We start from the raw sequence: 109,663 nt of genomic DNA on the forward strand, positions 1-109,663 counted from the left end.
AGGGCGCGGCCTGGCTGAAGGCGGCCGGTGCCGAGCTCGTCGAGGTGTCACTGCCGCACACCAAATACGCGCTGCCGGCCTATTACATCGTGGCGCCGGCGGAGGCGTCCTCCAACCTCGCGCGCTATGACGGCGTGCGCTACGGACTGCGCGAGCAGGGCAAGAACATCATCGAGCTCTACGAGAACAGCCGCGCCGAGGGTTTTGGCGCGGAGGTGAAGCGCCGCGTCATGATCGGCACCTATGTGCTCTCGGCCGGCTATTACGACGCCTATTATCTGCGCGCGCAGAAGGTGCGGACGCTGATCAAGAAGGATTTCGAGGACTGCTTCGCCAAGGGCGTCGACGCGATCCTGACGCCGGCGACGCCGTCGGCGGCCTTCGGCATCGGCGAGAAGGGCGGGGCGGATCCCGTCGAGATGTATCTCAACGACATCTTCACGGTGACCGTGAACATGGCGGGCCTGCCGGGCATCGCCGTGCCCGCCGGCAAGGACGCGCAAGGCCTGCCGCTCGGCCTGCAGCTGATCGGCCGTCCGTTCGATGAGGAGACGCTGTTCTCGCTCGGCGAGGTGATCGAGCAGGCCGCCGGCCGCTTCACGCCCGCGAGGTGGTGGTGAATGTCGCCGCGTTCATCGCGAGCCTCGACGGCGCGGCGCCCGCGCCGGATCTGAACGCGCCGCTCGCCGGCCTCTGGTGGGCCGCGAAGGGCGACTGGGATCAGGCGCACAAGATCGTTCAGGACGAGAACAGCCGCGACGCCGCCTGGGTGCACGCCTATCTGCACCGGGTCGAAGGCGATCTCGGCAATGCCGGCTACTGGTATCGCCAGGCCGGCCAACCCGCGGCAAAGGATTCATTGGAGGCGGAGTGGGAGCGGATCGCTGCCACGCTGCTCGGGAGCAGGACATGAGCACGGCCACGCACAAGCTTCTCAAGGGCGCCACCGGTGACTGGGAGATGGTCATCGGCATGGAGATCCACGCCCAGGTGACCTCGAACTCAAAACTGTTCTCGGGCGCCTCGACCACGTTCGGCGGCGAGCCGAACAGCCACGTGTCGCTGGTCGATGCCGCGATGCCAGGCATGCTGCCCGTCATCAACGAGGAATGCGTCAGACAGGCTGTCCGGACCGGGCTCGGGCTGAACGCGCAGATCAATCTGCGTTCGGTGTTCGACCGCAAGAACTATTTCTATCCGGACTCGCCGCAGGGCTACCAGATCAGCCAGTACAAGTCGCCGATCGTCGGCGAAGGTGAGGTCGTGGTCGAACTGGATGGCGGCAAGACCGCGACCATCGGCATCGAGCGCCTTCATCTTGAGCAGGACGCGGGCAAGTTGCTGCACGATCAGTCGCCGTCCATGTCCTATGTCGATCTCAACCGTTGCGGCGTGGCGCTGATGGAGATCGTCTCCAAGCCCGACATCCGCGACGCCGAGCAGGCCAAGGCCTATGTGACCAAGCTGCGCTCGATCCTGCGCTATCTCGGCACCTGCGACGGCGACATGGAGAAGGGATCCTTGCGCGCCGACGTCAACGTCTCCGTGCGCAAGCCGGGCGCGCCGCTCGGCACCCGCTGCGAGATCAAGAACATGAACTCGATCACCTTCATCGGCCAGGCGATCGAGTACGAGGCGCGGCGCCAGATCGAGATCCTCGAGGACGGCGGGGAGATCGACCAGGAAACGCGGCTCTATGATCCCAACAAGGGCGAGACGCGATCGATGCGGTCCAAGGAAGAGGCGCATGACTACCGCTACTTCCCCGATCCCGACCTGCTGCCGCTGGAATTCTCGCAAAGCTTCGTCGACGAGCTGAAGACAGAGCTGCCGGAGCTGCCGGACCAGAAGAAGGCGCGCTTCGTCGCTGATTTCGGCCTGTCGGCTTACGATGCGAGCGTGCTGGTCGCCGAGCGCGAGAGCGCGGTGTTCTACGAGACGGTGCTGGATACGCTCGGCAACCGTGCCCGCGACGGCAAGGTGGCGGCGAACTGGGTGATCAACGAGCTGTTCGGCCGTCTCAACAAGGAAGGGCGGGATATTACGGGCGCTCCGGTCAACGCCGAGCAGTTGGCTGCGATCATCGACCTGATCGGCGAGGGCACGATCTCCGGCAAGATCGCCAAGGATCTGTTCGAGATCGTCTGGCAGGAGGGCGGCGATCCGCGCGCGCTGGTCGAAAGCCGCGGCATGAAGCAGGTCACCGATCTCTCGGCGATCGAGAAGGTGGTCGACGACATCATCGCGGCCAATCCCGACAAGGCCGCGCAGGTCAAGGACAAGCCGCAGTCGCTCGGCTGGTTCGTCGGCCAGGTGATGAAGGCGTCCGGCGGCAAGGCCAACCCGCAGAGCGTCAACGACCTCTTGAAGTCGAAGCTCGGCATCTGACGTCACACGTTCGAACGAGGTGACGGATACGCTTCGTCACCTCGCTTCCGGTTCGCGCTGCGACGCTCGCGCGCACCCTCGGCGGCAAACTCCATCCCGACCGACGGCGATGCGGCGGCCGAATCGCCGCCACGCGATTCGCGCAAAACGGCGGCTTCCACACGCGCTGACGAGCGCTTGCGCCGTTAAGCATGAAAATATTTTCGTTGCCAAAACTCGCGACTCAGAGTCCGCGAAGCGCCCTTGCGCGGCGATCGCGGGATCGACGATGCACATCATCGCATCGCGCATGCGCAATGCGCGCGTGCAGAAAAATACTTGCCGTGTAGTGTTTTTCTGCAATCGCATCTCGCGCAAACATCGACGATGCGGGCACTCCCCGCGATCGCAAGCACGCGTCATGCAGTGCGCCCGCATCGCGCTCGCCAAGCGCAGGCGCGTTGTGCCGTCAACACTTCTTTAAGCGAGAAGCTGTTTTTTTCGTCGTGTTGGTGTATTCGGGATGAGTGTGCATTCGATCCCCGACTGCATGCAGCGATTACAGCCATCTCACACATCGGAGGGCAACATGGCCAAGAAAGCGAAGAAGGCGAAGAAGGCGAAGAAGGCGAAGAGCGCAGTGAAGAAGACTGCGAAGAAGACCCGCAAGGTCGCGAAGAAGAAGTAACTTCGCTTCTGAAGTTGCCGGCTCCTAGAGAGCCGGCACGTCATCAGCGCCTTCTAACAGGTTCTGGTCGGCGATAGAGGGTGTCGGCGAGACATCAGGCCAACGGTCGGATCGTTCTCTTTCGCGGGTTCGCTCGCCAAAGTACGGTCCGGCAGAAGAAACAAGTTTTCTTCGTTCGGTGCGGTTCTCCTTCTCAAGGGCTCCGCAATTTCACAAGCGGCCTTCGGGCCAACGTGGAATCTGGTCCTGACGTGTTCGCCGACGCCCTCGTTCTCTTGAGGCCGGGGTATTGCCGGCATTCCCTTTTCCCACATTGCTGATCTGACCGTGACGTGGCCGCGCTGCCTTGGGGCAGGCGAGGGCTGGGGCGAACTGTCGTTCGCCGCGCAGGCGCAATGCGAGGCCGGCGCTCCGATTCCTAAAGTCGCGCGCTTCGCGCTGCGCGGCCTGCCGGCCACGGGGTGGCGCCGCCGCGCGAGGCGCCTGTGTGGCCTTGCCAGCGCGCCCCTCCCACAACGCGCCCCTCCCATGAATTGTAACCGCAGGGCGCGCGTCACCGCGCGCGATGGTTATCGTTCTCCCAAAATCCCAGGGTAAACCGAATCTGACGAATCGCAGAAGTGCCTGCAAAGCGGGGACTTCTTGCATTCGTCGCGCGCGCGCCGTGCGGGTGCGTTTACGTCTGCTTCATCGCGATACTTAAACTGCCATTCAAATTTGCCCGCCATCATCGCCTTCAACAAGCCGGCAAACGGCATGGGGATGAGTTGAACAGGTCTTTGGACGGGAGCCGCGCTCGGGGGAACGAGGCGGCAGAAAAAAAGGGGATGCGTTATGTTTCAGGGTACTTTCGATCTGGAGACGGCGACGCCGATCGACGCGAGCGCGCTGTCGGACGTGTTGTTCGAGCGCGGGATCTATTGGGCGAGCGGCCGCTCCGGCCTCGTTGACCTCGTCGCGGCGCATAAATGGTTCAACCTCGCCGCGCTGAAGGGCCGCAGGGACGCCGTGGCGCTGCGCCAGGAAGTCGCCGGGCAGATGTCGGACGCCGAGATCTCGGCCGCGCAGCGCGAGGCGAGGGCGTGGGTCTCGGCTCACTGAGCCGAGAATCGCATCCGCACCCTTGTCTTCACGGGTGCGCCGGATTGCGCTCAATCAAGTTCCTTCGTCGTGTCGCCACCCGGACCCGCGCGGCATGACCGAGCCGCCGCCCGACGATTCCGCTCTGGAACCCGGACGGCCGCACAAGACGGGCCTCTTGCCGGGGATGTAGAGGTCTTGGGCCTTCCGTCCCGGCGCAGCTCCGGCGTCTGGTTCAATATCTGAGCCGGCGAGGTGGTGCTGAATGCGCCCTGGCAGCGGCGGATCCGGCAATCCCGTGGATGGATGCGCACATATATAGAGAGCGCGAATCGGTTGCGCGTGCCGCGCTGATCCATGCGCCAGGCTTTCGCGGTCGTCCGGCGGTCGCTTTCAGGTGAAAGAACGCACAGACCTTGATTCTGCCGCTTGCGGCTCGCCGCCGTGTCGGGCATACCCGGCATATTGGAGACGTGGCCGAGTGGCTGAAGGCGGCGGTTTGCTAAACCGTTATAGGCTTGTAAAGGCCTATCGAGGGTTCGAATCCCTCCGTCTCCGCCAGCCGAGCTGTTGTCCGGCCCGAAGACATGGGTAACGGAACGTACCTAAGACATGGGTGACAGCCTCGTGCCGAATGGGTTGTCGAGAGGTTGCAGGGTTTTCTGCTCCAGGTCGAAGTATCCCAGATCATAGTGCATGAAGCTGACGAGCCAAATGCCCTCGTCGACCTCCTTGATGCCGAGCTTTTGGCCCGCCAGCACGGTTGAGATGTTGATCCGCTTGCGGTGCAGGCAAAGGCGGCCGCACGCGGTTACAAGAACCTCGCGATCGTGGAACGGATAGGTCAGCTCCGGCAGGCCGGCATAGGAACGCGCTGAGGCGACGTAGAGCTCGGCAGGGCACTTCATGTCGAGGGCCTCGTGCGGACGTTCGGAGTTGAACTCGCGAACGAAGGCATCGAAGCGTTCCTGCTGCTGCAGGCTGTTGCCGCCCGGCGGCCGGGTGGTTTCCTTTTTGAGGGTGAGGTGCATGCGCTCATGACGTCCGTTCTGTTGCGGGTGACCCGGCTTGATGCGTTCGATCGCAATACCAAGTCGGAGCCACCACACCGAGAGCTTGGAGAGGTTGAACAAGGCGTTGGGACTGGCGAAGGGCACGCCGTTGTCGGAGCGAATGGCGAGCGGCAGGCCGCGCTCGAGGAACAGACGCTCGAAGGCTGTAATTACGGGGTCTTCACGCGTTGAATCGAGCGCTTCGCACAACAACAGGAAGCGCGAGGCATGGTCGGTGACGGTGAGCGGATAGCAGTAGCGGCCATTGCCGAGCCTGAACTCGCCCTTGAAATCGGTGCACCACAAATCATTGGGTCCGTTACCCGTGGACAGCGGCGTGCCGCGCGCGCGGTGGCGCGGCCCGCCGCCACGCTTGACCAGGCCATGGCGATCGAGCACCGCATGGATGGTGCTTTTGGCGGGAATCCTGACATCGCCATCGAGCCGCCGGACCAGCAATTCGCGGATCTTGCGCGCGCCCCAGTGCGGTTTCTCGGCCTTGAGGCGGACAATCAGGCCCTCGATTTGCTCCGGGAGCTGATTGGCATAGCGCACCGGCCGCCTGGACCGATCGCTCAGGGCGGCCAGCCCATACTCTTTGTAGCGATCGAAAATCTTGTAGCCGGTCTTTCGGGATACACCGAACTCCCGGCACACATCCGTCATGGCTTCCCCATCCAGAAGCCTGGCCACAAAGCGAAGGCGTTCTTCCATGACCGAACTCGCTTTCCACGGCATCCACACCTCCCGCAGAACAAAAGCGGAAAGTGTAACCCATGTGTCCGGTACGTTTTGTCACCTATGTCTCGGGCCGCTCATGTCCGCTCCGGTCTCAATCATCCCCACCATCGACAAAGAGCCTTCGCAGCGCGCCTTGGGCGTTGCCGCGACCATGTCTGCGCCTGGTGGAGAGTCGCGGGAAGACCTGTGTGCCTTCTCCTTGAGTCTCCTTCTGATTCCACGATTCGTGCGCGTCAAAGCCTGTTCAGGCCGGAGTTCCGTCCACAACGCCTCAGGTGGGGAATTTTGACGGCAAACGGAACCGTCCTAGAAACATAAGCAAAAACAATATGTTGCGAGCGCGCTTCGATCACATCTGCGTGTTATTTGTGCAACACCCTTCGGAAAACAAACGTCATGGGCTCGCTACGGAGCGTTCTCTTGTTGTGTGTGCAAAGACGTTCGGTAATTGTGACTGAGCGACGGAGGGGGGCATCCCGAGGTCGTCCCGTTTTAGGTGGTTCGCTTAAGTCCACCTTCGCTACGAGGATGCGTTGATTTCCAACGTTTTTTCGCGGGTGGTTCAAACGGCTTTGTACGAGGAATTGTACGGGGCTTCAACTTGGAGGTTTAACATGAAATTCAAGGGCCTTTTGCTCGGTTCTGCGGCAGCACTGCTTGCCGTCGGCGGAGCACAAGCGGCTGATCTTCCCGTAAAGGCCAAGGCGGTCGAATACGTGAGGATCTGCTCGCTCTACGGTGCGGGTTTCTACTACATCCCGGGCACTGACACCTGCATCAAGCTGGGTGGTTATCTGCGTGCTGAAGTCGCGGTCAACGCGACCGATTTCAACGGTAACTTCAGCAGTGTTAACGGTTCTGCGAACCGTCTGACGAACTACTACGTCACTCGCGCCCGTGAAGACTTCAACGTCGACACGCGCACCGCGACCGAATACGGCGTGGTTCGTACCTTCGCCGACGTGGTGTTCTCGTGGACGACGGATACCTACTCGGGCAACGGCACCGGCAACGGCTCCACCGTTTACTCGCAGCTCGGCGCAACGGGCGTTAGCGCTCCGAACAATGCCAACGCGGGCGCCATCGCTGGCGGTACGCTCGGTGTGTACTACGCCTTCATCCAGTTCGCGGGCTTCACGATGGGTAAAGCTGTTGCCCAGTTCGACGCTCCCTGGACCAACTATCCGGGTAACAACTTCGACGGTCTGACTGGCGGCGGCGGCACGGTCACTGGTGTGAACCAGTTCACCTATACTGCCGACTTCGGTCAGGGCATCACTGCCGCGATTTCGGCGGTGGATCCGACGGCCTACTATCAGAGCAACCTGTACAACACCAGCGCCGGCATTTCGATCGCGAATTTTGGTACCGGCGGCTACGGCATCAATGCCTTCGGCGGCACGCGGGCTCCTGACATCCAGGGTATGGTCCGTATTGACCAGGCTTGGGGTCTGTTCCAGTTGTCCGCCGCGGCGCACAACAACCACGTAGCGTACTACGCGACTCCGGGACTTGTCGGAACCGAAGCGGCCGGTCATCCGGGCGACAAGTGGGGCTGGGCTGTCCAGGCGGCGTTGTCCATCAAGAACATTCCGACTGGTGCGGGCGACGTGATCAACGTCCAGGCGGTCTACACCGATGGTGCGACCCGCTACAACTTCCAGAGCTTGGCTTCGCAGAACTATGCAATGTTCGGCGGTACCAACCTGGCTGGTGCCTATCAGAGCATTGGCCTTGCCGGTGCGGCTGACGGTGTGTTCGCCAACGGAACCGGCATCAACACGGTTACGAGCTGGGGTATGCGCGGCGCCTACACCCACAACTGGGATCCGTACTGGAACACCGCAATCTACGGTTCGTACGCTCAGCTGACGTACGGCGCCGCTGGTGCGGCTGCCATTTGCGGCCAACTCGCTACGTTGGGTGCCGCCACTGCGGGTATCACCTCTTGCAACCCGAACTTCAACATCGGCACGATTGGTGTGATCACCCGCTGGACGCCGGTGAAGAACCTGACCTTCTCGGCGGACGTGGCTTACACCATGCTCGACCAGAAGTTCGCGGGCACGATCAGCACGCTCGCTGCTGGCCCTGCGTTTGCTGTGGCCAAGCCGGGTGCTGTGTACGAGCTGAAGGATCAGAGCACGGTCAGCTTGCTGCTCCGCGCTCAGCGCAACTGGTAAGTTTGGTCTAACGACCTGACAGAGAGCCCCGGCGGGAAACCGCCGGGGCTTTTCTTTTGGCGGCATGGCTGTTCTAACGCCGCGGAATGCTGGCGGAGGGCTGGCGTTGCTCTCGTGCTCCATCGTCCGTGACGATCTGGACGAGGCTGTTACGGAGGAGGGGCCCCTGCGCTGCGGGCATCTCCGCGCAATGTATGCAACGGGCCGACTGCCGTTGACGGCATGGCCTTGCAAGCGCCCCATCGTCCTGACGCTGCAGCAGGCGGCAATCGACGCCTTCATCCTCGAGGAGGTGGAACGGCGAGCTTGCCGATCGGACTGCGACCAGGGAGCGCTCGGGGCTCAGTGTCGAGCAAGGCTTGCCTGAAGATCACGCGCGAGCTTCAGCTCTTCTTCAGCAGCTCACGTCCGGACGCGCTGCGGCACTCGCCGCCGACGCTCTCGGCGGTCAATCGGGAGCGCACAGGAGGATGACTCTATTCCACGCTGCCGGTGCCGCGGCGCAGGTCAGCTTCGATCTGCAACCGTGTGCCGCCGCCGAAGCGGGCGCGGTAGACCTGAAGATTCTCCATGATCCGCTGCACGTAGTTGCGCGTCTCGGAGAACGGAATCAGCTCGACCCAGTCGACCGCGTCGACCTTGGGATCGCGCGGGTCGCCGTAGCGGTCGACCCATTTCTTCACGCTGCCGCGGCCGGCATTGTAGGCGGCAAAGGTCATGATGTAGGAGCCGCGGTAGTCCTCGAGCAGTCCGCCGAGCTCGGCCGAGCCGAGCGTGGCGTTGTAGACCGAATCGTTCTTCAGCCGCCCCAGATCGTAGGTCGCGCCGTGCCGCTTGCAGACGTAACGCGCGGCGTCCGGCGTCACTTGCATTAGGCCGTAAGCCTGCGCCGGCGAGACCACGGAGGGGTTGAACGCGCTTTCCTGCCGCGCGATCGCATAGACGATACTGCGCTCGACCTCGGGGCCGATCGGCGTGAACTGCGGAATGCCGTTGACGGGATAGGCGTAGAAGTCGAAGGGGAGGCCGCGGTTGAGCGCAGCCTTGCCGAGCAGCAGCATGCCGCGCGCGTCGCTGTAGCGCTGGGTGAGCTCGCCAAGGCCGGCAAGCGCCTCGGGATCGCCGTTCTCGCCCATGTCGGCGAGAACAGGTATCGCCATCTCGCGTTCGTCGAGCTCGTAGAGCAGGTGCGCGGCGCGCACGATCTCCAGCCGTTCGGCGCTGCGGCCGCGCGGCTGGCTGTTGAGCTCGATCTGCGGCAGGCCGAGTTTTGCGCGCGCGAGCTGGCCGTAATAGCTGGTGGATTGCTCGGCCGCCCGGGCGTAGGCATTGCGCGCCTCCTGCTGGCGGCCCGCCGCTTCCGCCGCGCGGCCCTGCCAATAGCCGGCGCGCGCCAGCGTGGTCGGATTGACGCTGCCGACGCCGATGCGGGCGAAATGCTGGGTGGCGGCGGCGGGGTCGTTGAGGAAGCGCAGCGCGATCCAGCCGGCGGTGAACTCCTGCTCGGTCTTGTAGATGTCGCGCGAGGGCAGGGCCGCGTCGCGCGCGATCAGATAGGCGCTGCGGAATTCCTCGGTGTCGATCATCTTGCGCGCCAGCAGGCGCCGCTCGATCCACCATTCGTCGAGATTGTAGAGACGGTTCGGATCCTTCGGCGCCGACAGCATCAGCTGGGCGGCTTCGGCGAACTTCTCCTCGCGGCGCAGGAGCTGGATCTTGCTGAAGATGAAGCCGGGATCGTTGTGCAGCTCGCGCGGCACGGCGTCGAGCAGCGCGCGCGCGTTCGGCGCCTTCTTGACGGAGGCGATGCGGGCCTTGGCGAGCGCGAGATAGCCGGCGCCGAGGCGCTTTGCGGCGCGGAGCGCGGCTTCGTTCTCGCTGCCGTAGAGCAAGGTGTCCATCCGCGCCTTCTGGTCGCCCGGCGTCAGCAGGGCGCCGAACTGGTCGAGCGCGTTGTTCTCGGTCTCCTCCGACATCGGATCGCTACGCCAAGCCTCGCGCACCAGCCGCTCGGCGTTGGCGCGGTCGCCGCGCGCCAGCATCGCCTTGGCGAGCGTGAAGCGGCCCTTGGCGGACACAGGCGATTCATTCTCGAACCACGACCACGCGACCGAATCGTCGCGCCTGTCGTCCCACATCGCGGCCTCGAGGCGCCGGCGCAGGAAGGTCTGCGACGGCCAGCTCGGATTGGCGGAGAGGAAGGCGCGATAGCGTTCCACGGTCGCGCCATTGTCCTCGCTGCGCAGGATGATCCATTCGGCGAGCTTTCGCGCGACGGGATCCGAGATCGAGGCAGCGTAATTGGTGGCGTCGGCCGCCTTGCGCTTGCGCACGAGCTCGATGACGTTCTCAAGCGTGTCCTTGTCGGCCTGCGACGTCGAGGAGGTCGCAGCGACCGCGGCCGGCGTGACCGGCTTGCGCGGCGTGGCGTGCTGGCGGGTCGCCGGCGCAAGCAGAGGAGCTGCGACGGGTTTGGCGACGGGCGCCGGGGCGGCAGGCCTGACGGTGGCCGTCACGGCCGGCGCGGGTGCGGTCTTGGGGGACGAGCCATTGGCGGCCGGCTGTGATTTTGGCGCGGCGGCTGCGGGCTTGGGCTTGTCCTTGGCGGGTTCCTTGCCGGCGCTCTTGCCTGCATCCTTGGCGGCGTCCTTGCCAGCATCCTTGCCGGGTTTCTTCGCGGCATCCTTGGCCGGGGCGGCAGCTGCTCCCTTGCTCGCGCCCTTCGGTGCTTCCTTGCCGGTTCCCTTCGTTGTTTGCTTCGGTGTTTCCTTGGCGGATCCCTTCGCGGTGTCCTTGGCCCCGTCCGCGGTCGTCTCATTGGACTTGGCCAGGGCGGCGCAGCCGACCGACAGCCCGGCCATGAGGCACACGGCCAGACCGGTGGATCGCCATGCGGAACGAGGAAAGGAGGTCACGGCGTTTGGTCGCCCCGAATCAGTCAGTTGGCTCAAGACCTAGCTGTATTCGCTTGAATATGCGGACAAAATACCAACAGCTGCTTACCTTTGCCCGGTTTGCACCACCACCGCGGCAAAATCGCGGCCTAAACGGTGCGTCACACGGAAGCGGGTCTTTTACCGGCGGGATAGACCCGATATGAATGCAGCTTGCTCAAGAGATAGCCGCGTACGGAGGAAGTCCATGGCAGCCAAGACGAAATTCCGGGGATCGTTCACCGCCTTGGTCACGCCGTTCAAGAACGGCTCGCTGGATGAGGCGGCGTTCCGCTCGCTGGTCAACTGGCAGATCTCGGAAGGCACCAACGGCCTGGTCCCGGTCGGCACCACCGGCGAGAGCCCGACGCTCAGCCATGACGAGCACAAGAAGGTCGTCGAATGGTGCATCGCTGAAGCCAAGGGGCGCGTACCCGTGGTCGCGGGTGCCGGCTCCAATTCGACGAAAGAGGCGATCGAGCTCGCGCAGCACGCCGAGAAGGCTGGCGCGGATGCCGTGCTGGTCGTGACGCCCTATTACAACAAGCCGACCCAGGAAGGGATGTACCAGCACTTCAAGGCGATCAACGATGCGATCGGCATCCCGATCATCATCTACAACATTCCGCCGCGCTCGGTGATCGACATGTCGGTCGACACCATGAAGCGGCTGTGGGAGCTGAAGAACATCGCCGGCGTCAAGGACGCCACCGCCAGCATGGTCCGCGTCTCGCAGCAGCGCGCGGCGATGGGCGAGGATTTCAACCAGCTCTCCGGCGAGGACGCGACCATCCTCGGCTATATGGCGCATGGCGGCCATGGCTGCATCTCGGTGACCTCGAACGTCGCGCCGCGCCTGTGCTCGGAATTCCAGGCCGCCTGGGCGAAGGGCGACACCAAGGCGGCGCTCGCAATCCACGACAAGCTGATGCCGCTGCACAACAACCTCTTCATCGAGAGCAATCCGGCGCCGATCAAGTACGCGATGTCGCTGCTCGGCAAGCTGGACGAGACGCTGCGCCTGCCGATGGTTCCGGTCACCGAGCCGACGCGCGTTGCCGTGCGCAGCGCGATGGTTCATGCTGGGCTGATCAACTGATTTAGCCAACCGGGGAGCCGTTCATGAGCGTCGACGAGAAGGGCAGGAAGATGCTCACGGAGTTCCGCGAGTTCGCCATGAAAGGCAACGTCGTCGACCTCGCCGTCGGCGTCATCATCGGTGCGGCCTTCGGCGCCATCGTCACGTCGCTGGTCGGTGACGTCATCATGCCGATCATCGGCGCCGCGACCGGCGGCCTCGACTTCTCGAACTACTTCGCCCCCTTGTCGAAGGCGGTGACCGCCACCAACTTAGCGGATGCGAAAAAGCAAGGTGCAGTACTTGCTTACGGCAGCTTCCTGACGCTGACGATCAACTTCATCATCGTTGCCTTCGTGTTGTTCCTGGTAATCCGCGCCATGAACACGCTGAAGCGCAAGGAAGAGGCTGCGCCCGCTGCTCCAGCGAAGCCGTCGGCCGAGGTCGAACTGCTGACCGAGATCCGCGATCTCCTCAAGAAGTGACGCGCGCGCTTCATCCAAACTGTTAGCTTACGCGCGCATCTCGACCGGATTTGTCTGTTATGGCCGATAAGAACGAACGTCCTATCAAGGTCATGGCGGAAAATCGCAAGGCCCGCTTCAACTATGCGATCGAAGACACGATCGAGGCGGGCATTGCGCTCACCGGCACCGAGGTCAAATCGATCCGCAACGGCAAGAGCACGATCGCGGAGTCCTACGCCGATTCCAAGGACGGCGAGATCTGGCTGATCAACGCCACCATTCCCGAATATCTCCAGGGCAACCGCTTCAATCACGAACCCAAGCGGCCGCGAAAGCTGCTTCTGCATCGCAAGCAGATCAACAAGCTGATGGGCGCGGTCGACCGCGAAGGCATGACGCTGATCCCGCTCAAGCTCTATTTCAACGAGCGCGGACGGGCCAAGCTGCAGCTGGCGGTTGCAAAGGGCAAGAAGCTGCACGACAAGCGCGAGTCCGAGAAGAAGCGCGATTGGAGCCGGGAGAAGGGCCGGCTGTTGCGGGCGAGGGGATAGCGGCAAGAGGTTGGCGGATGACTCAGAAGAACCTGCTCGAGGTCGATTGGAGCCAGATTCCCGCACCCGCCGACGACGGCGGCGCCGCGCATCTCAAGGGCATGACCTTGCCTCCGGTCAGCCTGCTCGCGACCGACGATACGTCGGTGAATCTGTCAGCACTCTCCGGCCGGACCGTGGTGTTCGCCTATCCGCGCACCGGCGAGCCCGGCAAGATCGGACTGGTCGACGATTGGGACATGATCCCGGGCGCGCGCGGTTGCACGCCGCAGACTTGCGCGTTTCGTGATCTGTTTGCCGAGCTGAAAGCTGCCGGCGCCGCCCAGGTGTACGGCCTCTCGACCCAGAGCAACGCGTACCAGACCGAGATGGCATCGCGGCTGCACCTGCCGTTCCCCGTGCTGTCGGACGAGAAGCTGGCGCTGACGCGCGCCCTCAATCTGCCGACCATGGAGGTCGCTGGCCTGACCTTGATCAAGCGGCTTGCGCTGATCATCGACGACGCCAAAGTCACGCATGTGTTCTATCCGGTGTTTCCGCCGGACCGGAACGCCGGCGATGTCCTGGACTGGCTGAAGGCCAATCCAGCCGAACCCTAGTCCAGGTCGGCCTTCACCTTCGCGAACACGCTGCGGAACATGTCCGTCGTCAGCACGCCGGTGTTCGTGTTGTAGCGCGAGCAATGATAGCTGTCGTAGAGCCTGAATGCGCCGGCCTGATGCACGGCGCCGTGGCCGAAGGGAGCTTGCGAGGCCTTCAGGTTCAGCGGCTTGAGCACCGTGTCGTGCGCAATCCGTCCGAGCGCGACGATCGCGCGCAGCTTCGGCATCGACGCCAGGGTAGCCCCGAGGAACTGGCGGCAGGTGTTGATCTCGACCGGCAGCGGCTTGTTCTGCGGCGGAACGCAATGCACGGCATTGGCGATCCGGCAGTCGACCAGCTTCAGGCCGTCGTCGGGCCGCGCCTGATAGGTGCCCTTGGCGAAGCCGTATTCGAGCAGCGTGGCGTAGAGCAGGTCGCCGGCATAGTCGCCGGTGAAGGGGCGGCCGGTGCGGTTGGCGCCCTGCATGCCTGGTGCAAGGCCGACGATCAGCAGGCGCGCCTTGATGTCGCCGAAGGGGGGGACCGGCGCGTTGTGCCACAACGGCTCGCGCGCGCGGTTCGCCTCGCGAAAGGCGACCAGGCGCGGACAAAGCGGACAGTCACGGTCGGGAACGAGGGTGAGAGGCTGGCGGCTTGACCGGGCCGCCTCACTCCTCGAAGTCGTCATCGCCCCTCGGCGCCATCGTGGTCGCGCGCTGGAGGAACTGCGGGGCGTGATGGCGTCCCTCGCCACGCTCGCCGCGGTCACGCGGGGCGGGTCGTTCGGACGGGTCGCGGCCGAGCTTGGATTGCAGCTCGACGAGGTCGGTGAAGACGTCGGCCTGGCGGCGCAGCTCGTCGGCGATCATCGGCGGCTGGCTCGCGATGGTGGAGATCACGGTGACCCGGACACCGCGGCGCTGGACGGCTTCGACCAGGGAGCGGAAGTCGCCGTCACCCGAGAACAGCACCATCTGGTCGATGTGCTCGGCGAGCTCCATGGCGTCCACGGCGAGCTCGATGTCCATGTTGCCTTTGACCTTGCGGCGGCCGGAGGCGTCGATGAACTCCTTGGTCGCCTTGGTGACGACCGTGTAGCCGTTGTAGTCGAGCCAGTCGATCAGCGGGCGGATCGAGGAGTACTCCTGATCCTCGATGATCGCGGTGTAGTAGAACGCCCGCAACAGCGTCCCGCGGCTCTGAAACTCCTTCAGCAGGCGCTTGTAGTCGATGTCGAAGCCGAGAGTTTTCGCCGTCGCGTAGAGATTGGCCCCGTCGATGAAGAGCGCGATCTTGTTAGTGGCAGAAGGTGACATTCAGTTTGCTCGCGTAGCGTTCGTGATTGATCGTTTATTGTTGGCGCGGCGACAGCAAGCCGCGCAGGTCTATGGTGCCGCCGAAGCCCGTCGAAACCGCAAATCCGGAGAAGTCGTGGCAATCAAGGTATAGTTATGGCGGACCTGCATACGCCCGGTGCCACCCTCAACAGCAGCCCGGCAAACCACCCATCCCAGCCCCAATGTGGGGGTAGCAGAGCCGTTTGGCGAGGCCAAATCACAAATTGGCCTTGCGAAATCGCCCTGTCCCCTATAACTAGCCCCAATCATCCACATATTTCGTCCCACCCACAACGGAGCGACAGTCCATGGCTCGCGTCACCGTAGAAGATTGTATCGACAAGGTCGACAACCGGTTTGACCTGGTCCTGCTGGCCGCCCACCGGGCCCGCATGATTTCGTCCGGTTCACAACTAACGGTTGACCGCGATAACGACAAGAACCCCGTTGTGTCTTTACGCGAAATTGCGGACGAAACCATCTCGCCGGAGGACCTCCGCGAGGAGCTGGTCCACTCGCTCCAGAAATTCGTCGAGGTCGACGAGCCCGAGCCCGATACGGTCCCGCTGATCGGTTCCGCCGGTGCCAGCGTCGATGCCGACGATACCGAAGTTGCCGTTGAGCGCATGACCGAAGAGGAGCTCCTGAAGGGCCTCGAGGGCCTCGCGCCGCCGGAAGAACAGCCCGAGGAGGACGAGTAATCGTCCCGTCGCAGTCGTCGATTTCTTGTGATCTTATCAAAGGCCCGAACCCGTGTTCGGGCCTTTGCTTTTGTTGGCGTTTTCGTGGTTACCATAGCGTTGCCGCATCGCGTTGCGCGCCTGTCACCGAATTGATCGGACGCACGCGCGATCGGGGCTAAGATGTATGCAACGGGCAGCTCATGGTCCGTTTGAAGGCAGGATGGCATGGTGTATCGGCGCCGGAGACAAACGCAGATGCTGGCCGCAACCGAATCGGTTGCCGTGGCCCCGACTGCGCCGGTGGGGCGCCCGGCCAAGCCTCGCGCGCGCATGATGCGTCAATATGACCTCGTCGAGCGCGTCAGGTCCTACAATCCCAATACCAACGAAGACCTGCTGAACCGCGCCTATGTCTACGCCATGAAGGCGCACGGCTCGCAGACACGTGCCTCGGGCGATCCGTATTTCTCGCACCCGCTCGAAGTGGCGGCGATTCTCACCGATCTGAAGCTCGACGACGCCACCATCGTGGCTGCCCTGCTGCACGACACGATCGAGGACACCGAGGCGACGCGTGCCGAGATCGACCAGATCTTCGGGCCCGAGATCGGCGCGCTGGTCGAGGGCCTGACCAAGCTGAAGCGGCTGGAGCTGGTGTCGCGCGAGGCCAAGCAGGCCGAGAACCTGCGCAAATTGTTGCTGGCCATTGCCGACGATGTCCGCGTTCTGCTGGTCAAGCTCGCCGACCGCCTGCACAACATGCGTACGCTGGACTTCGTGCCGCCGGAGTCGCGACGGCGCATTGCCGAGGAGACGCTCGACATCTATGCGCCGCTGGCCGGGCGCATGGGCATGCAGGAAATGCGCGAGGAGCTGGAGGATTTGTCCTTCCGCACCCTCGATCCCGAAGCCTATTCGGTGGTGATGCAGCGGCTCGACGCGCTCGCCGAGCGCAACCGCAACCTGATCGGCGAGATCGAGGACCAGCTCTCCAACAATCTGCGCCACCGGGGGCTCGGCGCGCGGGTCTATGGCCGCCGCAAGAAGCCGTTCTCGATCTGGACCAAGATGGAACGCAAGTCGGTCGGCTTCGAGCAATTGTCCGACATCTTCGGCTTCCGCCTCGTCGTCAACGACATCGAGGCCTGCTATCGCGCGCTCGGCATCGTCCACACCAACTGGCCGGTCGTGCCCGGGCGTTTCAAGGACTACATCTCGACGCCGAAGCAGAACGACTACCGCTCGATCCACACCACGGTGATCGGCCCCGGCAACCAGCGCGTCGAGCTGCAGATCCGTACCGAGGCGATGGACCAGATCGCCGAGCGCGGCATCGCCGCACACGTGTTCTACAAGGAAGACGTGGGCTCGCCGACCGAGTTTCTCAAGCGCGAGTCCAATGCGTTCGCCTGGTTGCGCCACACCATCGGCATCCTCTCGGAGAGCGCCAACCCCGAGGAATTCCTCGAGCACACCAAGCTCGAGCTGTTCCACGACCAGGTGTTCTGCTTCACCCCGAAGGGCAAGCTGATCGCGCTGCCGCGCCATGCCAATGTGATCGACTTCGCCTATGCCGTGCATACCGACGTCGGCAACAGCGCCGTCGGCTGCAAGATCAACGGCCAGTTCGCGCCGCTGTCCTCGGAGCTCCAGAACGGCGACGAGGTCGAGGTGCTGACCTCGGAGGCGCAGGCGGCGCCGCCCTCGGCCTGGGAAACGCTCGCGGTCACCGGCAAGGCGCGCGCCGCGATCCGCCGCGCCACCAGGACGGCGGTGCGCGACCAATATGTCGGTCTCGGCCGGCGCATCGTCGAACGCCTGTTCGAGCGCGCCAAGATCGAATACGCCGATGACAAGCTCAAGGGCGCGCTGCCGCGGCTGGCGCGCACCTCGATCGAGGACGTCATGGCGGCGGTCGGCCGCGGCGAGATCAAGGCCTCCCACGTCGCGCGTGCGATGTATCCCGACTACAAGGAGGAGCGCATCGCGCGCTACGGCGTCAAGAAGGGGCTCGCCGCCAAGCTCAGGGAGAAGTCGTCGGAGCCGCCGCGCAGCCCGGTCGCGATCCCGATCCGCGGCATCAATTCCGACCTGCCGGTGAAGTTCGCGCCGAACGGCGGCGCCGTGCCCGGGGACCGCATCGTCGGCATCGTCACGCCGGGCGAGGGGATCACGATCTACCCGATCCAGGCGCCGGCCCTGAAGGATTTCGAGGAGGAGCCGGAGCGCTGGCTCGACGTGCGCTGGGACATCGAGGATTCCGCCCCGCAGCGCTTCCCGGCCCGCATCAAGGTCGAGAACGTCAACGAGCCCGGCGCGCTGGCACAGATCGCGACCGTGATCGCCGAGCACGACGGCAACATCGACAACATCAGCATGCAGCGCCGCTCGCCCGATTTCACGGAGACGACGATCGACCTCGAGGTCTACGATCTCAAGCATCTGAGCGCGATCCTCGCCCAGCTGCGCGCCAAGGCGGTCGTGGCCCGTGTCGAACGTGTTAATGGATAGACGCCTCTCGTATGCGTCCATCTCCCTGATTTCGTGAGTCCTGAAATGTCCGCTTCTCCGCTCCGCCTCGGCGTCAATATCGACCACGTCGCAACCGTGCGTAACGCGCGCGGCGGCCGCCATCCCGATCCGGTGCGCGCCGCGCTGCTGGCGATCGAGGCCGGCGCCGACGGCATCACCGCGCATCTGCGCGAGGATCGCCGCCACATCCGCGACGAGGACATGGCGCGGCTGAAGGCCGAGATCTCCAGGCCGCTCAATTTCGAGATGGCGGCGACCGACGACATGATGCGGATCTCGCTTGCGACCAAGCCGCACGCGGTGTGCCTCGTGCCGGAGCGCCGCCAGGAGGTGACGACCGAAGGCGGCCTCGACGTGGTCGGCCAGCACAATGCGCTCGCGCCCTACATCGCACGGCTGAACGATGCGGGCATCCGGGTCTCGCTGTTCATCGCCGCCGATCCCGCGCAGATCGAGATGGCGGCGCGGCTGCGTGCGCCCGTGATCGAGATCCACACGGGGGCCTGGTGCGACGCCGTCGTCGACGGCCACACCGGGAAGGCCGAGGCGGAATGGCAGCGGATCGTGGCAGGGGTGAAGCTGGCCAAGGAAGCGGGGCTCGAGGTTCATGCGGGCCATGGGCTCGACTATGCGACGGCGGAGACGATCGCGGCGCTGCCGGAGATCATGGAGCTCAACATCGGCTACTACATGATCGGCGAGGCGCTGTTCGTCGGGCTCGCCGAGACGGTGCGCAGCATGCGCGCGGCGATGGACCGCGGCCGGAGCCGGGCATGATCATCGGCATCGGCTCCGACCTGATCGACATCACCCGCGTCGGCAAGGTGATCGAGCGCCATGGCGAGCGTTTCCTCGACCGCATCTTCACCGCGGCCGAGCGGGCCAAGGCGGAGCGGCGCGCCAAGAGCGAGAAGATGGTGGTTGCAACCTACGCCAAGCGCTTCGCGGCCAAGGAGGCCTGCTCGAAGGCGCTAGGTACCGGCATCCGGAACGGTGTCTGGTGGCGCGACATGGGGGTGGTCAACCTGCCGGGAGGGCGGCCGACCATGCAGTTGACGGGCGGGGCGCTGGCCCGGCTCCAGGCCCTGACGCCCGAGGGGTTCGAGGCGAAAATCGACCTGTCGATCACCGACGACTGGCCGCTGGCGCAGGCCTTCGTCATCATTTCCGCGGTGCCGCTGGCCAAGCCCTGACCGTCGGCGGGCTGTTTTTATAATTCACATTAAAAATCAATGTCTTATGCAGTTTTGATGCGATCCTTGATTGCGTGGCCCCCGACAACCGTCTAAAAGTCCGCGAACGCAAATCAGGCTGGGCGAATTCGGCTTTACGCCGGAATTGGCCCTCATTATCAGAATCAGGACAATCTCCTTGGGCCGCGAAGCGATGGGCTGTTCGCGGAAGGAGGGCGCTCTGTGACCGCCGGCCGGAATTGAGAGAGCAATGAGCGTGACTTCGGGAACGAAAACTGAAAGCGGCGTCGGCGAAACGATCCGCGTCGTGATCCACGCTCTCCTGATCGCGCTCGTGATCCGCACGTTCCTGTTCCAGCCGTTCAACATTCCGTCCGGCTCGATGAAGGCGACGCTGCTGGTCGGCGACTATCTGTTCGTCTCGAAATATTCCTACGGCTATAGCCACTACTCGATCCCGTTCTCGCCGCCGCTGTTCTCGGGGCGGATCTGGGGCTCGGACCCGAACCGCGGCGACATCGTCGTGTTCCGCCTGCCGAAGGACGACTCCACCGATTACATCAAGCGCGTCATCGGCCTTCCCGGCGACCGCATCCAGATGAAGGATGGGTTGCTCTACATCAACGACACTCCGGTCGAGCGGCAGCGGATGAGCGAATTTGTCGGCGAGGATCCCTGCGGCTCCGAAGGCGGGGGCATCTCGCGGGTGAAGCGCTGGAAGGAAACGCTGCCGAACGGCGTGTCCTATGAGACGCTGGACTGCGCCGACAACGGCTACATGGACAACACCAACGTCTACAACGTGCCGCCGGGCCATTTCTTCATGATGGGCGACAACCGTGACAACTCCACCGACAGCCGCTTCCTCGGCCAGGTCGGCTACGTGCCGCAGGAGAATTTGATCGGCCGCGCCCAGATGATCTTCTTCTCCATCGCCGAAGGCGAGCATGCCTGGATGTTCTGGCGCTGGCCTTGGGCGGTGCGCTGGAACCGTTTCTTCAAAATCGTCCGATGAAAGACGAAGCCAAGGACATCCCGATCCAATCGACCGAGCCCGCGGCGGGCGCCGACGGCGAAGCTGCGACCAAGACGCTTGCGACCAAGACGCCTGAAACCAAGACACCTGAAACCAAGACGCCTGCAAAGAAGAAGCGGGTGCGCAGCAGCAAGGCCAAGGCCTCGGATGCGAACGCGGCGCTCGAGGCGCGCATCGGCCACAGCTTTGCCGATCCGAATCTGCTGATGCAGGCGATCACGCATGTCTCGGCGCTGAAGTCTGGGCGCAAGCGCGGCGACAGCTATCAGCGGCTGGAATTCCTGGGCGACCACGTGCTGGGGCTCGTCGTCTCCGACATGCTGTATCACGCCTTCCCGAATGCCGACGAGGGCGAGCTGTCCAAGCGACTTGCCGAACTGGTGCGCAAGGAGAGCTGCGCCGACGTTGCCAAGTCGCTCGGTCTGCTCGACGACGTCAAGCTCGGTTCGGTCGGACCGAGCGCCGATGCCCGCCTGCGCAAGAGCGTGCTCGGCGACATCTGCGAGGCCGTGATCGGCGCCGTCTTCCTCGACGGTGGCTATGCGGCGGCGGCGGAATTCGTCAGGCGCAACTGGACCGAACGGATGCACAAGCCGCGGCGTCCCTTGCGCGATCCCAAGACCGTGCTGCAGGAATGGGCGCAGGGGAAGGGGCTGCCGACGCCTGTCTACCGCGAGGTCGAGCGCACCGGCCCGCATCACGATCCGCAGTTCCGCGTCGCGGTGGATCTGCCGGGATTGGCGTCGGCCGAAGGCATCGGTGGCAGCAAGCGTGCAGCGGAGAAGGTGGCGGCCTCAGTGATGATCGAACGTGAAGGTGTTGGCGGCGGCAATGACGGCTGAAGCAAGCGGCGAGGCGCCCTCCACAACGCGCTGCGGCTTCGTTGCGCTGATCGGCGCGCCGAATGTCGGAAAATCCACGCTGGTCAATGCGCTGGTCGGGGCCAAGGTCACGATCGTCTCGCGCAAGGTGCAGACCACGCGCGCGCTGATCCGCGGCATCGTCATCGAGGACAACGCGCAGATCATCCTGGTCGACACGCCCGGCATCTTCCTGCCCAAGCGCAGGCTCGACCGCGCCATGGTCTCGACGGCCTGGAGCGGGGCGCACGACGCCGACTTCGTCTGCGTGCTGCTCGACGCCAAGGCCGGGATTGATGAAGAGGCCGAGGCGATCCTCACCAAGGTCGCCAGCGTCAAGCACGAGAAGATCCTGGTCATCAACAAGGTCGATCTGGTCCAGCGCGAGAAGCTGCTGGCGCTGGCGCAGGCCGCCAACGAGCGCATGGCCTTTGCAAAGACCTTCATGATCGCGGCGATCTCGGGCGACGGCGTCGACGACCTCAGGCATACGCTGGCCGAAATCGTGCCGCCGGGCCCGTTCCTCTACCCCGAAGACCAGATGTCGGACGCGCCGATGCGGCAGCTTGCGGCCGAGATCACGCGCGAGAAGATCTATCGCAAGCTGCACCAGGAGTTGCCCTACCAATCCACGGTCGAGACCGACAAGTGGGAGGAGCGCAAGGACAAGTCGGTGCGCATCGAGCAGACGATCTTCGTCGAGCGCGAGAGCCAGCGCAAGATCGTGCTCGGCGCAGGCGGCGCCACCATCAAGTCGATCGGCGCGGACTCGCGCAAGGAGATCGGCGAGATCCTGGGCGTGCCGGTGCACCTGTTCCTGTTCGTCAAGGTGCGCGAAAACTGGGGCGACGATCCCGATCGCTATCGCGAGATGGGCCTGGAATTTCCCAAAGAATAACCAAGAAAAGATCGGTCACCGATGAGCGTACCCAGCAACGTCCGGCGCTTCGAAGCGCTGCTCTATGCGTCATTGATGCTGGATGCCCTGTCGGTCGCGGTGCAGGACCGCACGCCCAATGCCGAGATGACCGAGCAGATGATCATGATGGCGACCATGCTCGCCGGCGGCATGATCCTGCTGCTGGTCTATTTCGTCTGGTTGGCTGCGCGTTGGCGCAAGAACTGGCCGCGCTGGGTGCTGGCGGCGGCCCTCGTGCTGTCCGTGATCTCGCTCGGCCAGATCATCGGCGAGAAGGGCCTGGAGCTCGACAGCGTCATCGAGATCGTCTCCTGCGTGTTGACGGCGATGGGGCTGTATTTCTCGTTCAGCGGCGACGCGCAGGGCTGGTTCAACGCCTAACGTCTTGCGCGATGCCGTAGGGTGGGCAAAGGCGCGCCCTTGCGCGCCGTGCCCACCATAATCGCGCTGCGGATCAAATTGGTGGGCACGCTTCGCTTTGCCCGTCCTACACTCACCTGAAATGCGATAAGCTCCGTTCCATGGAATGGACCGACGAAGGCATCGTGCTGGGCGTGCGGCGGCATGGCGAGAGCAGCGCCATCGTCGAGCTGCTGACGCGTGCGCACGGCCGGCATCTCGGCCTCGTGCGCGGTGGCGCCGGTTCGCGGATGCGGCCGCTCTTGCAGCCCGGCAACAGCGTCGGTGTGGTGTGGCGGGCGCGGCTCGACGAGCATCTCGGCACCTATGCGATTGAGGGCCTCAAGCTGCGCGCGGCGACGCTGCTGGGATCCGCCCACGGGGTCTATGGCGTCACCCATCTCGCCTCGATTGCGCGGCTGCTTCCGGAGTGCGATCCGCACGAAGACATCTTTGCGATGCTCGAACATTCACTCGATGATTTCGACGATATCGGCAGTGCCGCGGTGCACCTCATCCATTTCGAGCTGGCGATGCTCGCCGAGCTCGGCTTTGGGCTGGCGCTGGAAAACTGCGCGGTGACCGGCGAGACCACGGATCTGATCTATGTTTCGCCGAAATCCGGCGGCGCGGTGTCGCGCGGGGCCGGCGAGCCATGGCGCGACCGGCTGTTGCGCCTGCCGCCGTTCCTGCGTCGTGGCGAGGCCGCGAGCGACCTCACCGACCAGGATCTCCAGGACGGCTTCCGGCTCACCGGCCTGTTCCTGCTGCGCCATGTGCTGGAGCCGCGCGGCCAAGGCCATTCCGACGCGCGCGCCGGCTTCATCAATGCGCTGACGCGGCAGCAGGCGAATTTGGCCATTCCGGCGCCATGACCTGAGAGCGCTTCTGCCCTGTCGCCAGACATGGAAGTTCCCCGGGAACGAAATCCGCCTGGTCGAATTGGCCCTCGCAGGGTTCCACAACGGGGACAGCCAAAAATGTTGATCAAGGGATTCGCCGTGTCGGCGGCGTTGCTTGCGTTCGCGCCTGACCCCGCGGCTGGCGAGCCGCAACTGGGTGTCTTTCGCCGGGCATCCTGCACCGTGATCCGGTATTACGTGGCGAAATATTCCGCTGCGGCCGCAGAGAGTTGGGCGCGGTCCAAGGGGGCAACGGAGGCCGAAATCGAAGTCGCCCGGCGTTGCCTGACCAATGCGCCGGTCACCGCGCAAGCCAAGACCCAGCAGCCAGTGACCGCCGGCTGGGCAGGGCAATAGCCGCCCACAGGGAACCAATCGATCCTTGCCCGATTCGTTTCCACGGTTTAACCGGGCGGCATGGGAAAACGATTGATTCCGCCGGAGGAACCGGCCGAAATTCACGAGGTGCCGCTGCGTGAGGCGCTGGAAGAGCGCTATCTCGCCTATGCGCTCTCCACCATCATGCACCGTGCGCTGCCGGATGCGCGCGACGGTCTGAAGCCGGTGCACCGGCGCATCCTCTACGGCATGCGCTTGCTCCGGCTCGACCCCGGCACGGCGTTCAAGAAATCCGCCAAGATCGTCGGCGACGTGATGGGCTCGTTCCATCCGCATGGCGACCAGGCGATCTATGACGCCATGGTACGCCTCGCGCAGGATTTCTCCTCGCGCTACCCGCTGGTCGACGGCCAAGGCAATTTTGGCAATATCGACGGCGATAACCCGGCTGCCTATCGCTACACCGAAGCGCGCATGACCGACGTGGCGCGGCTTCTGCTCGAGGGCATCGACGAGGACGGCGTCGAGTTCCGGCCCAACTACGACGGCCAGTCGAAAGAGCCGGTCGTGCTGCCCGGCGGCTTTCCGAACCTGCTTGCCAACGGCGCGCAAGGCATCGCGGTCGGCATGGCGACCTCGATCCCGCCGCACAACGCGGCCGAGCTCTGCGACGCCGCGCTGCACCTGATCGAGAAGCCCGACGCGAAATCCAAGGCGCTGCTGAAGTGGGTCAAGGGCCCGGATTTCCCGACCGGCGGCATCTGCGTCGATTCCAAGCAGGCGATCGCTGAAGCCTATACGACCGGTCGCGGCTCGTTCCGTGTTCGCGCTCGATGGGAGCAGGAAGAGGGTACGCGAGGCACCTGGGTCGTCGTCGTCACCGAGATTCCCTTCCTGGTGCAGAAGTCGCGCCTGATCGAGAAGGTCGCCGAGCTGCTGGACCAGAAGAAGCTGCCGCTGGTCGGCGACATCAGGGACGAGTCGGCCGAAGACGTCCGCATCGTGATCGAGCCGAAGTCGAAGAACGTCGATCCCGCCCTGATGATGGAATCGTTGTTCCGGCTGACCGAGCTCGAAAACAAGATTCCGCTGAACCTCAACGTGCTGATCAAGGGCCGCATCCCCAAGGTCGTCGGGCTCGCGGAGTGCTTGCGCGAATGGCTCGACCATCTGCGCGACGTCCTGATCCGCCGGACCAACTTCCGCAAGGCGCAGATCGAGAACCGGCTCGAAGTTCTGGGCGGTTTGTTGATCGCGTACTTGAACCTCGACGAGGTGATCAGGATCATCCGCACCGTGGACGAGCCGAAGCCGGCGCTGATCAAGGCGTTCAAGCTTACCGAGGTGCAGGCCGAGGCCATCCTCAACATGCGCCTGCGTAGCTTGCGCAAGCTCGAGGAAATGGAGATCCGCACCGAGGAAAAGAACCTCCGCGCCGAGCTCAAGGGCATCAACGCGGTGCTCGCCTCGGAGCCGGAGCAGTGGAAGAAGGTCGGCGAGCAGGTCGGCAAGGTCCGCGACATGTTTGGACCGAAGACGCCGCTCGGCAAGCGCCGCACCACCTTTGCGGATGCGCCCGAGCACGACCTCGCCGCAATGGAAGAAGCCCTCGTCGAGCGCGAGCCGGTGACGGTCGTGGTCTCCGACAAGGGCTGGATCCGCACCATGAAGGGCCATGTCGAGGATCTCTCGGGGCTCGCCTTCAAGCAAGACGACAAGCTCGGTTTTGCCTTCTTCGCGGAGACGACCTCGAAGCTCTTGCTGTTCGCCACCAACGGCAAATTCTACTCGCTCGATGTCGCGAAGCTTCCGGGCGGTCGCGGCCATGGCGAGCCGATCCGTCTGTTCATCGACCTCGAGCAGGAGGCCGCTCCCGTCGCGCTGTTCGTCAACAAGGGCGGGCGTAAATTCCTGGTCGCGAGCCACGAGGGCCAGGGTTTCGTCGTCAACGAGGACGATTGCGTCGGCACCACCAAGAAAGGCAAGCAGGTCCTCAACGTCGACATGCCGAACGAGGCGCGCACGGTCACCGAGGTGATCGGCGACACCGTCGCGGTCATCGGCGAGAACCGCAAGATGCTGGTCTTCCCGCTCGACCAGGTGCCGGAGATGGCCCGCGGTCGCGGCGTGCGCCTGCAGAAGTACAAGGACGGCGGCCTGTCCGACGTCGCCGTGTTCGAGGCCAAGGCGGGCCTGACCTGGAAGGACTCCGCTGGCCGCGAATTCTCCGCGACCATGAAGGAGCTTGCGGAGTGGCAAGGCACCCGCGCGGATGCCGGCCGCCTGCCGCCGAAGGGTTTCCCGAAGTCGAACAAGTTCGGCAAGGTGATCGGGTAAGCAGGCTCGTGTCCCGGATGCGCTGCAGCGTGAAACGCTGCTGCGCAGAGCCGGGACGCCACAACACAGGTGTCATGCCCCGGCTTGATGTTTAGTCCGGAGACATGGCTGACACCTGTTCGGACACATCACTGACAGGTTGGCCATTGGTCAAGTCGATCGATGCGACCTGCCAGCTGGCGAAGAAGATTCCGTAGTGGCCGTCACGATCCAGCGGCCGGATGGCAAGGCGTTCGCGGGCGAAGGCCTGGGGAACTTTCCAGAAGTGTCCCTTGAAGGAGATGTAGGGTCTTGTCGATGAGACCCTGCGCACGATCTCGCCGCTGTCGTATTCGATGTTCGGAACGCGGGCCGGCATGGGGCGAGCACTTGGCCGGAAGCGATCGGCAGGGACCTGCATATCGAGGCCTTGGTGAGGCCGCTCCAGATTGTAGACCGGCCGCCAGGCGTCGAAGGCGCGCTGGACTTCCGGCAGAGTGCGGAAACGGCGCATTGCAAACACCTCGGCCTTCAGGGTGCGATGGAAGCGTTCGTTCTTGCCGCGGGCCTGTGGGTGGCATGGCCTGGCGTGCACCACCCTGACGCCAAGCTTGAGCAGCCACACCTTCAGTCCGGTCCAACGAATGCCGGACGTATCGCCCCAGGGTGAGCCATTGTCGGTGTAGAACGCCTCCGGCAGGCCATAGCAGCGGAACGTCGTCGACAAGTGATTCTGCACGGTGAGGCGCTGCTCGTCGGCACATGCCTTCAGGCACAGCACGTAGCGCGAGTGATCGTCGACGATCGTTAGCGGATGGCACCGCGTCCCATTGGCGAGCGGCAGGTGACCCTTGAAGTCCATCTGCCACAGCAGGTTGGGAGCTTCCTTCTCGAACCGGTGGCCCGGATTGGGCGGCGCATTCTCACTCGGTTTGATCCGGCCGTTCCGACACAGGATCTGGTGCACCGTTGATGGCACAGGCACCGTCTGCCCGCCCCGCTTCAGGCAATGGGCAATCTTCCGTGCTCCCCAAGCCGGATGCTTGTCGCGTACAGCCAGGACTTCTGCTTCGACCGCAGCCTCACTCCGCTTGGGCATCGCATGCGGGCGCCGGGAACAGTCGGCCAGCTCCCGATCGCCGGCCTGCCAGCGCGCCAGCCACTTGTAGCCGACGTCAGGACTGATGTTGAACCGACGGCACAGTTCGCGCCGGTTGGCGCCCTCCTGCAAAGCCAGCCGCACAAACTCGTGGCGCTGATCCATCACTGACACCTCGCTCCAAGGCATGGACGGCCTCCCGAATCGGACCAATCCAGCCAATGTTGATGTGTCAGCTATGTCTCCGAACACCCGTCAGTGATCTGTCCGGGCTAAACACTTGACCGGGGCATCCAGTACGCCGCGGCTTCTCGGTTTCATCACGCCCCTCTCCGGAATACTGGATCGCCTGCATTCGCGGGCGATGACAGCGAGTGTGGCGCAAACGCTTGGCAGATAGGCGTGAGCGCATAAGTGCCTGCGTCGATCGGGCACGAACATTGCTTTTTCTTTGCCTGCAAATGAACTCTCAAGAAGAAGCAAAAGGCACAATGTTCAAACTGAAGGCTTTTATTCCGGCGCTGTTCGGCCTCGCGCTGGTCGCGGCGCCCGCGCATGCGGCGGGCAATCTCGTTGCAGTGCTCGAGGCGGAGATCGTCACGCTCGATCCGCATTTTTCCACGGCCTACATTTCGCGCACGTTTGGCTACATGGTGTTCGACACGCTCTTTGCGAAAGACTCCAAGGGCGACATCAAGCCGCAGATGGTGCAGGACTGGAAAGTCTCATCCGACGGATTGACCTATACGTTCACGCTGCGCGACGGCCTGAAATGGCATGACGGCCAGCCGGTCACGGCGGCCGATTGCATGGCGTCGCTGCGCCGCTGGGGCACCCGCAGCGCTCTCGGCCGTCGGATCTTCGCGATCACAGCCTCGCTCGAGCCGACGGATGCGAAAACCTTCGTGCTGACGCTGAAGGAGCCGTCCGGCCTCGTGATCGATGCGCTCGGCAATCCCGTCAGCCCCGTCGCCTTCATCATGCCCGAGCGCATCGCGAAAACACCCGGCGACCAGCGCATCACGGAGATCATTGGCTCCGGCCCGTTCGTCTACAGCAAGGCCGATCACCGCACCGGCGATCGTATGATCCTGAAGAAATTCGCCGACTATGTGCCGCGCCCCGAGCCCGCCGATTTCCTCGCCGGCGGCAAGCGCGTCGGCATCGACACGCTCGAGATCCGCGTCATCCCTGATGGTGCGACCGCCGCGTCCGCGCTGCAGGCCGGGGAGGTCGACTTCATGCAATATGCGCCGTTCGATCTGTTGCCGCAGCTGGAAAAGAATTCCCGCGTCAAGCTGGTCAATTTCACCGGCGGCAACATGTTCGCCGGCGCCTATCGTCTCAACGCCGCATCGAAGCCGTTTGATGATCCGGAAATTCGCCGCGTGCTGTGGAAGCTGGTCGACCAGCGCGAGGTGCTGGATGCGCTCGGGCTCGATGCCAAATACGCCGCTCCCTGCGCGACGTTCTTCACCTGCGGCACCACCTATGAGAGCAAGGCGGGCACGGAAGCGGCCGCGAAGACGTCGATTGAAGCCGCGAAAGCCGCGTTGAAGGCGACCAAATATGCCGGCGAGCCCGTGGTCGTCATGGAAGCCAACGACCTCGAAGCCCCGCGCGTCTCGGCGCAGGTGCTGGCTGAGCGGCTGAAGCAGGCCGGGTTCAACGTCGATCTCCAGGTGATGGACTGGGCGAGCGTGCTGGCGCGCCGCGCCAAGAGGGAGGGCTGGAGCGTCTATGGCGTCCACGCCGGCGGTTTTGATCTGGGCTCGCCGCTGACCAACGTCATGGTCGCCTTCAACTGCGCCGACTTCACCGGCTGGCAATGCGATGCGCGCATCACACCCTTGATGGAGGCCTTCGCCAAGGCGCCTGCCGAGGAGGATCGCAAGAAGATCGCCGGCGAGATTCAGAGCGTCATGTACGATCAGGCGCCCGCGATCCCGTGGGGCCAGTTCGCGCAGCCGGCGGCCTATCGCGCCACGCTGCGCGGTCTGATACCGTCCGCCATCCCGGTGTTCTGGAACGTTGAGAAGTAACGCGATGTACGATGTCATTGTTGTCGGCGGCGGCTCCGCCGGCGCCGCTGTTGCGGCACGGCTTTCCGAGGATCCCGCACGGCGTGTCCTGCTGCTCGAGGCGGGGCTGGACTGGCGCGCCGACGAGGCGCCCTGGGAGGTGATGACGCCAAATCCGATCCCGATCATCCACAAGCGTGAGTACCAGGAGAAATGGCAATGGCCTGATCTCCTGACGCGCCGGGTGGCCGGGCAGGAGCCGCGCTTCTACTGGCGCGGCAAGGGGCTTGGCGGCTCATCGATGATGAACGGCCAGATTGCCATCCGCGGCGTCGCCGACGCGTTCGACGAATGGGCAGCCAATGGCTGCACCGGCTGGTCGGCCAAGGACGTGATGCCGCTGTTCTCGGTGATCGAGGATGATTTGGAATTTGGTGACGCCCCGGGCCATGGAAGCGGCGGACCGCTGCCGGTCTATCGCGCTCCGCCCGAGAAGTGGGGCCCGATCGACCGCGGCCTCCGCGATGCGGCGCTGGCGAGCGGCTATCCCTGGTGCGCCGACCTCAACGGTCCTGATGGCGAGGGCGTCGCCTGCTATCCCATCAACAGCCGGGACAGCCGCCGCATCACGACCAACGAGGGTTATCTCGAGCCGGCGCGCGGCCGTGCCAATCTCGAGATTCGCGGGCACGCGCTGGTCGATCGCGTGCTGATCAGCGACGGCCGGGCGACCGGCCTTCGTGTTCACTTCGAAGGGCAGGGCACCCACGAGATCAGCGCGCGCCAGATCGTGCTCTGCGCCGGCGCCATCCACAGTCCGGCGATCCTGCTGCGTTCTGGCATCGGACCGGCGGATGAGCTGAAGGCGATGGGGATCGCGGTCGAGCGCGATCTGCCGGTCGGCCGCCACTTCTTCGACCACCCGTTGTTTCGCGTCACGGTCCAGCTCCACGAAAATCTGCGGCCGACCGATCCGGACACCCGCCACACCAATTGCTGCGTGACCTATTCCTCCGGCCTCGCCGATGGCGGCAAGCGCGACATGATCCTGATCGCGTTCAACCACCGCGGCATCGGCGTGCCTGGAGCGATCGGCGCCGGCCTGTTCAACGCCTATTCGCGCGGCACGCTCAAGCTGGCCTCGACCGATCCGGCGATCGATCCCATCGTCGAGGAGAACATGCTTGCCGATCCCCGCGACATGCTGCGCATGATGGACGCGGTGAAACGGCTGGCCGTGATCACCTCGCAGCCGGCGCTTTCAGGCATTGCCGATTGGATCAGGCTGACCGACACCGATCTGACGCTGCCGCAAGCTGCGGCCTTGCCGGATCACGAGCTCGATGCGCTGCTGCGCCGCGAGACCGGAGACATCCAGCATGCCGCCGGCAGTTGCCGCATGAGCGGCGTTAACGACGCTGACGGCGTGGTCAACCCTGATGGCACGGTGAAGGGCATAAGCGGCCTGCGCGTGGCCGACGCCTCGATCATGCCGTCCGACTGCCGCGCCAATACCCACTTCACGACGGTGGTGATCGGCGAGGCGATTGCGCGGATGATGATGCGTTAGCGCTAGAAGTGATAGTTCACGCCTGCCGTCACGGCGTGAATGCGATCCTTCAGGCTGAAGATGTTGACGGTCGTGCCGGCCCCATTGCTCAGCAACGCGCTGTGGTCGCCGAAGTCGTAATAGTCGTACTCGAAAACCGCGGACCAGTGCGGCGCGAACGCCCAGTCGACGCCGGTGCCGGCGGTCCAGCCGGTTCGGGTGCTGGCTCCGCTGGGATTGACGGGGACGCCACCAGCGGGCGTGAAGGCATCGTCAAGCTTTTCACGCGTCCAGGCGCCGCCGCCCCGGACGAACACCAGCCAGCGATCAGCGAACGCGTAGCCGAGCCGCGCGGTGGCCGAGGCCAGGAAGTCGTTGCTCATCGTGAACTGGCTGGGGACGACGACGCCGGTCACGAGGTTTCTGACGGTGCCGGCGTGCGAGTTGCGGAGGCTGCTCCAGGCAGCACGGCCTTCGGCACCCACGACCCATCTGGTCGCGAATTGATAGTCGCAGCCGACCTGTCCGCCCCCAACGAAGCCTGTTGAACTGAAGGAGACAGAGTTTCCAAGCGAGTTGGTGGTCCGGTCGTCGCTGACGACACCGCCGACGTGTGCGCCGACGTAGCAACCGGTCCAGGTGAAGGGGATAGGCGCGAGGGGAGGTGCCTTCACCGCCAGATCAGCCGCCAAGGCCGCGCTGGAAAATCCCAATGCCAAAAGCCCGCCCACCCAAGCGACCGCGAAACGCCCCATGTCAGTCCCCATTCCCGCCTGCGACAACTTGGCACATGTCTGCCAGAAATGCCGCTGCTCGGGAAAGTGCAATTCGCATGATGTGCACAATTTGGGGTAGAGCCGTGGCGCAAATGTCACGCTCGGATCCGATGCACGCGGCGAGCATGACGGCTCGTTGACGTCGATGCTGATTTTACCTGGTGCCATCGAAGGTGAACCACTTCACAGCGGTCACAGCGGGGTCGTGCTAGCATTCGACAGTGCTGGCTGACCCAGCACCATGGCCGGAGTTCGGCTCAAATTACGCCATGCCCGATAAGCGCTGGCGGTTCGCATTTTCAGACGCTGTTCCCGCAATGAAGGGAGGTCTGGCAATGAGCGACACTCCAAAACCCGTGCCCGCCGACGAGTCGGCTCAGGCGGACCTTGCAGAGTCTGAAGCTCCGGCGCCCGCATCCGGATTCGCCAAACGGCTGGAATCGTTCTTCGAGGTGATTCCATTTCTTGGCGGCGTTTTCATCGTGGTCCTCAGCGTGGAGCCGCTCCGCAATTTCATCTGGGACTCACGCCAGGTGATCATCCCGATCGTGGTGTTCGCCGCTGTCGTCATCCCGACGATCTTGCTGATGCCGATCGGGCAGCGATGGCTGAGAGAGAGCAAGGCGTCCACACGAGCGGGGCTCTTCATATTCTTCATGCTGGTGCTGGTGTCGATCGTGGCCATTGTTGCCTCGCTCGGCAAATTCTACCAGTACACGGTGCTGCGCGGCGTGTTCCTGGCCGTGGTGTGCCTGCTGCCCGGCGCAATGTGGTATCTCTTCGTCGGAACGCGCAAGGCGAGCCTGCTGAACGAATACCTGGTCAATCTCGATCGTCTGGGGCTGTTGCGCCAGGTGCGGAACGAGGATGCGGCGATCCGGGGACGTCGCGTTCAGGGGTATCTTCAGAAGTTCGAAGCCATCTATGGCGAGCTTGCGCCGAACGTCTATGCGGATGTGCTGAGCGGCCGTCTCGGCAAATATTCAAGGGCGGATACCGGCGGCGTGACGACACTCTCGACTGCGACGGTCCCGGTCTTGCTCGCCACGGTGCTGATTTCGCTCGGCTGGTTTGTCACGCTGCCGCCGTATCAGGCCGACGTTGTCTTCACCGTGAGTCCGGGCGTGCAGGCGCTGACGCCGTCGGGCACGCCGGTCCAGCTCGCGTTCCTCGGCGCCTATTTCTTCTCGCTCCAGATGCTGTTTCGCCGCTACGTCCTGGAGGATCTCGGTGGCAGCGCCTATGTCGCGGTGTCGCTGCGCATCATTCTGGCCGTCATCGGGATCTGGACCTTCACGGCTGTGTCTAGCGCGAACGACCATCTGCTTCTGCTCGCCGGCTTCGTCTTCGGCGTATTCCCGCGCGTGCTCTGGCAGGTCGTGGAGCAGATGTTCAAGAAGGCGGCGGGCCTCATCTTGCCGAGCATGGTCTCGCAATTGCCGATCAGCGATCTCGATGGTCTCACCGTCTGGCACGAGGTCAGGCTCGAGGAGGAGGACATCGAGAACGTCCCGAATATGGCGACTGCCGACATCGTCGAGCTCTTGCTCAACACGCGCCTTCCGCCGGAGCGGATCATCGACTGGACCGACCAGGCCATCCTCTACACGCAGCTTGGGCCGCAGCCCAAGCCGAAGGAAGGAGGCAGCGCACGCGAAAAGCTACGCACGCACGGTATCCGCACGGCGAGCTCGCTGCTGTGGGCTTCGTGGCAGGCGCGACTCCAGGGAAGGTCCGAGGAGTTCGATCGGATTTTGCAGGGGGCCGATGGCGCCAGCGCGATGCCGGCGCTGGAGGACTCGCTCCGCACCAATTCGAATCTCGATCTGATCGAGCAGTGGCGCGGCACCTGCGATGCCGCGCAGCGTCCCTCGGCGCAGCCGGGCGCGGAGCAACCGTCGCGCCTGCTCGAGCCGCGCGACGGAGAGTTCGACCCCGGTCGTGCGGCTGCCGCGGCCTAGATCAGGCCCACCAGCCTTAGCACCACACCCACGGCGCAGCTGCCGGCGAGCACGGTGAGCATGCCGAGCTTGAAGCGGAAGATCGCGGTCGCGGCCGCGATCGACAGCAGCAGCGCCGGGACGTCAACGCTCGTCAGCACCGGCCTGTCGAAGGACAGCGGGAAGGCGTGCACCGGCACGGTCTCGCGGAACAGCGTGTGCAGCGCGAACCAGATCGAGAGGTTAAGGATCACGCCGACGACGGCGGCGGTGATCGCGCTGAGTGCACCGGCGAGGCCCGTGTTACCGCGCAGGCGCTCGATATAGGGGGCGCCGACGAAGATCCAGAGGAAGCAGGGCGTGAACGTGACCCAGGTCGCAAGCAATCCGCCAAGCGTCGCTGCAAGCATCGGCGACAGGCCGCTTGGATCGCGATAGGCGGCCATGAAGCCAACGAACTGAAGCACCATGATCAACGGGCCGGGCGTGGTCTCGGCCATGCCGAGACCGTCGAGCATCTCGTGCGGCTTCAGCCAGTGATAATGCTCGACTGCCTGTTGCGCAACATATGCCAGCACCGCATAAGCGCCGCCGAACGTGACCAGCGCCATCTTCGAGAAGAACAGCGCGATCTGGCTGAACACGCTGGCTTGACCAAGAATCAAAAGCAGCGCGATCACCGGCACCAGCCAGAGCGCGAGCCAGAGCGCACCGACGCGGATCGCGCGCGCGGTGTTGGGGCGCACATGCTCGGGAACGGCTTCGCCGAGCATGCTGTCGATCACGGCGGTGCTGCCGCCGGGACCGTGAGCCGCCGGGGCAAACTCCGGACGGCCGGCCCGCGCGCCGACATATCCGATCACGCCGGCGGCGATGATGATGATCGGGAAGGGGACCGCGAAGAAGAAGATCGCGACGAAGGCGATTGCGGCGAGCCCAATCATGATGCGGTTCTTAAGCGCGCGCTTGCCGACGCGCACCACAGCCTCGAGGACGATGGTGAGCACGGCGGCCTTGAGCCCAAAGAACAGCGCCTCGACGAAGCTGACATTGCCGAAAGCCGCGTAGATGTAGCTGAGGCCCATGATCGCGATGATGCCGGGCAGGACGAAGAGCCCGCCCGCCATCAGCCCGCCGGCGGTGCGATGCATCAGCCAGCCGACATAGGTGGCCAGCTGCTGCGCCTCCGGTCCCGGCAAGAGCATGCAGTAGTTCAGCGCATGCAGGAATCGGCCTTCGGAGATCCAGTTCTTCTCCTCGACCAGGATGCGATGCATCACCGCGATCTGGCCCGCGGGGCCGCCGAAGCTCAGGCAGGCGACGCGGAGCCAGACACGGAAGGCTTCGCCGAAGCTGATGCCGTGACCGGCATCAGCTTCCGTTGGATTGGCGCGGGTGTCCATCACGCCTTCACCTTGTTGGTCGGCCAGTTGTGGGTCTCGGCCGTAGCGTCGCGGCACCAGCGGTAGAAGGCGTCGTAGAGCGTCATGCCGGCTTCGAGCTGCTCGAGATCGTCGTCGTACATCCGCGACAGCCCGAGCGAGGCCGCGAGCAGGCCGGGGGCTTCCGGCGCGAGGTCGGGTCGCGCGGTGTCTGCGCCACGGACCAGCGTGGCAAGCCGCAGCAGGGGCGGTGTTGCAATCCCGAACTCCTCGATCATCACGTCGAAGGTGCAGAGCTCGCCGCGGTGACTCCAGAACACGTTCTCGATGTCGAACGGCGCCGCGTTGAAACGCTCGCCCACGGCGACCACTTCAGAGGGCGCGACGAACAGGAACACCGCGTTGGGATCGACGAAGCGGCGGATCAACCAGGGGCAGGCGATGCGGTCGACCTTCGGCCGGGCCCGCGTCACCCAGACGGTGCGGCCCTTGGCGTCGCGCGGCGGCAGTTTTGCAGCATCGACCAGCGGCAGCTTTGCGTCCTTCCAGCCCTCGAAACCGCCTTCCAGCGTCTCAGCCTGGACCCCTAGCTGCCTGAGCCAGGCCGCCGTGCCCTGCGCGAGCTTTGCGCCGCGCAGGCAGGCGACGATGGCGGAGCGGCCGGAAAATTCGCCGCCCCAGTCCGGAACGTTGCTGTGGCTGAACTTGATCGAGCCGGGGATCAGTCGCGGGTCTGCGGCAAAATCCTCGTCCGTGCGCACGTCAATCAGGGCAGGGGCGTTCGCCGTGCCGATCAGCCGTGCCAATTTTTCAGATGATATCGTTGTGTAGGAAGACATGATGCGCCCTCGTAAGAACAAACGGGACGCGATACTTGGGCTTGTCGCCTCGTGGGGAGATCGCTCAATCCCCATGAGCGTCATTACAACGAAACCGCCCCGGGCTGTCAATCGGCTCGTTGACTTGATTTTGCCCGGACATTCCGCAGGTCTATATTGCGGGTCAACGGACCGGACCTTTCGGAGACTTTTCGATGCATTCCCATTCGACCGAGCAATGGACCCATGACCACGTCTTTCTGGGCGAGAAGCACGATGAGAACGAGCGGCGCACCTGGCTCGTGGTCGTCCTGACGCTGGTGATGATGGTCGGCGAGATCGTCGCCGGCTCGCTGTTCGGCTCGATGGCGCTGCTTGCCGACGGCTGGCACATGGGCACGCATGCGGCCGCGCTTGGCATTGCTGCTTTCGCCTACCGTTTCGCGCGCCGACACCTGGGGAATGCGCATTTCACCTTCGGCACGGGCAAGTTCGGCGACCTCGCCGCCTTCTCCAGCGCGATCATCCTGGGCCTGATCGCGGTCGAGATCGCCTATGAGAGCGTGCTGCGGCTGTTCACGCCGGTGCCGATCGTCTATGGCGAGGCCATCGCGGTCGCCGCCCTCGGCCTCTGCGTCAACCTCGCCAGCGCGTGGCTGCTGCGCGACAGCCATGATCACCATCATCACGGCCATGACCACGGCCATGACTACGGCCTTGGGCATGCGCATGATGATCACGACGATCACGGTCATCACCACCATCATCACGACAACAATCTTCGTGCGGCCTATGTCCACGTCATGGCCGATGCGGCGACCTCGGTGCTGGCGATCGCAGCGCTGGTGGTCGCGATGTATTCGGGATGGGTCTGGGCCGATCCGGCCGTCGGCCTGATCGGCAGCGCCGTGATCGCGAGCTGGGCGTTCGGCCTGGTCAAGTCATCAGGCGCGGTGCTTCTCGACGTGCGCGCCGACGAGAAGCTCGAACGCACCATCCGCGCCCGCATGGAGGTCGGAGAGGACCGCGTCACCGACCTGCATCTCTGGCAGGTCGGGCCCGGCCATTGCGCCGTGCTGGTCTCGGTGGTGTCGGACAAGCCGAAGCAGCCGGCCGTCTACAAGAAGCGGCTCGCTGGGCTGAAGGGCCTGAGCCACATCACGGTCGAGGTCGAGACCTGTCCGCATTGATGTGATCTGCCGAAACGGAATTCGGCGTCGCGGCCGGGGTTGATCCTCGGTCGCAGCCATACACGGCTCTGCAAGAGGGACCAAGGATGATGCCCAGGATCAAGTTTGCTCTCGCCGTTGCCGCGCTGGCTCTGTCCGGCCACGCGGCCGTTGCGCAGTCCGAGAAATCGGGCGTCGAAAAGCTCTACGTCCTCAATTGCGGGGAGGGCACCGCCGGGGACATCTCGCGCTGGACGCCCGGCCTGAACGAGGGCAAGTCGATGGATTTCGTCGACAGCTGCTATCTCATCAAGCACAGCAGCAAGGGCTGGTTCCTGTGGGACACCGGCATCGCCGATGCCGTCGCCGCCATGCCGAATGGCCTTGTCCCCGCCGATCCCAAGGCCGTCGCCTGGCGCCGGCCGAAGACGTTGGCCGCCCAGCTCGAACAGCTCGGCCTCAAGCCGGATGACGTCAAGGCGATGGCGGTGTCGCATACGCATCCCGACCACACCGGCAATGTCGAGCTGTTCCCGCAGGCCATGCTCTACGTGCAGAAGGCCGAATATGACTGGCCCGGCGCCAACAACGAACCGCGCTTCAAGCCCTCGCATCCGGTCGAGTTGCTCGCGGGTGACAAGGACGTGTTCGGCGACGGCAGCCTGACCATCCTGTCGACGCCCGGCCACACGCCGGGACACCAGTCGCTGCTGGTGAAACTGCCGAAAACCGGCGCGGTGGTGCTGTCGGGCGACGCCGTCCACTTCAAGGACAATTGGGACAACCGCCGCGTCCCCAGCATGAACGCCAACAAGGACCAGAGCGCGGCGTCGATGCAGAAGATCGCCGACACGCTGACCAAGGAGAAGGCGCAGCTCTGGATCAACCACGACAAGGCCCAGCGCGACAGCCAGAAGATGGCGCCTGAGTTTTACGACTAGCGTTTGCGCCGAGGCTGCTGCCATGACGCTGGCAGCAGCAGCGTGCTACGGCCCAGGAAAGCTCCGCGACAGGAGATGATCGTGGGAGAGTGGGCCGGGGTTGCGATCGCGCTGGCGTCGAGCAGCCTCGGCGGCACCGCCGCGGCGATCACCCGCTATCTCGTCGGCGGCGCCGATCCGGTTCTGCTGGCGATCCTGCGCTGGGGGATCGGCTTTCTCTGCCTGTTGCCTTGCGCGCTGCTGCTTGGCGTGCGCTGGCCGCAGCGGCCCGACTGGCCGGCGGTGGCCCTGCTCGGCACCTGCTTCTTCGGCCTGTTCTTCATCCTCTACAATATCGCGGTGTCCTACACGACCGCTGCGCGCGCCAGTCTCGCGCTGGCGACGCTGCCGCTCCACACCATGGTGGTCGGTGCGATCCTCGGCGTCGAGCGGCTCACGGCGCGCAAGATCATCGGCGTCGGCATCGCCGTGCTCGGTGTGACAGCCGCGCTGGCAGCGGGGCTCGCCCAGAGCCCGCCCGGCGCCTGGCGCGGCGAGTTGATCATGACCGGTGCCGTGTTCTGCATGGCGTTCTACAACGTGCTGTCGCGCCCGCTGATGCAGCGCTCAAGCGCATTGGGTTTTCTCACCGTCGGCATGGGCGCGGGCGCCGGCGTGCTGGCGCTGGCGGGGTTCGTGAAGGGTAGCTTTGCGGCGCTCGATCATTTCACGACGGCGCAGTGGATCGCCGGCATCTATCTCGGCATCGGCGGCGGCGCGCTCGCCTTCATCCTCTGGGTGATGGCGCTGGCGCGGGCGACGCCGACCCGCGTTGCCAATACCATGACGGTCAATCCGATTGCCGCGACCTTGCTTGCGGCGCTGCTCATCGGCGAGTCGATCACCGCAAACCTTCTGATCGGGCTGGTTGCTGTGTTCGCCGGCATCTGGATCGCGACCAGCCAGGCGAAGCCGGCCTAGTTGCGCGGCGCCGTGACCGGGGGCGGGCTGGCGTCCGGTGTCTTCTTCGGCTTGAGCGTGCCGGCGTAGAACGAGAGCAGCCAGACCAGGATGATGGCGAGGAGATAGACGCCCCAGGCCTGTGGCGGCGTGGTTGCCCAGCGCAGCAGGCCTTTGAAGGTGCGGGGCGGGCTGTTGTCTTCGCTCATGGCCCGCTTGTGCGCGAAAGGGGCTGCGCGGTCAATCCGGGCGCCGTTCGGCGCGGATCAGGAACAGCGCGGCCAGCGCCGAGAGGCTGAGCGCGGAGGAGACCAACAGCACCTTGGCGCCCATGACGTCGATGAGCAGGCCGAAGGCCAGCGGCGCCACGGCCTGCGCCATCCGTGCCGGCGCGCCGATGATGCCGAGGCGGTAGCCGAAATCCTTCGGACCGAAGATCGACAGCGGCAGCGTGCCGCGCGCGATCGTGAGAATGCCGTTGCCCGAGCCGTGGAGCAGCGCAAACGCGGTTGCGGCGGGCGCGCCGAAGATGGCGACGACGGCGGCGCCGAGGGGGTGGGTGACGCAGGCAAGGCGCGTCGACCACAGCGGATGGAAGCGGCTCAGAAAGCCCGCTTCGAGAATGCGCGCGGCCACCTGTGCCGGGCCGATCAGCGCGCCGGCCGCGATGGCCTCGACATGCGTCGCGCCTGTGGCCTCCAGCAGGCGCGGGAAATGGACGGCCATCGCGCCGGTGACGGTCCAGACCGCCGCGAAGACGAAGGCGAGCAGCACCATGGTTCGGTCGAGCGGCAAATGCGGCTTCTCGGCCGTCGCCGCGGCCTGCCCGGCGCCCTTGATCGCCGGCAGCATGAAGAAGTTCAGGGGCAGGCCGATCAGGAGATTGGCGGCCGCCCAGGCGAAACAGGTCTCCCGCCAGCCGATATGGGACAGGCCCCAGGCGGTGAGGGGCCAGCCGACGGTAGAGGCGAAGCCTGCCATCAGCGTGATGCCGGTGATAGGCCTGCGCGCCTCGGTGCCGTAGATGCGGCTGAGCGCGGCGAAGGCGGCGTCATAGAGCCCCATCGCCATGCCGATGCCGAGCACGAGCCAGGCGAACGCCATCACCGCCAATGAGTGCGAGAGGCCGAGCAGGACGAGACCGGCGGCCATCGTCAGGTTCGAGACCGACAGCACCTGCCGGCCTCCGAACAGATCGATCTGCCGCCCGATGCGAGGGCCGAGCATCGCCGAGATCACGAGCGAGGCCGAGAACGCGCCAAAGATCCAGTTGGAGGAGACGCCGAGGTCGCGCGCCATGGGATCGGCGAGCAGCGCCGGCAGGTAATAGCTGGAAGCCCAGGCCAGGGTCTGCGTGGTGCCGAGCGCCAGGATGATCGGAAGCTGGCGCTGGCTCATCTCGGTGCGATTCTGGTCTCGGTGTGCGGCGGTGTCATCGGTTGCATTTGCGGCCCGCGGCGAGAGTGCGTCAACAGCGTCCGCGACATATTCGATCTGCTGCGGACGGGAGCCTTGGTTGCGCACGGTTCGCGCGTGGCCTTTCGCTCGTCACGAATGCACGCCATAATGGCGCATGCAATTGACCTCGCGCCTCGCGCTGATGAACTGGCTGACCGGCCAAGGGCTGACGGGCTTGCCCGAAAACGAGCTGCTCCGCGGCTTCTGCGAGCGCTGCCGCGCCGAAGGGCTGGAACTCTCGCGCGGGCTCGTCGTGATCGACACGCTGCATCCGATCTATGAGGGCCGCGGCTTCCGCTGGAGCGATCGTCCCAGCAACGAGAGCGACGCGTTCGAATACGGCTCGACCGCCGAAGGCGACGCCGCCAGGAGCTGGCGCCGCTCGGTGTTCTTCCACATGCTCGAGCACGGCAACGACGAGATGGTGATTGATCTCGCCGACGCGCCCTCGATGGATTTCTCGCAGATCGGCGAGCTCGCGGAAAAAGGCCACAAGCACTATCTCGCCTTCGTGCATCGCTTCGGCGAGAACGGCGCGCTCGGCCTGATGGATTGCCTCTATTCCTGCTGGACCACGCGCCGCGACAGCGGCTTCTCCGAACCCGAGCTCGAAGCTCTGCGCGATCTCGTGCCGGTGCTGGGGCTCGCGATCAAGTCGGCGCAGCAGGTCGACATCGCGCGAACCCTCGGCCGCGTCTATCTCGGTCGCGATGCCTCCGCGCAGGTGCTGGGCGGGCGCATCACGCGCGGCGTCACCGAGCGCATCAATGCCGTGCTGTGGTATTCGGATTTGCGCGGCTCGACCGGGATCAGCGAGAGCATCGGCCCCGACGAGATCATCCCGTTCCTCAACGACTATGCGCAGGCCGTGATCGACGCGATCCACGATGCCGGCGGCGACGTGCTGAAGCTGATCGGCGATGGCGTGCTCGCGATGTTCTGGGGAGAGGACATGTCGGATGCGCGACGCGCTGCGCTGCGCGCCGAGCATCTGTTCCGCAAGAACGTCGCTGCGCTGAACAAGCGGCGGGAGGCCGATGGCCGTCCCACGACGTCGGCCTATATCGGCCTGCATGTCGGCGAGGTCTTTTACGGCAATATCGGCAGCGCGGACCGGCTCGACTTCACCGTCGTCGGCCCCACCGTCAACGAGGTCAGTCGCATCGCCTCGATGAGCCGCTCGGTCGACCGCGAGCTGCTGGCCTCGGCCGAGTTCTACAAGGGCCTGGACGCCACTGGCCGCCGCTACCTCGTCTCCACCGGCCGCTACGCGCTGCGTGGCATCGGCCGCGCGCAGGACCTCTACACGCTCGATCCCGAGGTCGATACGAGCGAGCCGGTGACCGGGAGCTACGAGCGGTATCTGGCGAATTAGCGGCGGATCGTAGGGGCCGAGACATTGGGCGTTTTCGTTCGATCCTTGGCGGGCCATTGTTCGGAAAGCGGCGGCATCGAAGTCTCCTTGCCGGTCATGCGCTCAACGGCGACGGCGTAGACGGTGATGATGTCGAGCCGCGGGAAGAACCCCTTCGGTCGCGTCGTATCCGGCTTGCCGTATTTGGCCATCAACGTTTCGCAGAACCGCTGCTTGATGCCCGTGTCGCCCACGACCCGGATGCGGCCGAACAGGCATATGCTTCGATAGGCGAGACCGGAATCGCATTCGAACCGGCCATAGTCGAAGACACCTTCGTGCTCATCGATCTCGATGCAGACGCGGGGATCTCGCTCGATGTTTGCGCGCAGATGTCCCCGGGCGGCCGTCGTGTGCAGATACACCTCACCGTCGAGCCAGCGATAGAGGAGCGGGATACAGTAGGGAAACCCGTCCTCGCTGACTGTCGCAAGATGGCCAGCATATCCGCGTGCCAGCATCTCCAGGATCCGCTCCTGCGACATGGCGCGGTCCTCGCGACGGATTTGCGGTGAACTCATGGTGCAAGACGCTCCGCGCCGCCATCCGAATGAGCGGACATTTCAGGTTTCCTTGTTATCCGAAACAGGATAGAAAAATAGTGGTCTTGAGCAAAGGTCCACTCGGACCTATTGCGGCATACCACTTCTCGACGTGCGGCTCACCTGTCGGACGAGGACCCGTGAAGAGCAGGCAGAGCTGGGCAGAACTCTATTCCTTCAGCGTCGACCGTACGGCGGAGGCGCCGGTATTCCGCCAGATCTACCTCGAGCTACGATCGGCAATTCTGTCCGGAGCGCTTCGTCCGGCGGCCAAGTTGCGCTCGACGCGCGACCTTGCGGCGCAGCTCGGCGTCTCGCGTACCGCAGTTGTTTCGGCTTTCGAGCAGCTGCTAGCCGAAGGTTATGCCTTCGGCAGGACGGGGGCGGGGACTTACGTTGCGTCCGATCTGCCTGAACCGTTTGCCGCGCCTCATGGCCGCAAGACAAGGGCGGCACCGGCCGCGGCAGGCGCGGCCTCCTTTCACGGCCTCGGCGATTTCGTCGATGTGACGACGCAAAATGACGAGCGTCCCTTCAACCTGGGTCGCACGCTGTTGGATGCACGTAGCGCCGAATTGTGGCGCAAACTCACGGCGCGCACGCTGCGATCGTTTGAGCGACATCATCTCGGCTATGGCGATCCGCGTGGCTTGCTGGAGCTGCGCAAGTCGGTTTGCGACTATCTTCGGGCCGCACGCGGCGTGCGCTGCGAGGTCGACCAGATCGTGATCACCGCCGGCACGCAGCAAGCCGTGGACATCGTCGCACGTGTCATGCCCGGGCCGGACAAGGAGGTCTGGATCGAAGACCCCGGCTATACCCTGACCCGCCTTACGCTCGCTGCGTCAGGCGCGAAGGTTTGCGCCATCCCGGTTGACCAGCACGGCGTCAACGTCACGGAAGGGATCCGCCGCGCCCCGAAGGCGCGCGCAGTTTTCATAACGGCCTCGCACCAGTTTCCGACAGGCGTTCCCCTGTCGATGGCGCGCCGCCTCGAACTTCTCGCCTGGGCCCGCGAGTCCGGCGCCTGGATCATCGAGGACGATTACGCCAGCGAATTCCGCTACGGCGGCCGTCCCCTCGCTTCGCTTCAGGGCCTGGATGAGGCCGGCCGTGTCATTTACGTCGGAACTCTCAACAAGGCGCTCTTCCCCGGATTGAGGCTTGGCTACGCCGTGCTACCACACCCGCTGGTGCGGAATTTCGTTGCCGCGCGCTATCTGATCGACCGTCAACCGTCGAGCCTCTGCCAGTCCGTTGCTGCGGCCTTCATGGAAGAGGGGCATTTCGCAGCCCACATCCGCAGAATGCGGGAAGTGTACCGCCGCCAGCGCGATACCCTCGTTGCCGCACTGAGGCGGCGCCTGGGCGACCATTTGTCGGTCGAGCCGCCGGACCAGGGCATGCACCTGGTTGCCTACACGCGACGGGGACTTTCCGACGTGAAGATCGAACGGGCCGCTCGCGAGCACGGCGTCACCGTTCGCGCGATGAGCCGCCACTATATCGAGGCGCCGGCGCAGTCGGCGCTGATGCTGGGCTTTAGCGGCTACCCGCAGCAGACCATTGCGCCGGCGGTCGCCCGACTGGCGCGGGCCATCGCCGCTGATTGCGTACCGGACTAGCACCGCGCTGGCACTTCATCCCCCACCATGGCCGGCTGCCGGTCCAGCGCCACTGCAGGCGACAGCCAGATCACCAGCGCCTGCACGCCGAACACGGCGGCTGCGAGATACAGGCAGGCCTCCGCGCTCCAGAGGCCGCCGACGATCGCGCCAAGCGCCGAGCCGAGCGGGCGGGCGCCGTAGCTCATGATGTTGATGGCGGAGACGCGTCCGAGCAGGCGCGGCGGCGTCACGGACTGGCGCAGGGTCGTGGTCGAAATCACCCACAGGATCGGCCCGACGCCGAGCAGGAAGAAGCTCAAGGCCGCGAGCCAGGGCGAGGGGACCAGCACCGTCAGCGCCATCACCACTGCGGCGACGAAACCCGTGACCGGGCCAAGGCCGACCACCGTGCCGAAGGCGATGCGCTTCATCACGCGCGTGGCGAACAGTGCGCCGATCACCATGCCGACGCCGTACATCGTCAGCACGGTGCCGACGCCTGCGGCGGTCAGGCCGAGATGGCGTACCGCATAGGGCACGAACACGGCGATCTGGAGGAACCAGCCGGTGTTGAAGATGAACTGGGTGATGAACACCGGCCGCAGCAGCGGATGGTGGAACACGAAGGCCGCGCCCTCGCGGATGTCCTGGAACGGATGGCGCCGCGGCGAGGGCGTCCGGGTGGGCTCGTAGATCCCGGAGAGCAGCACGACGGCGATGGCCGAGAGCGCCGCGGCGAAGCCGAAGGCCGGGCTCGCGCCCCACCAGCCGACCAGCGCGCCGCCGAGCGCAGGCCCGCTTGCAAAGGCGATGGTGCGGGCGAGCTCGATGCGGGCATTTGCCGACGGCAACAGCTCCGCGCTCACCAGCGAGGGCACCAGGGCCGGCGCTGCCACGCTGTAGACGACCGTGCCGCATACGGCGGCAAAGCCGAGCAGAGCCAGCAGCGGCAAATTGAGCGCGCCGAGTGTGAGCAGCAGCACGATGGCCGCCAGCGCGACCGCGCGCAGCGCTTCGGCACCCGCCATCAGCGAGCGGCGGGAGATGCGGTCGGCGAGCAGGCCGGCCGGAATGGCGAACAGGACGAAGGGCAGGGTGAGGGCGGTCTGGAGCAGGCCGGTCTGGCCTTCCGCAACACCCAGCGTGAGCACGGCGACGATCGGGGCCGCGGCCAGCGCGATCTGCTCGGCCGATTGCGCCGCCAGGTTGGACCAGGCGAGGCGGTTGAAGGTGTCGGGGAGGCGAAGCGGGTTTGACATGGCGCATTTCCTGCAAAGTCGTGTTGGCGCCAGTATCCGCCCCCGAGGACGGCCAAACCCACCCGCTTCCCGACAGGGAGGCGGATAACCGCCGCGTCGGGACCTCATCGGCTAGATGCAGTTGCAAATGAGTTGCAATAAGCTTCGACTTCGGTATTCTGCTGATATGGATGCCCGCTCCCCCGATTTGACCCAAGATGCCGCCGGCTGGCGCACTGATGCGCCTGCTACCAAGAGCCTCGCCGAGGTGAACGCCACGATCGCCGTCCCCACGGCGGGGGTGTGGTGGCGGCGGTTGCTTGCCTTTGTCGGGCCCGGCTACCTGGTCTCGGTCGGCTACATGGACCCCGGCAACTGGGCGACCGACCTCGCCGGAGGGTCGAAGTTCGGCTACACGCTACTTTCGGTCATCCTGCTCTCGAATTTGATGGCGATCCTGCTCCAGTCGCTGGCGGCTCGGCTCGGCATCGTCACCGACCGCGACCTCGCGCAGGCCTGCCGCGCGACCTATTCGCCGGCGATGAACTTCCTGCTCTGGCTCGCCTGCGAGGCGGCGATCATCGCCTGCGATCTCGCCGAGGTCATCGGCACAGCGATCGCGCTCAAACTGCTGTTCGGCATTCCGCTGATCGGCGGCGCGCTGCTGGCTGCGCTCGATGCGTTCCTGCTGCTGCTCCTGATGAACCGCGGCTTTCGCTTCCTCGAAGCGTTCGTCATCGCGATGCTTGTCGTGATCGCGGTCTGCTTCCTGGTCCAGATCGTGGCCGCGGCGCCGCCGGTGGCGGAAGTCCTGCACGGCTTCATGCCGAAGACCGAGATCTTCACAAATCCGGAAATGCTCTACATCGCGATCGGCATCATCGGCGCGACCGTGATGCCGCATAATCTCTATCTGCACTCCTCGATCGTGCAGACGCGCGCCTATGAGCGCAACGACACCGGCCGGCGCGAGGCGATCAAATGGGCGACGACGGATTCGACCATCGCCCTGATGCTGGCACTGTTCATCAATGCAGCGATCCTTGTCGTGGCAGCCGCGACCTTCCACAAGAGCGGCCATTCCGACGTCGCCGAGATCGGCCAGGCCTTCGAGTTGTTGTCGCCGCTGCTCGGCCTCGGTATCGCCTCGACGCTGTTTGCGATTGCGCTGCTCGCCTCGGGCCTGAACTCGACGGTGACAGCGACGCTCGCCGGCCAGATCGTGATGGAAGGGTTTCTCGACCTGCGCCTGCCGAGCTGGGCGCGCCGCCTCTTGACGCGCGGCATCGCCATCGTCCCGGTGATCGTCGTCACCGCGATCTATGGCGAGCGCGGCACGGCGGATCTGCTGGTGTTCAGCCAGGTCGTGCTGTCGATGCAGCTGCCCTTTGCGGTGATCCCGCTGGTCCGCTTCGTCTCGGATCGGCGCAAGATGGGGAAGTTCGCGATACCCACGTCAGTCGCGGCGCTCGCGTGGATCGTCGCGGGCGTGATCGTGGTTTTGAACGTGAAGTTGTTGGTGGATACACTGTTCGGGTGAGTGTTCGCCCAACACACCGCCGTCGTCGCACGGCTTGACCGGGCGACCCGGTATTCCAGAGACGGTTGTGATTGAGCCGAGAAGCCGCGGCGTACTGGATGCCCCGGTCAAGCCGGGGCATGACAGCGAGCTAATCCTGCGGCTCTGACGTCGCGTCACCTTGCGCATCGATGCGCAGCCAGCCTGACGGCGCGAGGCGCTGCTGCGGCAGGAAGCGGGCCTTGTAGTCCATCTTCTTTGAGCCCTCGATCCAGTAGCCGAGATAGACGTAAGGCAGCCCCTGGCGGCGAGCGCGGGCGATGTGGTCGAGGATCATGAAGGTGCCCATCGACCGGCTGACCTGGCTCGGCTCGAAGAACGAATACACCATCGACAGGCCGTCGCTGAGCACGTCGGTCAGCGCCACCGCGATCAGCTCCTCACCGCGGCCGGTGATACCGCTGTCGGGGCCGCGCTTGCGGTACTCGATGATCCTGGTCTCGACATGGCTGTCCTCGACCATCATGGCGTAGTCGAGCACGGTCATGTCGGCCATGCCGCCATGGCGGTGGCGGGAGTCGAGATAGGCGCGGAACACCGAATATTGCTCGGAGGTCGGCACCGCACTGCGCTGCTCGCCGATGATGTCGGCGTTGCGCGCGATGACTTTCCGGAAGTTGCGGGAGGGGCGGAACTCGTTGGCGACCACCCGGACGGAGACGCAGGCGCGGCACTGGTCGCAGGCCGGCCGGTAGGCGATCGACTGGCTGCGGCGGAACCCGCCATGGGTCAGAAGGTCGTTGAGGTCGCCCGCGCGCTCCCCCACGAGGTGCGTAAACACCTTGCGCTCATGCCGGCCCGGCAGATACGGGCAGGGAGAGGGCGCCGTGAGGTAAAATTGGGGGGTGTCGCGCGAGTGCTGGGTCAAGGGACGTCGTGGGCCTCCAAAGTGGGCATTAACATCGCGCTACGAAGGCCCCCGGTCAATCGGTCTACTCGGCAGGTCAGATCACTCAGTTTAGTCGGTCCTGGTTGATAGGTTCTTGATCATCAGGCTCTCAGTAGGTCCTTGCGGCCTGCGGCACGGGCGCGCGGACGGAATTGTTGATCACGACCGTTCCCAGCACGACATCATGCAGCAGGCGCCGGCGGCCGTTGAACAGCCCAACCAGCACCACGAAAGGTGTCAGGAACGAGACCGTCACCCAGAACAGCACGGCATGGGTGGCGCCGAGCACGAAATAGCCGGGCGCGCCGTACCAGGTGCGCAACTCCAGATCCATCAGGCGCATGCCGATCGTCGCGGACGACGGACCGCCGATGCAGGCACCGTAATAGACGATCGCCCAAACAACGGAGGCCGGCCAGGCCAGCCAGAACAGCGCCCAGCCGATGCCGAGCGTGACGATGCCAAACAGCGCGATGAAGATGTAGCCGAGGATGACGGGAACGGAGATCACGACCATGTCGATCAGGAACGCGAACGCCCGCCGCGTTGCCACGCCACGGAACAATTCGGGGTGCAGATAGGGATCGAAGGCGTGCGGTTGCATGGCGCCGTCATTGCGCCAGGCATTGCCCGAGTCCGAATACGACATAGTCCGTTCTCCCAAGGGAAACTCCCGTGGCAGGACATGGGAGCAAGTCATCCCCGTGCCAAGGGCGTGCGGGCGTCAACAAGCCGAAATATTCCGGCAATTCGGGGGCGGGGCTGTTACCGCTGTCGTTCAGGGAGGGCGTCGTAGGGTAGGCAAAGGCGCGTTAGCGCTGTGCCCACCATCGTTCCGCGATCGCTAGCTGGCATGGTGGGCACGCTTCCGCCTTCGCTCTTCGAGCTACGGCGGACAAGCCGCTTGGCCCATCCCGCGATACCTTACGTCTGGCTCCGCAGCTTCTCCGCCACCCTCGGCGCAAAATAGCTGAGCACGCCGTCGGCGCCGGCGCGCTTGAACGCCAACAGGCTCTCCATCATCGCGCGCTCGCCGTCGAGCCAGCCATTGTTGGCGGCCGCTGCGATCATCGCGTATTCGCCGGAGACCTGGTAGGCGAAGGTCGGCATCGCAAAGGTGTCCTTCACGCGCCGGACCACGTCGAGATAGGGCATGCCGGGCTTCACCATCACCATGTCGGCGCCCTCGGAGATGTCGAGATCGACCTCGCGCAGCGCCTCGTCGGTGTTGGCGCTGTCCATCTGGTAGGTGCGCTTGTCGCCGGTCAGCGTCTTGGCCGAACCGATGGCGTCGCGGAACGGGCCGTAGAAGGCGGAGGCGTATTTGGCCGCATACGCCATGATCTGCACGTCGAGCAGGCCAGAGCGGTCCAGCCCCTCGCGGATCGCGGCGACGCGGCCGTCCATCATGTCGGACGGCGCGATGATGTCGCAGCCGGCTTCGGCCTGGACCAGCGCCTGACGCACCAGCACCGCGACCGTCTCGTCGTTCAAAATCTTGCCGTCGGAGATCAGGCCGTCATGGCCGTGGCTGGTGAAGGGATCGAGCGCGACGTCGCAGAGGATGCCGATGTCGGGAAACTCCTTCTTGATCGCGCGCACCGCCTGGCAGACCAGGTTGTTCGGATTGGTCGCCTCGGAGCCTTCCTCGTCGCGCAGGGACGGGTCGGTGTAGGGAAACAGCGCGAGGCAGGGGATGGTGAGCTTCATGGCGCGCTCGGCCTCGCGCACGGCCTGGTCGACGCTGAGGCGGTCGACGCCCGGCATCGAGGCGATCTGCTCGCGCTTGTTGTCGCCGTCGATCAGGAACAGCGGCCAGATCAAGTCGTCGGTGGTGAGCACGTTCTCGCGCACCATGCGCCGGGCCCATTCGGCTTTGCGGTTGCGGCGCGGGCGGACGGTCAGATCGAGGGCAGGGGAGGCACTGGCGCCATCCCGGCGCGAAACCTCGCGCAATTCGATCGGACGTCCGTATTTGATCGCCATCATTCTTCCTCCGGCTGGAATTATTCTTATACCAGCTCGCATGGTTCCCGCCACCGCGGCTTGACCTGCCGCAAGGCAAAATTGAGGTCGCTCGGGCAGCCGATTGATTTTGCGGGGCGAAGCAGCCAGAAGGGGACCATGTCCGAAATCTCCACCCGCGATGCGGCCCGCGACGGCGCCAGTGCCAAGGACGCCGCCAGAGACAACGCCAGAGACAACGCGATGTCGGTGGCGGCGATCTCGTCGGAGCGCCCCGAGTCCGACGACAATGTCTGGACGCGCCGGCTCGTGCTGTTTCTGCGAGTGATGGCGCTGCTGTCGATTCTGAAGGGCCTCTATCACTGGGCCCAGGTCACCGGCTTCGTCGGCGGCGAGGACGAGGCGTTCGAGAACCAGTCGATGGCCTGGCAGGCCGCCACCGTCTATTTCGCCGTGATCGAGCTCGTTGCCGCGGTCGGCCTCTGGCTCGCGACGCCGTGGGGCGCGGTGGTCTGGCTGACGACCGTGGTGTCGATGGCGGTGATCGAACTGATGTTCCCGGGCATCTACGGCGGCAGCCTGATCGTCGTCGGTGTCGAAGCCTTCATGCTCGCCGCCTATCTCGCGCTCGCCTGGATGGCCGCGCGCGAGCGGCCGCCGTAGCGCGCTTGCGATTTCAACGCACACTCTCTCGTGCCCCGGACGCAGCGCAGCACGCAGTGATGCGCTGCTGAGCCGGGGCCCAGCTCTCCACGATCTCGTTTGCGGCTTCTGGGTCCCGGCTCTGCGCTCCGCTTCGCTGCGCTTGTCCGGGACACGAGAGCGGCATTTCCGAAGTCGTGGCTTGGTTGACCGTTCGTTGCCTAAAATTCGAGGTAACTTTTCATTGACTCCGTGCGTTCCGCCACAGCTCTTACGCGCCCGTTTCGAAACGGGGCGGCCCTGTACTGGAATGCGACAGAGGTGGCGGACGGAGGGTGAACAGGACCTTGCGAGGGTCAACAGACGGTTGCGAAAAGCCCTTGTGACACAGGCTTAATCCGCAATTCACTGTCTTAAATTCATGATCTCTTTATTCTCTTATTTAAGCCGATCTTCAAACGCCCCCCTTAAGTTGCACCTATCAGACGGAGCACAAGTTTCGTCGAATGAGTGTCGATAAAAACGACAACAGGGGAAGTGTCATGATGAAAGCCGTCGCAACTGCGGCAGATACCGCAGAGCGCGTCTCCGGCCAGCAGGGTTCGGTGCAGTCGCTCTATCTGGAAGCTTTGACTCTGGTGGAGCGGCTGCATCGCCGGCTCCTCGACGTCATCAAGGATGAATTCGATCGCCGCGGCCGTGCGGACATCAACTCGGTCCAGGCGCTCCTGCTCTACAACATCGGCGACAAGGAGCTGACCGCGGGCGAGCTGCGCACGCGCGGTTACTATCTCGGCTCCAACGTCTCCTACAATCTGAAGAAGCTCGTCGAGCTCGGCTTCCTCGATCATCAGCGCTCGCGCGTCGATCGCCGCTCGGTGCGCATCCGCCTGACCCCGCAGGGCCAGGAAGTCCGCCGCATCGTCGACTCCCTCTACCAGAAGCACGTCAAGACGGTGGAGCAGGTCGGCGGCATCTCGGGCGAGGAGTTCTCGACCCTCAACAAGTCGCTGCACCGCCTCGAGCGGTTCTGGACCGACCAGATCCTGTATCGTCTCTGAGTTCTTTGCGACGGGACTTGGCCAAGCCGGCCCATAACAAGACCGGCAGGCCTCCCGAACGTGCCTGACTTCCCCAAGCGCGCCGGCCCGGCTTTGCCCGGACCGGTGCGTTTTGTCGTTCGCGACTGCGAAATAATGACCCGGCCGAGCGGAACCAGTTCCCCGCAGCGCAGTTGTTACTGCGGATCGGAGGATGCGATGCTGGTCGAGCGCGGGCTTCAGGCAATGAACGTCGAACTCGTGAGCGATGCCTATGCCATCGCAGCGAATTACCTCCGCCGCTCCGGCGCGATTCCCGACACGCTGGTCACCAACGAAAGTCTGCTTGAGATCATCGTCAAGCTGCTGCAGCACGGCGAGCTCAACAAGATCAGGCTCGCCAACAAGGCCATTGGCCGGTTCGAGGCCCAGTCCGGGGCCCGCGCGGTTGCCTGATCAAAACTCCCAAAATTCGACAGAACCAGAGGGTGCCATGGAAGTTGCCATCGACCGCATCATGCAGACCTATGACCTGCTCGCGAACCGCACGTCCGCGGCGAGCGCGGAGGCGCGGGCCAAGGTCACGAACTATCTCAATACCTTGATGGAAGCCGGCGAGAAGGACACCCACAGGTTGACCGTGTGCGGGCTGACCTATCTGCGCCAGCTCGACGGCAGCGTCGATCCCGTGAAGGCGGGGTATACCGGGCTGTAGGGGCAGGTCCGGCCCGCATCGGCACGGATTTTAAGGTCCAAATCGGACCCTTCAGGACTGATCGGGGCGGTCAGTTCAAGGGGCCGTCAGCTCGCCCGGATCCTTCAATCCCCACCATATCTTGCATAAATATCAGGCCCGACCCGCAAATACTTGGCCGGGGGCGGGTGATGTGGTAGATCGCGCTCGCCGCTTCCGATCGCCACACCAGACCGCCCGTAGCCCGCCAAAAGGCTGCGGCGGTGGAGATATTCGCAAGATGACCTCAGCCAGAACCGCCTCCGCGCCCGACTCGTTTTTCACCGCCTCGCTCGACCAGGCCGACCCGGAAATCGCCGCCGCCATCAAGGGCGAGCTCGGCCGGCAGCGCCATGAGGTCGAGCTGATCGCCTCCGAGAACATCGTCAGCCGTGCCGTGCTGGAAGCGCAGGGTTCGGTGATGACCAACAAGTACGCAGAGGGTTATCCGGGCGCGCGCTACTATGGCGGTTGTGAGTGGGTCGACGTCGCCGAGAACCTCGCGATCGATCGCGCCAAGAAGCTGTTCGGCGCCAACTTCGCCAACGTGCAGCCGAACTCCGGCAGCCAGATGAACCAGGCGGTGTTCCTGGCGCTGCTGCAGCCCGGCGACACCTTCATGGGCCTCGACCTCGCGGCCGGCGGCCATCTCACCCACGGCTCGCCCGTCAACATGAGCGGCAAGTGGTTCAAGGCCGCGCACTACACCGTGCGCCGCGAGGACCAGATCATCGACATGGACGCGGTCGCCAAGCAGGCCGAAGAGGTCAAGCCCAAGCTGATCGTCGCCGGCGGCTCGGCCTATTCGCGCGCCTGGGACTTCAAGCGTTTCCGCGAGATCGCGGACAGCGTCGGCGCGTACCTCCTGGTCGACATGGCGCACTTCGCCGGTCTCGTCGCCGGCGGCGTGCATGCCTCGCCCGTGCCGTATGCCCACGTCACCACCACCACCACGCACAAGTCGCTGCGCGGTCCGCGCGGTGGCCTGATCCTCTCGAACGACGAGGCGCTCGCCAAGAAGCTCAACTCGGCGATCTTCCCGGGCCTGCAGGGTGGGCCCCTGATGCATGTAATCGCGGCGAAGGCGGTCGCCTTCGGCGAGGCGCTGCGTCCGGACTTCAAGATCTATGCGAAGAACGTCGTCGAGAACGCCAAGGCGCTGGCCGAGGCGATGAAGAGCCACGGGTTCGATATTGTCTCCGGCGGCACCGATAACCATCTGATGCTGGTCGACCTCAGGCCGAAGGGCCTGAAGGGCAACGTCTCGGAGAAGGCGCTGGTCCGCGCCGCCATCACCTGCAACAAGAACGGCATTCCGTTCGACCCCGAAAAGCCCTTCGTTACCTCGGGCCTGCGTCTCGGCACCCCGGCGGCGACGACCCGCGGTTTCGGCGTCGCCGAATTCCAGCAGGTCGGCGGCATGATCGCCGAGGTCCTGAACGCGATCGCGCAGTCCGACGACGGCAAGGCGCCGCTGGTCGAAGCCGCGATCAAGGAGCGGGTCAAGGCGCTCACCGATCGGTTCCCGATCTATCAGTAAGGTCAAGGTACACGGATGCGCTGCCCGAACTGCAACAGTCTCGATACGCAGGTAAAGGACTCGCGTCCGACCGAGGACTCTTCCGTGATCCGCAGGCGGCGCGTGTGCGTCGCCTGCAATTTCCGCTTCACCACTTTCGAGCGTGTGCAGTTGCGCGAGCTCACGGTGATCAAGCGCAACGGCCGCCGCGTGCCGTTCGACCGCGACAAGCTGATGCGCTCGGTGTCGATCTCCTTGCGCAAGCGACAGGTCGAGCCGGAGCGGGTCGAGAAGATGGTCTCCACCATCGTCCGCGAGCTCGAGACCGGTGGCGAGGCCGAGATCTCCTCCGAGGTGATCGGCGAGACCGTGATGGAGCATCTGCGCACGCTCGACGACGTCGCCTATGTGCGCTTTGCCTCGGTCTATCGCAATTTCCGCGAGGCCAAGGATTTCGCCGACGTGCTCGGCGAGCTCTCCGGTGAGGAGGAAGCGCGGCTCGCCGCGATCCGCAAATGATCTTTCGGATCCTGGAGGATCAGTTCGCGCAGAAGGCCCGCGAGTCCAAGGACGCCGATCGCCGCTTCATGCAGCTGGCGCTGGCGCTGGGCAAGCGCGGGCAGGGGCGCACCTGGCCCAATCCTGCCGTGGGCGCTGTCATCGTGAAAGACGGGCTCATCATCGGCCGTGGCTGGACGCAGCCAGGCGGGCGACCGCATGGCGAGCCCGAAGCGCTGCGCCGGGCCGGCGAGGCCGCGCGAGGCGCTACGCTCTATGTCACGCTGGAGCCGTGCTCGCATTTCGGCAAGTCGCCGCCTTGCGCAGACGCGGTGATTGCCGCCGGCATCACGCGGGTGGTCGCGGCGATCGAGGATCCCAATCCGGAAGTCGCGGGCCAGGGTCATGCGCGCTTGCGCGCCGCCGGCATCACGGTGGATGTGGGTCTGTGCGCGGCGGAGGCCGCGTTCGACCATGCCGGGCATTTTCGCCGCATCCGTGACGAGCGCCCGCATGTGATCCTGAAGCTCGCGGTCTCGCCTGACGGTAAGATCGGTGCGGCTGGCGGCAAGCCGCTTGCAATCACGGGCGAGGCCGTGCGCAATCGCGTGCATCTGCTCCGCGCCCAGAGCGACGCCATCCTGGTCGGCATCGGCACGGTGCTGGCGGATGATCCGCAGCTCAACTGTCGCCTGCCGGGCATGGAAGCGCGTTCTCCCATACGCGTCGTGCTCGACCAGAATCTGCGCATTCCGGCCGCGAGCCAGCTTGGTCGTTCCGCGCGGGAGACGCCGCTCTGGGTGATCGGCTCGGAGCTTGCGGAAGCCGCCGCCGCCACGCGGCTCGGAGCGGCAGGCGCTCAGATCATCCGCGTACCGCCGGGAAACGCTTCCGGGCTTGATCTTTCGGCCGTGCTGCATGTGCTGGCGGAGAAAGGCATCACACGGCTGATGGTCGAGGGCGGCAGCCGTGTCGCGGCGTCCTTCGTCGCGGCCGACCTCGCCGACGAGATCTGGCTGTTCCGCGGAGCGGAAGGGGTCGGCCCGGGCGGCGTCGATGCGCTCGATGCATTGCCCCTGTCGAAAATCACGCAGTCGCAGGCCTATAAGGTTCATGCTAGCGAGACATTCGGCAAGGATACTCTCACCATCTACGAGCGCGCGTAATGTTCACTGGCATTGTCACCGATATCGGCGAGATCGTCGGCTTCACGCCGACAGCGCAGGGCCAGTTGCACAGGCTGCGCATCGCTTGCCGCTACGATCAGACCACCATCGCCGACGGCGCCTCGATCGCCTGCAACGGCGTCTGCCTGACGGTGGTTGCTTCCGGCGTCGAAGGCGGCAGAACCTGGTTCGACGTCGATGCCGCCGCCGAGACGCTGGCGCTGACAACTGCAAAGCACTGGAAGGTCGGCACGAGGCTCAATCTCGAGCGCGCGCTCAAGATCGGCGACGAACTCGGCGGCCATATCGTCGCCGGCCATGCCGACGGTGTCGCCACCCTCGTCAGTCGCGAGGACCTGCCTGATATGGCGCGGTTCGAGCTCTCGACCACGCGGGAGCTCGCGCGCTTCATCGCCACCAAGGGCTCGATCACGCTCGACGGCGTGTCGCTGACGGTCAATACGGTGAGAGACGTGACCTTTTCGGTGCTGATCATTCCGCATACCCTGACGGTCACGACGATCGGCGGCTGGAAAGCGGGCGCCGAGGTCAATATCGAGGTCGACCTGATGGCCCGCTATGCAGCGCGGCTGACGGAAATGAAGTGACGGCGGAGCCGTTATTCCGGGATGGTCCGATGGACCAGACCACAGGTGCGCAATTGCGCACCGGGGAATCTCGAGATTCCGGGCTAGATGCTTCGCATCGCCCCGGAATGACAGTGTCTTTGAACTTGGCTTACATGCGTCCGGCGACTACATAGCGCCGACCTCTGTAGAACGGATTTAGACGATGGCAGACGCGCGACGCGCACCCCTGAAGGACCAGACCGACATTTCCGGCGCACGCGCGCTGATTGTCGAGGCGCGGTTCTATGACGATCTCCAGGATGCGCTTCTGGACGGCGCGGTGACCGAGCTGAAGGCAGCCGGTCTGACGCATGACGTCATCACGGTTCCCGGCGCGCTGGAAATCCCGGCGGCGGTCGCCATCGCGATCGATGCCGCTGCGGCGAACGGCAAGCCCTATGACGCGGTGATCGCGCTCGGCTGCGTGATCCGCGGCGACACAATCCACTTCGAGATCGTCTCGCAGGAATCCTCGCGCGCGCTGATGGATCTTGCGGTTTCGCGAAAGCTGCCGCTGGGCAACGGCATCCTCACCGTCAACACCGAGGCGCAGGCTTGGGCGCGGGCGCGCGCCAGCGAGCTCAACAAGGGCGGCGATGCCGCGCGCGCCGCGCTTGCGATGCTGCGCATCAAGCGCCGGCTGGCGCGGGCTTGATCATGGCCGATCACAGCAAAAAGCCGCCGGCTGGCACCGAGAAGAAAGCGAACCGGCGCGGTGCGGCGCGGCTCGCGGCCGTCCAGGCCCTATATCAGATGGACATCGCCGGCGCCGGCATCAACGACATCTTTGCGGAGTTCGAGAGCCACTGGCTCGGCAACGAGGTCGAGGGCGATACCTATCTGCCGGCGGAAGCCGCCTTCTTTCGCGACGTGGTCTCCGGCGTCGTGCGCGACCAGAAGATGCTCGATCCCCTGATCGACGAGGCGCTGTCGAAGGGCTGGCCGCTGAAGCGGATCGAGGCCATCCTGCGCGCGGTGCTGCGGGCAGGGGCCTATGAGCTCCAGCATCGCAAGGACGTGCCGGGCCGCGTCGTCGTGTCAGAATATGTCGACGTTGCGAATGCCTTCGTCGACCGCGAGGAGACCGGCATGGTCAACGCCGTGCTCGACCAGATCGGCCGCCAGTTCCGCGGCGATGAGTTCGGGCGGGGGTAGTTATCCACGAGGGCGGTGAAGAGATGCGATGCGGCTGCCCCATACTCCGCTGTCATCACCCGCGAAGGCGGGTGATCCAGTACGCCGCGGCGGTCGTAATTCATCACTGCCGTCTCGGCGTACTGGATCGCCCGGTCAAGCCGGGCGATGACAGCATTGGGTGTGGCTAAGGCCGATGGCAGACTCTCAAAACCCCTCCGCCGAAGACTCCCTCATCGCGCGCTATTTCAAGCCGCTGGCGACTGACCCCGGTGCGTTCGGGCTGGTCGATGATGCCGCGGTGTTGTCCCCGTCCGGCGACGACATCGTGGTCACCACCGATGCCGTCGTCGAGGGCGTGCATTATCTTGCAACCGATCCGCCCGACACCATCGCGCGCAAGGCGCTGCGGGTGAACCTGTCCGATCTCGCCGCCAAGGGCGCGGCGCCCGCCGGCTTCGTGCTGACGCTGGCGCTGCGCAGCCGGGAGGATGCCTGGCTCAGGCCGTTCGCGGACGCGCTCGGCGAGGACAGCAGGACCTTCGTGTGCCCGCTGCTCGGCGGCGACACGGTGTCGACGCCGGGGCCGCAGATGATCTCGATCACCGCCTTCGGCCGCGTGCCGAAGGGGCGGATGGTCGGCCGTACCGGCGCGCGGCCGGGCGACCGCATCCTGGTGACGGGAACGATCGGCGATGCCGCGCTCGGCCTCGACCTGCTCACAGGCGGCGCCGCAGCCGGGGCGCTCGCGTCCGAACCGCAAGCGAGGGAAATGCTGGTCTCGCGCTATCGCATCCCGCAGCCGCGCAATGTGCTGGCGCAGGCCGTGCGCGACCACGCGACGGCCGCGATGGATGTCTCCGACGGGCTCGCCGGCGATCTGGCGAAACTCTGTGCAGCGTCGGGCGTCTCGGCCACGGTTGACGTCGCGAACGTGCCGCTCTCGGCTGCTGCGGCCGGCCTGATCGCGCGCAACGCTATTTGCGTTGAGACGCTGCTCGCCGGGGGCGACGACTACGAGGTGCTGTGCACGGTGCCGCCGGCGCAAAGTGAGGCGCTGATTGCCGCGGGGCAGGCGGCGGGCGTGGCCGTCACGGCGATCGGCACGATCGTCGCGGGCCGCGAACGGCCGCGCTTTTTGGACGGTCAGGGCCAGGAACTGGCCTTGAAGCGCCTGTCCTACAGCCACTTCTGAATTCGACTCGCCTCAAGCCCGATCTATCCGGATTTGCCGGTCGCCGCTTGCCGCAACCCCGACGAAAGCAAGTAGATGTATCCGAACCGTTGGTGCGAATGCAGCCAATGGATTTGATTCTATGACGGCGGCCGTTGCGGGTTTGAGCGAGGCGCAGATTGTTCCCGGGAGGGAGTGCGGAAGCTGCACGCTCTGCTGCAAGGTTTACAACGTGGTCGAGCTCGGCAAGGCCGCCGGCAAGTGGTGCTCGCATTGCAAGCCCGGCCGAGGCTGCACGATCCACGACAAACTGCCGAGCGAGTGCGCGGCGTTCAATTGTCTCTGGAAAACCGAGCCGACGATGTCCATGCAATGGAAGCCCGATCAGTCGAAGATGGTGCTCACTTTGCACCCCGAGACCAACAACATCCAGGTCGTGGTCGATCCCGGCGTGCCATCGGCCTGGACGCGGCAGCCTTATCACGGCCAGTTGCGCTTGTTGTCGAAGAGCAACATGCCGAAAGGCCATCTCGTGGTGGTGTTCGTCAATGAGCTGGCGACGCTCATCCTGCCCGACCAGGATGTGCAGCTCGGCAGCCTCACACGCGAGCAGGTCGTTTCGGTGACGCACGAGGTCGGCCCGAATGGCGGCGTCTACGAGGTCAAGATCTTCAACCGGCGTACAACAGCCGACGGGCAGACCCTGGAAATGGCGTCAGCCTCTCGCCATCCCGTGAGGGCGATGGCCTAGGCGTGGCCCAGGCCAAGCCTCGCCCGGTTCTGAGGTCGCCTCCCGGTGCTGCGCCAGGCCGGCGGCCAAGCGCTCGGGATTAGGTCTAAATACTTGCCGAGATCGGCTTTTTCGGCCTCATCCGGCGTTGCACCCTCAATTTGATTTTGGCAAGCTTGTGACCGACCAGGGCCACACCTTCGTGCAAGGGGCGGCCCTGTTCAAATAAGGGCGCCCACCGCATGACGGAAAAACAAAAGGCGCCGGGGGTACGTACATCAAGGATCTGAGGCAAAAATCACATGACAGCATTATGGTTGATAGTGCTCTGCGGAGTGCTTTCCATCGTCTACGCGATCTGGGCGACGTCTTCGGTGTTGAGTGCGGATGCGGGGTCACCGCGCATGCAGGAAATTGCAGGCGCAGTCGCTGAAGGCGCACAGGCGTATCTGCGGCGCCAGTATACGACGATCGGTATTGTCGGCGTCGTCATCTTCGTCCTGCTTGTCTATTTCCTTGGTCTCTACGTCGGCATCGGCTTCTTGATCGGCGCCGTCCTGTCGGGGGCGGCCGGCTTCATCGGCATGAACGTCTCGGTTCGCGCCAATGTGCGCACCGCCCAGGCAGCGACCACGTCGCTTGCCGGCGGCCTCGAGCTCGCCTTCAAGGCAGGCGCCATCACGGGCATGCTGGTGGCGGGTCTCGCGCTGCTCGGCGTGACCCTCTATTTCGGCTTCCTGGTGCACTCGCTGAAACTGGCGCCTGATAGCCGTCTCGTGGTCGACGCCCTGGTGGCGCTCGGCTTCGGTGCCTCGCTGATCTCGATCTTCGCCCGTCTCGGCGGCGGCATCTTCACCAAGGGTGCGGACGTCGGCGGCGACCTCGTCGGCAAGGTCGAGGCCGGCATCCCCGAGGACGATCCGCGCAACCCGGCCACCATTGCCGACAATGTCGGTGACAACGTGGGCGACTGCGCCGGCATGGCTGCCGACCTGTTCGAGACCTATGCGGTGACTGCGGTCGCCACCATGGTGCTCGCGGCGATCTTCTTCGCCAAGACGCCGATCCTCATGAACATGATGACGCTGCCGCTCGCCATCGGCGGCATCTGCATCATCACCTCGATCATCGGCACCTTCTTCGTGAAGCTCGGGCCGAGCCAGTCGATCATGGGCGCGCTCTACAAGGGCCTGATCGCAACCGGCATCCTGTCGCTGATCGGCATCGCCGGCGTGATCTACTATCTGATCGGCTTCGGCAAGCTCGACGGCGTCGACTACACCGGCATGTCGCTGTTCCAATGCGGCATCGTCGGCCTCGTCGTCACCGCGCTGATCATCTGGATCACCGAATACTACACCGGCACCGACTATCGTCCGGTGAAGTCGATCGCCCAGGCGTCGGTGACCGGTCACGGCACCAACGTGATCCAGGGTCTCGCCGTCTCGATGGAAGCGACCGCGCTGCCCGCGATCGTCATCATCGCCGGCATCCTGGTCACCTACAGCCTGGCGGGCCTGTTCGGCATCGCGATCGCGACGGCCACCATGCTGGCGCTGGCCGGCATGGTCGTCGCCCTCGACGCCTTCGGCCCGGTCACCGACAACGCCGGCGGCATCGCCGAGATGGCGGGCCTGCCGAAGGAGGTGCGCAAGTCGACCGACGCGCTCGATGCGGTCGGCAACACCACCAAGGCGGTGACGAAGGGCTACGCGATCGGTTCCGCCGGTCTCGGTGCCCTCGTGCTGTTCGCGGCCTACAACCAGGACCTCAAGTTCTTCGTTGCGGACTCCGCGCACCATCCGTACTTCGCCGGCGTCAATCCGGACTTCTCGCTCAACAACCCCTACGTGGTTGTCGGCCTGCTGTTCGGAGGCCTCTTGCCGTATCTGTTCGGCGCGATGGGCATGACTGCGGTCGGTCGCGCGGCAAGCGCGATCGTCGAGGAGGTGCGCCGGCAGTTCCGCGAAAAGCCGGGCATCATGCAGGGCACCGACAAGCCGGATTACGGCAAGGCGGTCGACCTGCTGACCAAGGCGGCGATCAAGGAGATGATCATCCCCTCGCTGCTGCCGGTGCTGTCGCCGATCTTCGTCTACTTCGTGATCTATGCGATCGCGGGTGGCGGCCCGGCCGGCAAGTCGGCTGCGTTCTCCGCGGTGGGCGCGATGTTGCTCGGCGTGATCGTGACGGGCCTGTTCGTCGCGATCTCCATGACCTCGGGCGGCGGCGCCTGGGACAACGCCAAGAAGTACATCGAGGACGGTCACTTCGGCGGCAAGGGCAGTGATGCCCACAAGTCGGCCGTGACCGGCGACACCGTCGGCGATCCCTACAAGGATACGGCGGGACCGGCGGTGAACCCGATGATCAAGATCACCAACATCGTGGCCTTGCTGCTGCTGGCGATCCTCGCGCACTGAGCGGCGCAAGCGACACAAGACAAAACCCCGCGGCGCGAGCCGCGGGGTTTTTGTTTTGGTGGGCCGGAGCCTCTCACCACGTCATTGCGAGCGTAGCGAAGCAATCCAGAATCTTCCCGCGGCGAAAGTCTGGATTGCTTCGCTGCGCTCGCAATGACGGATGTGGTGCCTACTGCACGTCCATCTGCAGCCCTTCCTTCTGGATGATGCCGGCGAACTTCTTCGTCTCGGCGTCCACGAAGTCGGCGAACTGCTGCGGCGAGCCGTAATCGGCGCGGGCGCCCATGGCGGAGATGTTCTTCTTGATGTCGTCGCGCTCCAGCATCGCCTTGACCTGAAGATTGAGCGCTTCCAGCACGGCGGGCTGCACGCCCTTCGGCAGGAACACCGAGAACCACGACGACACGTCGAAATTGGCCAGCTCCGGCGCGCTCTCGCGCATGGTCGGCAGGTTCGGCGCGAGGTCGCTACGGTCGGTCGTGGTGACGCAGAGGCCGGTGAGGGTGCCGTTCTGCACCTGCGGCAGGCTCGGATAGAGATTGTCGAACAGGATCTGGATGTCGCCGGCCAGCGCGGCCTGGAGCGCGGGGCCCGCGCCGCGGAACGGGATATGCGTCATCTTCAGTCCGGTGAGCTGGAGAAACCAGGCGCCGGTGAGGTGAGGGCTCTGGCCGACGCCGGACGAGGCGTAGCTGAGCTTGTCCGGGTTGGTCTTCAGATATGCGATCAGCTCGGCGACCGACTTGATGCCGGTCTTCGGATGCGCCGAGACGATGTTCGGGATCCGGATCATGTTGGAGACCGGCTGGAGCTGGTCCGGCTTGTAGGTGAGGTTCTTGAAGATGCTGTAGGCGATCGCGTTCGGCCCGGGGTTGCCGATCAGGATGGTGTGGCCGTCAGGCTTGGCGCGGACGGCCTCGGCCGTGCCGATCGTACCGCCGCCGCCGGAGCGGTTCTCCACGACCGCCGACTGGCCCCAGGCGGTCTGCAGATGTGCGGCCAGGAGCCGGCCCATGACATCGGTCGAGCCACCGGCCGCAGCCGGCACGATGATGCGGACGTTTTCCGTGGGTTTCCAGTCCGCCAGGCTCGACCGCGGCAGGATTGCTGCGGCGGAGAGGCCGGCAGCACCGGCGAGCACGCGACGGCGGGACAACAAAGTCTTGGGCACGAATCCACTCCCTGCTTCTTGTTTTGCAGGGAGCGTATGGAACCGGGCGCGCAACGGCAAGCCGCACGCGACGGCAAGCGCCGCGCGGAGGGCGGCACGACGCCGCAGGCTGAAGACTCAGTTAAAGCTGAGCAGCTTGAACAGCGGCGTGAGGTAGTTCATCTCCTGACCCGACGTCGCCGTGGTCCGGCTGATGAAGTCGAAGATTTTGCCGTCCTGAAGGCCGTAATTCGCCAGCCGGCGCACGCGCCGATTCTTGTCGAAATAGACCGCGATGACGCGCTGGTCGACCACCTTCTGGTTCATGAAGGCGACCATCCGCTCCGAGCGCTGCGAGATGTAGTAAAACACCTCGCCGTCGAGGGTTGCGACCGTGGAGGGCGTGCCCATCACGATCAGCACTTGGTCCTGGCTCGCGCCGATCGGAATCTGCTCCAGCGCGCCGGGCGGCAGGATGTAACCCTTCTGGAACTGCTCGCCGGTGCAGCCGGCAAGGGCGGCGCCGACCAGGGCGACGGCCGCGAGCATGCGCAAACCGCGCCAGCGTGCATGAAGGCCGCGCGGCTTGTTGGCGCGCAGGCTGGTCTGGTTCGTTATCGTCATCGTGGAACTGATTCCGTCCCCTTGCGTCGCGCGAGGCGCTGAAGTACCGGGCGGAGACTGCAATTGCAACACGCGCACGCCCGCTTGCGGAACCCACAATGGTTTGGCCGTTCAATCACTTCAGGAAACCCCGGCAAGCCCCGCGCGGCACCATTGAAGCCATCTATGGCATGATCGTGACGCAGGCGCGAGAACCCATATTTTACCGCGACTTGGGCGTGCCCGATACGGTTAACGGGCGTTTCGACCTGTTGCTGCTGCATCTCTGGCTGCTGCTGCGACGCCTGCGCACGGTCCAGAGCGTCAACCAAGGCGCCAACCAGGGCCAGGGCGCCACGGAGCTGTCGCAGGCGCTGTTCGACCGCTTCTGTGAGGACATGGACGACAATCTGCGCGAGATGGGGATAGGCGACCAGACCGTGCCGAAGCGGATGCGGGCCTTCGGCGAGGCGTTTTATGGCCGCGTCCAGGCCTATGACCAAGCCATCGAAGGTGGCGGCGAGGCGCTGGCAGCCGCCATCTGCAAGAATATCCTGAATGGGACCGGCATGGACCAGGCGCGGCGGCTCGCGGCCTACGCCCGGGCCACCGAGGCCGATCTCGGCCGGACCGACGAGGCCACGCTGCTGCGCGCGCCTTTCAAGTATCCCCCAGCGCTCACTGAGGACATCACGCGATGAGCCGACCGAACGCCGAATCCAGACCCGATCCCTGGCGGTCCCCCGTCATCGTCGCGCAGATCCCCGACACCGGCCTGCACCGCAAGCTCGAGGCTTCAGCCGCCGAGCTGGAGGCCATCGCCGAGGTCGGCGGCTTGCGGGAGGTGCTCTCCGCCCAGGCTGCTTTCGACGTCGTGCCCAAGAGCGGCGGCCGGATCCAGGTTACGGGGCACGTCCGTGCCCGGATCGGCCAGATCTGCGTCGTCACCCTCGATCCGATCGAGAGCGAGATCGAGGAGGACGTCGATCTGGTGTTCGCCCCCGAAGCCGAGGTTCGGAAGATGGCCGACCTGATCGAGGAGGGGCAGGACGACGCGGAGCCGCCGGAGGTGATCGATCCGCCGGAGGCAATCGTGAACGGCATCATCGATCTCGGCCGGATTGCCACCGATGCGCTGTTCCTGGCGGTCGATCCCTATCCGCGCAAGCCGGGCGTCAAGTTCGAGGCCGAGGTCACCGCGCTGGACCCCGAGGACCATCCGTTCGCGGCGCTGAAGGCGCTCCAGGACAAGAAGAAGGGCAAATAGCTGGGCATTCCCGGTGAGGATCGCTTTGCGGGGTGCGTGAGCCGCTTGTCCGGATGCTTTGAAAGGAGCTTATATCTGTTTGATTTCAATGCGCTTATTGTGAATTTTCGCCGCCGCCCGCGGGTCGCCCCGAATGCAAAAGGCTGGGGGCAAGAGGTTGTTTCGGGATAACAAAACGCTATTGTCGCGCCCCGGTCCGGGCGCCGCGTGGCGCCTGACCGGTCGCCATGTCCATGGCGGACCCATTTTGCGGCACAGCTCGTTCAAGACCGCACCAGACCAGGTTTCCAGGACTTTTATGCCAAGCAAGGTTCGCATCGCGCTTGACGCCATGGGGGGCGACGTCGGCGCCGCCGTGGTCATTCCAGGCGCCGCCATCTCGCTTCACAGGCATCGCGAGATCGAATTCCTGCTGGTCGGGGACCGCGCCAAGATCGAGCCCGAGCTCGAGAAGCATCCCGCCCTCAAGGCCGCTTCGAAGATCATCCATACCGACGTCGCCGTCGCCATGCACGATAAGCCGAGCCAGGCGCTGCGGCGCGGCCGCAAGACCTCCTCGATGTGGCTCGCCATCGACGCGGTGAAGAAGGGCGAGGCGGATGTCGTGATCTCCGCCGGGAATACCGGCGCGCTGATGGCGATGTCGCGCTTCCACCTGCGCACGCTGCCGGGCATCGACCGCCCGGCGATTGCCGGGGTATGGCCGACCAAGCGCGGCGAATCGGTCGTGCTCGACCTCGGTGCCGCCATCGGTGGCGACGCACACCATCTGGTGTCGCTCGCCGTCATGGGCGCCGCGATGGCGAGCGTCCTGTTCGACAAGCCCCGGCCCACGGTCGGCCTGCTCAATATCGGGACCGAGGAGATCAAGGGGCACGAGGAGATCCGCGAGGCCGGGGACAGGCTGCGTGCGGTGAACCTGCCGGAGCTCGATTATCTCGGCTTCGTCGAGGGCGACGGCATCGGCAAGGGGCTGGCCGACGTCATCGTCACCGAAGGCTTCAGCGGCAATATCGCGCTCAAGGCCGCCGAGGGAACCGCACGGCAGATGGCGGAATTACTCCGCAACGAGATGCAGCGGAGCTGGCTGTCCAAGCTCGGCTACCTCTTGGCGCGCAGCGCCTTCAAGGCCCTGCGGGACAAGATGGACCCGAACAAGTCCAACGGCGGCGTGTTCCTTGGATTGAACGGCATCGTGGTCAAGAGCCATGGTGGAATCAGCTCCGAAGGCTTTGCCTATGCGATCGATGTTGGCTATGAGATGGCTCACTACGATCTCCTGAACAAGATCAATCAGATGCTCAACCGCGAGGGTGGTGCACTTAGTTCCGTGCAGACCGCGCAGGAGGCTGTTTCGTGACTCAAATTCGTTCGGTCGTGCTGGGCTGCGGCTCTTATTTGCCGGAGCAGGTGGTGACCAACGCCCAGCTGGCGGCGCGCATCGATACGTCCGACGAATGGATCGTGCAGCGCACCGGCATTCGCGAGCGGCATATCGCGGCCGAGGGCGAGTTCACCTCGCATCTGGCGATCAAGGCGGCGCAGGCTGCGCTCAGCGACGCCGGCGTGGACGCGCAGTCGATCGAGCTGATCGTGCTGGCGACCTCGACGCCTGACAACACCTTCCCCGCAACCGCGGTCGCGGTGCAGCACGCGCTCGGCATCAACCATGGCGCGGCGTTCGATCTCCAGGCGGTGTGCTCGGGCTTCGTGTTCGCGCTCGCCACCGCCGACAATTTCCTGCGCACCGGCGCCTTCAAGCGCGCGCTGGTGATCGGCGCCGAGACCTTCTCGCGCATCCTCGACTGGAACGATCGCGGCACCTGCGTGCTGTTCGGTGACGGTGCCGGCGCGGTGGTGCTGGAGGCACAGGAGCAGCCGGGCAACGCCGCGACCGACCGGGGCGTCGTGACCACTCACCTGCGCTCCGACGGCCGCCACAAGGCAAAGCTGTTCGTCGACGGCGGTCCGTCCTCGACCCAGACCGTCGGCCATCTGCGCATGGAGGGCCGCGAGGTCTTCAAGCACGCGGTCGGCATGATCACCGACGTGATCGTCGACGCCTTCCAGACCACCGGGCTCAATGCCGACAGCATCGACTGGTTTGTGCCGCACCAGGCCAACAAGCGAATCATCGACGCCTCCGCCCACAAGCTCCACATCGCGCCGGAGAAGGTGGTGCTGACGGTGGACCGCCACGGCAACACCTCGGCGGCCTCGATCCCGCTGGCGCTGTCGGTGGCGCGCAAGGACGGCCGCATCAAGCGCGGCGACCTGGTTTTGCTGGAGGCGATGGGCGGCGGGTTCACCTGGGGCTCCGCGCTGGTGCGCTGGTAGCGCCACATTCGATAAAATTTTGCCGGAATTAGCCATTATCGATGCGCCTGCATTGATGAGCGCTGTTGACCGGCGTATCGTAACCTCATAATTTCAGACAACAATTGTTCGCCGTGATGTGGGGCAGGGCGATGACCGACCAAAGCAAAACCGTAACGCGTGTTGATCTCTGCGAGGCCGTCTACCAGAAGGTGGGCCTGTCGCGCACGGAATCGTCCGCCTTCGTGGAACTCGTCCTGAAGGAGATCACCGACTGCCTGGAGAAGGGCGAGACGGTGAAATTGTCCTCTTTCGGCTCCTTCATGGTCCGCAAGAAGGGTCAGCGTATCGGCCGTAACCCGAAGACCGGCACCGAGGTGCCGATCTCGCCGCGCCGCGTCATGGTGTTCAAGCCGTCGGCCATCCTGAAGCAGCGGATCAACACCCAGCATCGCGGCAATGGCGACGCCAGCAAGGCTCAACCCGAGGCGTAACCGCCTGCGCGAAGGATTTGGCATTTGGACAAGGCGCCGGATGCGTTCCGAACCATCAGCGAAGTAGCGCAGGAACTCGACATTCCGCAGCACGTGCTGCGGTTCTGGGAGACCCGATTCTCCCAGATCAAGCCGATGAAGCGCAGCGGCGGCCGCCGCTATTACCGCCCCGACGACGTCGACCTGCTCAAGGGCATCCGCCGCCTGCTCTACGGGGAGGGCTACACCATCCGCGGGGTGCAGCGGATCCTCAAGGAGCACGGCGTCAAGTCGGTGCAGGGCCTCGCCGACGGCGCGGCCGCGGTCTCGTTCGGGGCCATTGAGGATGCCATCGGCGCCAGCCTGATGGAGCCCGACGACGACGACGAGGCGCCCATCAAGGGCGTCACGGATGCCGACGAAGACGACTACCAGGGCGACGAGGAGGAAGGCATCGACTTCCGCTTCACCGAGGTCGACGACGAGGACATCCTCACCACCTTCCGCAAGGGCGGCACCCCCGCCGCACCAGCCGGGCCCAGCGCCATCGACCGGGAGCGGCTTGGGCGGGTGCTCGCCGACCTTGTCGCGTGCCGGGAGATGCTGGATCAGGCGCTGAAGGACGGCTAGGGGCGCTTTTCGCGAGCTTTGCCGGCAGTTCCGGCGCTGTGGGCACGGACGCCAAAATGCTGTGACCTCGCCTTGCGCAAAGCGGCGATCCTAGCTAATGGAACGACGTTCGGAGCGTGGCGCAGCCCGGTTAGCGCACTAGTCTGGGAGACTAGGGGTCGGAGGTTCAAATCCTCTCGCTCCGACCAATAAAATCAAAGACTTAGCGGGAAGTCTCAAGAGCTGGCTATAAGATTTTTAGCCAATATGTAGCCAACGGCCCAAGAACCACGCCCCCATCCCAAAAATATTTTCCGTCGCCTTTTTTAGTATCCCGTCGTTGGACGCGCACTACTCCTGTGAATGCAATGCCAACCACGGGAGGGCAACCATGGCGAATATCAGGGTTCGGGAAGCAGCCGAATATCTCGGCGTCTCAAAATCTTTTCTGGATAAAGCTCGCTGCTACGGGACCAACGGTCCTGAGTTCATGCGTTTCGGCAAGGCAGTCGTTTATTCAACCGAGGCGCTCGACGAATGGGCGCGGTCCTGCACCGTAGCTAACGACAACAGCAAAGAGAGCGGCACCAAAGCCGCCTAGCACGACTGGCGCTTTAGCCAGGTGCACCGCGCCAAAGGCGCAACCCCGATTTAGGGGATTCCACATTGCGAATAATCAGCATCCGCCCGGCACCTCCGGGCTCGACGACGCTCGCGCGTTTTGATCTCGAACTGAACGACCACCTCAAACTCTACAACCTCGCTCTGCGGCAGCGCCCAGGTGAGAGGTCCTGGACCGTTGCGCCCAATGCCTTCAGCGAGCGAACTGCCGCTTTTGGCGAGCAGTTCAACCGCGCGATTTCTGATCTTGCCCTTGCGAAACTCTTGGAGCTTCCGACCGATGCAAACCGCAGCTAAGACTTCCACTGACCCCACCGAGGCCATCGTACATCTGCGCCGCGGCCTAATCGCGCAGGGATACCGAGTCGTTCCCTGCAGTGGGAAGAAGGCCTGTGGCCTGGGCTGGTCAAACTCAAAGTGGTCAGCGGAGCAGATGGAGGGCCTGGCGCGGTTGTACCCGCACGGTCATAACACCGGCGTTCTTACTGGCTCTGTCGTCGCTATAGACGTCGATACGCCAGACCAAGCAACATCAGATGCCATTCTTGCAATGGTCGCGAAACTTCCGGGTCTCGCAGCCGCGCCGTATCGCATCGGGAAAGCACCAAAGCGCTGTTATGTATTCCGCAGCGACAGTCCGCGCGGAAAGGTAGCAACCGGCGCGTATTTGATCGACGGCCAAAAATGCCAGGTCGAGGTGCTGGGCGCCGGGCAACAATTCGTGGCCTACGGCACACATCCCGAAACCGGCCGCAATTACGAGTGGTTCAACGGTTCGCCGGCCGAAACGCCGTTCGTCGAGCTTCCTGAGATCCACGCCGATGACATTGACGCGATGCTCGCCAGCGCCGAGGCGTACCTTTCGGAACACGGGACGCTCATAAAGCACGGCAGTAAAGCCCCAGCCAATGACAATGAGAAGCCGGTGCACGCATGGTCTGACCATCCGTGGTCGGCACTCAACCAGCGTGCCTATGACTATCTTGACGCTTGGGTGCCCCAGCTGGGTCTTGAAGAGCTGAAGCGATATCACGCCGGCTACCACGCGGTTGCGAGTTTCCGTCCGTCGAATAGTTCGACGGCAAAGAAACGTGGGCGCGCTCTAAATATCCAACCGGAGGGCATCTGCGATTATGCGGATAACAACCGCGGATATTCTCCGATCGATCTGGTTGGAGTGTGTCGAAGGCTGCAATCGCACGAAGCGGTGGATTGGTTGAGGGAGCGCGTTGGCGAGCCAGACGACGGCACGCACGCGGTTAGCCCTGAGGCGCTGCTGAAGAAAAGGGATGCCGGGAATGTTGGTGTAGACGATGACGAGGACACCCGGGACGCGTTCCCCGGCATCATGTCGTCAGGGGAGTTCGTGCGCGGGTTTGTTCCGCCGGATTATTTGATAGACGGCATTATTCAATCTGGATTCCTCTATTCGATTACAGGGCAGACCGGCGCCGGCAAGACGGCCGTAGCTCTACTGATGACTTCGTGTATCGCACGAGGTGAGCCGTTATCCGGGCAAGGTGTTAAGCGTGGTCGGGTTCTGTATTTCGCGGGCGAAAACCCGGATGACGTACGGATGCGCTGGATTGGATTGTGCCACGAGTCAGGTCTGAATCCAGACGACGTTGATGTCCACTTTATTGAGGGCGTGTTTTCGATCCCGGAGTTCGCCGAACGCATCGAGCAGGACGTCATCGCCCTTGGCGGTGTTGATACGATATTCGTCGACACCACGGCAGCCTACTTCCCCGGCACCGACGAGAATAGCAACGTGGAAATGGGGGCCTACGCGCGACTTCTTCGCTCCCTGACGCGTATGGAGTGCAGACCCGCCGTCATCGCAGCGAGCCACCCTATTAAGAATGCAAGCGAAGGCAACCTTCTGCCGCGTGGCGGCGGGGCGTTCCTGAATGAGGTGGACGGCAATCTCGCTCTAGCAAAGAAGGGCGAGCGCACATCCGAACTTCATTGGCAGGGCAAATTCCGAGGCCCCGAATTTGCTCGTATCACGTTCGACCTTCCCGAGATCCGCGTTCCGACCCTTGTGGATAGTCGTGGCAGGCAGATTCCCACCGTCATGGCGAGAACTGTAAGTGACGGCGAGCTTTCCGCGCGAGCGGCTGCTGCCATGAAAGAGGACCAGGAGATGCTTATTGCTATTCGCGCCAATGGCAAACGCAGCCTGCGCGACTTGGCGGAATTCCTGAAGTGGGGCGATGACGACGCAGCCAAGCGCAAGGCACAGACCGTGACGGACCGTCTCAAGAAGGCGCAGATGATACAGTATGACCTTGGTGTTTGGTCACTTACCAAAAAGGGCGAGCAAGCAGCCCCCGAAGCCGCGCGCGTACTGCACGCTGAGAACGCGGCACGGCAGAGCGCTGCGAACGTCGTTTCGTCAGGCCGGCGGAAGCATACGTCGGCCGTACCTGCCCGCGGGCGCTACGGTACGGACTAATAAAAACATTATATAAAACAATAGTTTGTGTGCGTACGCCGTGCAGGACGCACAAACATAAAACCAAATACTATGACGGGGTGTGTGTTTTACACACCCCCGTCATTGGGAGAAAATCTAATCGTACGTACCCTCTATTTCTCTGGGGGGCACGCTGTACGGTACGACGTGCCATAGGGGCAGGGTCCCTCGATCCCTCCCGCCGTCCACTCAGGGACCTGGCGCCCCAAGGCGGACTTTCACGCGTGCAGAACCAAAACCCAAACACGGGGAAGTGTGCAGCCGGCAGCCGGCCACGCCAAGACCGCTGAAGCGGTAAAAAACGAAACCCTTCAAGGGTGCACAACACCTGTATAAACCAGCAAACGACAACGGCCCCATTCAGGTCGCCGACTTCACCGACCTTGCAGCCGCCGTGCATGGCTAGAATCCGCACCGGCTACCCCCGCAACCCACCGCGCTCAGTCGCCCTCTTTGCGGGACAGTATGCGCCTCGGATGGCGGAAAAGTTGCTGCGGAAGCGCAGGGCTATGACAAGGCGGGGGTAGGGGCCATCTCGATCTCTCCCACCGTGGGCCTCAACTTCCGGCCGCACAATCGCGCGCTAAATCCCGCAGGTTTTCGAACTTTTTTCCCCGTGTGCAGCCGTCAAGGCCACACCAAGAGCCGAAAAGGCCCAGTACGTCACGTTACGAGAGATAATCCATGCATCGCACCCCACTCGAGTCCCGCCTTGCTCGCGCCAGCAGGCGCTCTGATTTGCGGCTCTTGCAAGATTACGCCGCGCCGCACTCGCCTTCGGCCTGGATGCCGGCGAGTGATAACGAGGTTGGCAATGCCCAAGTTGACCGGATCGTGGAGATCCGGCCGTCGCCAGACGAGGTAGTACGGATCGCCGCAAAGGACGCTATTTTTAGCCCGTGACAGCTATGGACCGATTGCGCCGCAAGAGCTTGACGCGGCGGCCCGGCGCCACCTCAAGGTTGAAGGCGGGCGCATCCTGAAATGGAAGAGCTCCGACAACCGTTGGCACGACGCTGCGGAGTTATTCCGGCAGGTCAAGGGGCGGGCGCCGAAGTACCGATGAGTAGCGGCAGGCGGACAATCAGCGGCACCTCGCTATTCGCGGCAGCGGTGGGTTGCCGCCCAGCTTGGTGAGCACTTCGCAATGCTGGAAGCGAGCTTGGACGGCCTGACCGCACGCCAGATAGCCGATACGAAAGGCTGGGGCTCGGGCAAGGCCGGTGAGCGCAAGGGCGTCGCGGCACAGGACAATGCGCTGGAGGCGTTGACGGCACTGGAGACAAAGCTCGCGGCCTAGCAATGAAACCATGGTCTAGCCTCATTTGAGACTGGAATCGCCAACCAATATCTCCCGCGCGCTAGGGCGCGGGGAGGCGGCGAGACGTGGCGAACGGGCGGCGACGTAATGTCTATGCTGCGCAGATCTTGGTCGACGGTAGTCCTGTGCGGTGCAAGGTCCGCCACCTCACGGATTCCTCTGCAATAGTCCAGATCGATAACGCGCCCTTCGTGCCTGCAGCCTTCGGCCTGCGCGTTCCAAGTGCTGGTTTGGATATTGATTGCTCGGTTGTATGGCGTGATGCGCGGCGTCTCGCCGTGAAGTTTCTGAACTGACTGCCAATGTCTCGTGGCAGCGCGCCGCAGAATTGAGGGGGCATGTGCCGTCGACAAATCCCGCTTAGCATCTGAGGCGCATGGACGGGGGAGGGGTGAGTCAGATCCTTCCGACCTTCGTCCATAGCTACCGGCGGCCCCCAAAAATTCGCGCATCTGCAATTCAAAACATGGGGTATCTGAGGTTGCATTGTCTAGCAACGCAGCTGACGAGAGGTCCACGCCGTGTGAAAGAGAGCGAAGATCAGCGCTCCCGCTCCGTAGTCGACGAAGAGATCCTTCTGAAGCCATTAGCAATCGATCCGATCGGCCCGGAACCGTCTCCGTGGATCTCCGCGCGGAGGACATCGGCGCGTTGTTTGGGGGGCACCGAAGAGATGATACCGGCTGCCGCGAGCGGCAGTGGCCTGATCCGGCTAATTTCGTGGAGACGGAGGACTTTCTCGTGGCCGACCAGACTTCACGATCCAGTGGTTTCGAAAAATCGGCTATGCGCGTTCGAGCAGTCCGCAGTTTCGTCGTGAGTACGACGACATCGTCGATGGGCTGAGCAAGGCAGGCGTTCCGGAACAATGAGGCGACTACCAGATAGCCGGACTTCGCCTATGGTAAGAGAGACGACAAGGTCTCCTTCTGGCCCTCAGCGACGGAAATTCATGTCCGCTTGCACGTCGGCATTCAAGGCAATAACGGACTCGTTTTGCTCACCGTGAGATCTTCTCAGTTTAACCCATTGCGGACGTACAAATTGCGGTTGCACGCGGCAGCGCGGTTGGCTTCTATTCCTTGGTATGTGCCTGACCGGCGGTGGTGTGGTCTTCCACCTTCCCTTCGCTCTTGAGCTTTGCGGCTCTGTCTTCGTTCTTCTTTGCTGACTCTTCCTTGTCGCCTGGAGTGGCGCATTGTGAACCGGCCTTGAGATCGCCCCTCACTTGAGCCTCATCGGCTGAATTCTGCTGAGATTTATCTTGCTGGAGCTTGTCCTCGCACTGCTCGGCCGATGCGGTGGCGGCGACGCAAGAGAAGGTCAGCGCGAAAGCGATTGCGATCGATCGATGCACGGAGGTGTTCCTTGAATACTGGGCTAATTTACGCAGCAGCGAACGCTTCCAGCGCGGCGTTTATTGAACTTAATAACCTTCTCAAGGTTCCGGATAACTAGTGCCCGGCTTTAGGCTGCAGGAATGCCCGACGCCCAACTAAGTCCCAAGAGTCCGCTATGGGAAAGGAGCAGACGACTGTCGGGTAGGGCCGTGACGACCGGTGCTGACCCCAAGCGGACTTCTCTAAGCGCCGGCGCAAACTCGCGAAGAACAAGGAAAGTTGCGGCTGGAAATTCCTGATCCGAAGCACATATCACCGGGATGGTGACAGTTGTGCAATGCACTTGCGGTGCTGAGTACAGACGCACCGAAGAGAAGTTTCCGCATACAGGTGACGCGGTCTGCGCAATCTGCGGAGCTGTTCTGGAATCATGGCAGGAAAGCAGCCGCGTTCATACGAACTTATTGAACGCCCGAAGACGAGGCTTTCAATGTCGGTCTGATTCCGAGAGCAGCGGACAGATGCTGAATGGACCGGGGGTTCTCGGTCCAGCAACCTCTCGGCGTTGGCGGGTAAAGGAGGCGAGCATGACCAATATGGCTTGGTGCGCTCCTTGTTTTCGGCGGCGTGCTCCAAATGGCATTTCAGCCCATCTGGCGAAGCCGACTCAGCGGTGGAAAGCGGCTTCGCTCCGGGCGAGACACGCTGGAGCCTGAAAGACCGGGCAGCGGCTTCGGCATCAAATCGAATTGGCCTGGACTTGTGATGGTCGCGCTTGGCGGCGCGTTCTTGCTGGCCGGCGCTGCCATCTGAGTTGAAACCAATGTCTCAGGCGTCGCCCGTTATCTGGCCAGGCCAATGTGCTTCCCTCCTCCTGGCCCTTAGCAGACAAGGCAGCCGGTTCATCGATGGCGGTAGGGCCGAACACGGAAAGGGAACGGTCGGACTTCAGCTTTTGACTCAGGCGGAGTCACCCGCCGGACGCATGGTTGGCATCTCCAAATTTTCCGGGCATTTCTATTCCGACCATCCGATGGGAGAGCACGGCGATCACCCACAATGCCGCCGGGCGGCAATGCCCGCTCGGCGGCCGTTAGCGCGGGAGGATGCTGAGCGCCGATATGAGGAGGTACCAATGGCAAAAGCTCGTTCAACGTCCATCAGCAGACGAAGCGTCGTCGCAGGACTGGCGATGACAGCCGCCCCCGTGGCTTTGGCTGGAGCCAATCAAGCGCATGCGCAGGTCCAGCAAACCACTCCGGATCAAAGCCTGTATGAGCGACTTGGCGGCGTTTTCGCCATTGCAGCGGTCGTGGATCACTTCAGCGACGTTGTCGTAAAGAACCCTACCGTCGGCCAGAAGTCAAAAAATCCGCAATTGAGGGAATGGCACACCAAAAATCTGAAACGTTTGCCGGCCTCAAATTCATGCGGACCACTTACATCTCTGCCCTCATGAGCGACCAAATGTACGGCGCGAGTAGCTTGAGATTACAGACGTGACCCGTCTGCGAAACTCTCGCACGTCGGCGGGTTCCCTGAAATGCGCATCCTTGATCAATGGCGTCAGCTCGTTGCGAAGGGCTTCAGGCAGTGCGGCCATAAGTTCGTTCAGCGGTCCGTGAGGTGGAATTCGGACTAAATGTCCCCCAATTATTGCTACCCCGGGACCGCAGTTGATCACGCCCCAGAGAATGATCGCGATAATATCGTCCCGCTTGCCGCGCGGAATTCGGAGAGGTGGGGGGCTCAATAAGAATCCATGCCCGGCGGAGGAACCAGCATTGGTATGTAGTTCACCCCAGCCGACAATTGCCCCGGAATCATTCATTTGAATTGCAAAGTCTAGACTCCAACCGGATCCGGACGGGAAGAGATCGCTTACTGCTGTGATAAACCCTCCGCTTTGAAGATAGTAGTTAAATTCGTGCTCAAACAAGATTTGACCGTTAGCATTGAGGTCAAGAATTTGGCCATTTGAGAATGGCGCGAGTGTGTCGGTGGTGGCATCGTAAATTGCCTGTACTTCGGGGCCGCCCCGACCAAAAAACCAAACCCACAGCTTGTCGTCGTTGGTGATGCGAATTCCATTGGACATGACGATGGGATTTGCCACCGCGCGCAGATTTGCACCATCGTAAAAGACGGGCACTTCGAGCTGATCGAAGCCTAGTACCCACCCTTGAACTCCGATCGCGTGGCCAATATCGTTGATATCTTTCAATTCAAGGAAGGCCGTCGATCCGGGTGGTTGCGACAGCGGTAACGTTGGCAACACCCAAGTAACCGCCTGGGTGTTGCGGTTGAAGATAAAACCTCTCTGATCATCCAGGACGCTCCCGCCCTTTGCCGCTGTTCCCACCACATCGCCGGAATTGTTCAGCGCCAGGGGTCCAATTGCGGGATAACCCGGAATTGCGATCGGCTCGGTCGTATTCGTTTCAAGATTGTAAAGCGCGTATTCCCGCCCGGTGGAGCCCTGCACTCTGGCGAGGACAACGCGCTCGTTGTTGATGGCCAGTACATCTATGATCTCAGATGGAAGAGTGATGAGAGTGCCGTCCACGAGGCGGACAAAGTTTGGCGGGTTCAACCCGGAGCCCAGGATGACGTCGCCTCGATTGCTTATTCCTTGTGGCCGCATCGGACCAAGATCTACGACAGAATAGCCCATCGGGTGTCTCCTGCAGATTGCAAGTGTTCTTAGCACGGTCTGGTCGAGGGCACTTTGGGATTTTGCCGGCAGATGCCCGCGGCGTCTTTCCTGACTATCCGGCTCCAGTCATCCGCAACACTGATGCCGGGAGCGAGATGGTGCGATGCGCTGGGGCATGCCGCCACCGCCGCACACGGGCGGCCCGCCGGGAGACTTATCAGGAACGTCGCGCAGCCCTAGCGAGGTGCGTGCAGCAGGAACCCCTCACCAAAAAAGAACAACTTGAGGCCCGCCACGGCTGGGAATAGGGTTGCTCAATGTAGAAGTGAAGAAGAAATAGCCCGATAACCCCTCAGAACAGGCGCGGTTTCTCGTTCCTAATTCGAGTTGTGACCGCGGCGATGATATGCCGGCGCAAACTACGCTCAGAGATATCAGCGAAGGGACATCCGCGGTAAAAGCGTGTTGGGATGCATAGCGCTGCCGATTTCTTTCGGCATTGAACTACGCTCTATCGACGACGGCAGGAGCCGTACTTCGAGCTGGGGTACGGGGATGGGAGTGAGCGTTGCGCGATTATCGGGGTGTGTGGATCGCATATCACCGAGAACATCGACAAGATCGCAAACACACGCGAGCAGGCCTTCGCTTTGATCGATGAAGTCGCCCAACAGATGAAAACGGATTGGGACGAAATTCACGACGTGGTCGAAAGAAAATGATCGATGCGTCAGGCACCGATGACGTCGCGCGCTACAATCAGGTGTGCAACGCTATCCTGCTGTCGAGCGCTTCAAGCAATGGGCGACCCGCAAGGGCGTCGTTTTTCACGACGCGCTGCGGCCGAGAACACGATGCACAAGTGCATCACCGCTGTGCGGTCGCTGCCGATGCAGCTACGGCTCAAGTCGAAGCGGTGGCTGGAGGAGCGGGGATTAGAAGCGCTGAATGATGGCGATGTCTAGGGCGTGTAACCATAAGGAGGAGAGGTCAGCTTTTGGGTCCAAGGAGAAATTCTTTGCTCAATCGGAGTATTGCCGGTTTTGACCCGTTGCGGAATTTTTTTCGAAAACATGCGCGCTGTTTCAGGGAACATGCTGGTTGTCTTTCCAGATAGGCGCTCATCCTAACCTCGTTCATATTCGACAGCCAAAAAACAAGCGGTCCTTGCGGCAGTTGTTTGAGTCAATGCTGCCGGAAATGTATTCGAGGTTGCTGGAGCAATGCCGCAAACGATCCGGGGCGCGGGGTGGCTGTGAGGTCAGTCGAAACCGATCGACACAGCCTGTGAGCCCGACTGCGCCAAGCGTCCCGTTCCTTCCTCACGTCTGACAATTCGTTGCGGAGCAGCTTGATAATTTGACGCTGGGTGTCGATCTGCGCCTGTAGCAGAGCCATTTCTGCCCGTTCCCAGCCCGCAGCGTCTTGCCCCACTGACTCGCCGGAGGCATGTCCCTCGGCCGCTCCAAAGGCGTACACGCGGTGCAGCAGCAACTCGGCGGTGTCGATCTGGCCGATGTTCAAATTGCGGGATACCGGGGCAGCTTTCTTCAGCCTCAACATGGTGGACCTCGTTTTAGGTCACCCCCATTGCAACCTCCCAGATCCGGCTTAACCATTCGTTAACCCTGGATCAGTGGCAGCGGCGCATCTTTGATCCTTAGGTCAATGTATCGTCTGGTGTGCGCCGACCGTTCCGACAAGAGACGTGCGCGTGGTTTCGCCGGCGAGATTTCTACGTGATGCCTCGATAGCGCGGCCAGGCCGCCCATCTCTCATGCATCGGCGATCTCGTCGGGCGATTGATCTGCAATCGCGCGAGCAGCCTGGCTTTCTGCAGTGAGACTTGCTTGGCGGTGCCGCCCAGTCGCACCGCGATCTCCGCGTCAGTCTTTCCGGCAGCCAAGCGCCTCAATAATCGCTTCTCACGCGGACTGAGCAGGTCGCGCATCAAAACATCTCCACTGACGACAACCACGCGCATTTGCAGCGCCAGTTCGCGCCACTTGAACAATCAGCGCGCGACGGCCCCAAGCGTCTTCGCGAGAGGAGAACGAGAGCGGGACGCCGGGGCCGCGAGCGCGCCGGGATAAGCCCAGCGCACCGAAGTGAGCGTGTCCCATCACCACCCGCTCCATCTGTTCACTTGTATACCCTAGGCGTCCCGCTTATTCACGGGATGGTTGATCCAAATCAACGTCTTAGATGCCAATTCGCCGCGAATTCGTTGTGGGCAGGACAGCACCATGCCGCGCTATTTCTTCCACGTCACCCACAAACGCCGCGAACTCGACCGCGAAGGCTATGAGCTGACGAGCACGCCGCTTGGAAGGTAGCCACGGTAACGGCTGGGCAGATACTCCAAGGCCTCCATGGGAAGTTAACTCCCGACCGCGAATGGCGGATGGAAGTCGTGGATGAGTCCCGAAACACGCTCTATGTCCTGCGTATTAATGCCGAGAAGCGAACGTAAGCCTTGGCTCAGTTGGCGGCTTCATCGTGCTGTCGATGTTGGGGGCGGCCGAACCTTCGCGATGGTGTCTAGTAAAAGAACCACAGCGCGATGATGATGAGTGATCCCAGAAACATCACCGACACCACCACTGCTCCGAGGCAGCCACCACTCTGGTTCAATGCCGACCTGCCTTACCCTCAGCCTCATTAGGCAAACGGCTTGCCTGCGTCGGACAGCTCGCACCGCGAAGGTGTCTTGACGGGCCAAGTTCTAGCGCCGCACGCCAACGCGATTGACACCCCCATTTAGATTGCCACCGGCGTTATGGCGAACCGCAGCGCGTGCCACCGGACGAGGCCTAAGGACAACACCGGCGCGTGCGACGCAACTCGGCGGATAGCCAACATACGTGCAGTACACAACCGCCTCAGCCGGTGTTGGACTGAGAGTGATACCTGCTACACCCAACAGGGCGCTGGCCACAATCATTGTCATTGACCTAATCGAAAGACGCTTGCTCCGAGGCATGGTAATCCTCCTCGCACTAGCAACTGAAAAGACGACGGGATCGCCTCCGTTGCGGCTGACATAACGTGAGCGTCAAAGGATAGATGACCTTGACGTAGATCAACGCAACGCAGCGACATCGACCTTAGTGGGCGCTGGGGTTAGATCGTCTCATTCCCCCAAGGAAACGATGATGCGCGTATGGATTTACACCGCCGGTCGGGCCAGCTCATTTGCGTTCGAGTAGTTTGGTGAAGGTCAGCCCCGGATTGATCGCCAGCATATTGATGATATCGGGCAGCGGCATCTCGGGCGCATCCACCATCATCTCAAAATAGCAGCCAGGATGCGCGACGTCGAAGTCGCGCAGATGTTGCAGCCACGCCTGTTGCAGGGATTCCGGGACGTGGGCGATGGTGAGGATCTTGACGTCAGCGGGGGCATAGTCGCGCGCTTCGGCATCCTCCGGTGACAGACCTTGCTGGCGATGGACTTCAGCGCCTTGCTTCACTTTCTCCATCCAGCCATCGACCCACGCTTTGAGATCGGGACTCTCCATATGGTCGCCTCCGTTTCATGAAGTGGTCTTCGGGACCGGGCGCACCGAGCGAAACCAGATTGATAAGACGGGCACGCCCTTGAGCGCACCCGTCCCCTCCAACGGCGCCGGAAGCTTGGGGGCAAGGCGGCCGTGGAGGCGCGACCCTAACGGATTGCGCCGGGTTCTGGTTTCAAATGGGGCGGGGCGGACGTGCCACTACGGGACCCGCCCCTAGAGCCGCAGGGTTGCCTTCGGCAAGGCCGGCGGCGGTGGCCGTCGAAGCCATGACGTGAGCGCAGAGCTTTTTCGAGCGCGCGGCACCTGCGCGAAGCTGACGCAGCCGGCCGAGCGCCTCGTCGGAGAGTGGCCCCTCTCTTAGGAACGACCGGCCGGTTGCCGGGTTTTCCCGAGCCCCCCACAAGGGGTGGCTCGTCGCGGCTGGCCTCACAGTGCACTGTCCGGCAACAGCGCACTGTGAGGCCGTTGCTGGTCACCCGCGCATGCACGCGTCACAAACTTCGCTCACACTGGGCAGATCGCCACTGACCGAGGCCAAGGTGAACAATCCGAACAACAATCCCAAGTGCGACAGTGACAAGTGCCGCTACTTTGCAGGCGAGGTCAGGACCTACCCTGACAGCCATCCTCCGCTGACCCTGTGCACAACGTGCTGGGCCCATGAGAGCGCGCGACGGCGATTTAAGACCGGCCGGCCGGTGCTGAAGTGGGCACAGGGCAGACCTATCAGCGCTCTGTCCTCATATACGGACTGAACTCAGGCGCCGGCTCCGGAGCGGCATTCAAGGAGAGTATTGCGCTAACACGCGGGTGCGCGGGCCTCGGTGGTGAATTTCCAAAGACGCTCCAGACAAATACGCTCAACACCATCGAAACGGCGGCGAGGATCAAAAGGTCACGGACCATGATGCCCCTCCCTTTCGCTGGTTCAATGGGGCAACAAACCCAACGTTCCTAGACGAGCCGCTCGCCGCTTCGCGGCGTGGCCTGCGAGCCACATGTCCGACCAAACCGAGGCGATCTGTCGAGATTCGAACAGACGCGTCAGCGCCATGTATTCAGCCTACAGCCATTGGAATGGACGGCGGGTCGGCCCGGTGGCCTCCTCCAGAGCCACCGGGTTTTTCCGGTCTGCGAGGGCGAGTAGCCGAGGGCGCTGTGTGGGTGAGGGCAAATGGGTTTGGATAGTAATCTTCATTTTAAAATCGCTGTCATCGCCCTTGGCGCGTTTACGACCGTCTTGGCGATCAAGCTGATATTTTCTTCCTGAGGCGTTGAGGTTCCCGGCCGTCATATTTGCACGGTAGGGTGCAGAGGCGTGCCCGATGCTCTGGGTGCGCTGACGCAATGCGCTTGCGTTTCAATTCGTTGGTTAGGGCTCGTCTTTGATGTGGGGAGATCCGCTGGCCCGGCTCAGCGCGTAGAGCATTGCGAGCGTGGCGCACAGCCACCTGGTTTCCGGCTTTCTCGATGTGCTCTATGGTCCATATCAGATATTGCATGGCGGTCTTGGAAGGATCAGGGGCAGCAGTCATTGAGGTATCAAGTCACCGGTTCGGGACTGGCGTTGTTACATCACGCCGTCAATTCACCTCCTTAGACGAGAGTCGAATGCAGCAATTGCGCTGAGTTGCCGTTCTTTCCTGGCACCGTAGCTCCTGCGAGCGGCTGCATATTGCGCATTATGGATTTGCGAAAACCACATTTGTCGATGCTTTTTCCGGCCTGTATAAGTCGGTAGCTTCTTCTCCCTATTCGAAGAGGCTATCATGAACGCATTGCATACGTGGCTTTCGCAGCAGCACCACGGGTTGCACACCTTCCGCGAATTCCAGCAAAAACTCTACGAAGCCTGCAAGGACGAGCCTGACCACAAGGGCCTGTGTCGGCTGCTGAATTCGGTCGTCGACAACTATGTCGATACGTTCGACGAAGCGCCATTACCGGTCGCGGTCGCCGACCATGCCTATCATCGTCTGCTCGATCTGGTGGCTGGCATAGATTTCACTGCAAGCGCCGAGCAGCGCCTCGCCACGATCAACCGTGTGGCGGCCAGCGATTTGCTGCCCTAAAGCGCGATGTAGCGAGCGCTTCGCGCTGATCTAGTCTGGACGCGGGTGGAGGCGGGCAGCGAACGCTCTGCTCAAAGACCGCCGTGCTCCGAACGATAGGAACGCGACCCCGCTCCGGGGCCGGTTAAGGAACGCAGCTTGATGCGGGCGGTTGAGATCGTGCGGCACAAATTACGGAGCGCGCCCCGGCAGCGTATCTGGTTATGCAGACCACTTTTTGATGAGTTGAGGCGACCAGAGCGCGAGGCAGTTGAAGCTGAGCGACAGCTTGCAGAGCAGGAGGTACTGGTGATTGCCTTGAAGCGGCAGGGCCAGGACATAATTTAAGTCGAGGGCGAGCTGAAAACGATGCGTGCCAACCAGCGCCTTCGCCAGGAAGACCGACTTCGCCTTCTCGCACTGCTGCAACCCTAGCCATCCAACAGGAGCCTGAACGAGACGCTGTCCTGCAGCAACAGGCAGCGGCCCGTATTGTGCGGCCGGGCTCGGAATCCCACGCGGGCAGCGACCCCGCCGCCGCAAGCGTCGCACCGGACTTCGGTCGCGCCCTTGTCACGCCTCGCCCGACCCCGGAGAGGATCGACGCCCGCGGCGTGGCGCGCAGCGGCAGCGGCCGCTCCGCGACCTTCAAGGGACTGGCCACCTCCGGGGGTGTATGGCCGACCAGCGCCAACAGGCAGCCCCCTGGTGAAGAGCATCAGCCCGCTCAGCCAAAGGGCGAATGCGTTGCTTCTGTTCTTGTGTTCTTGCAGAAGTCCTCATCCATCGCGCCTCTCACACCGAACTTCAGTTCGGCGGCTTCAGCTCGCCGGCGAGCCAGCCAACCGCGTCCGTTTGCATCGGATCCACGGCCAAGCGAACCACTTCGGTACGCTCGCAAGTCGAGCACTCGAAGGTGCGCTCGTCGAATCCGCGCGGGCCGGGAGAGATGCGCGCCAACCCCATCCGGTGTTTGCACACAGGACACATCGGACGCTCGTTGGTCGAGAGAGCCATCCCTGAGATCTCCACGGCCGATGATACGCCGTCCGCAGCCGGAGTCTTCAATTTTCGTGCACGGAAGAACCTTCCGAGGAGCGCCAAAGGGAAAGAGCCTGAGCCCGGTCGGCCCAGATTGATGGTCGTGCTCATGCCATCACTTCTGCAACCGGCAGCGGTCGTCCAGGCCTTGGCTCACTGAAGGCGATCGGGAAGGTCGAAGCGGAAAGGCTCTGCAGAGCGGCCACCTCGTCAGAAAGCCGCCGTTCGATGAACTGGCGTTCCAAAGGCAAAAGCCTGGTACGCAGGAGCTGACGGTAGCGGCTGATGTTGTTATGATGGGCACGAAGGCGTGCCAGGTTTTCGTCCGTCGTCATCTGGGCCTCCGAAACTACGCCGCGGCGGCCGCACGTTCGGTCGAACGGAGACGGTAAGGCTTTCCGCCGGGCGGCGTCCGGGGGCCACCGTCCAGGGCGCGCAACGCGTCCAAGATCTCGTCGATCGATACCGGTTTCTTGAGGCCGGCAGGTGCGCGCATCGACGGGCGAGAGGCGATCGCGGACGCGTCGGACGCCCATGATGCCAGGATTGCGCGTTTCTCGCTCAACGTCAGCGCCGGATGATCCAGCACGTCTCTCGGTGCTTCAAACACCGTGCCGGGATGAAGAAGAGCGTCGAAATCGAAAACGTTGTCGTCAGCGGTCGTCGGCCGCATGGTCCTCTCCTTTTCATTGACGAATGGATGGGAGCCGCACGATTCGTCGCGCGGCTCCAATGGCGTCTGCGCTAGGCGGCGGCCTTAGCTTCCAGCTTCGGCACGCTGCCGGCCGAGGCATCGCCGATCGCAATCCGGCGGGGCTTCATGGCTTCCGGGATCTCGCGGACGAGTTCGATGGTGAGCAAGCCGTTATTGAACGCGGCACTCTTCACCTGGACATATTCGGCGAGGCTGAACTGGCGCTTGAAGTTGCGGTGCGAGATACCGCGATAGAGGAAATCACGCTCTGTCTTGTCGGATTTGCTGCCTTCGACCGTCACCACGTTCTGCTCGGCGGTGATGACTATATCTTCGGGCGAGAAACCCGCCACAGCCAGCGAGATCTGATAGCGATCCTCCGCCAGCCGTTCGATGTTGTAGGGTGGATAGTTGTCCTCGCTGGCCCGCTGAGCGGTTTCTGCGAGGTCGAAAAGGCGGTCGAAGCCAATGGTCGAGCGCCAGAGGGGTGCAAAATCGTAGGTGCGCATAGCCAAATCCTCCTGAGAGCAAGATGTCTACGAGCGGCACCGGACACAACCGGTGCCCGTCTCTTGGCCCGGGCCCATGAGGCGCCCGGACGCCATCGTCAGATGGCGACAAAAAAATTAGCAAAGCCGGTTTTGGTTTCAAGAGGGGGGCTGAAAAAATTTTGCCACCGATCGCCGCACCGTTACAGGTCCTCGCGCAACCCCTTGAAGAACGGATGCCGCACCTTTCCCTCGGCGGACTTGGCGCGGTACTCGATCTCGGCCAGCAGCTTCGGCTCGACCCATATGCCCTTGTGCGCGATCCGCTTGGTGTAAGGCTGTGCCTTGCGGACGAGCCGCTGAAGCCTCTTGCGCAGCTCTGCGGCCGATGACTTGTCGAAGCCATGGTCGACTTTGCCCGCATAAAGCAGGTCCTCGCCCTTGCGCCGACCGAGATACGTGCCGTCCCATTTGCCTTCATCGAGGGCGAACCCGGCGATGGTGAGCGTCTCCCGCTGGGCGCAGGTTTTCTTGACCCAATCATTGCCGCGGCCGATCGGGTAAACGCTGTCGCGCACCTTGGAGACGACGCCTTCGAGCCCCACCTTTGCAGGCGTGGGCAAACATCTCGCTCCCGTCGATCTCAAAACTCTCGCTGAATTGGACGTCGGTACCGGCAATGATCTTCTTCAGCTCGGCCTTGCGCTGGAATAGCGGCAATTTCCGAATGTCCCTGCCATTGAGGTAAAGCAGATCGAAAGCGACCAGGACGATTTTCGTCGATGCGCCCTTGAGCTCGTTCTGCAGAACCGAGAAATCTGTTGTGCCGTCGGCGGCGGGCACCACGATTTCAGCGTCGATGATCGCGGCACGGGCCCTGACGTGCCAAGCGTCGTTGGCGACCTTCCGGAAGCGATTGGTCCAATCGTGGCCGCGCCGCGTGAAAACCTTCACCGCTTTGTTGGCGAGATGCACCTGGACACGATAGCCGTCGAGCTTGATTTCATGGATCCATCGATCGCCGGTCGGTACTCGGTCGATCGAGCTCGCTAGGGCCGGCGCGGTGAAGCCGGGCAGGGGCACTTTGACGCCGAGCGCTTCCGGCGTTTTCTGTCGGAACGCCATGGTTACACGAGGCGCAGGTTGAATTGCCGAAGATCCTGCGCGGCATTGCGGTCGACGAATTCCTTGAGGTGTGAGGGAACGTCGCTCTGTTGCCAATTGCAACGGCGCTGGAGCTCGCGGGCAATGTCCTCAGAAACATCTTCCGAGCAGCGCTCGGCTTTGTTGAAGGCGATTACCTTGATCGGCCTGCGATATTCTCCCGCAAGCAGATCCTGGATGACTGCTTCTTCCGCCATCTCCAAGTCTGCTTCGCGCCAGGCGCGGCGATTGCGGCCGAAGTCATCTGCGACCAAATAGACGGTCTCGTCACCGTTCGGGGCAATCGACATAAGCCGTCGGGACTGACGCATAAGCAACTCACACAACGGAACCCGGATTCAAGTTGTCGACGTCCGATTCGTTCCTGTCGCGGTGCGTACGCAGTTGGATCAGAGTCGGCACAACAGCGCGACGGTCTGAATAGGAGGCTTCTTAGTTCACAGGCACGTTTTTGGGGGATGACCGGATTAGGAACGCCTCCGATTGCCCCTAGTTGAGGGTCTGGAGAAGGCTCATGAATAGGCGAATTCATGAAGCCGTTGCGGCCCGGGCCTACGAGTTGTGGGAGCAGGCAGGTAAGCCAGAGGGCCGAGACGAAGACTTTTGGCGCTTGGCCGAGCAGGAATTGCTCAACGAGGATCAAAGCTCACCTCGACGCACACCGGATACGCTTTAGGCGAGGGCTACCCGGCATACCCGCGCTTGCCGGCTATCATCTGCCCTGCGCAACCCTGAGGAAATTTGGCGGCGGTCTTTCGAAGCCACCATGGAGAACCGGTCCAGTGCCGGCAACGTCTCGGCCCTGACTGTCCGCAGACGGATCGTCCGTCATCTCCAAGCCGAAGGGTTTGGAACGCTTCCCGTACAGATCTTTTGATTTAGTCGCGGATTTCGAGCGAGTTGCCGCGTCCTGGTATCAGAGAAGGTCGAGTTAATGGCTTCTGTCAAAGCGGAATTGGATAGATACTTTGAATTGTTCCGGCGACGGGTGCCTACGAAGGTGTCGACCTTCATTCTGTGGCTACGAGAACCATCCTCGTTTTGGGTCCGTGTCGTTGTCGCCGGGTTGCTCATCCTAGGAGGCGTCTTCAGCTTTCTGCCTATCTTCGGCCTCTGGATGCTGCCTCTAGGCCTTCTTCTGATCGCACAGGACATCCCTATTCTACAGAAGCCTCTTCTCATGGCTTTGAGGTGGATCGAGGCCAAGTGGGAGCAGCTGAGAGCGCTCTTTAAGAAGAAACCATCACGCTGATAGACTTGATCCGGCACGCTTACTCGATCGCAGCGTCACCCGATATCCGGACGCCAAACACCCGCGCGACCTGCGTATCGGTGCCGCGTAAGTCACCTTGCCGCGCGGTGAAAAACCGCGCGACGATGAGTAGCATTGCTTTTTTTGATCGCACAGTTCGTTCTTTTTCGAGAGCAGATCTTATCGATCGTGGGTGCGCTCTCGCGAGAGGCCAGCACATGATTGAGCTTTGGAACAAGTGGTACGGGACCTTGGCCTCTGTCGAGGCGCTGGCAGCCGTCATCGTTATTGCCGTGGTGACCGCTCGCATTCTTACGCTGATTGAGAGTCAGCGGCATAGGACAAAACATTGATGGGGGAGACGTCGGAAAACGATCAGCTAGACCAGAGTAGTTCAGCAGGTCAGTGGCGCTAAAAAATGCACCTATGCAGGAGGATCAAATGATCCTTTCTCGTGCAAGTTGGACAAACAGGAATGCTTCTTGGCGGCAAGCATTTTGCACATGCGCGGTGTTGAGCATACTGGTCGCAGCTCCTGCATTCTTGATGATACTCCTGCTGGATTCCCAGCTCGTCTTACCAGCGCTCAGTATTCTATTTTTCTCAGACGCGATGATCACTGCGCTCTTGGCTTGGGCAAAGTCGGGAAATGCGACATTAGAAAATGTAACGCTATGGGATGTTGCCGGAGCATTGACCATGATGGGTTGTGCCGCAGCGATCCTTGGCGAACCAGATCAAGTGGCACTGCTTTTCGAGCAACCGGTCGGACAACATTCGGACGCGGCTCTAAGCGATTGCACTAGCCCCTGATAAACCGGCGACGTTAGGGCCCCGTTTCCTGGTGGCAGTATCGGTCGAACCGATCCAATAGACGTATACGATCTCGCTTGCAGCTGCCCATTCCCCTGACGCGGGGACATGACCCGTGCCTGATTATTTCGATACGGATGTCCTTAGCGTATTCTTGCAGATCGTTCTGATCGACCTTCGCTGATGGGCCAGGACAGGAAGAGGCTCGTGCACTGCAACAAACTGCATCGCTGTTCGATCACGTCGGCGCGGCCGAGCAGCGACAGCGGCAGGCGCGGCAGGTACACCGCTCCCTTGCCATTATGCCGCGGGCCGCGATGGAACCGGCGCGGCGATCATACGGTTGATTTGACATGGAAAACCTCCAATGGAGGGTGTCATGCAGAATTGGCTAGAGAATTGGACGAACGCAAAATTTTGTGACGTCGCGAACCTGATCCTCGGCGCGTTTCTCTTCGTTTCGCCCTGGATATTCGGTTTCGATGCCGGGACGGTCTCTCAAAACGCCTATATCACCGGTATCGCCATCGCGATCCTTGCGATCGCGGCACTGGCGGCATTCGCGGTGTGGGAGGAGTGGCTGAACCTCATCGTCGGCTTGTGGGCGTTCGTATCGCCCTGGGTATTGGGTTTCCAGGGAACCACCGCGATGACGGTGCATGTGATCATCGGCGCGGCGGTCGCGATCCTGGCAGCGATCGAGCTCTGGATGATGTCCCAGATCCCGCCGCGGCTGACCAGCGGCAGGTGAGAGCTGAGGTCGTTTGGCTCGTGGCATAGCTTCGCCGTTACCGGCAAAACCATGTCCTGGCAACACGGTCGGAGTCGTTGCTTCAGGGCATAGACGGACGAAACCTCGGTGTGTCGAGGGAGGCAGCGGATATGTGGCAGGCGCTCGGCTTATCGCCGGTGGCACCTGACAACTATTGCCTGCAGCGGCTCGCGTCGTGCAAGCGGTCGGATGTCCGGGGTGGGTCAAAATGCGAAGAATAAGCGGACCTCGTGGAGCGATGCCGCCACTTCGCCGAAGGGCCAAACGCAGTCATTCCATGACTTCATCAGCGCGAGACACGACGATGGGAGGAATTTCGAGATCAATCGCCTTTGCAGCCTTCAAATTGATGACGAAGCGGAATTGGGTCGGCTGCTGCACCGGAAGTTCAGCCGGATTTGCTCCCTTGAGAATTTTATCGACGTAGCGCGCCGCATTCCGGAACATGGCGCTCCAGACTGGCCCATATGACATGACTGCGCCGGCATCCAAAAACAGATCAGCGGGGGCCATGGTCGCGATGCGGTAGGCACGCCCGAGTTGCGCGAGCCGCTTTCGCTCGTTGTAGAACATCGCGTTCTGGGTGATGATGATCGCATCGAATTTTTCCGCCGCAATCTGCTCTATTACGGGCTGAAGCTGTTCGGGGTGTTTGGCTTCGAATGCTTTGATGACGAGTCCTAGCTTCTGAGCGCTGGGTAGAAGTTCGGAGGCCTGCCGCTCGCCGTCGTAGGGATTATAGGGATTGACCAGGAGCGCAATGCGCGAGGCCGCAGGAATGACCTCCCTCACCACTTCGAGCCGCTTAACCGCAAGATCGAAGCCCATCGAGGAGAGACCGGTGATATTGCCGCCGGGGCGTGACAGGCTGGCAACCAGCTTCAGACCTATGGGATCGGGGTTGGCCACTAGCACAATGGGGATGAGCGACGTCGCCCGTTGAGCTGCCAGCGCCGCTGGGATGGAGCCGGCCACGATCACATTGACCTTTGCGTCGACCAATTCGGTCGCCATGCGATCGAAAAGCTCTTTCTGCTCCGCCGGAAACCGCTCCTCGAATTTGATTGTCTTGCCTTCGATGTAGCCTAGGTCAGCAAAACCTGCCCGCAACGGGGTCGCAAAATCCTTCTCTTCTTCCGCACTCCCGGCGTGCCAGAGGACGCCCACGACTGGGACAGAGCCTGCTGGCTGCGCAATGCCGAATGACGGGTGCAAAAGGAGCCCGGCAATCCCGACAAGAAATTCCCGCCGTCTCATCTCATCCCCAAAAGCCTCAGAGGGGCCACATCGTAAGGATTCCAATCGGGATTTTGGAAGGGCGAAAGTTGACTTTGCGCCGCAACATTCGATGTGCACTAGGTCGCAGTTGGGTCACAAGCCGCCGATCACGCTCAAGATGGCGACTTCCGCTTTGCGTTGGTAATCCGACCTTTTATGAGTACACGCCCTAAAGTGATGACGACATGGGCGCGTGGGCTTCGGTCCAACGCTCCCGGCGGGCTTGTCTAAAGGTAAGGTTTCAATATTTGAAGCGTCTTGCTCGTCGTTGCCATCGTCATTTCATTGAGCTCGATCACTGATGCCGAGAGGTCCAAGGGCAGCAGAACACCATAGGGGGTTTCCTCGGCAGCGTGATGCCTTCCGCGGGGCAAGAGCAAGAGGTCCTGCTTGTATCTTTCGGCGACAAGATACGTGTGGGAAACTTCTCTAATGGTTTCTGCGTGAAGCAGCCCGAGTTTATCGATCAATTTTGGGAAGATCTGAATTACAAGCGGAGTTCTGACAAGGAATCGCTCGCCATCCCTTGGGGCACCTCTGAGAGCTTCACTGCCTCTACGAAGCGCGCGGTCTATCCCAGTTAGTTCTGCATAAAGCGCGGTAGCGACTGCCCGAGCGTCGTGATCGCGAATCCGATCGTCTCTGCGCCGATTGAGATGGGCATTGAATAGCGCACCCACAATAATAGCCAGAAGGCCCAGGCTAGATCCCGTTAGGGCGCCGAGGAAGGTGGCGATTCCTGGCGGTTGTGCACCTAGCCAATTCAAGAAGGCCATTGTCATCCTCCTTGCTGATTGAGCCGCGTGACCGTCTTCACGTCAAACCGCCGGTTCACGCTGTTGGGCTTTGCCAACTGCAAAAGGGGGCCGCAGCACCTTTTGACGCTGCGGCTCTCGCCGGGTTTAAAAAATAACTGAGATATTGGCCAGCCCGGCACCCAGAAGCTACTCCGATGTGAATTCGGTGCAAACGTAAATCGGTGTGTCCCTTAGCGGCACCGAGCGGACGGTTGCAGAATGGATGGCAGCGCATCTGACATGGACAGCAAGTCAACTCCTTTCCTCCAAGCCCGCCTGCGTCTGGGCATGCGTCGCTCTCGAGCCCATTGTGATTATGGTCCTAAGCGCATTCAGCGACTGCCAGATCGGGCTTCAAGATCCGGGGAGAGGAACACCGTGGATTGTAGGTCAACTTCGTTGGCCTCGAAACTCGCCGCAAGCTCGCCGACAGGATGAACCTAGACGACTTGAGCCGCAATTTTTGTATTGGCCTCACATAGAGTCCCCTATGAGGGGAGTGGCCTGATTTACCTTCGGTAACTTTTGCGAGGTGATCAAAATTCACCATATGGCCGGTACCGGACATGCGACACTGGACCCATCACCGCGCGGCCCCCGGCATCTATCGGTGATGAGAACGCCATCACGCGCTCCCGCCTCCTTCCCTTGGGACAGGAGCTGGCGCAATACAGCACCGACGCCGCACTAAGCAAACCACAACCCTTGAAGAACGCCTTGCCTTAGAAGCTTTTCGCCTGCGCGAAGCGCCCAAATTGCTTCCGCCAGGTATCGAGCGGGAGCGGGCGGTGCGCAAAGCTCGGCAAGCCGAGACCGGCGCTCACATAAGCGAGTGGCTAAACTCGCCGGGTCTGGCGCCCCGAAATGATCGGATATCGCACCTATCTCATAGGCGCGGATGGTCACATTCAACAGCGGATCGACCTTCTGTGCGAGAACGACGAGGCCGCAAAGGAACAGGCCGAACAGCTTGTGGATGGTCATGATGTAGAGCTTTGGCACCTCAACCGCAGGATTTGCGAGTTCAAAGCAAAAGAGTAGGGCCGCCTCAGTTGGCGGCCTCCGAGTGGCCAGCACCTAACCGGCGGGTTTTTCTTTGTCCGCGTGCGGCTGCTCGCCACGGTTTTCGGCAGTCTGCTCCGAATCCCCGGGCTTCTTCCCGGCCATGTTCCCAGGATTGAAATGGTACTTGCCGTCCGGATTCTCGCCGGGCTGCTTCTCATTTGGATCTTTGTTGTTGTCGTCGGCCATAAGGCTGTTCCTTTAGAGGGAGGAACAACATGCAACAGGGCGGGCAATCCCTTAGTTCCTACCAGTGGCACTAATTCACTTTCGCGAGTGGCCTATTTCGGCCAGTACCCACTTATTCGCCAACAGCGGCGCGGAGGCCGACATTTCACGAAGGTCCGCCGAACATTGCTTAGGAACCCGCAGTGTCTTCGTGTGACGCCACCTGTTTCCCGGATGCGTCAGGTGACGTAGAATGTCACTGCCCTTGAAGCGGGACGTGCCGAAATCACCGTCCGGGCAAACGAGCAGCACTGGCGCTATCGGCAAGCACACTCCTCTTAGAGACCGTTCTTTTTTCGGTTTCGCACCACCGTTCACCACGAACTTTTGCGCGCTGCGTTTGCGGCGGCTCGTTCGAGTAATGTCGGGAGGAAAGCGATGGGCAAGGTCGATCGAAGGTCCGCACTGGGAATCGGGTTGGCTGCAGTTTCGGCTGCCATGGTCAAACCTGCCGCCGCTCAAGCCACAAGCTACAAGGATACGACGCCTTGGCCAGGTGTGGTGGTGCGTGAATATGAAGGCGAAACACCATCCCTGATCCCAGGTTTTAAGACCGTCTCAATGCGCGATATCATTATGCAGCCGGGGTCGAAGACCATGGGGCCCCCGATGATGAATGCCATGGTCTGCCATATCACCGAAGGGGAGCTTCGGCTTGAGCAGGAGGGAAAGACCTTTTCGGGCAAGAAGAATTTTGTCTGGACCTGCAACAAGGAAACTGAGGAACAGGCGTACAACGACGGGAATGTGGTCGCGATTATGCGGATCACCGACCTGAAGGCTTAACGCTCGCTTCTTCGCAAGAGATTGATTGTGGGAGCGGATGGCGCATGCGACAACGCGCCATCCGCGTGCAGGACCGCTTCGGGTCAAAATGAAGAACTCAGAGTGAGCAAAGTCAGTCCGCTCTACTCCACCAAGCGGACCTCAATGAAAGGTGTCGCCACTTCGCTGATGGGCCACTTCCGGACTCCTGCATCGCGGCAATTATACCAGCGGTCAGAAGAGCTGACCGGTGAGCGCATGATGGATGAGCCGCCACCGAGGCTCAACGCCGACTAGGCAAGCTGCGTAGGCTGATCGGCAGGGTGCGCGGGTGATGCCCGCAGCGACCGCCAGCCCAGCCGCCGTTAGTATCCGCGGCGATATGCCCGTCGCGCAGTCCTTCGACCGACGCCTGCAACGCTCGTTGCAGTTAGCGGCCGTCCTACTCGGGCATCAGCACGGTCAAGGGATAGCACCACGTTCTTTTCAGGCGACCACTGAAACGAGAAGGGCGCCGCCGCCAATAATGCGCCTCCAACGATAATCGCAAACACACTGAGCTTTTTCATGATCGGTCTCCATGTTGATATCGCGGCGTTATTGGCATGGCGGCCCCAAATGCCGCTGATGCGAGAAAGCACCGCCAAAAGCGGGCAAGGACCCCATCATCGCAGGGAGCGCTATCAGGCCAAACGCGGTCGCCAATCCGAGAGAAGAAAGAGCCTTTCGCCGAGAGATCATGAGATCCTCCTCAAGCTCTCCCGCACAACAAGTATAAACCAACTCAGTCGCCTCGGGTTGATCTACATCAGTGTGGACTGAGCGAGTGGACAGTAGCACTGACCTGACTTGCGAAAGGAGGCTTCGGCGCGGTGGCGCAGTGCAAGCATGTGTGTCGATGGATGTCCCGACATGATGACGTGGTCGAGGTCGAGCTGATGCGCGCGCGACGGCGCGACCGTCGAAGGATGGCGGATGTGAGCGCAACCGTCCAATGACATAGATCAAGACGAGGACAGGCAGAGCGAGTAAACTTCTAATCTTGGGGCAGTCCAGTGAGGGAGGCAGTCATGATCTCTCGACGGAAGCTTCTTTCTTCTTTCGGCTTGGCGACTGCAATTGCCGCGTTTCCGACCGTGCTGATGGTCCCTGACGCGGAGGCGCAGACCGCTGGCATGGAAAGGCGTCAAGATCGACGTGAGGGGCGCCACGAGCGCCGCGAGGATCGCCGTGACGCGCGCCAAGTGCGCCGCGAGGGTCGCCGTGAGGCGCGCCAAGTGCGGCGCGGTGTTACGCCGGCGCCAGGAGTTACGACGGGGGCAGCTAAGTAGCTTGGCTAGAGCGTAGTGGGTCGATAGGTCTTCATCTCCGCTCATCGTCCCGGTGCAGCGCGTGCAGTAGCTCGCGTTCATGAAGGGAAGAAATGATCGAGACGCGGCATCCTATATCTCCCACGCATTTGCCTTGGTTCATCACGCAGCCCTGGGCAAATTGACTCGCTCATGGTGTTCACCGCAGCCTTTCTCTTGTTGTTCATCGTGGCAATGGGCGTCCTGATGCTCCGACTTCTCTGCCTGCCTGAGAAAATGGTCCCGCAGGAACAGAAGGCCAAATATGAGGTCGTTGCGACGCTCTGCTTGCTCGCGGCAATCTCCTTTGATTGCCGCTCTATTGGTGGCGATGACAGACATACCCGACTTCACGCCGCTCCTCCGCCGGATAGCTGAGGCTGTTCGGCGCATCGCTCAGTCACGGAAGATGGAAGAAGAAGTTCGTGCGCGCGCGGAGAGCCACCGGGATTTGCGACCCAAGAATCCTGAACCAGCGTTGAAGTCGTCCGATGCCGCCTGAATGTCCGTTGAGGGTCAAAAGCGGCTGCCAGCCAACCAGTGGGGCGACGTCCGGCTTCCCTCCGACAGCAGACGTGGCGTTGGCTTCCGTGGTGTTCAGCTCGGGGCCAATATCGGAAGTAACGGACACGAAGTTGCGCCGTAGGCGGAGGCAGCGTTCAATCCGACAGACGAGGAATGCGACGTATGGATGCGAGTGCGATGGGATGTGAGGCAAGGGCGTTACAGCCTTGCTTGCCGAACGGGCGCGATGCCCCATGACTTAAGGCAGCGCCGCCAATGCATTTCTGAGTTGCACCGGCCGTTTTAGCCACCAGACCGTATCAAATACGGATCCAAGGACCCAGCTAAACGGTCCGCCACTTGGTTGGCGCCCGGCGTGGACTGCTTTTCGCGATGAAGCGAGCCGACGGAATTCACGACCAGCCCACTACAAGCAAGAACAGCTATCGCAATCGCAGCGAGATATTTGGTCCTCATGACGATGGTGCCCTTTATCGCCCCATGAACTAACCGGACACTCTCAGAAATGGTTCCCGAACACTGCGGCCCAATGTTTTCGGCCGCATCGGAAGTTGCTTCCATGGCGCCAGCGACTAGCCGCTGGGGCAGGTTCCTCCTTCGGAATGGAACATCGCGGTCGCGATCAGAAATCAAGGAACGAAAGCGTCCGCCTGCTTTAGAAAAACTGAGGCCGTCGCTCGCCGGTAGTAACACGGCGCATGTCGCGGATAGCCAAAGGTCGTGGCGAACGACCCGCTGTTCTTAACACAAGCGCTCGCGCAGATAGCCAAAAGCGACGGTCTCCAGTTCTATTCAAAATCGCCAGCAGTGCCCCGATCGGTTGCCGGGGAGGCACGGGTGCTGCCGGAACCGAAGGCTCCGTCATGCGTAACCGAATTGACATTGACCACATACACTGTCGGGCCATCATTCGAGAGATCGGCGAGAGACTACGTGCGTCGCTGAAACCAGAGTCGAAACTACCGGCGAGCCTGAGAGCGCAAATCGATCGGCTCCGCGAATTCGAAGCGGCCGAGCACTGGAACAAGGCGCGCGGTTGAGCCGCAGCCTCGGCCGAACATGGATGAACGATGCCGCCGGTGAAGCTTCGTGCATCGACGATCTTGAATGAGTACGGTAAGGCGCAATCCGAATTGATCGGCAAAACCGTCGTCCTTACTGACGGAAAGGCAGGCACGGTCGAGAACGTTTGGCTGGATGAATTGAACGGGCTTCGGATTTCAATCAAAGGTCATGACGGAAGATGGCCGGTCTCAACCATCAAGTTCGAGGAGAACTAGACCTTCGCACCCGCTGCGTATCACCCCAATAGCGCGCTATTTCAGAACATTCCGATCAGGATGAAAAACCCGATCTCAATCAGGAACGTCGTGCTCATAACCGCGACCGTAAGGAACACGTCGCTCGCCGAAAGAGGGTTCATGAATGCCTCGCATCTTACGAAGCCCCGGGAGTAAATCATTCAGGGTAGAAAATGTTTCAGTTCCAAACGCAGATGGCGCGAGATGCGAGCGGGGCGGACATCCTAGGCGGCCTAATTCGGATCACAAGCAGTCGATGCCAAGTAAGCGGGGCAACTTCCACTTTGCTCTCGGAAGCTGACGTTTATGAGTACACGCCAGTTTCGACCAAGTGAGGCCCGCCGGTTCACGCTGGCGGGCCTAGCACTCCCGGCGCTCTAATCCGCAATTGGATCGACAGCCGGGAGCATTGGGGCTGGAATGCATGCCCGTGCCATGTTCGCCCTCACACGGCAATGCTCGAACTTCGCGCACCGGTATTCTTACGGAATCCATTTTCGGAACGGGGTGTTCTATTAAAAGAACACCGGCGAGATTTGAGCACCAAGGTTTTTCGTAGTTCCGGGAATGCCGCAGTGGGGGCTGGAACCACGCTGCGGCTTTTCCCATTGGACCCGCGTCTCAGATCACGCGGTTCCGGCTGGCAAGCCCAAAACATCGTATTCGAAGGCGACGCCCTCCGGATCGTTTTCATCGAACCATCGTTCCGCGGCGTCCACCGTTGCGAAAACCTTGATGTGATCGATGTCGCCGACCTGCTTGGCCGTATTGACGTACACGAAGACGGTCATTGATCCCTCTTCAGCTTGCGCCGGCCCCAATGCGGTTCTTTTCCCTTCGGGTTAAACTCCAGGACGTGGTGGCGGTTCAACGCCCGTATGACCCCGATGCGGGCAAACATCGTCGGACCGCCACCTTCCGCCACCAGGATCAAGGCTTCCATCGCCGCTTGCCACTCCGGTGCCGCGTGCTCTTTCTTCGGCAGTGCGGCAATGTACTCGCCGGCGTCGAGCAGCGTCACCAGAGTGCGTTCGCCGATCCTGATCGGACCCTCGAAAGGCCGACGCCAGCCTCGTTCGGTCATTCCTTTCGCTTCAGTTCAGGTCCCGCGGCAGCAATGGCGTGTTCAACCTCGTCGGCCAGAACTGTCAGATGCTCGGCCAGCCTTGTGAACAGTTCTCGCTTCTTGGGTTCAGTAGCAAGATCGCGGATCAAGGCGCACTCGGCAGCATCCGTGCGAAGCTTTTCCAACTGAGCCTGCATGTCCTTCATTGCGATCGGTTCCGTTCCCGATGAGAAACTATACCGCTTTGGGCACAAGTGGACAGAACTGATTGCCGGTTTTTCCTATGCTCATGACCACCTGGCGACCCCATTACCGCCAAGGTGACCTCCAAACGGCCCCGGCAACTTAGTCTTTTGCTGGGGCCGCTTTTGCGCTGATGCTGATCAGCCGGACATAGGTCCCGCTCTCGTGCAGCTCGGGCCAGCCCTTCTCAATGCTTGATGCCGGCGCCGAACTCCGACCCGGTGGCCTTGAGCGTGTAGAGAAACGGAGCATTGAGCTTTTCGATGTGAATGCGACCGTCCTGGACGGCTTCAATGGTCTTCGCGAGCTCGACCAGTTTGCGGGCGGCGGCTTCAGGTGCGGCAAAGGCACGTTCGGCGGCGAGTTTCATGCAGATCGACTACCCGATTCTTCGTCCCCCCAGGCCGAACTGCTTCACCCGCACTTGTGGTTTTTGGCGTGCAGCGCGGTTCGATCGCCAGTCATCTCACCGACGTAGTCGTCAATGGCGCTCATCAGCTTCTCGCGGTCGGCGCGGCGATCCTTCCTGCCAAAGATGAGGTAGTGGCGAAGCCGGCCGAGCTCGGCCAGATCGGTCGCTATCGCCTCGGCCCGCACTTCCTCCGCGCGCTGACGCATGCGTAGTTGGTGCCAAGCTCTCGCCGCCGCTCTGTTCTCTGCCTTGGTCATGACGCCATCGAACCGCGGCGCAGGCGAGAGTCAAATTATCGATTCCTAGCGGCGCGGGATGCTCGCGAGCTACTGCCGGTCGTGGGTGTGGAAAAGCAAAGGGCCGCCGATTCACGATGGCGGGTTTTTGTCGCTGATGCGGAACGCAGTTGAAGGCGGAACGCAGTTGAAGGCCCGTCAGTTTATCGGGCAGGCGATCCGTTTGCTGAGAGGCGGTGCGTCATGGACTGTCTCAGCCTTGTCATACCTGCTGCTATTGGCGTGCTAGCCGGTCTGTTCTTCCCCGGCCACAACAACATTGATCGGCGGAGAAGGTGACGCATTTGCCCCAGTCCGCATGAGCATAGAGAGCCCGCCGAATTCCACGCTGGCGGGCTACCCCATTCGCTCAGTGCGGAGATCTCCGACGAGTGCTAAGTTGGCACTGTGATGATCTTCAGGAATCCTCGGGCCGTCTTTGCTTTAATGGGCATTTGGGCGTGTTTCGCCCTGATGCTCTGGCTCCTTGCAAAGCTGTGGCCGGTTTTACTTGCTCTCGGTGGTTGACCCACGGCTCACGCTATCGGGAGCCTATGGGGCAATGTCAGAACGACGTAGGCTAATCCGAACCTTGGGCCGCGGAACGCGCGCGAACTACTGCGCGTCGCGGGTGTGGAAAAGCAAAGGCCCGCCGGTTCACGATGGCGGGCTGGGCGTCTCTCGCAACTGCCCTAGTAGGCGCGGCGGCCGTGCCGCCGATAAGCTGCGGGGTTTTCCACGCCCGCGAAGTATGGATTTATGGCGCACTCTGCTGCGCGGCCCGATGCCGAAGCATTGCACTGAGGCAGCGATGTGTAGCTGCAATCGTAATAGTTGGCCCCCGCGCGGTAAACGTGCAGGCAAACCGGATAGGCCGGATTATACGTCTGAGCTGCCGCCGGCTCTGTTGATGCCATCCCGATTGCCAAAATCGCCAAGGCCGGAGTACGCATTGGAACCTCCTTTCGGACATTGACAAAGCGCGCGAAGCTCCACGAGCCAGTACTTCGATCGTACCCCGCGGAGGTCGCGACTGCGCCTGACGATCGCTACCAGCCCGCTGGTCACGCTGGCGGGCCTAGCTCTCCCGGGACGCCTTAGACGACCCTAAACGCGCGGCGTAGATCGCGTGCTCTGACCTCTCGAGCGTACGGGAGTATCTCCGCAACTATGGCGTAGGCGCGCTCTCTGGGCACGCCTAGCGCGACCTTGCCCTTGATGAACTCATCGAGGCCGACCAAAAGTTTACGTTCAGCCTCTGTCATCTGCTGCTGATGAGCGTCGATTTCCTTCTTGAGTGCGCCGTCGTCAGACATCAGTGCTTCACTCTAGTGGGAGCTGTAAATACTCCGCCGGGCAAAGGCCCGCTGGTTCACTGGCGGGCCTACCACCAATAAGCAACCCCTGCCGGTTTACGACAGGGGCTGCCGCGGATGGATGGCCTGAGGCTAGCGCCGGGGGCATCTAGGTGTCACGCCAAGGACCCGCTGAAAGTCAACGCCGCTTGGCGCCTCGCAGTTAGCAGATTTGTTGAGCAGCGCGCACAAATAAGCGGCTTGTTAGACCGTGCGGGTTTGATCACGTGCACCAAGATTGAATACATGTGGTAGTTGCATCAATTGTTCTGCAGTACGCATTGCGATCACCATTCACGCTTAGCGGTTCGCCAGCTTGACCGATCGAAAAGGTCGCGCAAGCCGTGGTCCCCCGACACACGGGCTTTTTAACTCAATGGTGCTGCGCTATTTTAAAGCCATGCCGCGTAGCACAAACCGTAACCTGCCGAGATCTGCGGACCTAATGGCCGCCAAGGACGAGCTTCTTGCTGGTCGACGGATCGTCATTGCTGCTTTGGCTGGACCGCGTCTTAGCGGTAAGAAAGGCATCGTTCTTGGTCAGGGAGCAACGGCCACTCAGGTCAAGGTGCTCTTAGACGGTGCCAAGGGCTACGTGATTCTCCATGCGCGATACGTTGATCTATTCGAGGATCGATCCGCTACCGAGGGGGTCTAGAATGACCGAAATGAAGGCGCGGTACGTTGCTTGGTATGAGCGACCGGTAACCGGCCGGTTCACCGTACTGGATCTTTCACTAGATGTGCCTGCGATCGGAAAAGGCGGGAAGCCTCTGTCTGGCTTGTCGCACTCCACTGCTGAAGCAGAGGCCGATAGACTGAACGCTGCCCGCAGCCGACCGAGGGGCCCAGAAAGGGGATGGACGGAAAGGGGCAATTGAACCGCCGGGCCTTGATTGGGCAGGAGGCGCGCGACCGAACGCTCAGAATTCTCGCGTCATTGCCGGATGGGTCCGGTTCTTCACCTTGATCCAGTCTTTCGAGCGGCCGGCGCCATAACGCCGGTCGCGGCGTTTCGAGACCAGGCCCTCGAGGCCCATGCGGCAGGCGGCGGCGAATAGATCCGAACCGATCTCGGCAGCCTCGAACGGCGCGACGAATATGCCATCAGGCCGGCCGCGCAGCAGCCGCGCCAAATTGGTCTTGCGCATCGTCAATGGCAGCTGGCGCAGGTCCTCACCGCCAAGCGCGAGGATGTCGAACGCATAGAGCTGAACCTCGTGATCATGCTTGCGCGAGTGCAGGGCGTTGAAGTCCGAGGCGCCGTCGACGCCGAGCACCACGGCCTCGCCGTCGATGGCGAATTGCTGCTCGCGGTTGTTCAGCGCGGCCTCGACGATCCAGGGGTATCGCTTGGTCCAGTCGTGGCCGTTGCGGGTGAAAAGCCGCACGGTCTTGCCCCTCGACGCGCAGGCGATAGCCGTCATACTTGATTTCGTGGATCCAGTCGGGGCCAGCCGGCACCACCTTGGCGGCGGTCGGCAGGCAGAATTCGAACGCGGTACGCATGATGCGGAGATAGGGATCGTCTTTCCCGTAAGAAGGGGCCGCGTTGCCGGTTTTGACCCGAAGCCGACCATCTTGTCCCCAGGGGCCCAAAACGGAAGTCCATTCGTTTGCGTCGATCTGACACCAAGTCCGCGGGCGCGACAGAGGAACATCAATTCAGCGCGCCCGTTGAAGCCTTTCATCGAGAGGAGGCCAAAATGAAGCTTGCCACAATTCTGGTTCTCGGTTCCCTCGCCATTGGCTCAGCAGCGAGAGCAGACCAACCCGGACCTGACTGGATGCCGATGGAGCAAGTGAAGGCCAAGGTCATGGAGTCGGGCTATTCGCAGGTCACTAAGCTTGAAGCCGACGACGGCCAATGGGAGGGCGAAGGCATCAAGAACGGACAGAAGATGGAATTCCACGCCGACCCTAAGACCGGCGTGATCGTGCGCGAAAAGCCAGACCACTAGCTTTGAGAAGATGCAAGGTGGGTGGCCAGTTGTACTTTGAGCCGCCCCCTGAGGGCATTACAGTCATTGACGCATCAGCATCTGGCCCGAAACGACAATCGGGATCGCACTGCAAATGCGCACCAAGGATGTCACCAAGGCCGCCGCGCTCTACATGCTCAAGAATGGTCTTGCGAGCTATAAGGAAGTCGCCGAGCTTTCCGGTCGATCACGGCAACTCATTCGCATTTGGGGCGGGAAGGTTGGTGCACCGGGAGCCCGAAAACGATATCTGAAGAAGGTCTGGACCCGCGCTAAACGGTTGCGCGGTTGACCGCTGGGTTCGAGGCCGCAGTTGCGAGCGCGTGATCTACTTCGGAAACAACTTGTCCCGGATGTAGCGCGACGTGGGCGTGAGTCTGATGCCGCGCGGCTTGCGCCAAGCCGCTTTGTCGATCTCGTTCTTATCGCCGATCCTCAGGGGACCGGACGCCTTCTTGGCCACAAAGATCGCGTCGCTCATCTGTCGTCCGGATTGACGGTTTTTTCCCTTTACCTCTTTCCAGAGCTTCACTGGCCCAAGTTTTAGCTTCGGCAGTTCCTCGGTGATCTCGCGGCGAAGACACTTCCTCTCACTTTCACCCGCACGCTTACGGCCGCCCGGGAACGCCCAGCGCTTATCGCGCCGTCGTCGGACCAGAAGTACTCGCCCATTCTTCGCGGCGACAAGTTTCGAGGATTTAGCCATCTTCCTGCGAATCGATTTCACAATCCGGCATCAGTTTACAGCGGGGTTCGCGCCGCAGTGAAGAGCATCGTTCCCCTATGATTACGGAGCAATCGGTTTACGTCCAAGTCGCTGGTTCGCGCTGGGCCAGACGACTGGTCGCGCTGTGCGTATCGGGCGGGTGAGCGCCGAAGGCGGCTCTTGTGGACCCGCCGATGAAGTCGCCAGCGACCGTTCGGCGCTACTGCGAACGCGCTTGGGGCCGCTCACAAGGCACCTCAGTGCCGCCAGCCGTCCTTGTCGACCTCGACTCGAAAGCCTTCCGGCATACGCGGCACTTCCCCATCGCCAGCAGCGTTGCAGGCCGGACAGGGCGCCCCCGCGCCCCCACAGTTGCAGGCGCGTGGGCCTTCCCAGGGGCGGTCCGGGTGGTTCTCGCAAACCCAGCCGAGATCGTCACAGTTGGCGCACGTCGTAGCCATTGCACCGGCCGCAAGGGGCTTTTCGTCGCTGGACATCAGGCGATTCCGCGCAAGGGCAGCGCTAGCTGCATGTCGAAGCTCCTTGTGGCGTTGGCGGCGATGAAGGCTTGCAGTGCAGAAGAGACCTCGGTGTCAGTGTCAGATGCGCGCTGGGCCAGTGCGTCGGCGACGTCGGAAGTCGCATCTCGCGACCATCCCTCGACGGGATTGAAGGATACAATTCGGACCGGATAGGCGTACTGGCCGGACAGGAGATTTTGCAGGATCGTCTCGAGGTCGGTGTCAGCCTCATCCGTCTCGCGCCAGGCGCAACCGGCGCGAGCGCCGAAGTCTTCAAGCACCAGATAAATGTCGCGGTCGAGGCGGTCGGCCGGCACGATCGAGGGCGAGGAACGCATACGCTACTCCGATACTACAAGGCCGAGAGACTGCCCCGGCTGCCGGGGAGACAAAGGGATTAGGCCGGGGCCCTGCGCCCACTGTGGCAGCGAGCCAACGACGACTCAAATATTCGACTGCTCTGGTCGTTCCCCTTCAGTCAGTCCCTTTCAAGGAAGAAAAGGGCCCCAGCTCAAATGGGGATGAGCCGGGGCCTAGAGGTTACCCTCGACGAGCCTCGAGGGCGCCGGGAAAACTTGGCAAAAGCCACGATGTTCCTGGCTCGGCAGAACCCCCTCGGCCAACAAACGTCAACGGTGCAGGGGTAGCGCCAGATGCACGCCGATCGTGCGGAACGTCGCAGCAGGGCCGCAGGTGCCGGACGAGACCGGACCCTGCGGCCGAGCGGCGCGCTGTGTGAAGCAGGGGAGATTTAAGACTTGGCTAGGAACGTCTATGTTGCGCCCGGCTTGTGTTCTGCGGTGACGGTCTCGGTCCCACGAGACAGAAGCCTGTCCGGAGGCCCCAGCATCATTGCGCCCCCCCGGCCGATGCTGGGGTCTCCACGGGCAGAGGATTCAAAGATGGATCCCAATGCCAATACGGTTTTGGGCGTTCTGCTGGCGGCAGCCCTCCTTTACCTCATATTTGTGCATTAGCCGCTCGCCTGTTTCCGAGCGCGGTGGCCTAGGGCGTGTATTCATAAACCTGCGCTGCACTTCTTATGAGGTCCGCTCTGCCTCTGATAGCGGCGCTTTGGTGCACCTCACCCTAGGTCCGCGATGGGCCAAACCCGGAAGTCGTAACGACTGCGTTGGCTCCGCTGAAAGGTACTTCAATTAGACTGTCAATTCACGAAGCGTTTTCAAGATTTGAGCAGCATTGTAGGGCTTCGGCAAAAATAACCCGCCGTCTGGCAGATCATCACAACCGATTCTGGCTTGGCCGGAAGTGGTAATGATCTTGATCGGAGGCCAACGATCTCTGACCGCGGCAGCCAGTTTGAGACCATCCATACTGCCGGGCATTTGAATGTCGGTAAAGACGACGGCGATGTCTAATCGGGTTTCGAGAATAGCAATGGCTTCATCCGCATTGGCCGCTTCGATCACATCGAACTCATCTCCTGCAATCATTTGCGCCGCGTCCATCCGTATCAACACGTCATCTTCCACAATAAGAATGACCGCTCGTTTCGCCGCTGAAATCATCGGTCAATCTTTCATCTAATGGAACGGCCTCTCAGCCTCGTTTTATGTGTCAGGAACCAATCTGTTGCTCGAACCTATTGGGGGGCCGCGGAGTTGGTTCCCAAAGCGTCATCCAAAATCCTCTAAGGCATTTGCGGCCGGCGTTGTCGCCGATCTAATCCACTGCAGCAGGCAAAGTTCATCGAGCTGAGGAATAAACGTGGAAGCGCAAGGTGTTGGCTCGGCTGAGGTTGTCCCAGTCCCGAAGGTTTCCGAAGACCCGGCCGAGAAGGCGGGCCTGCCGGTTTGGAATGCCGACCAGCTTCGTTTGGCAATCTTGGCGGCGGGCGTCGCGCTCTGGTCGTGGAACGTAGACAACAATCGATTCACAATGGACGAGAGGGCTTTCGATCTCTGGGGGGTGCCCCTGAGCGAATACGTGTCGTTCGATGACCTCTCGTCACATGTACATCCGGCCGACCGTGATCGCGTAAAAGCTGCTTTTGCTGCTACCCGCGCGATCATCGGCGCCTACGAAATTGATTTCCGTATCATGGTCGGCGAAGAGGTCAGGTGGATTTCCGCTCGCGGCCAGGGAAATGACGCGGGCATTGTTGGTCGCATCATGTACGGAATTTTCATCGACGTGACGGGACGCAAGCAAGCTGAGGAAGGCCATGAGTTGCTCGCTGGCGAAATGAGCCACCGGGTGAAAAATCTACTGGCCATTGCATCCGGTCTCACCGCCATCACTTCGCGGTCCGCCAAGACGACCGCCGACATGGCGAAAGAACTTACGCATCGGCTGACGGCGCTAGGTCGCGCCCATGATCTTGTCCGGCCCCTTCCCGGTCAGGGTGGAAAAGCGGCGCTGTTAGGCGATCTTTTGACCGTACTGCTTGCGCCTTATGACGACTTGGGAGCGTTTAGCGGTCGCGTCCGCGTCTCAGTCCCCCGCATGGGCGTCGGCGAGCAAGCGGCTACAACGCTCGCGCTCGTTGTCCATGAGCTGGCCACCAATTCACTGAAGTATGGCGCGCTATCCTCACCAACCGGCACACTGGATATATCCTGCGCCGCGCATGATACCGAGGTGGTAGTCGTCTGGACCGAGCGCGGCGGCCCGCCCGTCGCGTCTCCGATTGGTGAAGGTGGATATGGAAGCAAGCTGCTCAATCGCAGCATGACGGCCCAGCTTGGCGGCTCGATTTCGTGCGATTGGAGTGCGGAGGGCGTGATCGTCACGCTTCACATGGTCAAAGACCGCCTGACAAGGTAAAGGCTGCATGTCTCAATGGTACCAAAGAGCGGACGATCACCTCCTTCACGCGGGCGCCGCGACGGAACCAAGCGGCACATCCAGCGAGTATCTAAAACCGGATGTTTCGTAAGCAAGTTGCACCTCGCCGTTCAGTTGCTGGCCTAGAGATTTCATCATGCGGGTGCCAAAGCTTCGTCGGGTTGGGTGCGCGACCTCGGGACCTCCGCTTTCGGTCCAGACCAAGTAAAGCCTCTGCTTCAACTCATCTATCGTCCACGCGATTTCAACGCGACCGGCCGGGCCAGAGAGAGCGCCGAATTTCGTCGTATTGGTGCACAATTCGTTGAAAGTCATAGCGAGCGCTATAACCGCGCCTGAGGTAATCCTCAGATCGGGCCCGTTGAAGTGGAAGCGCCTGGCTCCCTGGCTGTCGTAGGGCTCTGTGGCACTCTGGAAAGTCTGGGTAAGACTCGCGCTTGCCCAGTTCACCTGCATCAGCAGGTCGTGGGCTCGTCCCAACGCGCCTAGCCGGCCCTCCATGGCCGTTTGGCCGTCCTCGACACTGGAAGCTGCGCGAAAGCTCTGCGAGGCGATCGCGCTCACGGTGGCAAGGGTGTTCTTGATGCGATGATGAAGTTCGCCAAGAATCAGCTTCTGCAATTTGTCGGCGACCTCTCGCTCCTTGGCATCGATACCTGCCTGGACAAGCAGAGTTTCCGCATCGATGCCGGCTTGCTCCAGCAATAACCGAAGGCTGTGGTTCTCCGCCGACAAAACCACCTCCTGTGCGGAACGCGACGACGGGGTGGTTGGCAGAGCGGCGGGAAGCGATTGGTTTGCCGGCAATCCGGTTGCGTCAGGAACAATCAAAAGGGCGCCTGTACCTACCATTGCTTGCAATTCGGTGATCATCTGGTCGACAGCGAGCGGTTTGGCAAAGAATCGGCTGTCCGCCGGCCTTTCCGAATCGGTGGGCATCACTTGACCGGAAACCAGGATGATCTTGATCGCTGGCCAGCGGTTGTGCACGGCGTGGGCGAGTGTCAAGCCGTCGATGCTACCGGGCATTTGAATATCGGTAAACAGTAGGGAGATATCTGAGCGGGACTCAAGAATAGAGATCGCCTGGTCCGCATTGACGGCTTCGACGGGATTGAACCCCGCATCTTCTACGATGTCTACCGCGCGCATGCGTAAGACCATCTCGTCTTCGACGATAAGCACGTTCGGCAAGGGAATCGAACCTGTCGACATGGATAGCCTCACTAGCTGCCCCCAAATTGCCGAGGCAAGGGTGACGGCGGCAATTGCGGGGTCATCCGGCCATCGCTGAGCATTATGGCTAGAGCAGTGCTGCGCCTTTCGAGGACGGATAGCGAGCTAATTCGCTGCGCCCGGAGGATTAATGAGCCCCTGTCACCGGTGGCTGACAGTGATTGAAACTTTTTGGATTGCCGTCTTTTGACGTCGTCCCTCAACAGGCGGGAGATCGAACAAGCCTGAAATGGCAATTGTGGCTGCCGACTTCCGCTGCGTTGGTAATCCGACCTTTTATGAGTAGACGCCCTATGTAGGGGAGTGGCCTGATTTGCCTTCGGTAATTTTTGCGAGGTGATCAAAATTGACCATAAGTCCGGTAGCGTACATGCCAGGTTATCCCATCACCGCGCAGCCTTGGCATCTATCGGTGATGAGAACGCCATCACGCGCTCCCGCCTCCTTCCCTTTGGACAGGAGCTGGCGCCATGCACCGACGCCGCATCAAGCAAACGACATCCCTTGAAGAACGCCTTGCCGAACAAGCCCAGCGGCTCCGTCAGGCAGCCAAATCGCTTCCGCCAGGTATCGAGCGGGAGCGGGCGATCCGCAAAGCTCGGCAAGCCGAGACCGGCGCTCACATAAGCGAGTGGCTGACCTCGCCGGGTTTGGCACCACCGAAATGATCGGATACCACGCCTACCTCATAGGCTCCGATGGTCACATTCAACAGCGGATCGACCTCCTATGCGATACCGACGAGGAGGCAAAGGGACAGGTCGAACAGCTTGTGGATGGTCATGACGTAGAGCTATGGCACCTCAACCGCAGGGTTTGCGAGTTCAAAGCCAAAGAGTGAGGCCGCCTCAGTTGGCGGCCTCTTTGAGCCAGTGCTTTCCAATTTGCGAATTCGCGCAGCCGCCAAGTGAGCGCTGACAGGGCGCCTGAGGCTGTGGTAAAACCAGCCCAAAGGAAAGGTACGCGCGGCGGGGCGTGCTATGCGGGACTATCAAGCGCAATTGGAAAAGCTGCGGACCGACGCGGCCGAGTGCAAGCTCATCAGTGATCTTGCCACTGACAAAGCCAAACGGGACTTGTTCGAGAGGCTGGCCAGCCATCTTACGGTTCTTGCCGATCAGGTCGAGACGGCCATGCTCGAACGCAAGGTCCGTGACGGGACTTAGAGTGGCACAATCTGCATAGACGCCACTTCTAGTTGGTGCATAATTTTCCCTCAAATTCGCGAGGGAGCGCCATGACCGAGCGATTTATTCAGGCAGGCATTGTCACCGTAGGCACCGTGAACGCTGGCCTAATCGTTTGGCTAATACTGACGATTTGAGGCCGCCTCAGTTGGCGGCCTGGCCTGGTTTGATTTAGATCAAGAGACGCTGGCCGCCATCAGACACGCTGGGCCTCATGGGAAAGCCTGAGGAACAGAGCGAGCCCAAAGAGCCCAAGCCGTCTCGCTTGGAGGAAGCGCTGCGGATCATTGAGGATTATGTCGCTGAGCTTCGTGAGATCGTTCGGAAGCTCAGGCGCAAGATGAACTAAGGCCGCGGCAGTTGGCTGCCTCTCTCCTCCCGAAGATACAACTTCAGATTCGTTGTCTTCGGCCAACTGCCATGAAAGATTGGCGGCATATTCGCGTCTCGGAGGGAATATCCGTTGCGCCTTGCATTGCCTTATGTGGGAATTGGTTTCTGCGCGCTTCTCTCGGGCTGGTTGTCCTTTACCTTGATCTATTGAGTGAGTAGGCCGCCCGGGCCTAGCAAGCGCACGTAAGTCCCGCTCTCGTGCAGCTGGAGCCAGCCGCGCTCGATCGCGTGTTTGAGCCCGGCGCCGAACTCGCTGCCACTGCCCATCAGCTTGAACAAGAAGGGCGCGTTGATCCTCTCGATATAGATGCGGCCGTCCTGGACGGCCTCGGCGCTCGCTGCGAGCTCGACCAGCTTGCGCGCGGCCGCCTCCGGGTCAGCATAGGGTCGTTCTTCGGTGTGCTTCATCGGCGTGTCCCAACTGGTGGCCTGCGCGGCCGTGATATGTGCGCGGTGCGGGTAGCTCTCCGGCACACGCGCGCCAATCGACCCACAATTTGAGATAAGTCCGTCGAGTTACGAAAAGCAGTTTGTGGCAAGCCGAAACCGGCTCGCACATTAGCGACTGGCTGCGCTCCCTCGGTTTACAGCCGCCGAAGTAGGCCGGTCATGCCACTCGGATACTATGCTTACGTCATCGGTGACGATGGCCACATTGCCAATCGCGTTGATGTTGTTTGCGACAATGACGAAGACGCGCTTCGCCACGCGGAGCAGCTAGTGGATGGTCACGCCATAGAGCTATGGCAAGGGGCGCGACGGATAGCGACGCTCAGGCCAAGGTCCAACCAAGGTGCGCATCAAGCTACGTCACAGATTTCCACCTCCGAAACCTTGGGTCTGGGAGATTCATGTCGGCAAGCGTCTGATCAAAGCGTCGCATGAATCCTATGCCTCACAAGAAGAGGCTCATAGTCTTGGAATATGCAAACCGGCCTACAACACGACATAGACGGTAAGGCTGCCTCAGTTGGCGGCTTCCTCTATTTGTGGATTATGTCGCCTGTTGGCCCATCAGCGAAGTGGCGAATCATCTTGAGGTCCGCTTCGTGGGTGGAAGCGGACTAGTTTTGCTCAGGCCGAGTTCTTCGCACTTTGACCCGAAGCGGACGTCGGCATTCGAGCGCTTCGGAGAAGAACCCTTTAAGCTTGTACCTACTAATGCAGTGCTTCCCTATTCCTTGGGCCCAATAGGAAACACGCGCGTAAGCCTGCTATGAACGAAACAGACTTCGAAGAAAGCCAAGCTCAGCGCTTCGCAACTTTGTCGCGATGGAAACGATGGCTGGCCAACGTCGGTATTCTTGACGGCCGTGTCTTGCTGATGAGCGATGCCGAACGCCAGAAAATGAGAACAGAGAATCTCAGGCGATTGGCTGCTCGGCCCCTATGGGAGAAGTGGATTGCGATCGCAGGACTTGCAGCGGGGGCGATCTCGGTTGCGCTGTATCCATATCTATTCGGACGCCTGACAATCGGCTGGGAAAAGCTGGGCTTCACCAGAACGATTGTTCCATCCGGAGAGCCGATTTTATTCATAGCCACGCTGCTGTTTTTTGAGGGCTTCTTCCTCTGCTTGGTCTATTTTTTGACCAGGGTTTATTTCTTCCGTGGCAACGACGGAAGCTCTTGATCCTAACCAGTCTCGGCGCATGTCTACTCATGGCCGAGATGCGAAGTGCCGACACCTCTCTTTGAGGTCCGCTTAGTGGGTCGGAACGGACTGGATTTGCTCACGCTGAGTGCTTCGCATTTTGACCCGTTGCCGACTTAGCGAGACTGTTCAGCACCTATTGTACCAAGCCTCGGCTTGGTCCGCCTGTAGATCGGACCTCCCGGCACATACCATCCGGCTTTCTTGCGAACGGTTGAATTTTCATCATCTTGCTGTGCAGCGGAGACTGCCGCAGCGGCAAGAGCATTGGTGTGAACGAATTGTCCGACCACTTCTATCGCCATTGCGCGGACGTGCGCATCGGGGTCGCGCGCAAGCAATCTTATTGCCTTGGGAAGCACTTCACCTTCCTCGGGCTTGCAGGCCCCTTCCTTACACCGGTCGCATGCTAGCGTGTGCAAAGCTGAGCACCTGACGCGCTCATCGGCATCGTTCAGCATACCCATCAGATCGGCGAGAGTGTCGGGCGATAGATATCGGTCGAGAAACCTGCAGCAATGCAAGCGAACATCAGCATTGTCATGCCGCAGCCCAGCGCGCACTGCAGGAGCCGCTTGCGTCCCAATATTGAGCAACGCCCAATAGGCGTCTGGCGCCCTGTATGGGAATGCAAGCT

At 62.4% G+C, this 109,663-nt stretch carries 115 protein-coding genes, 2 tRNA genes and 1 pseudogene (1 of these 118 cut by a window edge); 70 read left to right on the plus strand and 48 right to left on the minus strand.

What is annotated here, in order from left to right; translation table 11 throughout:
* The 5 genes from gatA to AB7Z56_RS18980 form a co-directional block, all read left to right on the plus strand.
* Positions 1 to 620 carry the end of an Asp-tRNA(Asn)/Glu-tRNA(Gln) amidotransferase subunit GatA gene (gene gatA / locus AB7Z56_RS18960; RefSeq protein ID WP_247310028.1) on the plus strand. It extends 856 nt beyond the left edge of the window, so 620 of the gene's 1,476 nt are visible here — the last part of the coding sequence; its start codon lies beyond the left edge, outside the window; its stop codon occupies positions 618 to 620.
* A complete protein-coding gene (locus tag AB7Z56_RS18965) occupies positions 611 to 913 on the plus strand; it encodes a hypothetical protein (RefSeq protein ID WP_094183808.1) in 303 nt (100 codons plus the stop codon). The genes gatA and AB7Z56_RS18965 overlap by 10 nt, the downstream gene beginning before the upstream one ends.
* Entirely contained in the window at positions 910 to 2,388 is a 1,479-nt protein-coding gene (gene gatB, locus AB7Z56_RS18970; RefSeq protein WP_354096593.1) for an Asp-tRNA(Asn)/Glu-tRNA(Gln) amidotransferase subunit GatB, read from the plus strand. Before AB7Z56_RS18965 ends, gatB begins: the two co-directional genes overlap by 4 nt.
* Positions 2,389 to 3,889: 1,501 nt before the next feature.
* Positions 3,890 to 4,156: a hypothetical protein gene (locus AB7Z56_RS18975; RefSeq protein WP_063982827.1), complete on the plus strand. Its 267-nt coding sequence runs from the start codon at positions 3,890 to 3,892 to the stop codon at positions 4,154 to 4,156.
* Between the two features lie 446 nt (positions 4,157 to 4,602).
* Positions 4,603 to 4,696: transfer RNA gene (locus tag AB7Z56_RS18980), tRNA-Ser, on the plus strand.
* A gap of 44 nt (positions 4,697 to 4,740) precedes the next feature.
* Here the strand turns inward: AB7Z56_RS18980 and AB7Z56_RS18985 are convergent.
* Entirely contained in the window at positions 4,741 to 5,925 is a 1,185-nt protein-coding gene (locus AB7Z56_RS18985) for an integrase core domain-containing protein (RefSeq protein ID WP_441256142.1), read from the minus strand.
* Positions 5,926 to 6,542: 617 nt separating this feature from the next.
* Between AB7Z56_RS18985 and AB7Z56_RS18990 the strand changes: the two genes are divergently transcribed.
* Positions 6,543 to 8,111: a porin gene (locus AB7Z56_RS18990; RefSeq protein ID WP_063982828.1), complete on the plus strand. Its 1,569-nt coding sequence runs from the start codon at positions 6,543 to 6,545 to the stop codon at positions 8,109 to 8,111.
* Between the two features lie 476 nt (positions 8,112 to 8,587).
* On the opposite strand, the gene AB7Z56_RS18995 is transcribed toward AB7Z56_RS18990, so the two are convergent.
* Positions 8,588 to 10,972, minus strand: a complete 2,385-nt coding sequence (locus tag AB7Z56_RS18995; RefSeq protein WP_231142123.1) for a lytic transglycosylase domain-containing protein — start codon at positions 10,970 to 10,972, stop codon at positions 8,588 to 8,590.
* Between the two features lie 280 nt (positions 10,973 to 11,252).
* Here AB7Z56_RS18995 and dapA point away from each other — a divergent pair, with 280 nt between their 5' ends.
* Genes dapA through AB7Z56_RS19015 form a run of 4 tightly spaced genes read left to right on the plus strand, consistent with a single transcriptional unit; the run spans position 11,253 to position 13,739 of the window.
* Positions 11,253 to 12,143 (plus strand): 4-hydroxy-tetrahydrodipicolinate synthase, encoded by an 891-nt coding sequence (gene dapA, locus AB7Z56_RS19000; RefSeq protein ID WP_038975901.1) that lies wholly within the window; start codon positions 11,253 to 11,255, stop codon positions 12,141 to 12,143.
* A 50-nt stretch (positions 12,144 to 12,193) separates the two neighbouring features.
* The gene (gene mscL, locus AB7Z56_RS19005) at positions 12,194 to 12,607 is read left to right on the plus strand and encodes a large conductance mechanosensitive channel protein MscL (protein WP_063986320.1); all 414 of its coding nucleotides are present in this window, start codon (positions 12,194 to 12,196) and stop codon (positions 12,605 to 12,607) included.
* A 59-nt stretch (positions 12,608 to 12,666) separates the two neighbouring features.
* Positions 12,667 to 13,140 carry an SsrA-binding protein SmpB gene (smpB, locus tag AB7Z56_RS19010; protein ID WP_008133025.1) on the plus strand — a complete coding sequence of 158 codons (474 nt, stop codon included), beginning with the start codon at positions 12,667 to 12,669 and terminating at the stop codon, positions 13,138 to 13,140.
* Positions 13,141 to 13,157: 17 nt separating this feature from the next.
* Entirely contained in the window at positions 13,158 to 13,739 is a 582-nt protein-coding gene (locus tag AB7Z56_RS19015; protein WP_063982831.1) for a peroxiredoxin, read from the plus strand.
* Here AB7Z56_RS19015 and AB7Z56_RS19020 read toward each other — a convergent pair.
* Complete coding sequence (locus tag AB7Z56_RS19020; RefSeq protein ID WP_063982832.1) at positions 13,736 to 14,410, minus strand: uracil-DNA glycosylase; 675 nt, start codon at positions 14,408 to 14,410, stop codon at positions 13,736 to 13,738. The genes AB7Z56_RS19015 and AB7Z56_RS19020 overlap by 4 nt on opposite strands.
* Positions 14,391 to 15,038, minus strand: coding sequence for a LabA-like NYN domain-containing protein (locus tag AB7Z56_RS19025; protein ID WP_014494741.1), 648 nt, complete (start codon positions 15,036 to 15,038; stop codon positions 14,391 to 14,393). Before AB7Z56_RS19025 ends, AB7Z56_RS19020 begins: the two co-directional genes overlap by 20 nt.
* Positions 15,039 to 15,367: 329 nt before the next feature.
* Between AB7Z56_RS19025 and rpoZ the strand changes: the two genes are divergently transcribed.
* From rpoZ to parC, 11 genes are all read left to right on the plus strand, one after another.
* Complete coding sequence (rpoZ, locus tag AB7Z56_RS19030; RefSeq protein WP_014494742.1) at positions 15,368 to 15,760, plus strand: DNA-directed RNA polymerase subunit omega; 393 nt, start codon at positions 15,368 to 15,370, stop codon at positions 15,758 to 15,760.
* Positions 15,761 to 15,967: 207 nt separating this feature from the next.
* Complete coding sequence (locus tag AB7Z56_RS19035) at positions 15,968 to 18,253, plus strand: RelA/SpoT family protein (protein WP_071913178.1); 2,286 nt, start codon at positions 15,968 to 15,970, stop codon at positions 18,251 to 18,253.
* A 45-nt stretch (positions 18,254 to 18,298) separates the two neighbouring features.
* Positions 18,299 to 19,051 carry a pyridoxine 5'-phosphate synthase gene (locus AB7Z56_RS19040; RefSeq protein ID WP_283016769.1) on the plus strand — a complete coding sequence of 251 codons (753 nt, stop codon included), beginning with the start codon at positions 18,299 to 18,301 and terminating at the stop codon, positions 19,049 to 19,051.
* Positions 19,048 to 19,467, plus strand: coding sequence for a holo-ACP synthase (gene acpS, locus AB7Z56_RS19045; protein ID WP_014494745.1), 420 nt, complete (start codon positions 19,048 to 19,050; stop codon positions 19,465 to 19,467). Before AB7Z56_RS19040 ends, acpS begins: the two co-directional genes overlap by 4 nt.
* A 250-nt stretch (positions 19,468 to 19,717) precedes the next feature.
* Entirely contained in the window at positions 19,718 to 20,482 is a 765-nt protein-coding gene (gene lepB, locus AB7Z56_RS19050; protein ID WP_014494746.1) for a signal peptidase I, read from the plus strand.
* Positions 20,479 to 21,345, plus strand: coding sequence for a ribonuclease III (gene rnc, locus AB7Z56_RS19055; RefSeq protein WP_166097080.1), 867 nt, complete (start codon positions 20,479 to 20,481; stop codon positions 21,343 to 21,345). Before lepB ends, rnc begins: the two co-directional genes overlap by 4 nt.
* Positions 21,335 to 22,261, plus strand: coding sequence for a GTPase Era (gene era / locus AB7Z56_RS19060; protein ID WP_283016768.1), 927 nt, complete (start codon positions 21,335 to 21,337; stop codon positions 22,259 to 22,261). Before rnc ends, era begins: the two co-directional genes overlap by 11 nt.
* A 21-nt stretch (positions 22,262 to 22,282) precedes the next feature.
* A complete protein-coding gene (locus AB7Z56_RS19065; RefSeq protein ID WP_028150631.1) occupies positions 22,283 to 22,663 on the plus strand; it encodes a hypothetical protein in 381 nt (126 codons plus the stop codon).
* A 140-nt stretch (positions 22,664 to 22,803) separates the two neighbouring features.
* Positions 22,804 to 23,556 carry a DNA repair protein RecO gene (gene recO, locus AB7Z56_RS19070; protein ID WP_441256396.1) on the plus strand — a complete coding sequence of 251 codons (753 nt, stop codon included), beginning with the start codon at positions 22,804 to 22,806 and terminating at the stop codon, positions 23,554 to 23,556.
* A gap of 105 nt (positions 23,557 to 23,661) precedes the next feature.
* A complete protein-coding gene (locus AB7Z56_RS19075) occupies positions 23,662 to 23,940 on the plus strand; it encodes a hypothetical protein (RefSeq protein ID WP_441256397.1) in 279 nt (92 codons plus the stop codon).
* A 60-nt stretch (positions 23,941 to 24,000) separates the two neighbouring features.
* On the plus strand, positions 24,001 to 26,259 hold the full coding sequence (parC, locus tag AB7Z56_RS19080; protein WP_283016765.1) for a DNA topoisomerase IV subunit A: 2,259 nt from the start codon (positions 24,001 to 24,003) through the stop codon (positions 26,257 to 26,259).
* A gap of 91 nt (positions 26,260 to 26,350) precedes the next feature.
* Here parC and AB7Z56_RS19085 read toward each other — a convergent pair whose 3' ends face one another.
* Complete coding sequence (locus AB7Z56_RS19085) at positions 26,351 to 27,526, minus strand: IS481 family transposase (protein WP_283016764.1); 1,176 nt, start codon at positions 27,524 to 27,526, stop codon at positions 26,351 to 26,353.
* A gap of 302 nt (positions 27,527 to 27,828) precedes the next feature.
* Between AB7Z56_RS19085 and AB7Z56_RS19090 the strand changes: the two genes are divergently transcribed.
* Together AB7Z56_RS19090 and AB7Z56_RS19095 are read left to right on the plus strand one after the other, a co-directional pair.
* A complete protein-coding gene (locus AB7Z56_RS19090) occupies positions 27,829 to 29,379 on the plus strand; it encodes an ABC transporter substrate-binding protein (protein ID WP_283016763.1) in 1,551 nt (516 codons plus the stop codon).
* Between the two features lie 4 nt (positions 29,380 to 29,383).
* Entirely contained in the window at positions 29,384 to 30,928 is a 1,545-nt protein-coding gene (locus tag AB7Z56_RS19095; RefSeq protein ID WP_283016762.1) for a GMC family oxidoreductase, read from the plus strand.
* A 2-nt stretch (positions 30,929 to 30,930) separates the two neighbouring features.
* On the opposite strand, the gene AB7Z56_RS19100 is transcribed toward AB7Z56_RS19095, so the two are convergent.
* Positions 30,931 to 31,662 carry an outer membrane protein gene (locus AB7Z56_RS19100; protein WP_283016761.1) on the minus strand — a complete coding sequence of 244 codons (732 nt, stop codon included), beginning with the start codon at positions 31,660 to 31,662 and terminating at the stop codon, positions 30,931 to 30,933.
* A gap of 356 nt (positions 31,663 to 32,018) precedes the next feature.
* Here AB7Z56_RS19100 and AB7Z56_RS19105 point away from each other — a divergent pair, with 356 nt between their 5' ends.
* Complete coding sequence (locus tag AB7Z56_RS19105; protein ID WP_283016760.1) at positions 32,019 to 33,644, plus strand: hypothetical protein; 1,626 nt, start codon at positions 32,019 to 32,021, stop codon at positions 33,642 to 33,644.
* On the opposite strand, the gene chrA is transcribed toward AB7Z56_RS19105, so the two are convergent.
* Positions 33,641 to 35,026, minus strand: a complete 1,386-nt coding sequence (gene chrA, locus AB7Z56_RS19110) for a chromate efflux transporter (RefSeq protein ID WP_283016759.1) — start codon at positions 35,024 to 35,026, stop codon at positions 33,641 to 33,643. The two genes, AB7Z56_RS19105 and chrA, sit on opposite strands and share 4 nt — an antisense overlap.
* Positions 35,026 to 35,844 (minus strand): chromate resistance protein ChrB domain-containing protein, encoded by an 819-nt coding sequence (locus AB7Z56_RS19115; RefSeq protein WP_283016758.1) that lies wholly within the window; start codon positions 35,842 to 35,844, stop codon positions 35,026 to 35,028. Before AB7Z56_RS19115 ends, chrA begins: the two co-directional genes overlap by 1 nt.
* Before the next feature lie 194 nt (positions 35,845 to 36,038).
* Between AB7Z56_RS19115 and dmeF the strand changes: the two genes are divergently transcribed.
* From dmeF to AB7Z56_RS19130, 3 genes are all read left to right on the plus strand, one after another.
* On the plus strand, positions 36,039 to 37,013 hold the full coding sequence (dmeF, locus tag AB7Z56_RS19120) for a CDF family Co(II)/Ni(II) efflux transporter DmeF (RefSeq protein ID WP_283016757.1): 975 nt from the start codon (positions 36,039 to 36,041) through the stop codon (positions 37,011 to 37,013).
* An 86-nt stretch (positions 37,014 to 37,099) separates the two neighbouring features.
* The gene (locus AB7Z56_RS19125; protein WP_283016756.1) at positions 37,100 to 37,933 is read left to right on the plus strand and encodes an N-acyl homoserine lactonase family protein; all 834 of its coding nucleotides are present in this window, start codon (positions 37,100 to 37,102) and stop codon (positions 37,931 to 37,933) included.
* Between the two features lie 81 nt (positions 37,934 to 38,014).
* Entirely contained in the window at positions 38,015 to 38,893 is an 879-nt protein-coding gene (locus tag AB7Z56_RS19130) for a DMT family transporter (protein WP_354132553.1), read from the plus strand.
* Here AB7Z56_RS19130 and AB7Z56_RS19135 read toward each other — a convergent pair.
* Together AB7Z56_RS19135 and AB7Z56_RS19140 are read right to left on the minus strand one after the other, a co-directional pair.
* Positions 38,890 to 39,081: a hypothetical protein gene (locus AB7Z56_RS19135; protein WP_071913207.1), complete on the minus strand. Its 192-nt coding sequence runs from the start codon at positions 39,079 to 39,081 to the stop codon at positions 38,890 to 38,892. The two genes, AB7Z56_RS19130 and AB7Z56_RS19135, sit on opposite strands and share 4 nt — an antisense overlap.
* Before the next feature lie 31 nt (positions 39,082 to 39,112).
* Positions 39,113 to 40,270, minus strand: a complete 1,158-nt coding sequence (locus AB7Z56_RS19140; protein WP_283018885.1) for an MFS transporter — start codon at positions 40,268 to 40,270, stop codon at positions 39,113 to 39,115.
* 175 nt (positions 40,271 to 40,445) lie between these two features.
* On the opposite strand from AB7Z56_RS19140, the gene AB7Z56_RS19145 reads away from it, so the two are divergent.
* Entirely contained in the window at positions 40,446 to 41,705 is a 1,260-nt protein-coding gene (locus AB7Z56_RS19145) for an adenylate/guanylate cyclase domain-containing protein (protein WP_063982846.1), read from the plus strand.
* Here the strand turns inward: AB7Z56_RS19145 and AB7Z56_RS19150 are convergent.
* Positions 41,702 to 42,265 carry a pyridoxamine 5'-phosphate oxidase family protein gene (locus tag AB7Z56_RS19150; RefSeq protein WP_441256398.1) on the minus strand — a complete coding sequence of 188 codons (564 nt, stop codon included), beginning with the start codon at positions 42,263 to 42,265 and terminating at the stop codon, positions 41,702 to 41,704. The two genes, AB7Z56_RS19145 and AB7Z56_RS19150, sit on opposite strands and share 4 nt — an antisense overlap.
* Before the next feature lie 161 nt (positions 42,266 to 42,426).
* Between AB7Z56_RS19150 and pdxR the strand changes: the two genes are divergently transcribed.
* On the plus strand, positions 42,427 to 43,911 hold the full coding sequence (gene pdxR / locus AB7Z56_RS19155) for a MocR-like pyridoxine biosynthesis transcription factor PdxR (RefSeq protein WP_283016754.1): 1,485 nt from the start codon (positions 42,427 to 42,429) through the stop codon (positions 43,909 to 43,911).
* Here the strand turns inward: pdxR and AB7Z56_RS19160 are convergent.
* On the minus strand, positions 43,908 to 45,152 hold the full coding sequence (locus AB7Z56_RS19160) for an MFS transporter (RefSeq protein WP_135215699.1): 1,245 nt from the start codon (positions 45,150 to 45,152) through the stop codon (positions 43,908 to 43,910). The genes pdxR and AB7Z56_RS19160 overlap by 4 nt on opposite strands.
* Before the next feature lie 166 nt (positions 45,153 to 45,318).
* Here AB7Z56_RS19160 and AB7Z56_RS19165 point away from each other — a divergent pair, with 166 nt between their 5' ends.
* Positions 45,319 to 46,671 carry an Nramp family divalent metal transporter gene (locus tag AB7Z56_RS19165; RefSeq protein ID WP_441256399.1) on the plus strand — a complete coding sequence of 451 codons (1,353 nt, stop codon included), beginning with the start codon at positions 45,319 to 45,321 and terminating at the stop codon, positions 46,669 to 46,671.
* A gap of 130 nt (positions 46,672 to 46,801) precedes the next feature.
* On the opposite strand, the gene AB7Z56_RS19170 is transcribed toward AB7Z56_RS19165, so the two are convergent.
* The 3 genes from AB7Z56_RS19170 to hemB form a co-directional block, all read right to left on the minus strand.
* Positions 46,802 to 47,578, minus strand: coding sequence for an arginyltransferase (locus AB7Z56_RS19170; RefSeq protein WP_014494765.1), 777 nt, complete (start codon positions 47,576 to 47,578; stop codon positions 46,802 to 46,804).
* Positions 47,579 to 47,708: 130 nt separating this feature from the next.
* The gene (locus AB7Z56_RS19175; RefSeq protein ID WP_063982851.1) at positions 47,709 to 48,248 is read right to left on the minus strand and encodes an RDD family protein; all 540 of its coding nucleotides are present in this window, start codon (positions 48,246 to 48,248) and stop codon (positions 47,709 to 47,711) included.
* 275 nt (positions 48,249 to 48,523) lie between these two features.
* Positions 48,524 to 49,585: a porphobilinogen synthase gene (gene hemB / locus AB7Z56_RS19180; RefSeq protein WP_085399885.1), complete on the minus strand. Its 1,062-nt coding sequence runs from the start codon at positions 49,583 to 49,585 to the stop codon at positions 48,524 to 48,526.
* A 138-nt stretch (positions 49,586 to 49,723) separates the two neighbouring features.
* Between hemB and AB7Z56_RS19185 the strand changes: the two genes are divergently transcribed.
* The 13 genes from AB7Z56_RS19185 (at position 49,724) to AB7Z56_RS19245 (ending at position 61,252) form a co-directional block, all read left to right on the plus strand.
* Positions 49,724 to 50,227, plus strand: coding sequence for a DUF6163 family protein (locus AB7Z56_RS19185; RefSeq protein ID WP_283016752.1), 504 nt, complete (start codon positions 49,724 to 49,726; stop codon positions 50,225 to 50,227).
* 521 nt (positions 50,228 to 50,748) lie between these two features.
* Positions 50,749 to 51,267 (plus strand): transcriptional regulator LdtR, encoded by a 519-nt coding sequence (gene ldtR / locus AB7Z56_RS19190; protein ID WP_011087797.1) that lies wholly within the window; start codon positions 50,749 to 50,751, stop codon positions 51,265 to 51,267.
* 198 nt (positions 51,268 to 51,465) lie between these two features.
* Complete coding sequence (locus tag AB7Z56_RS19195) at positions 51,466 to 51,702, plus strand: hypothetical protein (RefSeq protein ID WP_283016751.1); 237 nt, start codon at positions 51,466 to 51,468, stop codon at positions 51,700 to 51,702.
* Positions 51,703 to 51,739: 37 nt separating this feature from the next.
* Complete coding sequence (locus AB7Z56_RS19200) at positions 51,740 to 51,961, plus strand: hypothetical protein (protein WP_283016750.1); 222 nt, start codon at positions 51,740 to 51,742, stop codon at positions 51,959 to 51,961.
* 259 nt (positions 51,962 to 52,220) lie between these two features.
* A complete protein-coding gene (glyA, locus tag AB7Z56_RS19205; RefSeq protein ID WP_028152497.1) occupies positions 52,221 to 53,519 on the plus strand; it encodes a serine hydroxymethyltransferase in 1,299 nt (432 codons plus the stop codon).
* Positions 53,520 to 53,534: 15 nt separating this feature from the next.
* Positions 53,535 to 54,017 (plus strand): transcriptional regulator NrdR, encoded by a 483-nt coding sequence (nrdR, locus tag AB7Z56_RS19210; protein WP_007603426.1) that lies wholly within the window; start codon positions 53,535 to 53,537, stop codon positions 54,015 to 54,017.
* Positions 54,014 to 55,162 (plus strand): bifunctional diaminohydroxyphosphoribosylaminopyrimidine deaminase/5-amino-6-(5-phosphoribosylamino)uracil reductase RibD, encoded by a 1,149-nt coding sequence (ribD, locus tag AB7Z56_RS19215; RefSeq protein WP_283016749.1) that lies wholly within the window; start codon positions 54,014 to 54,016, stop codon positions 55,160 to 55,162. The genes nrdR and ribD overlap by 4 nt, the downstream gene beginning before the upstream one ends.
* Positions 55,162 to 55,770 carry a riboflavin synthase gene (locus AB7Z56_RS19220; protein ID WP_085399860.1) on the plus strand — a complete coding sequence of 203 codons (609 nt, stop codon included), beginning with the start codon at positions 55,162 to 55,164 and terminating at the stop codon, positions 55,768 to 55,770. The genes ribD and AB7Z56_RS19220 overlap by 1 nt, the downstream gene beginning before the upstream one ends.
* A gap of 184 nt (positions 55,771 to 55,954) precedes the next feature.
* Positions 55,955 to 56,446 (plus strand): 6,7-dimethyl-8-ribityllumazine synthase, encoded by a 492-nt coding sequence (gene ribH, locus AB7Z56_RS19225; RefSeq protein WP_166342075.1) that lies wholly within the window; start codon positions 55,955 to 55,957, stop codon positions 56,444 to 56,446.
* Positions 56,447 to 56,448: 2 nt separating this feature from the next.
* Complete coding sequence (nusB, locus tag AB7Z56_RS19230) at positions 56,449 to 56,946, plus strand: transcription antitermination factor NusB (protein WP_063982855.1); 498 nt, start codon at positions 56,449 to 56,451, stop codon at positions 56,944 to 56,946.
* 175 nt (positions 56,947 to 57,121) lie between these two features.
* The gene (thiL, locus tag AB7Z56_RS19235) at positions 57,122 to 58,120 is read left to right on the plus strand and encodes a thiamine-phosphate kinase (RefSeq protein ID WP_283016748.1); all 999 of its coding nucleotides are present in this window, start codon (positions 57,122 to 57,124) and stop codon (positions 58,118 to 58,120) included.
* Between the two features lie 121 nt (positions 58,121 to 58,241).
* Entirely contained in the window at positions 58,242 to 58,850 is a 609-nt protein-coding gene (locus AB7Z56_RS19240) for a hypothetical protein (protein ID WP_283016747.1), read from the plus strand.
* A 281-nt stretch (positions 58,851 to 59,131) separates the two neighbouring features.
* Positions 59,132 to 61,252: a sodium-translocating pyrophosphatase gene (locus AB7Z56_RS19245; protein ID WP_071913231.1), complete on the plus strand. Its 2,121-nt coding sequence runs from the start codon at positions 59,132 to 59,134 to the stop codon at positions 61,250 to 61,252.
* Positions 61,253 to 61,421: 169 nt separating this feature from the next.
* On the opposite strand, the gene AB7Z56_RS19250 is transcribed toward AB7Z56_RS19245, so the two are convergent.
* Entirely contained in the window at positions 61,422 to 62,423 is a 1,002-nt protein-coding gene (locus tag AB7Z56_RS19250) for a Bug family tripartite tricarboxylate transporter substrate binding protein (protein ID WP_166097063.1), read from the minus strand.
* Between the two features lie 117 nt (positions 62,424 to 62,540).
* Entirely contained in the window at positions 62,541 to 63,026 is a 486-nt protein-coding gene (locus tag AB7Z56_RS19255) for an outer membrane protein assembly factor BamE (protein ID WP_028152489.1), read from the minus strand.
* A 98-nt stretch (positions 63,027 to 63,124) separates the two neighbouring features.
* Here AB7Z56_RS19255 and AB7Z56_RS19260 point away from each other — a divergent pair, with 98 nt between their 5' ends.
* From AB7Z56_RS19260 to AB7Z56_RS19305, 10 genes are all read left to right on the plus strand, one after another.
* A complete protein-coding gene (locus AB7Z56_RS19260; protein WP_283016746.1) occupies positions 63,125 to 63,706 on the plus strand; it encodes a ubiquinol-cytochrome C chaperone family protein in 582 nt (193 codons plus the stop codon).
* The gene (locus tag AB7Z56_RS19265) at positions 63,703 to 64,272 is read left to right on the plus strand and encodes a YceD family protein (RefSeq protein ID WP_283016745.1); all 570 of its coding nucleotides are present in this window, start codon (positions 63,703 to 63,705) and stop codon (positions 64,270 to 64,272) included. The genes AB7Z56_RS19260 and AB7Z56_RS19265 overlap by 4 nt, the downstream gene beginning before the upstream one ends.
* 298 nt (positions 64,273 to 64,570) lie before the next feature.
* The gene (gene plsX, locus AB7Z56_RS19270; RefSeq protein ID WP_063982863.1) at positions 64,571 to 65,632 is read left to right on the plus strand and encodes a phosphate acyltransferase PlsX; all 1,062 of its coding nucleotides are present in this window, start codon (positions 64,571 to 64,573) and stop codon (positions 65,630 to 65,632) included.
* Entirely contained in the window at positions 65,629 to 66,609 is a 981-nt protein-coding gene (locus AB7Z56_RS19275; protein WP_071913243.1) for a beta-ketoacyl-ACP synthase III, read from the plus strand. Before plsX ends, AB7Z56_RS19275 begins: the two co-directional genes overlap by 4 nt.
* 131 nt (positions 66,610 to 66,740) lie before the next feature.
* Positions 66,741 to 67,082: an integration host factor subunit alpha gene (locus tag AB7Z56_RS19280; protein WP_028152484.1), complete on the plus strand. Its 342-nt coding sequence runs from the start codon at positions 66,741 to 66,743 to the stop codon at positions 67,080 to 67,082.
* Between the two features lie 24 nt (positions 67,083 to 67,106).
* Positions 67,107 to 67,691: a MerR family transcriptional regulator gene (locus AB7Z56_RS19285; RefSeq protein WP_071913245.1), complete on the plus strand. Its 585-nt coding sequence runs from the start codon at positions 67,107 to 67,109 to the stop codon at positions 67,689 to 67,691.
* Between the two features lie 110 nt (positions 67,692 to 67,801).
* Positions 67,802 to 67,879: transfer RNA gene (locus AB7Z56_RS19290), tRNA-Pro, on the plus strand.
* A gap of 182 nt (positions 67,880 to 68,061) precedes the next feature.
* Positions 68,062 to 68,271: a helix-turn-helix transcriptional regulator gene (locus AB7Z56_RS19295; protein WP_283016744.1), complete on the plus strand. Its 210-nt coding sequence runs from the start codon at positions 68,062 to 68,064 to the stop codon at positions 68,269 to 68,271.
* A 300-nt stretch (positions 68,272 to 68,571) separates the two neighbouring features.
* Positions 68,572 to 70,749 (plus strand): AAA family ATPase, encoded by a 2,178-nt coding sequence (locus AB7Z56_RS19300; RefSeq protein ID WP_283016743.1) that lies wholly within the window; start codon positions 68,572 to 68,574, stop codon positions 70,747 to 70,749.
* A 1,168-nt stretch (positions 70,750 to 71,917) separates the two neighbouring features.
* On the plus strand, positions 71,918 to 72,070 hold the full coding sequence (locus AB7Z56_RS19305; RefSeq protein ID WP_354132549.1) for a hypothetical protein: 153 nt from the start codon (positions 71,918 to 71,920) through the stop codon (positions 72,068 to 72,070).
* Between the two features lie 1,096 nt (positions 72,071 to 73,166).
* Here the strand turns inward: AB7Z56_RS19305 and AB7Z56_RS19310 are convergent.
* Positions 73,167 to 73,448 (minus strand): hypothetical protein, encoded by a 282-nt coding sequence (locus tag AB7Z56_RS19310; protein ID WP_283016741.1) that lies wholly within the window; start codon positions 73,446 to 73,448, stop codon positions 73,167 to 73,169.
* 1,118 nt (positions 73,449 to 74,566) lie between these two features.
* Here AB7Z56_RS19310 and AB7Z56_RS19315 point away from each other — a divergent pair.
* Positions 74,567 to 74,890: a hypothetical protein gene (locus tag AB7Z56_RS19315; protein WP_283016740.1), complete on the plus strand. Its 324-nt coding sequence runs from the start codon at positions 74,567 to 74,569 to the stop codon at positions 74,888 to 74,890.
* On the opposite strand, the gene AB7Z56_RS19320 is transcribed toward AB7Z56_RS19315, so the two are convergent.
* The 3 genes from AB7Z56_RS19320 to AB7Z56_RS19330 all read right to left on the minus strand — a co-directional run bounded on the left by AB7Z56_RS19320 (position 74,885) and on the right by AB7Z56_RS19330 (position 78,101).
* On the minus strand, positions 74,885 to 76,105 hold the full coding sequence (locus AB7Z56_RS19320; protein ID WP_354124272.1) for a hypothetical protein: 1,221 nt from the start codon (positions 76,103 to 76,105) through the stop codon (positions 74,885 to 74,887). The two genes, AB7Z56_RS19315 and AB7Z56_RS19320, sit on opposite strands and share 6 nt — an antisense overlap.
* Before the next feature lie 1,167 nt (positions 76,106 to 77,272).
* The gene (locus tag AB7Z56_RS19325; RefSeq protein ID WP_283016738.1) at positions 77,273 to 77,650 is read right to left on the minus strand and encodes a hypothetical protein; all 378 of its coding nucleotides are present in this window, start codon (positions 77,648 to 77,650) and stop codon (positions 77,273 to 77,275) included.
* Positions 77,651 to 77,822: 172 nt separating this feature from the next.
* Positions 77,823 to 78,101: a LuxR C-terminal-related transcriptional regulator gene (locus AB7Z56_RS19330; protein WP_283016737.1), complete on the minus strand. Its 279-nt coding sequence runs from the start codon at positions 78,099 to 78,101 to the stop codon at positions 77,823 to 77,825.
* Between the two features lie 342 nt (positions 78,102 to 78,443).
* Here AB7Z56_RS19330 and AB7Z56_RS19335 point away from each other — a divergent pair, with 342 nt between their 5' ends.
* Positions 78,444 to 78,560, plus strand: coding sequence for a hypothetical protein (locus AB7Z56_RS19335; RefSeq protein ID WP_428841312.1), 117 nt, complete (start codon positions 78,444 to 78,446; stop codon positions 78,558 to 78,560).
* A 252-nt stretch (positions 78,561 to 78,812) separates the two neighbouring features.
* Here AB7Z56_RS19335 and AB7Z56_RS19340 read toward each other — a convergent pair whose 3' ends face one another.
* Positions 78,813 to 79,070, minus strand: coding sequence for a hypothetical protein (locus tag AB7Z56_RS19340; protein WP_283016736.1), 258 nt, complete (start codon positions 79,068 to 79,070; stop codon positions 78,813 to 78,815).
* A gap of 208 nt (positions 79,071 to 79,278) precedes the next feature.
* The gene (locus AB7Z56_RS19345) at positions 79,279 to 79,608 is read right to left on the minus strand and encodes a hypothetical protein (RefSeq protein ID WP_283016735.1); all 330 of its coding nucleotides are present in this window, start codon (positions 79,606 to 79,608) and stop codon (positions 79,279 to 79,281) included.
* Between the two features lie 1,769 nt (positions 79,609 to 81,377).
* Between AB7Z56_RS19345 and AB7Z56_RS19350 the strand changes: the two genes are divergently transcribed.
* Positions 81,378 to 81,680, plus strand: coding sequence for a hypothetical protein (locus AB7Z56_RS19350; protein WP_028156206.1), 303 nt, complete (start codon positions 81,378 to 81,380; stop codon positions 81,678 to 81,680).
* Between the two features lie 201 nt (positions 81,681 to 81,881).
* Here the strand turns inward: AB7Z56_RS19350 and AB7Z56_RS19355 are convergent, their stop codons facing one another.
* The 7 genes and pseudogenes from AB7Z56_RS19355 to AB7Z56_RS19385 all read right to left on the minus strand — a co-directional run bounded on the left by AB7Z56_RS19355 (position 81,882) and on the right by AB7Z56_RS19385 (position 85,336).
* The gene (locus AB7Z56_RS19355) at positions 81,882 to 82,088 is read right to left on the minus strand and encodes a hypothetical protein (protein ID WP_028156207.1); all 207 of its coding nucleotides are present in this window, start codon (positions 82,086 to 82,088) and stop codon (positions 81,882 to 81,884) included.
* A gap of 378 nt (positions 82,089 to 82,466) precedes the next feature.
* On the minus strand, positions 82,467 to 82,811 hold the full coding sequence (locus tag AB7Z56_RS19360) for a hypothetical protein (protein ID WP_259222823.1): 345 nt from the start codon (positions 82,809 to 82,811) through the stop codon (positions 82,467 to 82,469).
* A complete protein-coding gene (locus AB7Z56_RS19365; RefSeq protein WP_441256400.1) occupies positions 82,808 to 83,035 on the minus strand; it encodes a hypothetical protein in 228 nt (75 codons plus the stop codon). The genes AB7Z56_RS19360 and AB7Z56_RS19365 overlap by 4 nt, the downstream gene beginning before the upstream one ends.
* Before the next feature lie 14 nt (positions 83,036 to 83,049).
* A complete protein-coding gene (locus AB7Z56_RS19370) occupies positions 83,050 to 83,373 on the minus strand; it encodes a hypothetical protein (protein ID WP_354096939.1) in 324 nt (107 codons plus the stop codon).
* A 71-nt stretch (positions 83,374 to 83,444) separates the two neighbouring features.
* The gene (locus AB7Z56_RS19375; protein WP_283016733.1) at positions 83,445 to 83,903 is read right to left on the minus strand and encodes an Hsp20 family protein; all 459 of its coding nucleotides are present in this window, start codon (positions 83,901 to 83,903) and stop codon (positions 83,445 to 83,447) included.
* Between the two features lie 182 nt (positions 83,904 to 84,085).
* Positions 84,086 to 85,007, minus strand: a pseudogene (gene ligD / locus AB7Z56_RS19380) (non-homologous end-joining DNA ligase).
* Positions 85,008 to 85,009: 2 nt separating this feature from the next.
* Positions 85,010 to 85,336 carry a hypothetical protein gene (locus AB7Z56_RS19385; RefSeq protein WP_304494795.1) on the minus strand — a complete coding sequence of 109 codons (327 nt, stop codon included), beginning with the start codon at positions 85,334 to 85,336 and terminating at the stop codon, positions 85,010 to 85,012.
* Between the two features lie 224 nt (positions 85,337 to 85,560).
* On the opposite strand from AB7Z56_RS19385, the gene AB7Z56_RS19390 reads away from it, so the two are divergent.
* From AB7Z56_RS19390 to AB7Z56_RS19400, 3 genes are all read left to right on the plus strand, one after another.
* Positions 85,561 to 85,722, plus strand: coding sequence for a DUF2934 domain-containing protein (locus tag AB7Z56_RS19390; RefSeq protein ID WP_283016731.1), 162 nt, complete (start codon positions 85,561 to 85,563; stop codon positions 85,720 to 85,722).
* 1,017 nt (positions 85,723 to 86,739) lie between these two features.
* Positions 86,740 to 87,111 (plus strand): hypothetical protein, encoded by a 372-nt coding sequence (locus AB7Z56_RS19395; protein WP_283016728.1) that lies wholly within the window; start codon positions 86,740 to 86,742, stop codon positions 87,109 to 87,111.
* Positions 87,112 to 87,490: 379 nt separating this feature from the next.
* Positions 87,491 to 87,862, plus strand: a complete 372-nt coding sequence (locus AB7Z56_RS19400; RefSeq protein ID WP_283016727.1) for an SPW repeat protein — start codon at positions 87,491 to 87,493, stop codon at positions 87,860 to 87,862.
* Between the two features lie 291 nt (positions 87,863 to 88,153).
* Here AB7Z56_RS19400 and AB7Z56_RS19405 read toward each other — a convergent pair whose 3' ends face one another.
* Entirely contained in the window at positions 88,154 to 89,140 is a 987-nt protein-coding gene (locus AB7Z56_RS19405) for an ABC transporter substrate-binding protein (RefSeq protein WP_283016726.1), read from the minus strand.
* A 248-nt stretch (positions 89,141 to 89,388) separates the two neighbouring features.
* A complete protein-coding gene (locus AB7Z56_RS19410) occupies positions 89,389 to 89,937 on the minus strand; it encodes a hypothetical protein (protein WP_283016725.1) in 549 nt (182 codons plus the stop codon).
* Between the two features lie 885 nt (positions 89,938 to 90,822).
* Here AB7Z56_RS19410 and AB7Z56_RS19415 point away from each other — a divergent pair.
* A complete protein-coding gene (locus AB7Z56_RS19415) occupies positions 90,823 to 90,999 on the plus strand; it encodes a hypothetical protein (protein WP_283016724.1) in 177 nt (58 codons plus the stop codon).
* Positions 91,000 to 91,035: 36 nt separating this feature from the next.
* Here AB7Z56_RS19415 and AB7Z56_RS19420 read toward each other — a convergent pair whose 3' ends face one another.
* Positions 91,036 to 91,209 (minus strand): hypothetical protein, encoded by a 174-nt coding sequence (locus AB7Z56_RS19420; protein WP_354096938.1) that lies wholly within the window; start codon positions 91,207 to 91,209, stop codon positions 91,036 to 91,038.
* A 417-nt stretch (positions 91,210 to 91,626) separates the two neighbouring features.
* Between AB7Z56_RS19420 and AB7Z56_RS19425 the strand changes: the two genes are divergently transcribed.
* Positions 91,627 to 92,034, plus strand: a complete 408-nt coding sequence (locus AB7Z56_RS19425; RefSeq protein ID WP_441256401.1) for a hypothetical protein — start codon at positions 91,627 to 91,629, stop codon at positions 92,032 to 92,034.
* 546 nt (positions 92,035 to 92,580) lie between these two features.
* A complete protein-coding gene (locus AB7Z56_RS19430) occupies positions 92,581 to 92,835 on the plus strand; it encodes a hypothetical protein (protein ID WP_283016722.1) in 255 nt (84 codons plus the stop codon).
* Positions 92,836 to 93,485: 650 nt separating this feature from the next.
* Here AB7Z56_RS19430 and AB7Z56_RS19435 read toward each other — a convergent pair.
* Complete coding sequence (locus AB7Z56_RS19435; protein WP_283016721.1) at positions 93,486 to 93,704, minus strand: hypothetical protein; 219 nt, start codon at positions 93,702 to 93,704, stop codon at positions 93,486 to 93,488.
* Positions 93,705 to 94,957: 1,253 nt separating this feature from the next.
* Here AB7Z56_RS19435 and AB7Z56_RS19440 point away from each other — a divergent pair.
* On the plus strand, positions 94,958 to 95,167 hold the full coding sequence (locus AB7Z56_RS19440; protein ID WP_283016720.1) for a PRC-barrel domain-containing protein: 210 nt from the start codon (positions 94,958 to 94,960) through the stop codon (positions 95,165 to 95,167).
* 647 nt (positions 95,168 to 95,814) lie between these two features.
* Here the strand turns inward: AB7Z56_RS19440 and AB7Z56_RS19445 are convergent.
* The 7 genes from AB7Z56_RS19445 to AB7Z56_RS19475 all read right to left on the minus strand — a co-directional run bounded on the left by AB7Z56_RS19445 (position 95,815) and on the right by AB7Z56_RS19475 (position 98,500).
* Positions 95,815 to 95,979, minus strand: coding sequence for a hypothetical protein (locus AB7Z56_RS19445; protein WP_283016719.1), 165 nt, complete (start codon positions 95,977 to 95,979; stop codon positions 95,815 to 95,817).
* Positions 95,976 to 96,272, minus strand: coding sequence for a hypothetical protein (locus AB7Z56_RS19450; protein WP_244623531.1), 297 nt, complete (start codon positions 96,270 to 96,272; stop codon positions 95,976 to 95,978). Before AB7Z56_RS19450 ends, AB7Z56_RS19445 begins: the two co-directional genes overlap by 4 nt.
* Positions 96,269 to 96,460 (minus strand): hypothetical protein, encoded by a 192-nt coding sequence (locus tag AB7Z56_RS19455; protein WP_038955530.1) that lies wholly within the window; start codon positions 96,458 to 96,460, stop codon positions 96,269 to 96,271. Before AB7Z56_RS19455 ends, AB7Z56_RS19450 begins: the two co-directional genes overlap by 4 nt.
* Before the next feature lie 224 nt (positions 96,461 to 96,684).
* Positions 96,685 to 96,867 (minus strand): hypothetical protein, encoded by a 183-nt coding sequence (locus AB7Z56_RS19460; protein WP_343287527.1) that lies wholly within the window; start codon positions 96,865 to 96,867, stop codon positions 96,685 to 96,687.
* A gap of 44 nt (positions 96,868 to 96,911) precedes the next feature.
* Positions 96,912 to 97,166, minus strand: a complete 255-nt coding sequence (locus tag AB7Z56_RS19465; protein WP_167768351.1) for a hypothetical protein — start codon at positions 97,164 to 97,166, stop codon at positions 96,912 to 96,914.
* Positions 97,167 to 97,876: 710 nt separating this feature from the next.
* A complete protein-coding gene (locus tag AB7Z56_RS19470; protein WP_071911927.1) occupies positions 97,877 to 98,137 on the minus strand; it encodes a DUF3551 domain-containing protein in 261 nt (86 codons plus the stop codon).
* Between the two features lie 144 nt (positions 98,138 to 98,281).
* On the minus strand, positions 98,282 to 98,500 hold the full coding sequence (locus tag AB7Z56_RS19475) for a hypothetical protein (protein ID WP_283016716.1): 219 nt from the start codon (positions 98,498 to 98,500) through the stop codon (positions 98,282 to 98,284).
* A 484-nt stretch (positions 98,501 to 98,984) separates the two neighbouring features.
* Between AB7Z56_RS19475 and AB7Z56_RS19480 the strand changes: the two genes are divergently transcribed.
* On the plus strand, positions 98,985 to 99,197 hold the full coding sequence (locus AB7Z56_RS19480; RefSeq protein WP_304494803.1) for a hypothetical protein: 213 nt from the start codon (positions 98,985 to 98,987) through the stop codon (positions 99,195 to 99,197).
* A 265-nt stretch (positions 99,198 to 99,462) separates the two neighbouring features.
* Here the strand turns inward: AB7Z56_RS19480 and AB7Z56_RS19485 are convergent, their stop codons facing one another.
* Positions 99,463 to 99,966 carry an ATP-dependent DNA ligase gene (locus tag AB7Z56_RS19485; protein WP_354096937.1) on the minus strand — a complete coding sequence of 168 codons (504 nt, stop codon included), beginning with the start codon at positions 99,964 to 99,966 and terminating at the stop codon, positions 99,463 to 99,465.
* Positions 99,967 to 100,245: 279 nt separating this feature from the next.
* On the opposite strand from AB7Z56_RS19485, the gene AB7Z56_RS19490 reads away from it, so the two are divergent.
* Positions 100,246 to 100,500 (plus strand): PepSY domain-containing protein, encoded by a 255-nt coding sequence (locus tag AB7Z56_RS19490; protein WP_039156949.1) that lies wholly within the window; start codon positions 100,246 to 100,248, stop codon positions 100,498 to 100,500.
* Positions 100,501 to 100,615: 115 nt separating this feature from the next.
* Positions 100,616 to 100,813 (plus strand): hypothetical protein, encoded by a 198-nt coding sequence (locus AB7Z56_RS19495; protein ID WP_135217200.1) that lies wholly within the window; start codon positions 100,616 to 100,618, stop codon positions 100,811 to 100,813.
* 36 nt (positions 100,814 to 100,849) lie between these two features.
* Here the strand turns inward: AB7Z56_RS19495 and AB7Z56_RS19500 are convergent, their stop codons facing one another.
* From AB7Z56_RS19500 to AB7Z56_RS19510, 3 genes are all read right to left on the minus strand, one after another.
* Positions 100,850 to 101,227, minus strand: a complete 378-nt coding sequence (locus tag AB7Z56_RS19500) for an NUDIX hydrolase (protein ID WP_135217209.1) — start codon at positions 101,225 to 101,227, stop codon at positions 100,850 to 100,852.
* Positions 101,228 to 101,723: 496 nt separating this feature from the next.
* Positions 101,724 to 102,086 carry a hypothetical protein gene (locus AB7Z56_RS19505; protein WP_135217202.1) on the minus strand — a complete coding sequence of 121 codons (363 nt, stop codon included), beginning with the start codon at positions 102,084 to 102,086 and terminating at the stop codon, positions 101,724 to 101,726.
* Positions 102,087 to 102,905: 819 nt separating this feature from the next.
* Positions 102,906 to 103,277 (minus strand): response regulator, encoded by a 372-nt coding sequence (locus AB7Z56_RS19510; protein ID WP_283016713.1) that lies wholly within the window; start codon positions 103,275 to 103,277, stop codon positions 102,906 to 102,908.
* A 277-nt stretch (positions 103,278 to 103,554) separates the two neighbouring features.
* Between AB7Z56_RS19510 and AB7Z56_RS19515 the strand changes: the two genes are divergently transcribed.
* Complete coding sequence (locus tag AB7Z56_RS19515) at positions 103,555 to 104,535, plus strand: sensor histidine kinase (protein WP_283018883.1); 981 nt, start codon at positions 103,555 to 103,557, stop codon at positions 104,533 to 104,535.
* Positions 104,536 to 104,580: 45 nt separating this feature from the next.
* On the opposite strand, the gene AB7Z56_RS19520 is transcribed toward AB7Z56_RS19515, so the two are convergent.
* Positions 104,581 to 105,771, minus strand: a complete 1,191-nt coding sequence (locus AB7Z56_RS19520; RefSeq protein WP_283016712.1) for a sensor histidine kinase — start codon at positions 105,769 to 105,771, stop codon at positions 104,581 to 104,583.
* 652 nt (positions 105,772 to 106,423) lie between these two features.
* Here AB7Z56_RS19520 and AB7Z56_RS19525 point away from each other — a divergent pair.
* Entirely contained in the window at positions 106,424 to 106,633 is a 210-nt protein-coding gene (locus AB7Z56_RS19525) for a hypothetical protein (protein ID WP_283016711.1), read from the plus strand.
* Positions 106,634 to 106,772: 139 nt separating this feature from the next.
* On the plus strand, positions 106,773 to 106,958 hold the full coding sequence (locus AB7Z56_RS19530; protein ID WP_028152975.1) for a hypothetical protein: 186 nt from the start codon (positions 106,773 to 106,775) through the stop codon (positions 106,956 to 106,958).
* Positions 106,959 to 107,516: 558 nt separating this feature from the next.
* On the opposite strand, the gene AB7Z56_RS19535 is transcribed toward AB7Z56_RS19530, so the two are convergent.
* Positions 107,517 to 107,780 carry a hypothetical protein gene (locus AB7Z56_RS19535; RefSeq protein WP_283016710.1) on the minus strand — a complete coding sequence of 88 codons (264 nt, stop codon included), beginning with the start codon at positions 107,778 to 107,780 and terminating at the stop codon, positions 107,517 to 107,519.
* Positions 107,781 to 108,588: 808 nt separating this feature from the next.
* Between AB7Z56_RS19535 and AB7Z56_RS19540 the strand changes: the two genes are divergently transcribed.
* Entirely contained in the window at positions 108,589 to 109,005 is a 417-nt protein-coding gene (locus AB7Z56_RS19540; RefSeq protein WP_283016709.1) for a hypothetical protein, read from the plus strand.
* Between the two features lie 137 nt (positions 109,006 to 109,142).
* Here the strand turns inward: AB7Z56_RS19540 and AB7Z56_RS19545 are convergent, their stop codons facing one another.
* Positions 109,143 to 109,589 (minus strand): HEAT repeat domain-containing protein, encoded by a 447-nt coding sequence (locus tag AB7Z56_RS19545; RefSeq protein WP_354096959.1) that lies wholly within the window; start codon positions 109,587 to 109,589, stop codon positions 109,143 to 109,145.
* Positions 109,590 to 109,663 lie beyond the last annotated feature (74 nt).

This window comes from Bradyrhizobium sp. 482_C4_N1_8, assembly GCF_052075965.1.
In the GTDB taxonomy this organism is placed as follows: Bacteria; Pseudomonadota; Alphaproteobacteria; order Rhizobiales; family Xanthobacteraceae; genus Bradyrhizobium; species Bradyrhizobium barranii.

Excerpts from the sequence above, each read along its gene's own strand:
- AB7Z56_RS19065 (WP_028150631.1), top strand. The coding sequence starts at position 22,283 with ATGAGCGTACCCAGCAACGTCCGGCGCTTCGAAGCGCTGCTCTATGCG.
- AB7Z56_RS19505 (WP_135217202.1), bottom strand. The coding sequence starts at position 102,086 with ATGCGTTCCTCGCCCTCGATCGTGCCGGCCGACCGCCTCGACCGCGAC.
- AB7Z56_RS19375 (WP_283016733.1), bottom strand. The coding sequence starts at position 83,903 with ATGCGCACCTACGATTTTGCACCCCTCTGGCGCTCGACCATTGGCTTC.
- AB7Z56_RS19455 (WP_038955530.1), bottom strand. The coding sequence starts at position 96,460 with ATGAAGGACATGCAGGCTCAGTTGGAAAAGCTTCGCACGGATGCTGCC.
- AB7Z56_RS19415 (WP_283016724.1), top strand. The coding sequence starts at position 90,823 with ATGATCGGATATCGCACCTATCTCATAGGCGCGGATGGTCACATTCAA.
- dapA (WP_038975901.1), top strand. The coding sequence starts at position 11,253 with ATGGCAGCCAAGACGAAATTCCGGGGATCGTTCACCGCCTTGGTCACG.
- chrA (WP_283016759.1), bottom strand. The coding sequence starts at position 35,026 with ATGGACACCCGCGCCAATCCAACGGAAGCTGATGCCGGTCACGGCATC.
- AB7Z56_RS19025 (WP_014494741.1), bottom strand. The coding sequence starts at position 15,038 with ATGTCACCTTCTGCCACTAACAAGATCGCGCTCTTCATCGACGGGGCC.
- AB7Z56_RS19125 (WP_283016756.1), top strand. The coding sequence starts at position 37,100 with ATGATGCCCAGGATCAAGTTTGCTCTCGCCGTTGCCGCGCTGGCTCTG.
- AB7Z56_RS19075 (WP_441256397.1), top strand. The coding sequence starts at position 23,662 with ATGTTGATCAAGGGATTCGCCGTGTCGGCGGCGTTGCTTGCGTTCGCG.
- AB7Z56_RS19090 (WP_283016763.1), top strand. The coding sequence starts at position 27,829 with ATGTTCAAACTGAAGGCTTTTATTCCGGCGCTGTTCGGCCTCGCGCTG.
- AB7Z56_RS19150 (WP_441256398.1), bottom strand. The coding sequence starts at position 42,265 with ATGAGTTCACCGCAAATCCGTCGCGAGGACCGCGCCATGTCGCAGGAG.
- AB7Z56_RS19475 (WP_283016716.1), bottom strand. The coding sequence starts at position 98,500 with ATGTCTGACGACGGCGCACTCAAGAAGGAAATCGACGCTCATCAGCAG.
- AB7Z56_RS19175 (WP_063982851.1), bottom strand. The coding sequence starts at position 48,248 with ATGTCGTATTCGGACTCGGGCAATGCCTGGCGCAATGACGGCGCCATG.
- AB7Z56_RS19200 (WP_283016750.1), top strand. The coding sequence starts at position 51,740 with ATGGAAGTTGCCATCGACCGCATCATGCAGACCTATGACCTGCTCGCG.
- AB7Z56_RS19165 (WP_441256399.1), top strand. The coding sequence starts at position 45,319 with ATGGATGCCCGCTCCCCCGATTTGACCCAAGATGCCGCCGGCTGGCGC.
- AB7Z56_RS19485 (WP_354096937.1), bottom strand. The coding sequence starts at position 99,966 with ATGACGGCTATCGCCTGCGCGTCGAGGGGCAAGACCGTGCGGCTTTTC.
- AB7Z56_RS19460 (WP_343287527.1), bottom strand. The coding sequence starts at position 96,867 with ATGAAACTCGCCGCCGAACGTGCCTTTGCCGCACCTGAAGCCGCCGCC.
- AB7Z56_RS19135 (WP_071913207.1), bottom strand. The coding sequence starts at position 39,081 with ATGAGCGAAGACAACAGCCCGCCCCGCACCTTCAAAGGCCTGCTGCGC.
- AB7Z56_RS19085 (WP_283016764.1), bottom strand. The coding sequence starts at position 27,526 with ATGCCTTGGAGCGAGGTGTCAGTGATGGATCAGCGCCACGAGTTTGTG.
- AB7Z56_RS19410 (WP_283016725.1), bottom strand. The coding sequence starts at position 89,937 with ATGGCCTTCTTGAATTGGCTAGGTGCACAACCGCCAGGAATCGCCACC.
- AB7Z56_RS19480 (WP_304494803.1), top strand. The coding sequence starts at position 98,985 with ATGGCCGCCAAGGACGAGCTTCTTGCTGGTCGACGGATCGTCATTGCT.
- AB7Z56_RS19490 (WP_039156949.1), top strand. The coding sequence starts at position 100,246 with ATGAAGCTTGCCACAATTCTGGTTCTCGGTTCCCTCGCCATTGGCTCA.
- AB7Z56_RS19540 (WP_283016709.1), top strand. The coding sequence starts at position 108,589 with ATGAACGAAACAGACTTCGAAGAAAGCCAAGCTCAGCGCTTCGCAACT.
- AB7Z56_RS19350 (WP_028156206.1), top strand. The coding sequence starts at position 81,378 with ATGAACGCATTGCATACGTGGCTTTCGCAGCAGCACCACGGGTTGCAC.
- AB7Z56_RS19245 (WP_071913231.1), top strand. The coding sequence starts at position 59,132 with ATGACAGCATTATGGTTGATAGTGCTCTGCGGAGTGCTTTCCATCGTC.
- gatB (WP_354096593.1), top strand. The coding sequence starts at position 910 with ATGAGCACGGCCACGCACAAGCTTCTCAAGGGCGCCACCGGTGACTGG.
- AB7Z56_RS19360 (WP_259222823.1), bottom strand. The coding sequence starts at position 82,811 with ATGAGCACGACCATCAATCTGGGCCGACCGGGCTCAGGCTCTTTCCCT.
- nusB (WP_063982855.1), top strand. The coding sequence starts at position 56,449 with ATGGCCGATCACAGCAAAAAGCCGCCGGCTGGCACCGAGAAGAAAGCG.
- era (WP_283016768.1), top strand. The coding sequence starts at position 21,335 with ATGACGGCTGAAGCAAGCGGCGAGGCGCCCTCCACAACGCGCTGCGGC.
- parC (WP_283016765.1), top strand. The coding sequence starts at position 24,001 with ATGGGAAAACGATTGATTCCGCCGGAGGAACCGGCCGAAATTCACGAG.
- AB7Z56_RS19020 (WP_063982832.1), bottom strand. The coding sequence starts at position 14,410 with ATGACGACTTCGAGGAGTGAGGCGGCCCGGTCAAGCCGCCAGCCTCTC.
- AB7Z56_RS19015 (WP_063982831.1), top strand. The coding sequence starts at position 13,158 with ATGACTCAGAAGAACCTGCTCGAGGTCGATTGGAGCCAGATTCCCGCA.
- AB7Z56_RS19400 (WP_283016727.1), top strand. The coding sequence starts at position 87,491 with ATGCAGAATTGGCTAGAGAATTGGACGAACGCAAAATTTTGTGACGTC.
- AB7Z56_RS18985 (WP_441256142.1), bottom strand. The coding sequence starts at position 5,925 with ATGCCGTGGAAAGCGAGTTCGGTCATGGAAGAACGCCTTCGCTTTGTG.
- AB7Z56_RS19465 (WP_167768351.1), bottom strand. The coding sequence starts at position 97,166 with ATGACCAAGGCAGAGAACAGAGCGGCGGCGAGAGCTTGGCACCAACTA.
- AB7Z56_RS19535 (WP_283016710.1), bottom strand. The coding sequence starts at position 107,780 with ATGAAGCACACCGAAGAACGACCCTATGCTGACCCGGAGGCGGCCGCG.
- AB7Z56_RS19445 (WP_283016719.1), bottom strand. The coding sequence starts at position 95,979 with ATGACCGTCTTCGTGTACGTCAATACGGCCAAGCAGGTCGGCGACATC.
- nrdR (WP_007603426.1), top strand. The coding sequence starts at position 53,535 with ATGCGCTGCCCGAACTGCAACAGTCTCGATACGCAGGTAAAGGACTCG.
- ribD (WP_283016749.1), top strand. The coding sequence starts at position 54,014 with ATGATCTTTCGGATCCTGGAGGATCAGTTCGCGCAGAAGGCCCGCGAG.
- AB7Z56_RS19500 (WP_135217209.1), bottom strand. The coding sequence starts at position 101,227 with ATGGCTAAATCCTCGAAACTTGTCGCCGCGAAGAATGGGCGAGTACTT.
- AB7Z56_RS19260 (WP_283016746.1), top strand. The coding sequence starts at position 63,125 with ATGGTTTGGCCGTTCAATCACTTCAGGAAACCCCGGCAAGCCCCGCGC.
- AB7Z56_RS18975 (WP_063982827.1), top strand. The coding sequence starts at position 3,890 with ATGTTTCAGGGTACTTTCGATCTGGAGACGGCGACGCCGATCGACGCG.
- AB7Z56_RS19510 (WP_283016713.1), bottom strand. The coding sequence starts at position 103,277 with ATGATTTCAGCGGCGAAACGAGCGGTCATTCTTATTGTGGAAGATGAC.
- ldtR (WP_011087797.1), top strand. The coding sequence starts at position 50,749 with ATGATGAAAGCCGTCGCAACTGCGGCAGATACCGCAGAGCGCGTCTCC.
- AB7Z56_RS19280 (WP_028152484.1), top strand. The coding sequence starts at position 66,741 with ATGACCGACCAAAGCAAAACCGTAACGCGTGTTGATCTCTGCGAGGCC.
- AB7Z56_RS19325 (WP_283016738.1), bottom strand. The coding sequence starts at position 77,650 with ATGTTGAGGCTGAAGAAAGCTGCCCCGGTATCCCGCAATTTGAACATC.
- AB7Z56_RS19100 (WP_283016761.1), bottom strand. The coding sequence starts at position 31,662 with ATGGGGCGTTTCGCGGTCGCTTGGGTGGGCGGGCTTTTGGCATTGGGA.
- AB7Z56_RS19095 (WP_283016762.1), top strand. The coding sequence starts at position 29,384 with ATGTACGATGTCATTGTTGTCGGCGGCGGCTCCGCCGGCGCCGCTGTT.
- AB7Z56_RS19295 (WP_283016744.1), top strand. The coding sequence starts at position 68,062 with ATGGCGAATATCAGGGTTCGGGAAGCAGCCGAATATCTCGGCGTCTCA.
- AB7Z56_RS19320 (WP_354124272.1), bottom strand. The coding sequence starts at position 76,105 with ATGGGCTATTCTGTCGTAGATCTTGGTCCGATGCGGCCACAAGGAATA.
- AB7Z56_RS19160 (WP_135215699.1), bottom strand. The coding sequence starts at position 45,152 with ATGTCAAACCCGCTTCGCCTCCCCGACACCTTCAACCGCCTCGCCTGG.
- AB7Z56_RS19340 (WP_283016736.1), bottom strand. The coding sequence starts at position 79,070 with ATGCCTCGGAGCAAGCGTCTTTCGATTAGGTCAATGACAATGATTGTG.
- acpS (WP_014494745.1), top strand. The coding sequence starts at position 19,048 with ATGATCATCGGCATCGGCTCCGACCTGATCGACATCACCCGCGTCGGC.
- AB7Z56_RS19040 (WP_283016769.1), top strand. The coding sequence starts at position 18,299 with ATGTCCGCTTCTCCGCTCCGCCTCGGCGTCAATATCGACCACGTCGCA.
- smpB (WP_008133025.1), top strand. The coding sequence starts at position 12,667 with ATGGCCGATAAGAACGAACGTCCTATCAAGGTCATGGCGGAAAATCGC.
- mscL (WP_063986320.1), top strand. The coding sequence starts at position 12,194 with ATGCTCACGGAGTTCCGCGAGTTCGCCATGAAAGGCAACGTCGTCGAC.
- dmeF (WP_283016757.1), top strand. The coding sequence starts at position 36,039 with ATGCATTCCCATTCGACCGAGCAATGGACCCATGACCACGTCTTTCTG.
- AB7Z56_RS19115 (WP_283016758.1), bottom strand. The coding sequence starts at position 35,844 with ATGTCTTCCTACACAACGATATCATCTGAAAAATTGGCACGGCTGATC.
- AB7Z56_RS19265 (WP_283016745.1), top strand. The coding sequence starts at position 63,703 with ATGAGCCGACCGAACGCCGAATCCAGACCCGATCCCTGGCGGTCCCCC.
- AB7Z56_RS19105 (WP_283016760.1), top strand. The coding sequence starts at position 32,019 with ATGAGCGACACTCCAAAACCCGTGCCCGCCGACGAGTCGGCTCAGGCG.
- AB7Z56_RS19530 (WP_028152975.1), top strand. The coding sequence starts at position 106,773 with ATGCGGGACTATCAAGCGCAATTGGAAAAGCTGCGGACCGACGCGGCC.
- AB7Z56_RS19450 (WP_244623531.1), bottom strand. The coding sequence starts at position 96,272 with ATGACCGAACGAGGCTGGCGTCGGCCTTTCGAGGGTCCGATCAGGATC.
- AB7Z56_RS19305 (WP_354132549.1), top strand. The coding sequence starts at position 71,918 with ATGCTGGAAGCGAGCTTGGACGGCCTGACCGCACGCCAGATAGCCGAT.
- AB7Z56_RS18995 (WP_231142123.1), bottom strand. The coding sequence starts at position 10,972 with ATGGCCGGGCTGTCGGTCGGCTGCGCCGCCCTGGCCAAGTCCAATGAG.
- hemB (WP_085399885.1), bottom strand. The coding sequence starts at position 49,585 with ATGGCGATCAAATACGGACGTCCGATCGAATTGCGCGAGGTTTCGCGC.
- AB7Z56_RS19470 (WP_071911927.1), bottom strand. The coding sequence starts at position 98,137 with ATGCGTACTCCGGCCTTGGCGATTTTGGCAATCGGGATGGCATCAACA.
- rpoZ (WP_014494742.1), top strand. The coding sequence starts at position 15,368 with ATGGCTCGCGTCACCGTAGAAGATTGTATCGACAAGGTCGACAACCGG.
- lepB (WP_014494746.1), top strand. The coding sequence starts at position 19,718 with ATGAGCGTGACTTCGGGAACGAAAACTGAAAGCGGCGTCGGCGAAACG.
- AB7Z56_RS19300 (WP_283016743.1), top strand. The coding sequence starts at position 68,572 with ATGCAAACCGCAGCTAAGACTTCCACTGACCCCACCGAGGCCATCGTA.
- AB7Z56_RS19140 (WP_283018885.1), bottom strand. The coding sequence starts at position 40,270 with ATGAGCCAGCGCCAGCTTCCGATCATCCTGGCGCTCGGCACCACGCAG.
- AB7Z56_RS19255 (WP_028152489.1), bottom strand. The coding sequence starts at position 63,026 with ATGACGATAACGAACCAGACCAGCCTGCGCGCCAACAAGCCGCGCGGC.
- AB7Z56_RS18990 (WP_063982828.1), top strand. The coding sequence starts at position 6,543 with ATGAAATTCAAGGGCCTTTTGCTCGGTTCTGCGGCAGCACTGCTTGCC.
- rnc (WP_166097080.1), top strand. The coding sequence starts at position 20,479 with ATGAAAGACGAAGCCAAGGACATCCCGATCCAATCGACCGAGCCCGCG.
- AB7Z56_RS19425 (WP_441256401.1), top strand. The coding sequence starts at position 91,627 with ATGGGCAAGGTCGATCGAAGGTCCGCACTGGGAATCGGGTTGGCTGCA.
- AB7Z56_RS19420 (WP_354096938.1), bottom strand. The coding sequence starts at position 91,209 with ATGGCCGACGACAACAACAAAGATCCAAATGAGAAGCAGCCCGGCGAG.
- thiL (WP_283016748.1), top strand. The coding sequence starts at position 57,122 with ATGGCAGACTCTCAAAACCCCTCCGCCGAAGACTCCCTCATCGCGCGC.
- AB7Z56_RS19345 (WP_283016735.1), bottom strand. The coding sequence starts at position 79,608 with ATGGAGAGTCCCGATCTCAAAGCGTGGGTCGATGGCTGGATGGAGAAA.
- AB7Z56_RS19495 (WP_135217200.1), top strand. The coding sequence starts at position 100,616 with ATGCGCACCAAGGATGTCACCAAGGCCGCCGCGCTCTACATGCTCAAG.
- AB7Z56_RS19365 (WP_441256400.1), bottom strand. The coding sequence starts at position 83,035 with ATGACGACGGACGAAAACCTGGCACGCCTTCGTGCCCATCATAACAAC.
- recO (WP_441256396.1), top strand. The coding sequence starts at position 22,804 with ATGGAATGGACCGACGAAGGCATCGTGCTGGGCGTGCGGCGGCATGGC.
- AB7Z56_RS19195 (WP_283016751.1), top strand. The coding sequence starts at position 51,466 with ATGCTGGTCGAGCGCGGGCTTCAGGCAATGAACGTCGAACTCGTGAGC.
- AB7Z56_RS19145 (WP_063982846.1), top strand. The coding sequence starts at position 40,446 with ATGCAATTGACCTCGCGCCTCGCGCTGATGAACTGGCTGACCGGCCAA.
- glyA (WP_028152497.1), top strand. The coding sequence starts at position 52,221 with ATGACCTCAGCCAGAACCGCCTCCGCGCCCGACTCGTTTTTCACCGCC.
- AB7Z56_RS19185 (WP_283016752.1), top strand. The coding sequence starts at position 49,724 with ATGTCCGAAATCTCCACCCGCGATGCGGCCCGCGACGGCGCCAGTGCC.
- AB7Z56_RS19220 (WP_085399860.1), top strand. The coding sequence starts at position 55,162 with ATGTTCACTGGCATTGTCACCGATATCGGCGAGATCGTCGGCTTCACG.
- AB7Z56_RS19395 (WP_283016728.1), top strand. The coding sequence starts at position 86,740 with ATGATCCTTTCTCGTGCAAGTTGGACAAACAGGAATGCTTCTTGGCGG.
- AB7Z56_RS19315 (WP_283016740.1), top strand. The coding sequence starts at position 74,567 with ATGGCAAAAGCTCGTTCAACGTCCATCAGCAGACGAAGCGTCGTCGCA.
- AB7Z56_RS19390 (WP_283016731.1), top strand. The coding sequence starts at position 85,561 with ATGAATAGGCGAATTCATGAAGCCGTTGCGGCCCGGGCCTACGAGTTG.
- AB7Z56_RS19520 (WP_283016712.1), bottom strand. The coding sequence starts at position 105,771 with ATGTCGACAGGTTCGATTCCCTTGCCGAACGTGCTTATCGTCGAAGAC.
- AB7Z56_RS19405 (WP_283016726.1), bottom strand. The coding sequence starts at position 89,140 with ATGAGACGGCGGGAATTTCTTGTCGGGATTGCCGGGCTCCTTTTGCAC.
- AB7Z56_RS19435 (WP_283016721.1), bottom strand. The coding sequence starts at position 93,704 with ATGTCTGTCATCGCCACCAATAGAGCGGCAATCAAAGGAGATTGCCGC.
- AB7Z56_RS19430 (WP_283016722.1), top strand. The coding sequence starts at position 92,581 with ATGATCGGTCTCCATGTTGATATCGCGGCGTTATTGGCATGGCGGCCC.
- plsX (WP_063982863.1), top strand. The coding sequence starts at position 64,571 with ATGCCAAGCAAGGTTCGCATCGCGCTTGACGCCATGGGGGGCGACGTC.
- AB7Z56_RS19370 (WP_354096939.1), bottom strand. The coding sequence starts at position 83,373 with ATGCGGCCGACGACCGCTGACGACAACGTTTTCGATTTCGACGCTCTT.
- AB7Z56_RS19440 (WP_283016720.1), top strand. The coding sequence starts at position 94,958 with ATGCCGCCGGTGAAGCTTCGTGCATCGACGATCTTGAATGAGTACGGT.
- AB7Z56_RS19385 (WP_304494795.1), bottom strand. The coding sequence starts at position 85,336 with ATGTCGATTGCCCCGAACGGTGACGAGACCGTCTATTTGGTCGCAGAT.
- ribH (WP_166342075.1), top strand. The coding sequence starts at position 55,955 with ATGGCAGACGCGCGACGCGCACCCCTGAAGGACCAGACCGACATTTCC.
- AB7Z56_RS19240 (WP_283016747.1), top strand. The coding sequence starts at position 58,242 with ATGACGGCGGCCGTTGCGGGTTTGAGCGAGGCGCAGATTGTTCCCGGG.
- AB7Z56_RS19035 (WP_071913178.1), top strand. The coding sequence starts at position 15,968 with ATGGTGTATCGGCGCCGGAGACAAACGCAGATGCTGGCCGCAACCGAA.